Annotated in this window: 74 protein-coding genes and 13 pseudogenes (1 of these 87 running past the window's edge); 10 read left to right on the top strand and 77 right to left on the bottom strand. The window is 44.7% G+C overall.

The genetic code is table 11. From position 1 onward, the window contains the following. Positions 1–768: 768 nt before the first annotated feature. Positions 769–1,386, top strand: coding sequence for a dihydrofolate reductase family protein (locus PCORN_RS06170; protein ID WP_065520118.1), 618 nt, complete (start codon positions 769–771; stop codon positions 1,384–1,386). Here the strand turns inward: PCORN_RS06170 and ftsY are convergent. The 21 genes and pseudogenes from ftsY to PCORN_RS06075 all read right to left on the bottom strand — a co-directional run bounded on the left by ftsY (position 1,351) and on the right by PCORN_RS06075 (position 20,478). Continuing rightward, on the bottom strand, positions 1,351–2,340 hold the full coding sequence (gene ftsY / locus PCORN_RS06165) for a signal recognition particle-docking protein FtsY (protein ID WP_036078514.1): 990 nt from the start codon (positions 2,338–2,340) through the stop codon (positions 1,351–1,353). The two genes, PCORN_RS06170 and ftsY, sit on opposite strands and share 36 nt — an antisense overlap. A gap of 16 nt (positions 2,341–2,356) precedes the next feature. Further along, positions 2,357–5,918, bottom strand: a pseudogene (gene smc, locus PCORN_RS06160) (chromosome segregation protein SMC). 19 nt (positions 5,919–5,937) lie between these two features. Beyond that, positions 5,938–6,627: a ribonuclease III gene (gene rnc, locus PCORN_RS06155; protein WP_036078511.1), complete on the bottom strand. Its 690-nt coding sequence runs from the start codon at positions 6,625–6,627 to the stop codon at positions 5,938–5,940. A gap of 196 nt (positions 6,628–6,823) precedes the next feature. Next, positions 6,824–7,057 (bottom strand): acyl carrier protein, encoded by a 234-nt coding sequence (locus PCORN_RS06150; protein WP_036060159.1) that lies wholly within the window; start codon positions 7,055–7,057, stop codon positions 6,824–6,826. Between the two features lie 169 nt (positions 7,058–7,226). Next, positions 7,227–7,472: a hypothetical protein gene (locus PCORN_RS06145; RefSeq protein WP_036078509.1), complete on the bottom strand. Its 246-nt coding sequence runs from the start codon at positions 7,470–7,472 to the stop codon at positions 7,227–7,229. 15 nt (positions 7,473–7,487) lie between these two features. Continuing rightward, entirely contained in the window at positions 7,488–7,718 is a 231-nt protein-coding gene (locus PCORN_RS18970; RefSeq protein ID WP_149024272.1) for a hypothetical protein, read from the bottom strand. A 149-nt stretch (positions 7,719–7,867) separates the two neighbouring features. After that, positions 7,868–8,272, bottom strand: a complete 405-nt coding sequence (locus PCORN_RS19785; protein ID WP_036078507.1) for a hypothetical protein — start codon at positions 8,270–8,272, stop codon at positions 7,868–7,870. 234 nt (positions 8,273–8,506) lie between these two features. Continuing rightward, positions 8,507–9,235: a glycohydrolase toxin TNT-related protein gene (locus PCORN_RS17190; RefSeq protein WP_051999287.1), complete on the bottom strand. Its 729-nt coding sequence runs from the start codon at positions 9,233–9,235 to the stop codon at positions 8,507–8,509. A 28-nt stretch (positions 9,236–9,263) separates the two neighbouring features. Continuing rightward, complete coding sequence (locus PCORN_RS19780; protein WP_051999286.1) at positions 9,264–9,518, bottom strand: hypothetical protein; 255 nt, start codon at positions 9,516–9,518, stop codon at positions 9,264–9,266. Continuing rightward, positions 9,481–9,981: a T7SS effector LXG polymorphic toxin gene (locus tag PCORN_RS06130; protein ID WP_036078505.1), complete on the bottom strand. Its 501-nt coding sequence runs from the start codon at positions 9,979–9,981 to the stop codon at positions 9,481–9,483. Before PCORN_RS06130 ends, PCORN_RS19780 begins: the two co-directional genes overlap by 38 nt. A gap of 47 nt (positions 9,982–10,028) precedes the next feature. Then, positions 10,029–10,346: a hypothetical protein gene (locus PCORN_RS06125; RefSeq protein ID WP_036078503.1), complete on the bottom strand. Its 318-nt coding sequence runs from the start codon at positions 10,344–10,346 to the stop codon at positions 10,029–10,031. Between the two features lies 1 nt (position 10,347). Further along, positions 10,348–10,632 carry a DUF3130 family protein gene (locus PCORN_RS06120; RefSeq protein ID WP_036078501.1) on the bottom strand — a complete coding sequence of 95 codons (285 nt, stop codon included), beginning with the start codon at positions 10,630–10,632 and terminating at the stop codon, positions 10,348–10,350. A gap of 86 nt (positions 10,633–10,718) precedes the next feature. Next, complete coding sequence (gene fabG, locus PCORN_RS06115) at positions 10,719–11,462, bottom strand: 3-oxoacyl-[acyl-carrier-protein] reductase (protein WP_036078499.1); 744 nt, start codon at positions 11,460–11,462, stop codon at positions 10,719–10,721. Continuing rightward, a complete protein-coding gene (gene fabD / locus PCORN_RS06110; RefSeq protein WP_036078496.1) occupies positions 11,459–12,409 on the bottom strand; it encodes an ACP S-malonyltransferase in 951 nt (316 codons plus the stop codon). Before fabD ends, fabG begins: the two co-directional genes overlap by 4 nt. Next, positions 12,402–13,439, bottom strand: coding sequence for a phosphate acyltransferase PlsX (gene plsX / locus PCORN_RS06105; protein ID WP_036078493.1), 1,038 nt, complete (start codon positions 13,437–13,439; stop codon positions 12,402–12,404). The genes fabD and plsX overlap by 8 nt, the downstream gene beginning before the upstream one ends. A gap of 6 nt (positions 13,440–13,445) precedes the next feature. Then, positions 13,446–14,021, bottom strand: coding sequence for a transcription factor FapR (gene fapR / locus PCORN_RS06100; RefSeq protein WP_036078491.1), 576 nt, complete (start codon positions 14,019–14,021; stop codon positions 13,446–13,448). Positions 14,022–14,128: 107 nt separating this feature from the next. Further along, positions 14,129–16,177, bottom strand: a complete 2,049-nt coding sequence (gene recG / locus PCORN_RS06095) for an ATP-dependent DNA helicase RecG (RefSeq protein ID WP_036078488.1) — start codon at positions 16,175–16,177, stop codon at positions 14,129–14,131. After that, positions 16,161–17,059, bottom strand: a pseudogene (sdaAA, locus tag PCORN_RS06090) (L-serine ammonia-lyase, iron-sulfur-dependent, subunit alpha). The gene recG and the pseudogene sdaAA overlap by 17 nt, the downstream one beginning before the upstream one ends. A gap of 523 nt (positions 17,060–17,582) precedes the next feature. Continuing rightward, on the bottom strand, positions 17,583–18,245 hold the full coding sequence (gene sdaAB, locus PCORN_RS06085; protein WP_036078486.1) for an L-serine ammonia-lyase, iron-sulfur-dependent subunit beta: 663 nt from the start codon (positions 18,243–18,245) through the stop codon (positions 17,583–17,585). A gap of 192 nt (positions 18,246–18,437) precedes the next feature. Further along, on the bottom strand, positions 18,438–20,096 hold the full coding sequence (locus PCORN_RS06080) for a DAK2 domain-containing protein (protein WP_036078484.1): 1,659 nt from the start codon (positions 20,094–20,096) through the stop codon (positions 18,438–18,440). 16 nt (positions 20,097–20,112) lie between these two features. Continuing rightward, complete coding sequence (locus tag PCORN_RS06075) at positions 20,113–20,478, bottom strand: Asp23/Gls24 family envelope stress response protein (RefSeq protein ID WP_036078483.1); 366 nt, start codon at positions 20,476–20,478, stop codon at positions 20,113–20,115. Positions 20,479–21,280: 802 nt separating this feature from the next. Here PCORN_RS06075 and rpmB point away from each other — a divergent pair. Beyond that, positions 21,281–21,469, top strand: coding sequence for a 50S ribosomal protein L28 (rpmB, locus tag PCORN_RS06070; protein ID WP_036060116.1), 189 nt, complete (start codon positions 21,281–21,283; stop codon positions 21,467–21,469). A 130-nt stretch (positions 21,470–21,599) separates the two neighbouring features. On the opposite strand, the gene PCORN_RS06065 is transcribed toward rpmB, so the two are convergent. The 17 genes and pseudogenes from PCORN_RS06065 to PCORN_RS05990 all read right to left on the bottom strand — a co-directional run bounded on the left by PCORN_RS06065 (position 21,600) and on the right by PCORN_RS05990 (position 38,039). Next, positions 21,600–22,094 carry a hypothetical protein gene (locus PCORN_RS06065; protein ID WP_036078481.1) on the bottom strand — a complete coding sequence of 165 codons (495 nt, stop codon included), beginning with the start codon at positions 22,092–22,094 and terminating at the stop codon, positions 21,600–21,602. Then, positions 22,094–22,453 (bottom strand): hypothetical protein, encoded by a 360-nt coding sequence (locus PCORN_RS06060; RefSeq protein WP_036078478.1) that lies wholly within the window; start codon positions 22,451–22,453, stop codon positions 22,094–22,096. Before PCORN_RS06060 ends, PCORN_RS06065 begins: the two co-directional genes overlap by 1 nt. A gap of 13 nt (positions 22,454–22,466) precedes the next feature. Continuing rightward, positions 22,467–23,105, bottom strand: coding sequence for a thiamine diphosphokinase (locus PCORN_RS06055; RefSeq protein ID WP_036078475.1), 639 nt, complete (start codon positions 23,103–23,105; stop codon positions 22,467–22,469). Positions 23,106–23,436: 331 nt separating this feature from the next. After that, positions 23,437–24,093 carry a ribulose-phosphate 3-epimerase gene (gene rpe / locus PCORN_RS06050; protein ID WP_036078473.1) on the bottom strand — a complete coding sequence of 219 codons (657 nt, stop codon included), beginning with the start codon at positions 24,091–24,093 and terminating at the stop codon, positions 23,437–23,439. Between the two features lies 1 nt (position 24,094). After that, a pseudogene (rsgA, locus tag PCORN_RS06045) lies at positions 24,095–24,983 on the bottom strand (ribosome small subunit-dependent GTPase A). Between the two features lie 3 nt (positions 24,984–24,986). Beyond that, positions 24,987–26,945: a Stk1 family PASTA domain-containing Ser/Thr kinase gene (gene pknB / locus PCORN_RS06040; RefSeq protein ID WP_036078471.1), complete on the bottom strand. Its 1,959-nt coding sequence runs from the start codon at positions 26,943–26,945 to the stop codon at positions 24,987–24,989. Further along, positions 26,942–27,700 (bottom strand): Stp1/IreP family PP2C-type Ser/Thr phosphatase, encoded by a 759-nt coding sequence (locus PCORN_RS06035; protein ID WP_036078469.1) that lies wholly within the window; start codon positions 27,698–27,700, stop codon positions 26,942–26,944. Before PCORN_RS06035 ends, pknB begins: the two co-directional genes overlap by 4 nt. 59 nt (positions 27,701–27,759) lie before the next feature. After that, positions 27,760–29,097, bottom strand: a complete 1,338-nt coding sequence (rsmB, locus tag PCORN_RS06030; protein ID WP_036078467.1) for a 16S rRNA (cytosine(967)-C(5))-methyltransferase RsmB — start codon at positions 29,095–29,097, stop codon at positions 27,760–27,762. Further along, complete coding sequence (fmt, locus tag PCORN_RS06025; RefSeq protein ID WP_036078465.1) at positions 29,094–30,038, bottom strand: methionyl-tRNA formyltransferase; 945 nt, start codon at positions 30,036–30,038, stop codon at positions 29,094–29,096. Before fmt ends, rsmB begins: the two co-directional genes overlap by 4 nt. A gap of 13 nt (positions 30,039–30,051) precedes the next feature. Continuing rightward, entirely contained in the window at positions 30,052–32,454 is a 2,403-nt protein-coding gene (gene priA / locus PCORN_RS06020) for a primosomal protein N' (RefSeq protein ID WP_036078462.1), read from the bottom strand. 1 nt (position 32,455) lies between these two features. After that, complete coding sequence (gene coaBC / locus PCORN_RS06015) at positions 32,456–33,658, bottom strand: bifunctional phosphopantothenoylcysteine decarboxylase/phosphopantothenate--cysteine ligase CoaBC (protein WP_077913805.1); 1,203 nt, start codon at positions 33,656–33,658, stop codon at positions 32,456–32,458. Positions 33,659–33,815: 157 nt separating this feature from the next. After that, on the bottom strand, positions 33,816–34,544 hold the full coding sequence (locus PCORN_RS06010; protein WP_051999285.1) for a restriction endonuclease: 729 nt from the start codon (positions 34,542–34,544) through the stop codon (positions 33,816–33,818). Positions 34,545–34,646: 102 nt separating this feature from the next. Continuing rightward, positions 34,647–35,375, bottom strand: a complete 729-nt coding sequence (locus PCORN_RS17180; protein ID WP_149024271.1) for a hypothetical protein — start codon at positions 35,373–35,375, stop codon at positions 34,647–34,649. After that, the gene (locus PCORN_RS06005; RefSeq protein ID WP_036078457.1) at positions 35,308–35,496 is read right to left on the bottom strand and encodes a hypothetical protein; all 189 of its coding nucleotides are present in this window, start codon (positions 35,494–35,496) and stop codon (positions 35,308–35,310) included. Before PCORN_RS06005 ends, PCORN_RS17180 begins: the two co-directional genes overlap by 68 nt. Before the next feature lie 565 nt (positions 35,497–36,061). Beyond that, positions 36,062–37,102 carry a zinc-binding dehydrogenase gene (locus tag PCORN_RS06000; RefSeq protein WP_241433090.1) on the bottom strand — a complete coding sequence of 347 codons (1,041 nt, stop codon included), beginning with the start codon at positions 37,100–37,102 and terminating at the stop codon, positions 36,062–36,064. A gap of 8 nt (positions 37,103–37,110) precedes the next feature. Beyond that, positions 37,111–37,741, bottom strand: a pseudogene (locus PCORN_RS05995) (nitroreductase family protein). Positions 37,742–37,745: 4 nt separating this feature from the next. Further along, complete coding sequence (locus tag PCORN_RS05990; protein ID WP_036078456.1) at positions 37,746–38,039, bottom strand: putative quinol monooxygenase; 294 nt, start codon at positions 38,037–38,039, stop codon at positions 37,746–37,748. A gap of 110 nt (positions 38,040–38,149) precedes the next feature. On the opposite strand from PCORN_RS05990, the gene PCORN_RS05985 reads away from it, so the two are divergent. Next, positions 38,150–38,446, top strand: a complete 297-nt coding sequence (locus tag PCORN_RS05985) for an ArsR/SmtB family transcription factor (protein ID WP_051999290.1) — start codon at positions 38,150–38,152, stop codon at positions 38,444–38,446. 46 nt (positions 38,447–38,492) lie between these two features. Here PCORN_RS05985 and rpoZ read toward each other — a convergent pair whose 3' ends face one another. From rpoZ to PCORN_RS05970, 3 genes are all read right to left on the bottom strand, one after another. Continuing rightward, positions 38,493–38,693, bottom strand: a complete 201-nt coding sequence (gene rpoZ, locus PCORN_RS05980) for a DNA-directed RNA polymerase subunit omega (RefSeq protein ID WP_036078454.1) — start codon at positions 38,691–38,693, stop codon at positions 38,493–38,495. After that, positions 38,694–39,311, bottom strand: a complete 618-nt coding sequence (gene gmk / locus PCORN_RS05975; RefSeq protein WP_036078451.1) for a guanylate kinase — start codon at positions 39,309–39,311, stop codon at positions 38,694–38,696. Positions 39,312–39,375: 64 nt separating this feature from the next. Next, a complete protein-coding gene (locus PCORN_RS05970) occupies positions 39,376–40,230 on the bottom strand; it encodes a YicC/YloC family endoribonuclease (RefSeq protein WP_241433089.1) in 855 nt (284 codons plus the stop codon). 141 nt (positions 40,231–40,371) lie between these two features. Between PCORN_RS05970 and PCORN_RS05965 the strand changes: the two genes are divergently transcribed. From PCORN_RS05965 to PCORN_RS05955, 3 genes are read left to right on the top strand one after another with little or no spacing between them, the layout of a single operon-like run. Next, on the top strand, positions 40,372–40,569 hold the full coding sequence (locus PCORN_RS05965; RefSeq protein ID WP_036078449.1) for a hypothetical protein: 198 nt from the start codon (positions 40,372–40,374) through the stop codon (positions 40,567–40,569). Positions 40,570–40,588: 19 nt separating this feature from the next. Continuing rightward, positions 40,589–40,810 carry a hypothetical protein gene (locus PCORN_RS05960; RefSeq protein WP_036078447.1) on the top strand — a complete coding sequence of 74 codons (222 nt, stop codon included), beginning with the start codon at positions 40,589–40,591 and terminating at the stop codon, positions 40,808–40,810. Positions 40,811–40,840: 30 nt separating this feature from the next. Then, a complete protein-coding gene (locus PCORN_RS05955; RefSeq protein WP_036078445.1) occupies positions 40,841–42,541 on the top strand; it encodes an Rqc2 family fibronectin-binding protein in 1,701 nt (566 codons plus the stop codon). A gap of 95 nt (positions 42,542–42,636) precedes the next feature. On the opposite strand, the gene PCORN_RS05950 is transcribed toward PCORN_RS05955, so the two are convergent. The 8 genes and pseudogenes from PCORN_RS05950 to PCORN_RS05915 all read right to left on the bottom strand — a co-directional run bounded on the left by PCORN_RS05950 (position 42,637) and on the right by PCORN_RS05915 (position 51,379). Then, entirely contained in the window at positions 42,637–43,017 is a 381-nt protein-coding gene (locus tag PCORN_RS05950; protein WP_036078443.1) for a hypothetical protein, read from the bottom strand. Positions 43,018–43,115: 98 nt separating this feature from the next. Then, positions 43,116–44,807: a phospho-sugar mutase gene (locus tag PCORN_RS05945; protein WP_036078442.1), complete on the bottom strand. Its 1,692-nt coding sequence runs from the start codon at positions 44,805–44,807 to the stop codon at positions 43,116–43,118. Beyond that, the gene (locus PCORN_RS05940) at positions 44,804–45,871 is read right to left on the bottom strand and encodes a BtaManbiosPhlase (protein WP_036078440.1); all 1,068 of its coding nucleotides are present in this window, start codon (positions 45,869–45,871) and stop codon (positions 44,804–44,806) included. Before PCORN_RS05940 ends, PCORN_RS05945 begins: the two co-directional genes overlap by 4 nt. A 5-nt stretch (positions 45,872–45,876) precedes the next feature. Next, positions 45,877–46,811 (bottom strand): annotated as a pseudogene (locus PCORN_RS05935) (DUF1861 family protein). Positions 46,812–46,822: 11 nt separating this feature from the next. Further along, positions 46,823–48,349, bottom strand: a complete 1,527-nt coding sequence (locus PCORN_RS05930; protein ID WP_149024270.1) for an alpha-amylase family glycosyl hydrolase — start codon at positions 48,347–48,349, stop codon at positions 46,823–46,825. 12 nt (positions 48,350–48,361) lie between these two features. Further along, positions 48,362–49,195, bottom strand: a complete 834-nt coding sequence (locus tag PCORN_RS05925) for a carbohydrate ABC transporter permease (RefSeq protein WP_036078438.1) — start codon at positions 49,193–49,195, stop codon at positions 48,362–48,364. Beyond that, positions 49,182–50,060, bottom strand: coding sequence for a carbohydrate ABC transporter permease (locus PCORN_RS05920; protein ID WP_036078436.1), 879 nt, complete (start codon positions 50,058–50,060; stop codon positions 49,182–49,184). Before PCORN_RS05920 ends, PCORN_RS05925 begins: the two co-directional genes overlap by 14 nt. Beyond that, entirely contained in the window at positions 50,057–51,379 is a 1,323-nt protein-coding gene (locus PCORN_RS05915; RefSeq protein WP_036078434.1) for an ABC transporter substrate-binding protein, read from the bottom strand. Before PCORN_RS05915 ends, PCORN_RS05920 begins: the two co-directional genes overlap by 4 nt. 244 nt (positions 51,380–51,623) lie before the next feature. On the opposite strand from PCORN_RS05915, the gene PCORN_RS05910 reads away from it, so the two are divergent. Beyond that, positions 51,624–52,625 carry a LacI family DNA-binding transcriptional regulator gene (locus PCORN_RS05910; protein ID WP_036078431.1) on the top strand — a complete coding sequence of 334 codons (1,002 nt, stop codon included), beginning with the start codon at positions 51,624–51,626 and terminating at the stop codon, positions 52,623–52,625. Between the two features lie 85 nt (positions 52,626–52,710). Here the strand turns inward: PCORN_RS05910 and pyrE are convergent, their stop codons facing one another. The 13 genes and pseudogenes from pyrE to PCORN_RS05845 form a co-directional block, all read right to left on the bottom strand. Next, positions 52,711–53,340 carry an orotate phosphoribosyltransferase gene (gene pyrE / locus PCORN_RS05905; RefSeq protein ID WP_036078429.1) on the bottom strand — a complete coding sequence of 210 codons (630 nt, stop codon included), beginning with the start codon at positions 53,338–53,340 and terminating at the stop codon, positions 52,711–52,713. After that, the gene (gene pyrF / locus PCORN_RS05900; RefSeq protein ID WP_036078427.1) at positions 53,337–54,041 is read right to left on the bottom strand and encodes an orotidine-5'-phosphate decarboxylase; all 705 of its coding nucleotides are present in this window, start codon (positions 54,039–54,041) and stop codon (positions 53,337–53,339) included. Before pyrF ends, pyrE begins: the two co-directional genes overlap by 4 nt. Next, a complete protein-coding gene (locus tag PCORN_RS05895; protein WP_036078424.1) occupies positions 54,038–54,952 on the bottom strand; it encodes a dihydroorotate dehydrogenase in 915 nt (304 codons plus the stop codon). Before PCORN_RS05895 ends, pyrF begins: the two co-directional genes overlap by 4 nt. Further along, positions 54,949–55,713 carry a dihydroorotate dehydrogenase electron transfer subunit gene (locus PCORN_RS05890; protein WP_036078422.1) on the bottom strand — a complete coding sequence of 255 codons (765 nt, stop codon included), beginning with the start codon at positions 55,711–55,713 and terminating at the stop codon, positions 54,949–54,951. Before PCORN_RS05890 ends, PCORN_RS05895 begins: the two co-directional genes overlap by 4 nt. A 19-nt stretch (positions 55,714–55,732) precedes the next feature. Next, complete coding sequence (gene carB, locus PCORN_RS05885; protein WP_036078420.1) at positions 55,733–58,936, bottom strand: carbamoyl-phosphate synthase large subunit; 3,204 nt, start codon at positions 58,934–58,936, stop codon at positions 55,733–55,735. Next, entirely contained in the window at positions 58,929–60,017 is a 1,089-nt protein-coding gene (locus PCORN_RS05880) for a carbamoyl phosphate synthase small subunit (protein ID WP_036078417.1), read from the bottom strand. The genes carB and PCORN_RS05880 overlap by 8 nt, the downstream gene beginning before the upstream one ends. Before the next feature lie 3 nt (positions 60,018–60,020). After that, positions 60,021–61,298 (bottom strand): dihydroorotase, encoded by a 1,278-nt coding sequence (locus tag PCORN_RS05875; protein WP_036078415.1) that lies wholly within the window; start codon positions 61,296–61,298, stop codon positions 60,021–60,023. Then, on the bottom strand, positions 61,286–62,197 hold the full coding sequence (locus PCORN_RS05870; RefSeq protein ID WP_036078413.1) for an aspartate carbamoyltransferase catalytic subunit: 912 nt from the start codon (positions 62,195–62,197) through the stop codon (positions 61,286–61,288). The genes PCORN_RS05875 and PCORN_RS05870 overlap by 13 nt, the downstream gene beginning before the upstream one ends. Before the next feature lie 87 nt (positions 62,198–62,284). Continuing rightward, on the bottom strand, positions 62,285–63,583 hold the full coding sequence (locus PCORN_RS05865; RefSeq protein ID WP_036078405.1) for a solute carrier family 23 protein: 1,299 nt from the start codon (positions 63,581–63,583) through the stop codon (positions 62,285–62,287). A gap of 144 nt (positions 63,584–63,727) precedes the next feature. Then, positions 63,728–64,271: pseudogene (pyrR, locus tag PCORN_RS05860) on the bottom strand (bifunctional pyr operon transcriptional regulator/uracil phosphoribosyltransferase PyrR). 624 nt (positions 64,272–64,895) lie between these two features. Then, entirely contained in the window at positions 64,896–65,798 is a 903-nt protein-coding gene (locus PCORN_RS05855) for an RluA family pseudouridine synthase (protein ID WP_036078404.1), read from the bottom strand. Beyond that, positions 65,795–66,262 carry a signal peptidase II gene (gene lspA, locus PCORN_RS05850; RefSeq protein WP_036078545.1) on the bottom strand — a complete coding sequence of 156 codons (468 nt, stop codon included), beginning with the start codon at positions 66,260–66,262 and terminating at the stop codon, positions 65,795–65,797. Before lspA ends, PCORN_RS05855 begins: the two co-directional genes overlap by 4 nt. Positions 66,263–66,339: 77 nt before the next feature. Further along, positions 66,340–67,623: an NCS2 family permease gene (locus PCORN_RS05845; protein ID WP_036078402.1), complete on the bottom strand. Its 1,284-nt coding sequence runs from the start codon at positions 67,621–67,623 to the stop codon at positions 66,340–66,342. A gap of 209 nt (positions 67,624–67,832) precedes the next feature. On the opposite strand from PCORN_RS05845, the gene PCORN_RS20760 reads away from it, so the two are divergent. Further along, on the top strand, positions 67,833–68,201 hold the full coding sequence (locus tag PCORN_RS20760) for an MATE family efflux transporter (RefSeq protein ID WP_277620165.1): 369 nt from the start codon (positions 67,833–67,835) through the stop codon (positions 68,199–68,201). Positions 68,202–68,261: 60 nt separating this feature from the next. After that, positions 68,262–69,182 (top strand): annotated as a pseudogene (locus PCORN_RS05840) (MATE family efflux transporter); the annotation flags it as partial. A 51-nt stretch (positions 69,183–69,233) separates the two neighbouring features. Here PCORN_RS05840 and PCORN_RS05835 read toward each other — a convergent pair. From PCORN_RS05835 to nadR, 8 genes and pseudogenes are all read right to left on the bottom strand, one after another. Next, positions 69,234–70,143, bottom strand: a pseudogene (locus tag PCORN_RS05835) (metal ABC transporter substrate-binding protein). Beyond that, positions 70,140–70,980, bottom strand: a pseudogene (locus PCORN_RS05830) (metal ABC transporter permease). Before PCORN_RS05830 ends, PCORN_RS05835 begins: the two co-directional pseudogenes overlap by 4 nt. Positions 70,981–71,025: 45 nt before the next feature. Continuing rightward, positions 71,026–71,700, bottom strand: a pseudogene (locus PCORN_RS18255) (metal ABC transporter ATP-binding protein); the annotation flags it as partial. 569 nt (positions 71,701–72,269) lie between these two features. After that, positions 72,270–72,677, bottom strand: a complete 408-nt coding sequence (locus PCORN_RS05820; RefSeq protein WP_036078401.1) for a MarR family winged helix-turn-helix transcriptional regulator — start codon at positions 72,675–72,677, stop codon at positions 72,270–72,272. Positions 72,678–72,689: 12 nt separating this feature from the next. Next, positions 72,690–74,188 (bottom strand): annotated as a pseudogene (locus PCORN_RS05815) (lmo1851 family serine protease). A gap of 173 nt (positions 74,189–74,361) precedes the next feature. After that, entirely contained in the window at positions 74,362–74,571 is a 210-nt protein-coding gene (locus PCORN_RS05810; RefSeq protein WP_036078399.1) for a heavy-metal-associated domain-containing protein, read from the bottom strand. 53 nt (positions 74,572–74,624) lie between these two features. Continuing rightward, positions 74,625–75,326 (bottom strand): nicotinamide riboside transporter PnuC, encoded by a 702-nt coding sequence (pnuC, locus tag PCORN_RS05805; protein WP_051999283.1) that lies wholly within the window; start codon positions 75,324–75,326, stop codon positions 74,625–74,627. Continuing rightward, on the bottom strand, positions 75,292–76,566 hold the full coding sequence (nadR, locus tag PCORN_RS05800; RefSeq protein ID WP_051999282.1) for a multifunctional transcriptional regulator/nicotinamide-nucleotide adenylyltransferase/ribosylnicotinamide kinase NadR: 1,275 nt from the start codon (positions 76,564–76,566) through the stop codon (positions 75,292–75,294). Before nadR ends, pnuC begins: the two co-directional genes overlap by 35 nt. Positions 76,567–76,719: 153 nt before the next feature. Between nadR and PCORN_RS05795 the strand changes: the two genes are divergently transcribed. Continuing rightward, on the top strand, positions 76,720–77,232 hold the full coding sequence (locus PCORN_RS05795) for a YfbM family protein (RefSeq protein ID WP_036078397.1): 513 nt from the start codon (positions 76,720–76,722) through the stop codon (positions 77,230–77,232). Positions 77,233–77,286: 54 nt separating this feature from the next. On the opposite strand, the gene PCORN_RS05790 is transcribed toward PCORN_RS05795, so the two are convergent. From PCORN_RS05790 to msrB, 7 genes and pseudogenes are all read right to left on the bottom strand, one after another. Further along, complete coding sequence (locus tag PCORN_RS05790) at positions 77,287–79,488, bottom strand: heavy metal translocating P-type ATPase (protein WP_036078395.1); 2,202 nt, start codon at positions 79,486–79,488, stop codon at positions 77,287–77,289. Between the two features lie 23 nt (positions 79,489–79,511). Continuing rightward, positions 79,512–79,808, bottom strand: coding sequence for a metal-sensing transcriptional repressor (locus PCORN_RS05785; RefSeq protein ID WP_036078392.1), 297 nt, complete (start codon positions 79,806–79,808; stop codon positions 79,512–79,514). A gap of 120 nt (positions 79,809–79,928) precedes the next feature. Next, positions 79,929–80,795: a M15 family metallopeptidase gene (locus tag PCORN_RS05780; protein ID WP_036078390.1), complete on the bottom strand. Its 867-nt coding sequence runs from the start codon at positions 80,793–80,795 to the stop codon at positions 79,929–79,931. Between the two features lie 33 nt (positions 80,796–80,828). Further along, on the bottom strand, positions 80,829–81,530 hold the full coding sequence (deoD, locus tag PCORN_RS05775) for a purine-nucleoside phosphorylase (protein ID WP_036078538.1): 702 nt from the start codon (positions 81,528–81,530) through the stop codon (positions 80,829–80,831). A gap of 39 nt (positions 81,531–81,569) precedes the next feature. Continuing rightward, positions 81,570–81,779, bottom strand: a pseudogene (locus PCORN_RS20755) (YozE family protein); the annotation flags it as partial. A gap of 12 nt (positions 81,780–81,791) precedes the next feature. Beyond that, positions 81,792–82,697 carry a Gfo/Idh/MocA family protein gene (locus tag PCORN_RS05770; protein WP_051999281.1) on the bottom strand — a complete coding sequence of 302 codons (906 nt, stop codon included), beginning with the start codon at positions 82,695–82,697 and terminating at the stop codon, positions 81,792–81,794. A gap of 220 nt (positions 82,698–82,917) precedes the next feature. Further along, positions 82,918–83,128, bottom strand: a pseudogene (gene msrB / locus PCORN_RS05765) (peptide-methionine (R)-S-oxide reductase MsrB); it runs 228 nt beyond the window's last position.

Raw genomic sequence — 83,128 nt, 5'->3', positions numbered from 1 at the left:
CCTCGACAGAAATTGTTAGGGGGCGCAGTGAAAATCCTCTTTTGATTTTTGCGGAGGCCACGAAATTTCCGAGAGGCTGGCTCTTGAAGCTAGCCCGACCGTGAAGCAACCGCCAAACGAACGCAGAGCATGATTTCCGCTACACTAAGAATAGTATTTGCTCTTTATGAAGGGCGTGAAGTTTTCGAGGAGTTAGCCGTTGAAGCTAGATCGGAGGCACAGGTCATGACGAGTACAAGGAACGGATGCTCACTCTGTTCGCACTCGTATTGAGGCTCTAAATCGGCGAGTAATGCCTCATAAGAACCACAACATAGGGGGCGCAGTGAAAATCCTCTTTTGATTTTTGCGGAGGCCACGAAATTTCCGAGAGGCTGGCTCTTGAAGCTAGCCCGACCGTGAAGCAACCGCCAAACGAACGCAGAGCATGATTTCCGCTACACTAAGAATAGTATTTGCTCTTTATGGAGGGCGTGAAGTTTTCGAGGAGTTAGCTAAAAGGAAGGCAGTTTCATTACATTCAACTGCATATTGAGGTTCTAAAAAAGCAAACGACGCTTTTCAAGAACCACAACAAAGCTAGATCGGAGGCACAGGCCATGACGAGTACAAGGAACGAATGCTCACTTTGCTCGCACTCGTATTGTGGCTCTAAATCGGCGAGTGATGCCTCATAAGAGCCACAACAAAAACCACTTCTCAACCTCCAACCCCCAAACATCCGTGCTATAATAAAAACATATCAACGCTAAAGGAGCGATGCAAAACATGAGAAAAGTAGTTTTTTACGGCGCCGTTACTCTAGACGGGTACCTAGCCGACCAAGACAATAGTTTAACTTGGCTATTCGAAACAGACACAGGCGAAGGAACCACCTACGAAAAATTCATCCAAAATATCGATGTGGTTGTTATGGGACGCGTCACATATGAAGAAGTTCTAAAGTTGCAAAAAGACGAACCATTTTATCCAGACCAAGAGGTGTATGTTTTCACGAGAGACACGACGAAAACGTTTGAAGACACGCATACGATCCACGAAAATCCCGTTTCTTTTATTAACGAATTAAAAAAACAAGATGGAAAACCGATTTGGATTGTGGGCGGTGGTAACTTATTAAAACCACTTCTGGAAGCCAATATGATCGATGAGTGGTGGATTCAGATTACACCTATCCTGCTCGGTAAAGGAAAACGTTTATTCGAAGAGGGCGATTATTTAGAACGCCTTGAGTTAGTCGATACTACTTCTTTCGGACAGTTTGTCGAGCTACATTACAAAAAAAATAGAGAAATAGCAAAGAACCCGTTCACCAGAAAAATGATTCTGATGGATGGGTTCTTTTCTCGCTTATTCTTTCGCCCCGTCAATCACGTCTGCGAATAGTCCATACACATATTCATTCGCATCGAAAGCTTGAAGGTCATCCATTTTTTCACCTAAACCAACAAATTTCACTGGGATATGCAACTCGTTACGAATCGCAATGACGATACCGCCTTTTGCCGTGCCATCTAATTTCGTTAGCACAATCCCGCTAACATCCGTTGCTTCTTTGAATTGTTTTGCTTGCACAAACGCATTTTGTCCCGTTGTCGCATCTAAGACAAGCAAGACTTCATGTGGCGCATTTGGCACCTCACGCGTGATAACACGTTTTACCTTTTCCAGTTCGTTCATTAAGTTTACTTTGTTTTGCAAGCGTCCAGCCGTGTCACAAAGCAAGATATCGACGTTACGCGCTTTAGCCGCTTGGACCGCGTCAAACATCACGGCCGCCGGATCACTGCCCTCTGCTTGCTTGATAACGTCCACGCCGACCCGTTCTCCCCAGACATCCAGCTGATCAATCGCCCCAGCCCGGAATGTATCGCCAGCCGCCAGAAGCACACTCTTTCCTTGTGCTTTTAAATGATGCGCCAGTTTCCCGATGGTCGTCGTTTTACCAACACCATTCACGCCGACAAACAGAATCACGGTCAAGCCCTCTGATTGGATATTTAACTCTGGCAATTCTTCCTCTTCACCGTGATAAATCGCCACCAATTTCTCCACAATGACTTCCTGAACCTCTTTCGGATCTTGAATATTGCGCAACTTCACTTCTTCGCGTAACTGCTCGACAAGCTCCATCACCGTTTCAAATCCAACATCCGCCTGGATCAAAATCTCTTCAAGTTCTTCAAAAAACTCTTCGTCGACCTTGCGATAACGCGCCACAAGTTCATTCATTTTACCTGAAAAATTGTCACGTGTTTTCGATAAGCCGTCTTTAAATTTTTCCGTTACCGAATCGGTTTGTTGCGTTAATTTATCTTTTATTTTCTTGAAAAATGTCATCGGGTTTGCAACTCCTCTATTTGATTAATTCTGCGGTTTCTTCTAAGCGTACCGAAACAAGCTTCGATACACCGGATTCTTGCATCGTTACACCGTACAACACATCCGCTTCCTCCATCGTGCCTTTGCGGTGAGTAATGACGATAAACTGAATATTGGTTTCAAATTTCTTCAAATAACGACTGAAACGCGTCACGTTCGCCTCATCCAGCGCCGCCTCAACCTCATCCAAAATACAGAATGGCATCGGCCGTACGCGAATAATCGCAAATAATAAAGCAATCGCAGTTAGCGCACGCTCTCCACCCGAAAGCAGACTCAGGTTTTGCAGTTTCTTGCCTGGTGGCTGCGCTTCGATATCTACACCAGTCGTTAAGACCTCGTCCGGATTTTGCAAAATAAGTCGCGCCTGTCCACCACCAAAAAGTTCAGGGAAAACAATCGCAAATTCCGTTTGAATGGCTGTAAAAGATGCTTCAAATCGCTTCTTCATCTCTTCGTCCATCTCGTCCATCACTTGGAATAACGTTGATTTAGCTTCGAGCAAATCCGTCTGCTGCCCATTTAGGAAGTCAAAACGTTCTTTAATCCGCTCAAATTCATCGATGGCGCCAATGTTGACCACGCCAAGTTCATCAATCGAACGTTTTAATAAGCGGACTTTTGATCGTGCGTTATCGATATCCATATCTTCCACCATGCGTGCCTTAGCAGCCTCAAACGTGAGCACATAGGCTTCCGATAGGCGTTCTAAACGATTGTCTACATCCGCGTCTAAACGACTCAAACTGACCTCTGCCGTTGTTTTTTGCTCCATGTAGAAACTTGCCTGATTATGTTTTTGCTGTAAAGCTTCTTCTTGTACTGCCAAGCTCTCTTGTAATGCCACCCGTTTTTCGCGTAGTTGGTCGCGTTTCGTTGCGGTCTGTTCTTTCTCGATGCGCGCATTATCGATGATTTCTGCTAGCTCTTCTGTACTCGTATGCACCGTTTCGAGGTTGGATTGAAGCATCGCTAGTTTCGACGTGATGGCCTCTTTTTGGTTGTAGTGGTCGGTCATATCGATTTCTAACGTCAGCAAGGCTTGTTCTGCGGTTTGAAGTTGCTCACGACTAACTGCCACACTAGATTTCAGCGTTGAATAGCTTTCTTGATCACTCGCACGATTATGTTCCTGCTCTTTGCTTTGCTTCGTCATCCGCTGAATCTGTTCGTCTTTATCAATGATTTCCAGCGCCAGCACCGTCAATTCTTGTTGCAATTTCTCTTTGCGTTCGGTCAATTGCTGATGCTCCGATGTGCCTTCTTCTTTCTCCATATCATAAATTTGGAGCTGTTTATTCGCAACGGTTAAACGTTCTTCTGCGCGCTCTTTTTTGCCTAGTAATTCTGTTTCTTGCAGACGGAGCGATTCACCGATAGATCTAGCTTCTTCCAGCTGCTCTCGTTTTACTCTGACTTCCTCTTTCAATGTCGCAAATTGCTTTTCCGTTTTCTCCACAGATAGCGTCATTTTGCGCAATCGTTTTACTCAAGTTTTCGAGTTCATGCTTTCGCGTCATAATCGACGACTTGCCTTGTGCTGTTGCTCCACCAGTCATGGAACCGCCAGCATTCACGACATCGCCTTCCAACGTAACGACACGATATCGGAAGTTCACCAATTTTGCGAGTAGGTTTGCACCTTTTAAATCCTTTGCCAAAATAGTGGTGCCCAGCGCGTTCAAAATCACGTTTTCCACTTGGACGTCGTATGTTAGGACATCACTTGCCAAAGCGACAAATGCTGGTTGTTGCTCCAAACTGTGTTTCGTTGCCATCGGGATTTGACGTGGTTGAATCGTTGTCAGCGGTAAGAACGTTGCCCGTCCAGCCCGCGTCTCTTTCAAATAGCTAATCGCTTCACGTGCTGCTTGATCATCGCGCACAATGATATGCTGCGCGTTCGCACCAAGCGCAATTTCCAGCGCCTTCTGATAATGCTCCGGAATCTCGACTAATTCCACAAACGCACCCATAATCCCGTTCAACTTCTTCTTCGCCTTCAAAACTTCACGAACACCTTGAAAAAATCCAGCGTAATCATCCGCGAGCTCCGCCAACGTTTCCTGACGCGACTTCGCTTGTTGAATCGTTTCATATTGACGATACATGTCACGCTCTTGCTTCGTAAAAACAGCTTCCTGTTTTGCCAACTCCTGCTGAATCGCCTGATAGTGCGTCATCTGATCCGCTAACTTGGTCCGCATTTCGTCCACATGCTTCGTCAAACTCTCGACATTCGCAATAATTTCGTTCCGTTCTGTAATATGTTGCTGATTCTCATGATCCAATTTCTCCGAACGGCCTTGCATCTGCGACAACTGACGCTCCAAATACCCAATATCATTTTTCATCGTCGTCTGTGTGTGACGTAATTCGATATAATCGCTTTTCATATTCTCGATTTTTTCTTCCGACAAGTTGCTATACTCCGCCAATTTGGCCTCAAGTACTTTCTTTTCTTTCAGGAAAACTTCGAGCGCCGTTTCTTTTTCTAGCTTATCTTGTAAAAGCACTTGTTTTTGCGCTTCAAATGCCTTAATCTTCGTTTCAAGCTGTTGTAGGTTCTCATGCATCGCTTGTTCGTTCTCGTTGCTGTGTTTCTTTCGCTCGAGCGCCACGTTTCGCTGCCCTTCCAATTGTTCCAGTCGTTCTGTTACGACAAGAAGTTCGGCCTGCGTCACGTCCATTTGCTCATCCATATCCGCGAGCATCTGCTTCTGCGTGAAAATCTGCGCTTCTTCCTGCTTAATTTCGGCTTGCATCGCCGTCAAAATCTCACCGTTCTTCGCAAATTCTGCTTTTTGGATCGCGATTTTTTCCGTGAACGCTTCAATTTCAGCCACGAGTAGCGTCACTTCGTATTTCTCCAATTCTTCCTGTTGAAATAAATAGTCCTTCGCAACGCTCGCCTGCATCTCAAGCGGCTCCAACTGACCCTCAAGCTCATATAAAATATCCTGAACCCGATTCAAGTTCTCTTCCGTTTCAAATAGCTTGTTTTCAGCCTGTTTCTTGCGATGTTTATATTTCAAAACGCCCGCCGCTTCTTCAAAAATCGACCGCCGCTCCTCTGGTTTACTATTTAAAATCTCATCAATTTTCCCTTGACTAATAATTGAAAACGACTCGCGTCCAAGACCAGAATCCATAAACAAATCCACGATATCCTTCAATCGACACGACTGCTTGTTGATCAAATAATCGCTGTCTCCATTCCGGAAAATACGTCTTGTCACCGATACCTCACTATAATCGAGCGGTAAAAAACGATCTTCATTCTCAAAAACAAGCGACACTTCCGCAAAATTAATCGGTTTTCGCGAATCACTTCCTGCAAAAATAACATCACCCATCCGGCCACCGCGAAGGCTTTTGGCAGACTGTTCCCCAAGTACCCAGCGAATCGCCTCGGTAATATTACTTTTTCCACTTCCATTTGGGCCTACTATCGCTGTAGTGCCCGGCACAAAATCAATTACCATTTTGTCAGCAAATGACTTGAAACCATTCATTTCTAATCGTTTTAATAACATGTCCGGACTCCTTCACCGCTTAGTTTTGGCGCAACGCTTGGATAGCGCTTTTCGCGGCATTTTGCTCCGCTTGTTTCTTTGTTTTTCCAGTCCCAGCACCGCGTTGTTCTTGGTTGATGGCAACGATTGCTTCAAACGCCTTGCTATGCGCTGGACCTTTTTCATCTAGAATCGTATACGTGATCACGACGTCGCGGTCTTTTTGCACAATTTCTTGTAGTTGCGTTTTATAATCGACGGTTTGCTCGAAATAACCCGCATCGATTTTTGGAAAAACAACACGCTCTAAGAAACGCACAACCTTGTCCAGCCCTTGATCGAGGAATAGCGCTCCAATAAAGGACTCGAATACATCTGCAAGCAAGGCTGGGCGCGTTCTGCCACCAGCGCGCTCTTCCCCACGTCCAAGTCGCACGTACCGTGAAAAGTTCACCATCTCCGCAAAATCTACGAGAGAAGGTTCACAAACGATTGCTGCACGCATTTTCGTCATTTGCCCTTCCGCCATGTTTGGAAATTTTGTGAATAAGTAATGCGAAACGGTCACCTCGAGCACCGCGTCCCCAAGAAATTCCAAGCGCTCATTGTCCTCTATTTTTTCCTTGCGATGTTCGTTCACGTAAGACGAGTGTGTAAAAGCCGTTTTTAGAAGATTCGTATCCGTGAATGTAAAACCAACACTTTCCTGTAATTCTTCCCAAAGATTCATCTGTAAAGCCTCCATTTCGGTACACCAAAGCTTTATTTTCTAAACATCTTTAAGAGAAGAGTCTGCTTAGAAAATAAACTTTAATGTGGAAAAAGAGGATGTCTAGTTGCGCGACAGAATTTTTAACCGGAATACCCGTCTAAAACAGTCTGTGCTACCTAGACACCCTCGTTCATTTGTTTAAAACAAGTCGGAATTATGCGTTCGCCTCTATGTATTTCACAGCGTCCCCAACTTTTTCAATATTTGCTGCATCATCGTCTGAAATTTCTACACCAAATTCATCTTCAAGTTCCATAACCAATTCAACAACGTCTAGTGAATCTGCACCTAGATCGTCTTTGAAGGAAGCTTCTAAAGTTACTTTAGATTCCTCGACGCCTAAACGGTCAACGATAATCTTAGTTACTTTCTCTAATACTTCTGCCATTGTTTACTTCACCTCCCTCCAAGTATTATATAGGATTTCTTCGTATTCGTAAACTATTAATTAAAAAAAAGATTAAAACGGTATGCTTAGAGCCACTAATAAAGCCTACTAAACCATAAATAGTTTATTGTTCAATAAGCGGATGTACTATAAGATATAAACTTATAAATTAGGATTCAATCGTAGTTCGCTCAATAAAATTATCATTAATAGCCATTCTAGCCAAGCGTCTTCCAGCTCGCTTAAAGAAAAATTCATCTGGATAAAATTCTGAAACAATAGGTTCTTGCTGGCTAATCATGCCGCTATCCTTGTTATATTCAATAACGCCTGAAATTTTTTCATCAGGACCATATTTATATACGACTTTTTCCTCATTTTCGTACTCTTTTGTCATGATAATGAAAATAGCCATTGTGTCACTCCTAGTTTACAAATCCCCAGACTCTGCAAGCTCATCAATTAGCTCTTTTTCAAAGGAATCTAAACGCGTATATTCTTTGAGGGAAGCCAAATCAATTCCCAATTTTTTTAAAGTGGCTAAGGCAAAATCTCCGACTGTATAAAACCCTAACATTTTATCTTCCAGTGTTTGCTCTCTTCTTCCAGAAATGTTAATAAGTGCTTGAACTATAGATAGGTTAGTAATTTTTTTTATCAATAATCTCATGCATCGTGTTGTAAAGTATGATGGCATTGCCTGTGCTAAGATAGTTTTCTAAATCGTCTAGCTCGTATTGACCATTATTAAGATTTTCAATTATTATCATATTGTTCTCCTTGCTGTATTCATAAGGGTTAAAGCAGGGCTTATTTTTTAAGATATATCCGCTTTAGTAATTCTACTTGATTTGGTGAAAGGTTATAGGTAATTAATTGTGGATAGATGACCTCTTTAAATTGTTTTAGAACAAAGCCGAAATTGTAGACTACAATAAATGCATTCGGTAATTTCCTGTCTTCTGATATCATTGCAATCTCGCCATTGGGGGAGAGGTAATATATATCGTAATGATTATCTCTTCTAAGTTTTAAATTTATGCAATCCACCTTCTTTTCAAGAAAAGAATAATATTGGCTACCAATTGCATCAGCTAGATAATTATTTGCTATTTCTAAATCAGACTCAGACTCTAATTCCCAAAGTTTTTCTATTACTACATCATCTGGTTCTACTGGGTTGAAATGATTAGAAACATAGAGATACAGCGACAACTTAGCTAATGTTTCATCAGAAAACTCGCTTATTAAATATTCTTGATCTCGCTGGACTTCATAAAGTGTCCAATTTAAATCTATTTTTTTTAATCGTATTGCAGTGTCTAAATCAACTGAATTATTATTGATATATTTTCCATAAACTGATATAATCTCGTTTCCTAGCGAATTTGTTATCTGAACACTTAGATGTTCATCTTTTTTTTAGTTTCTCAATAATCATTATGTTACCTACTCTCTAATAGATACAGATTTTATAAAACCTTCTTTAACAAGTTCATTCATGGTGTAAGGCTTTCCATTACTGTGGTATTTTATATACTGCGTTCCACCACCAGGTCTATCAAACCAAGGAGCAGCGGTACCTCCTTTAACCTGAAAATCCTCCCTAACTCTGTACACATAATAATTAGCTTCATCACTATGTAGCGCTAGTGCCCTCATTTCATAAGGTACATCTTTTGGTGAGAAGAATTCTCCCCTTGGCTCACCATATCGATCAAGCAAGCTACCTTCTTTGATAATAGTATCTTTAGGGGTGCCAGAAAAACCATTATTTGGAGGCCAATTGATATCACCTGTAGTTTGATTGTAGTACTTAGGATTATCGTAAACGGCTTTATATTTAAGGTACTTTGCTTCATTGGGTGGATAACTCCATTTTTCGAGTTTAAGTTTATCGACAGCATTTATCTGACGTTCAGCACTACTTACAACTTTACTTGGTGCAAATCTTGCTGCGAACTTAGCTAAACCAAGCACAGGAGCACCGTATTGCGTCAACACAAGTGCACCATCTAATAACCGCTGTCCGTCACTAATATGCTTCCCAGACACCGAATCAACACCATACACAGCGCGATAAAATGCACCAACTCCAAGTACTTCGCGGAATACTGTCTCACTCTGCCAATAAATCATTTGTTGATTCACAAAATCGAGTGTCGCTTCCGTACTCATTTTACCATCAATCGTGATGAAACCAGCACTATTTCCTTTTGGAACGTTTTGGTGTTAGTCCAATTTCTTCAATTTCTTTTATCTTATCATCGATCTCTTGCTGGCTCGCATACATTTTGGTGAGTTGGCTGAATGTCGCAGGATTCAATTTTTCAAGATGATACATACCAGTTTTACCGTCAAACTTAAGATTTTGCCGTATGTTATCGAGTGCCTGTTTAATATAATGCGCTAGTTCTCCAACTTCATAAAAGAAATTCCCGTGACTCTGTTCGAAATCCATAAATTTGTTCAGTATATCTTCTTTTTTTATGCGCTTCAAAAATTTGTGTGGCTAAATAATTTAGTTCGGATGCGTGTCCAGTTCCATTAATAGCCGTTAATTGTAAGGTGACAGTTTCAAGACGATTTTCAAAACCTGTGATTTTTTGATTTAAGTCATGAATACCATCCACGTCAAGCCTAGAATTTGGGGAAGAATCCACTTGAGAATGGAAATCAGTAATATATTTTTGCATCTTTTGCTCGCTCAGGTTAAGCGCTTGCTTGATGGATGCGCATAGTGGGAAATAGGCACCCGCGTAGTATTCTTTCGAGCTAGCGATAGCGTCTCCGCTAATCGATGTATCATTGATATAAGCGATAACAGCTTGTTTTACGGCATTTACATACTGTTTCAATTCCTGATTAGATGCGCGCAATTGTTGTGAAAAATGCGTGACTTCGGCAATATCGATGCGCGTCATAAAATCAGCTCCTTATGTAACAGTTTCCGTTCATCCTCTATTTGAGATCAGCTCGATTGAATGGTTTTCTGCTCTTGTTGTAGCTGTTCTCGCGTGCTTTCGATATGTTTGCGTAATTTCCTCCAACTTTCATGCGCTGTATCTTCCGCATCATAAGCCACACTTCTGCCGTGATTTCCGCGCCATACATCATGAGCTTGGGCAATAAGGTTTTCTTTTTCACGTTCGATGTGCCGAAGCTCGGTTTCTGTGTATTCTAGCTGTATTTGTTGTTGTTTTATAGCGTATAACTGGTCTTCTTGTTGCTCCGTCTTCCGCTTTAATTGTTGCAATGTCTGATGAATTTGCTCGCTTCTCGGTTCCATCTTAGCGCACCTCCAGTTGCATTTTCTGACCGACTTCTCGATCCTTGGCGGCATAGGCTTCCCCAATTTGTTTGATACGAATAGCATCTTCCTGCACCACTTTTCCAAATAAATCGACATAGTGCACCAAATCATGTAAAGCTTCCTGACAATTAGTCATAGAATTGCACTGGGTGTAAGACATTGTGTTGTTTTTCTTTGTATGATGGGTCATTCCCGAGACACTATCTCCAAGTTCCGCAGCGTGATTCATCATTTTTTCTCTATTTACTTTTATTTGTGTCATTCATCTATCTTCCTTTCCCCATTAAAAATAGAACTCTTACAAAAAGAAACGGTAAATTGGCGAAGAGTAACTCTTCGCCAATAAAATCACATGGTCATGCCGCCGTCAATTGCAATCGTCTGCCCTGTCATGTAGCTTGAGACATCACTCGCCAAGAAAAGTACTGCATTCGCAACGTCTTCTACCGAACCATATTTCCCTAGCGGAATTTGTGCTAACATCGCTTCTTTTGTTGCTTCATCAAGCTCGTCCGTCATTTCCGTAGCGATGAAACCTGGAGCGACTGCGTTCACGTTAATACCACGTGTTGCTAGTTCGCGCGCGGTCGTTTTCGTAAGGCCAATAACACCGGCTTTACTTGCCACGTAGTTTGCTTGACCTGCGTTTCCAATCAAACCAACGACAGATGTGATATTAATAATTTTACCGTAGCGCTGTTTCATCATCGTGCGAGAAACGGCTTTTGTGCATAGGAAAACGCCTTTTAGATTTGTATCGATAACGGCATCCCATTCGTCTACTTTCATGCGCATCAATAGGTTATCGCGCGTAATTCCTGCGTTATTGACTAAAATATCAATTCGACCGTATTTGTCGACTGCTTCTTTAAATAAGGCTTGTACGTCTTCCTCAACAGCCACGTTCGCTTTCATCGCTGCGGCTTCTCCACCTGCTGCTACAATCTCATGCACGATTGCTTCTGCGGCTTCTTGAGAGCCATTGTAGTTAAAAAATACCGTTGCGCCTTGCTTGGCTAGGGTCATGACAATTTCGCGACCAATGCCGCGCGAGCCACCTGTTACTAGGGCTACTTTTCCTGTTAAAGTCATTTTTTTGCTGCCTCCTTCAATTGTTCTGCTACTTCTTTGACAGAGGCTGCGTCACCTGCTGCAAGAATCGTTACATCGCGATTAATTTTCTTGATTAGGCCAGAAAGTACTTTGCCAGAACCGATTTCAACAAATGTATCCACGCCTTGTGCTACGAGATTTGTAACGATATCTTCCCACAAAACCGGAGAATAGATTTGTTGTACTAATTTTTCTGGGATGGCATTTTTATCTGTGGTTGCTTTTGCGTCGATGTTATTCACGACTGGAATTGTGCCATCTTGGAAAGTTATTTTTTCTAACTCTCCTTGGAATTGTTCGGCTGCTGGAACCATTAATTTCGAGTGGAACGGGCCGCTTACTGCAAGAGGTAACACGCGTTTTGCACCGGCTATTTTTGCTTGTTCACCTGCTTTTTCAACGCCTGCTACGGTTCCTGAAATAACGATTTGGCCTGGGCAATTGAGGTTCGCTAGCTGCACATCGTCACCTTCTGTTGTTACGGAATCCGTGATGGCGCCAAGTGTTTCGCGATCTAAGCCTAAAATAGCTGCCATCGCGCCTTGACCGTTCGGTACCGCTGCTTCCATCAATTTACCGCGACGGTGTACTAAATAAATCGCATCTTCTGCAGATAAAAAACCGCCTGCTACAAGTGCACTGTATTCGCCTAAGCTATGTCCTGCAACGAAATCCGCTTTAATATCATACGTTTCCAGTGCTTTTAAAATCGCTACACTCGTCGAAACAAGCGCTGGTTGAGCATTTTCTGATTTTGTTAAAAGTTCCATTGGACCGTTCTGAATAACGTCCGTAATGGAATAGCCTAATTTAGCGTCAGCGGCTGTATAAACCGCCTGTGCTTCTTTATATTCTGCTGCAACATCTTGTCCCATGCCTACCTTTTGTGAGCCTTGACCTGGGAATACGAATGCTATTTTACTCATCTTTCGTGCCTCCTTGATTTGCTTTATCTTGCTCTGCTTTTAAATGACCGCTCGCTACTTCGGTTATAATCGTCTCTACTACTTGTTTTTGGACCATATCGCGCGCCTGACGAATCGCTGAGAAAATAGCCTTCGCGTTAGATGAGCCATGTGCTTTGATGACTGGGGCTTGGACACCGAATAAGCAAGCGCCACCGTATTCACTGTAATCCATTTTCGCTTTTAGTTCCATTAAATCTTTTTTCAAAAACGATGCAGCGATTTTATTTTTGAAACCGTTCATAAAGCTCATTTTCATCAGGCTGAAGAAGGCACCCGCTGTTCCTTCGATTGATTTCAACACCATGTTTCCCGTGAAACCGTCTGTTACGATCACATCCGCGACGTCCATCATGATATCACGTGCTTCCACATTGCCGACAAAATGGTACGATTCTTGATTTTTCATGAGTTCAAAAGCACGCTTCGTCAAATCGTTTCCTTTTGTTTCCTCGGTGCCGATATTAAGCAAAGCCACGCGTGGACGCTCTATTTTACGGACTTTCTCCGCGTAAACCGAACCCATTAGACCAAACTGCAAAAGGTGTTCGGGTTTTGCTTCGGAATTCGCGCCTAAATCAAGCATCACAAAACCTTTTCCGGTAACGGTTGGCAATGTTGGCGCTAGGGCTGGGCGATCGATGCCTTTAATGCGACCAATCACGAATAGCCCAGTTGCCATCAAAGCCCCTGTGTTCCCTGCCGAAATACAGGCATCTGCCTCACCATCTTTCACGGCTTGCGCGGCTAAAACCATCGATGCTCTTTTTTTACGCTTCACTGCACGGACTGGTTCATCGTCACTTTCGATTTTTTCATCCGTATGTATGATTTGAATGCGCGTTTTATCTGCCAAATATTCATTAATTTGCACTTCATCACCAAAAAGGAGAAACTCTACATCTTTATATTGTGCGGCGGCTTTCATAACACCAAGCACAATCTCTTTAGGCGCATTATCGCCGCCCATTGCATCTATCGCGATTCTCATTTCACGTCACTCCTTTTTTTCTTTTGTATGGTACATCTCGAATTTTCCTTTTAACACCATTTCATCGCCGACATAGCTGTTGACATCGACAATCGTGATCGACTTACTATCGCGATCATCACGCACTTTCGCCTTTGCAATCACGCGTTCGCCTTCTTTAACGGAATGGATAAATCGAACGGTCGCTTGGGTTGTTAGGGCCAAATCGTTCGGAATAATCGCCGTTGCAAGCGAATTAGCTTGGGCGAATAAATGATGTCCACGGGCAATTTTATTTCGCTTAAAAACATGTTCTGGACCTACTTCAAAAATCGAAATAGCGCCTTTATTTAATTCAATATCAATGATTTCACCGATAATTTCTTCGATTGGAAGGGAGCGAACGGCATCTGCGTAGTTTTCGGAAGCCACATGTTTAATTCGTTCGCGAAGTTCTGGAATCGCGAGTGCAACCCGGTCTAGTCGAACTGTCTGCACGCTGACTTGAAACTTTTCGGCCAATTGTTCGTCCGTGATAAACGGATTGTCTTCAATCGCTTGGACCAGTCTCGTTTGCCTCTCTTTTTTAGGATATTTTTTCACCTGCGTTCCCTCCTCTTCTTTTTTGAATTTTAACACCAGATACTAAGAGTAATATATAAAAAAATGCTCCCAACATGCAAGTTATAAGGCTAGGCGTATTTCGGGAATCAGTCTAATTTCTGTTCACCGAAGACGCCGCTTGCCTCGAAAAAGTCGCGTAACGGAGCGTATTCTGCTTGTTCTAAAAAGCCATCGTGATAAATGATTTCGACGGCGTCTTGGCGGGCAATTTCCAAAACGCGGTAGTCATGCACCATATCGGCGACTTTGAATTCTGGGATACCGCTCTGTTTTTTGCCGAAGAAATCACCGGGGCCACGGAGTTCTAAGTCACGTTCGCTGACGACAAAGCCGTCATTTGTCTCGGTCATGATAGTCATCCGTTCTTTGCCGACTTCGGTTTTCGGATCGGCGATGAGGACGCAGAAGGATTGCTCGGCGCCACGGCCAACACGACCGCGAAGTTGATGGAGTTGCGCGAGGCCAAACCGGTCTGCGTCGTAGATAACCATCATCGTTGCATTTGGAACGTTGACACCGACTTCGACAACCGTCGTAGATACGAGACAATCGATTTTGTGGTCGTTGAAGTCCCGCATAATTTGATCTTTTTCTACCGATGGAAGTTTGCCGTGCATCAAGCCCGCGGAATGCTTGCCTTGCCATTTGCCGTTTAAAATATTGTACACGTCGATGGCATTTTGGACGTCTAATTTCTCGGATTCTTCGATAAGTGGACAAATCACGTAAGCTTGACGCCCTTTCGTGATTTCCTGTTCGATAAAACCGATGACGCGTTCGAGCATTTGATGCTTCACCCAATACGTTTCGATTTGCTTCCGACCAGCCGGTAATTCGTCGATGACCGACACGTCCATCTCACCAAAAGCCGTGATGGCAAGCGTTCGTGGAATCGGTGTCGCCGTCATGAATAGAACATCGGGAAACGCGCCTTTTTCACGTAAAACGCGACGCTGTTCGACGCCAAATCGATGTTGTTCATCCGTGATAACAAGCCCTAACTTCTTAAAAATAACCTCGTCTTGAATAAGGGCGTGCGTTCCGACAAGAACATCGATTTCTCCAGCTTCTAGTAACGCCAACATTTCGCGACGCCGCTTTCCTTTGACGCTACTTGTTAAGAGTCCGACGGTGACATCGAAGGGTTGCAATAAATTGACTAACGAATTCGCGTGTTGCTCTGCCAAAATCTCTGTCGGTACCATCAATGCACCTTGAAAACCACTTTTTGCCGCAGCGTAGAGAGCAATCGAGGCCACGACGGTTTTTCCTGATCCTACATCCCCTTGAAGCAGGCGGTTCATATGGAAATGCGATTTCATGTCGCCACATATTTCATTGACCACCCGTTTTTGCGCATCGGTAAGCGAAAATGGCAAGCTCTCAATGTAATGACGCAGATCATTAACGTCATAATCAATGGACACGCCACCAGACCGTTCACGCTCAATTTTGCGAAATAACTGCATTTTCAACTGAAACAATAGGAACTCTTCATAAACCATCCGACGCCGTGCCTGTTTTAGCTCTTCCGGACTTTTTGGAAAATGTAAAAATTGAACCGCTTCCTGCCTTGAAATTAGCTGGTATTTTTGCATCCATTTTTCAGGTAAAATTTCAACGATGGAATCACCATACGCGTCAAAAGCTGCAGCCGTGAATTTCAGCAACGTTTTATTTCGAATCGTACCTTTTAGCCTGTAAACCCCTTCCAGCGCTTCCTCCGACGTTTGATGTCCCGCTTTATATTTACTAGCCGTAATTTGCGCGCGACCTTTGTCCCATTTCCCCGAAACCGTCACAGCATCGCCAACCGCCAGTTTACCTTTTATGTATGGCTGATTGAAAAAATCGATTTTCACGACTTGATGCCCGGATGCAACGCGAAAAGACAGCTTCGATTTCTTTCTTCCGTAGTAGGCCAGAGTAGGCTCGGTCAGGACTTCTCCTTGCACCGTCACCCGCTCTTCATGCGCCACTTCGGACAAATCCCGCAACCGATAATCTTCATACCGATATGGAAAATTGAAAAGTAAATCTGCTACTGTCTCTATATCCAATTCTTTTAACGTTTTTGCCGTTTCAGCGCCGACACCCTTTACGTCCGTCACTGGAATATCATTCAGATTCTTCACGTTCCTCTTGCGGCGACAAACCAAAGATCTTTCTTTGTACTGCCCTACCAGTAGGTGTTGCCGCTAGACCTCCTTCGCCGGTTTCACGTAATGAACTCGGCATTTGTAGCCCAACGCGGTACATCGCCTCAATCACTTCATCACATGGAATTCTACTTTTGATACCTGCTAATGCCATATCCGCTGAAATCATCGCCTGTGAAGCTCCTAGCGCGTTACGTTTCACACATGGAACCTCGACAAGACCGGCCACAGGATCACAAACAAGTCCTAACATATTTTTCATCGTCATTGCCATTGCTTCGGCCGATTGTTCCGGAGTCCCACCTGCCGCTTCCACAATCGCCGCCGACGCCATCGCACTCGCCGAACCAATTTCCGCTTGGCAACCGCCTGCCGCACCAGAAATAAAGCTTTATTCGCCACGACAAATCCGAATGCACCGGCCGTGAAAAGGAACCGCAGCATATCATCACGCGACATGTTCAAGCGATCCTTCACCGCATAGAGCACACCAGGAACAACCCCAGCACTACCAGCAGTTGGCGTCGCACAAATCACGCCCATCGCAGCGTTGACCTCATTTGTCGCAATCGCTTTAGCAACCGCATCTAAAATCGTCTCACCAGACAGCATATTGCCTTTTGCAATGTATTCGCGCATAAGAACCGCATCGCCACCAGTCAATCCAGTTGTCGATTCCACGCCATCTTCCCCGCGAATAATCGCCTCTTCCATCACTGTCAAATTACGATCCATCACTTCTAAAATTGCTTCTCGCGTATTGTTGGTAACATGCATTTCGCGTTCGATCATGATTTCCGAGATCGGTTTATTATCGCGACTTGCGATATCGATAAGTTCTGCCACTGAATGGAACATTTTATTGACCTCCTTTGTTGGGTACTTGTGAAGCGTGCTTTGCTGGAAGTGATCTCTCAGCATATCTTAGGCGCTAAAGTAAGTACGGCAACTAAATTAATATTGGAACGGTATGATTTTACTTTTTTACGTTTTAAAGAATATGGTATTGCGTCATATTTGGCGCCTTCGGATCTAGCTTTGTTGAGGTTTTTGAAAAGCGTCGTTTGCTTTGTTAGAACCTCAATATGCAGTGAAATGTAATGAAACTGCCTTCCTTTTTAGCCAGACCCTCGAAATTTGTTCCTTATCCCTAACAAATGTTTCAAGGTTCGGACAGCAGACTACTAATAATTTGTTAGTCATTCATTACCTAGCAATCATGGTTGCAGGAACGCTCCGATTTTCGACGTATCATCGTTTCCAGATCTAGCTTCAAGAGCCAGCCTCTCGGAAATTTCGTGGCCTCCGTAAAAGTCAAAAGAGGACTTTCACTGCGCCCCCTAACAATTTCTGTCGAGGCTAAACGGGCTCTCTCAGCTTTTCAGAGTACAAAACTCGCCACCTGATAAATATCCTGTAACTCTTTAATCTCATCCAAAACAACCTGCTCTACTCGCTGGTCGACCTCAAGCACCATCAAAGCTTCATCGCCTTTTACTTTTCTAGATACTTTCATTTGCCCGATATTAATCTTATGCTTGGCAAAAATTCCTGAAACAGCTGCAATTGCGCCAAACTGATCTTTATGTAACACTAAAACAGCCGGTGACATTCCCGTAAACTCAAGCTCGAACTCATTCAAGCGTACAATTTCGACCTTACCGCCACCTATCGATGCCCCAACCAACGTTGTCTGTTGCATCCCGTTTTTGAGCACTAATTTTACAGTATTGGGGTGAGCCGCTTCCTCGCGTTCCTCGATGAAATTAATATGCATGCCCCACTCTTCGGCAAGCTTAATCGCTTCTGGCATCCGCTCGTCATCCGTCTCAAAACCAAGCAAACCACCGATAAGCGCCACATCCGTCCCGTGTCCCTTATACGTCTTCGCAAAAGACCCATACAAATGAATATCCACCTGCATCGGCATCTCATTAAAAACACTCCGAGCCACAGCGCCAATCCGACAAGCCCCGGCTGTATGCGAACTCGAAGGCCCAATCATCACCGGCCCAATAATATCAAACACACTATTAAATTTCATCTCACTTCACCCCTTCATAATTATTGTAACAACGATCTAACTACAAACACGCCGTAGATTACCAAGCTGAGAGAGGCGCGGCAAATGCTTAGTTTCTAGGCAAAGCCGAGCACCGAAGCGGAGCGTACGACTGTACGTGAGCATCGGAGCACAGGCTTTAACGACGAAAATGAGCGTTTGCCGCGCCTCTCGTCACTCGACGGAGAAGATGTATGGATATACCGGTTGCCCGCCCGAATGAATCTCAAACTCAATCTCGGGGAACTGATTCGACACAAGCTCTGCGACTTTTTCAGCATCCGCTTCTGTCACGTCCTCACCATAAAGCAATGTCACGATTTCACTATATTCATCGACCATCTCAGAAAGCGCCGCAACTGTTGCCTCTTCAAGACTTGGATGACATACTTTAATATCGCCTTCCACAATCCCGATATAATCATCTTTCTTAATCGCCACGCCGTCCACTGTCGTATCACGAACTGCCGTCGTCACTTGTCCACTTGCGATATCTTGAATAGCCGCGACCATCTCATTCGCATTATCCTCAAACGTGAAATCAGCTTGGAACACAAGCAATGCCGCTAAACCTTGTGGAATCGTTTTCGTCGGAATAATTTTGACCTTATCTTCACCTAAAATAAGCGCGGCTTGATCTGCAGCCATTTGAATATTCTTATTGTTCGGCAACACAAAAACTTGCTCGGCATTTGCTGATTCAATTGCCTTCACAATATCTTCCGTACTTGGGTTCATCGTCTGACCACCAGAAAGAACGACCGTAGCGCCAACACTTTCGAATAGACGTTTGATCCCTTCTCCAACCGAAACCGTCACGATACCGTAAGCTGCTTTTTCAGATGCTTCTGCGGGCGTATCCTTCACGACTTCGCGATGTTGCTCACGCATGTTGTCGACCTTCATTTTGATGAGACTACCATATTGCTGACCATAATTGAAAACATTCCCCGGATGCTCTGTATGAACATGGACTTTTGCTACTTCATCGTCTGCAACAACAAGCAGGGAATCGCCCATTTCTGAGAGATCCGTGCGGAACTTCTCTTCATCAAATTTCTTTTGTCCTGGTTTATTTTCATTGATTTGTACCATGATCTCTGTACAATAACCATAAACGATTTCTTCCGTTGACATGACATCCTGCACGTGGCGATGATGTTCCGCATTAATTAGCTCACCCATCGAAGCCGTGTAGTTTGTTATACCATCTTCATTGCCTGTTAAAGCCGCATAAAATCCTTCATAAATAATGATTAGGCCTTGCCCGCCACTATCCACGACACCAACTTCTTTTAAAACTGGCAACATCTCTTGCGTTTTAGCAAGCACGATTCTACCTTTTTCAAGGATTTGTTGCATCACGAATTCGATATCATCTGATTCATTAGCCGCGATAACACCCGCTTTTGCAGCTTCACGAGCCACCGTCAAAATCGTACCTTCCACAGGTTTCATCACGGCTTTATAAGCAGTTTCCACACCAGCCGTGAACGCAGCTGCGAGTTCTTTCGTATTTAATTCGGTTTTGCCTTCGATAGACTTTGAAAAACCACGGAAAAGTTGGGATAAAATAACACCCGAATTACCGCGCGCTCCCATTAGAAGCCCTTTTGCTAGACTGCTTCCTACCGCGCCCACAGTGCTTAGGCTATGTCGACTAACCTCTTGCGCACCACTCGTCATAGAAAGATTCATATTGGTTCCCGTGTCTCCGTCTGGAACTGGGAAGACATTCAAAGAATCCACGAAATCTGCGTTCTTTGCTAAATTTTCTGATCCAGCAACAACCATTGCCGCTAATTTTTCTCCATTCAACTGATACATACTCACGATTACGTATCCTCCCTTATGCTTCGTTCGTCACACGGACACCCTGGACATAGATATTCACAGAATCAACTGTGATGCCCAACGTTTTTTCTAATGTATACTTCACACGCTCTTGTACGTTATGAGCCACTTCGGAAATCTTCGTACCAAAACCAACAATAATATACATATCAATATTTAAACCGTCATCTTCTTGACGAACAATAACACCTTTCGTATAGTTTTCACGACGTAAAATATCAGTCAAGCCATCACGGATTTGATGCTGACTCGCCATCCCAACAATGCCGAAATTCTCCTCTGCCGCACCCCCAGCAAGCGTTGCGATCACATCTGTTGTGATCTCAATTTTGCCAAGCTTTGTTTCCATTTCAATTGTCATCTTTATAGTTCCTCCTTATTATGAAGTAGGTTTTGTGGAAGAAGCCGATTTCTTGCCTGCGCTTCTTGCTTTCTTTACTTAAAAAATCACACTAACATTTCTGTTCCTTTCTATTCTACTATAATTAAAGAGGGTTGGGAAGGAGTTTGTTGTTGTGGCTCTTATGAAGCATCTTCTGCTGAATTAGAGCCTCAATATGAGTGTGAGCAAAGTGAGCATTCGTTCCATGCCCCTTGCTGAATTAGATTGTCAATATGCATGTGAGCGTAGTGAGCAGGTAATCCATCAGTGGCTCTTAAACGCTAAGCTATGACGCTTGCCTTAATTAGTATGTGGGCTGAAAACTTGGATGAATGGGAGCGTCGTGAGCATTTGTTCCTTGCACTTGGCTTCGAGTCTTGCTTTCATTTAAAAAACTTCTCGCCCTGATTTATATTCGTGATGCAAAAAAATAAGGACTACTCCTGTCACAGCGTAAAATCATATTCAGCGTTCGTTTGTAGGCTTCTTCACGCTCGGGCCAGCTTCAACAGCCAGATCCTCGAAATTTTCGTGGCCTCCGCAAAAACCAAGAGCGGGTTTTCACTGCGCCCTCTAACAAATTTTTTCGGATCTAACGGGCTGTTTCCGCTTTTCATGGTGTCAAGTAAAAATTCTTTGCAGGTTTTTCGCTTAAGAGGTTGCAATTGGGGTTCGTTTATGATAAATTATTGTAGTATATGAAAAACAAAAAGCTATTTTTATGCGTTAGATGGGTAATTAACAGCTTTTTTGAAGTAGCTCTGTAAGGAGGGAAATAACGATGGCAAAAGTATGCGTAATCACAGGTCGTAAAACTCGTTCTGGTAACAAACGTTCCCACGCGATGAACGCAAGCAAACGTACTTGGAAAGCAAACTTACAAAAAGTTCGTATCTTAGTAAACGGCAAACCTAAAAAAGTTTGGGTTTCAGCTCGTGCGCTTAAATCCGGTAAAGTTGAACGTGTTTAATAAGAAAATGGATGCAGGTCTTCGGACGCTGCATTTTTTCTTTGCCTAGAAATAGCTCAAATGTATCCGTTTATATAAAAAATAGCAGAAAAGACTACATTCGTAATCCAATCTGCTATTTACCATACTTTTATATCCTCATAAAAGTAGCACCACGTTCAAAAATTCGGATGTCATCACCTGTCCCCTTACCAATCTTGTTGTAAATCTCTTTTTCAGTCAGGTCCGTTCCTTCCGTATTCCACGGAGTAAGCGCCATAAATTTCCAGGTTCCATTCACTTTTTGTAATGTTAATTCTAGTTTTTCTGGCTTTTCTTTATCAATGAATGTGAACAAATAATAAATCTTGTCTTTTTGGTAATAGGCGCCATATAAGTAATCTTTGCCCTCGATTACTTCTTTGTAGGTGCTATGATATGCTGGCAAGTCATTCCCAACTGTGTTTTTCTGCACATTCGATATATCGTTATCAAAAATAGCTTCAATCGTCTGTGTTGCCAGCTTATCTGCCGCTTCATCAGGACTCGAACTTTTATTGTCATTTAACCCATTCGGGGCTGTCGAACAAGCTGAGAGTGCGAGAAATAAACATACCGATAGCAAGATTTGAAAACTTTTCTTCATCAGCGTTCGCCTTTTTCTAATTTGTCGACATTAGAAACGATAACGCCGCCGATAAGAATCGCGATTCCTGGGAACGGATTCACAAAGATAGCACACGCGATTCCCGTGATTGTCAACGTTAAGCCTGCTTTGTAATAACTTTTTTTGATTAGGAAAACCAGTCCAATAACCGCAATAATCATGAAGAAAATTCCAATGTAGGTCATGCTCATCAAAGCATTATATAATGGATTTGTGCTGCTTTTTCCCAGATTAATAAAGGTAGAAATTTGTACGAGAACGCTTAAAATCAGTCCGATAATCGTAATAATCAGGGCTATTTTCGATCTTTTTGCGATTAATGCTGTATTATCTTTCATTGCAATACTCCCTCTAGTCATTACTTTGGATAAATAAAATTAAACCTGTTTGGAATGAAAACGTGCCTTGTTCGCCGAGAAATTCGTTGCTGGAAAGCGCGGCTCCAAATGGATAATTGGCTTCATTTAATGGATATTTGAATCCTTTTAATGTCAGTTTTGTCACGTCTGCCATCGTTATGAAGGCGGCGTATTTTTTGTCTGGCATTCGAGAAACTGTATATTCGCCTGGTGTGTACATTTTGACGTAATTGTAGCGATCGATTAGTTCGATTTTAGAAATAACACCCAGATAACGTGGTTGCATGAGCATCATAATGTTAGCCAGTAAATGATCGAGACGACCGCCTGTCGCGCCAAAAATTCGAATGAGGTCTGGTTGTTGCGTGAGCGCCCACTGCAGGCCGATTTCGGTGTCTGTTTCGTCTTTTTCAGCTGGGAATTCTGTTACTTCAGTCCGTGTTTTTAGATGCGCTAATTCTTGCTTGGAAAGAGAATCGAAGTCGCCCATCGCGATGATTGGTGTGATGCCACGATCTGTGAGGCGGATAGCACCACGGTCGACACCAATCCATGGAATGGCTTTGTCGTAGTGCGATATATCAGGGAGTTCCGATTCTGGACCTCCGACCATGATATGTAAGGTTTTCATTGGATTTATCTTCCTCCTCAGTATGCATAAAGATGCCGTGTCAAAATGAGTGTGAACAAAGTGAGCATTCGTTCCTTGTACTTCGTCATAACAGGCACCTAACAAATTTCTCCACAGCTGAACGGCGGACTAATAATAATTTGGTGGTTATTCATAGTCCAGCAATCGTGTTTGCGGGAACGCTTCAGGTTCTGACCTATCAGCGTCTCCAGATCCAGCTGAAAGAGCCAGCCTCTCGGAAATTTCGTGGCCTCCATAAAAGTCAAAAGAAGACTTTTACTGCGCCCCCTAACAATTTCTGTCGAGGCTAACGGGCTCTTTCAGCTTTTCGTCATTCCCCCACAATTTCCCGCAACTTATCCACGGCTTTCTCCCTGTTCTTATTCCCATAAATATACGATCCGGCGACAAAAACATCGGCGCCTGCTGCCACGCATAGTGGAGCGGTTTTATCATCCACGCCGCCGTCTACTTCAATCTCGATGTTCAGGCCTTTTTCGTCAATCATTTGCTTCGCGGCTGTGATCTTCGGTAGCACTTCTTTAATAAAACTCTGCCCACCAAATCCTGGATTAACCGTCATAAATAGTATCAAATCGACTTCTTCCAACACATGTTTAATCGTTTCAATCGGTGTCGCTGGATTTAAAACAACACCCGCTTTCACATCAAAAGACCGAATTAATTGCAAGGTACGATGTAAATGCGGGCATGCTTCCACATGTACCGAAATATAGTCTGCGCCTGCTTTCGCAAATTCCGGAATATATAAATCTGGATTTTCAATCATCAAGTGTACATCAAGCGGTAGTTTTGTGACTGGTCGAATCGCTTTCACAACGCTTGGACCAAATGTAATATTGGGCACAAAATGTCCGTCCATCACATCGACGTGAATGTAGTCTGCACCGTATCCCTCGACTTCCTTAATATCTGCTGCTAAATTTGCAAAGTCTGCGCTAAGTATCGATGGAGCTATTTTTCCCATGTTAATACCTCTCTTTTTTGTTTTTGACTTCAGTTAAAATTTGAATGTAATGTTTGTACCGAAACGCTGCAATTTCACCGTTTTCGACAGCGGTTTTCACAGCGCATTTCGGCTCGTTTTCGTGGACGCAACCGCGGAACTTACATTCGCCGCGACGTCGGTCTATTTCTGGAAAGCAAAATTGGAGATTTTCAGTCGTTAATTCGTCCATTTCAATCGAGCTAAAACCTGGTGTATCTGCAATGAAGCCGTCGCCGATTGTCATCAATTCCACATGACGTGTGGTATGTTTTCCGCGTCCTAATACGAATGAGATAACACCTGTTTCTATGTCCAAATTCGGATTGAGCGTGTTCAACAAGGTCGATTTTCCAACACCAGATTGGCCTGCAATCACAGCGATTTTTCCAGCGATAACATCCAAAACTACTTTTTTATCGATTTCGGTATTCGTCAACAACACTTGATATCCCGCTTCTTCATATATCGCTTGGTACTCAGCGATTTCGGCTTTTCGCGCGTCATCCGCCAAGTCCATTTTGCTGATACAAATAACGGGCTCCACGTCTTCGAGCTCAATGGCTACCAAGAATCGGTCGGCTAAATTAGCGGAGAAATCTGGCTCTACCGCTGAAAAAAACGAGCAATGCTAAATCCACATTCGCAATCGGTGGACGTACTAGCTCATTTTTCCGAGGAAGTAGCTCTAGCACGTACCCTTCTTTCAAATTATCTGCTTGAAAAACGACATGATCGCCGACAAGCGGTGTCAATCCACGTTTTCTAAAATTACCACGCGCGCGACATTGATAGGTTTTGCCTTCGCAATAAACGTAATAAAAACCGCTTAACGCCTTCATAATTTGTCCTTCCAGAAAAGTCACCTTCATTTCTTATGAATTTGGATAATCAATGGTTTCCTCTAAAATAACGGTATTATCGCGAACGATTTTATACCCGCCTTGTGTGCCCTCTTCAATTTCAAAAGATAACGTCTCGGCTGTATCTTTCGTGATATCCATTTCTTTGTAGGCTTTCGTCATACTGTTGTTCTTGTCTTGAATATAAATCTGAATATGCTGTGGTACGAGCGGATTCGCAGCTGGATCTTCCGGCTCATACTTGATATTAATGGTTCGCTTGACCGTCTTCACTTCTTTTTCTTTCGGGCCTTTACTCATCACCACCGTCACTTTGTCACCTTTATTTAAAGAGGCTCCTGCTTCTGGTTTTTGTGAGATGACTTGACCCGCGCCGACTGTATCGGAATATTCTTCGCTACCGACAGAAATGGTAATGTCGTTGGAGCTCGCATAATCGTCGAGACCGACTTGGTTAAATCCTGATAAGTCTTTTAACGTCAACGGTTGTGCGCCTTTACTCACTACGAACGAAATTTCTGTATCCGCGGCAATGACTTCGCTTCCTGACGTCGGATCTTGTGAAATAATCACACCTGAATCTACAGAATCGCTGTATTCTTCCGTATAGCTTACTTTTTTATAGCCTTGTTGATCTAACACTTGTTTCACGGTATCGTACGTCTTGCCGGTGTAGTCTTCCACTGTGATTTTCTTCGCGCCGATGCTCATGTACAGGTTGACTGTCGAGCCTTTTTCTTCGCCTGTCCCAATTTCAGGATCGGTTTCGATGATTTTTCCTTCATCGATTTTATCGCTATTCTTCTCAAACGTTTCTCCGACGACAAACCCCGCATCTTGCAGTTTTTGCACGGCGGTTTCTTTCGTATCGTTTGCCACGTTTGGAATCTTCACTGTTGCTGGTGGACGGCCCATAAGCCAGAGCGCAACGATGATAATCGCGAATAAAAGAACGACAGCGGATATAATCCAGATTTTCTTTTTATTGTTCTTCTTCTTTTTCGGTGGTTCGGTAGGTTCTTCCGACTTTTCTGCGGCGCTAACTACCGTATTATCGAGGTTTTGCATCGCGTTTTTCGTTGCGATAATGGGGATCGTTTTCGTTTCGCCATCGTCCATCGGGAAAACATATTTCGGTTCATTGCGCCGCTCTGGATCCAACGCGGTTTTTAAATCTGCTTTCATTTCTTCAGCGGTTTGATACCGCAAAAATGGATCTTTGGCTGTCGCGCGCGTCACAATATTTTCTAAACTTTGCGGAATCTCTTGGTTTTGGTCGCGAATCGATGGGATGCTTGCTTGTAGATGCTTGATTGCGATTGAAACCGGCGATTCACCATCATGTGGAACTTTTCCGACAAGCAATTCGTAGAGGACGATTCCGAGCGAGTAAATGTCTGATTTTTGCGTTGCCATGCCGCCACGGGCTTGTTCTGGTGACAAATAATGCACGGAACCAAGTAGCGAATTGGTCTGTGTGATTGATGTTTCTGAGAGCGCCATCGCGATACCGAAATCGGTAATTTTCACAACGCCGTCATGGTCGATTAAAATATTTTGCGGCTTCAAGTCACGATGGACGATATGTGCACTATGGGCTACCGCAACTGCTGAAACAATTTGGAGCATGATGTCCACAGCTTTTTCGAATGGAATTGGATGGTTTTCGTGAATGTACTGCTTTAAATCCATTCCTTCTACGTATTCCATGACGATGTAGTGAAGGTCGTTCTCCTCGCCTACATCGTAAATGCTAACAATGTTTGGATGCACCAAGCTTGTCGCCGATTGTGCTTCTCGCTGAAAACGGCGTATCAAGTTACTTTCATCTGCTAAATCAATACGCAAAACTTTCACAGCCACATTGCGATCAAGAATCATGTCATGTGCAAGAAAAACATTGGCCATTCCGCCGCCACCGATTGCGCTGACAACTTTGTAACGGTCATTAATTCGCTTGCCGATCATCATGATGCATCCCTACCTTTCTCCCCTAGATTCCGTTCCAAAAGCAACACCGTGATATTGTCTTCCCCACCATTTGCGTTCGCTTTCGTTATAAAAATGTCCGCTTTTTCTGCGAGCGTTCGTTTGCTTGTTAGGACCGCTTCGATTTCTTGCTCGGTCAGCATATTGGATAAACCATCCGAACAAAGCAGTAGCTGATCCTTCGACTGAAATGGCAAAATAAAGACATCCGTCTCCACATTTCCTTCAATTCCTAGCGCGCGTAGTAAAATATTTTTGCGTGGATGATTTTCCGCGTCTTCTTTCGTAATTTCACCTTTACGAAGCAGTTCATTGACGAGCGAATGATCTTCGGTAAGCTGTTCTAGCACGCCATTTTTCATAATATAGCCACGACTATCGCCAACGTTTGCTACGATAATTTGACTATTTGAAAAAACGGCTGCAACAAGCGTTGTTCCCATACCTTGAAGTGTCGGGTCTTGTTTTGCGTGCGCCAAAATTTGCTCGTTCACCGCTTGAATAGCCTCACGAAACCATGCATCGATTTCTGCTGCGGACTTCATATCGGCGACATTTTGCCATTTTTTGCTGAGTAAACGAACGGCCATTTCACTCGCAACGTCGCCAGCTCTGTGACCACCCATTCCGTCTGCAACGATGACTAGCGGATTTCCAATTTGATTTTCGAAAATGCCACCGTTATCTTCATTATGATTTCTGATTCTGCCTCGATCTGTTCTAAATTCTGCATGCATATTACTTACACCTCACCTTGCTGGGAAAATTCCAAACGCAAAACTTGTCTTCCCATTGCTTATTTGTTGGTTACTTTGCGGAATGCGGCGATGAAGAAACCATCACTTCCTATATCTGTCGGCACTAATTCGAGGTAATCTCCTTGCACGAAAGGACTCATTTTTTCAGGAACGTGTACTTGTTCTAATTGGAATTCCGGGTAATTTTCAAGGAAGTTCTCCACGACACCACGGTTTTCCGTTTGGTCAATCGTACACGTACTGTATATTAATATACCATTTTCTTTAAGCAATGCGCCAACCTCAGCTAAAATTGCCTGTTGAATCCGCGCCAAATTCTCGATATCAGACTCCGTTTTACTGTATTTAATGTCTGGTTTACGACGCAATACGCCAAATCCAGAACAAGGAGCATCAACCAAAACTCGATCGAAGCTTTCTGGTGCAAAAAGTTCGCTTGCTTTTCTAGCATCAATCACTTCCGTCGTGATATTCGTCAAATCGAGACGTTTCGCAGCTTTATTCACCAATTTTGTTTTATGTGGATGGATATCAAGCGCGACAATTTCACCGGTATTATGCATTTTTTCAGCGATATGCGTTGTTTTTCCACCTGGTGCCGAACATGCGTCGAGCACACGTAAGCCGTCTTCGAGCTGCAAGGCATGTGCAACAAGCATTGAGCTCTCATCTTGAATCGTGCAACGACCGTTATGATAGGCTTGCGTTTCGGCAATCGAGCCACGTTCCATCATTAAAGCTTCAGGAATATAGGCGTTTTGCTCCGTTTCGATGCCTTGTGCAGAAAGCTCAGCTTGAAGTTCCGCAACGGTCACTTTATTTTCATTGACACGAATGCTTTGCGACGGCGCCTCTAAAAAGGACAACCCGATTTCGCGTGTCTTTTCAGCGCCAAATTGCGCGATCCAGCGCTTCACGAGCCAAGTCGGCAAACTAGACTCCACAGCGATTTGCGTTGTTTCATCCTGAATATCCTCGATTTTCGGCACGCCTTTACGAATCACATTCCGCAACACGCCGTTCACGAATTTTGTCACGCCATCATGTCCACGTTCACGCGCAATTTCGCCCGCTTCGTGTAAAATCGCATGCTCTGGAATTTTATCGAGGAATTCCATTTGATAAACAGAAAGGCGTAACAAGTTAAGTACCCAATTCTCTGGAGCTTGTCGCAAAAATGGCTCCAAGTAATAGTCTAGCGTAATACGTCGTTGCGTCGTGCCGTATACGAGCTCGGTTAAAAGCGCGCGGTCCATTTGGTTTAAATCACTATTTTTAAGTGCGTCATTGATTAGTAAATGACTAAACGACTGGTTATTTTCTATTTTCTCGATTAAGTCCAACGCGATCTCACGGACTGTTTCTGATTTTTTCATAGTTCACCGAACCTTGTTTCTAGATTTAGATGTTGCCCGGCTCCCGCCATATAGTCAGCAACAGCCATTTTTTGCTTGCCTGCTGGTTGTACGATTTCCGGTACAATGACCGTTTTGTCACCCGTCGCAATCGCAAAATCGTGTTTTGTTGTCCAAGCGATTTGTCCCGCTGAAACTTGTTTATCTGTTTCTTCGATGCGCGCCTGCCAAATTTTGAAGGCATTACCCGCAAGTGTCGTATACGCAACAGGCCATGGCGAAAGTCCGCGAATCTGGTTAAAAATCGCACGACCATCACGCGTCCAGTCGATTTTTTCCTGCTCCCGCTTAATATTCGGCGCAAACGTCACACGGCTCGCGTCCTGCGGTTCCGGCGTCAATTTTCCAGCTAGGAGGTCTGGCAAGGTGTCCATCAAAAGCGACGCACCAACCTCGCTCAGCTTCTCAAACATCGTCCCGACATTATCCGCATCCGTAATCGGAATACTGCGGCGCGCCAACATATCGCCAGCGTCCAACTTCTCGACCATGTACATAATCGTCACGCCCGTCTCCGTCTTCCCGTCCAAAATCGCATAATGCACCGGCGCACCGCCACGATACTCCGGCAAAAGCGACGCATGCACGTTGATACAACCATGTTTCGGCGCATCCAGCAGCGCATTCGGCAAAATCTGTCCGTATGCCGCCGTCACAATCAAATCCGCGCCAAGTCCAATCAATTCCTCAAGCTCGACGGAACTACGCAACTTCTCCGGCTGATAAACCGGGATTCCCCGTGCCACCGCAGCTTCCTTCACTGGTGGTGGCGTCAACACACGCTTCCGTCCCACCGCACGATCCGGCTGCGTCACGACCGCAATCACCTCATATTTATCCGCGACTTGCTCTAAAACAGGCACCGAAAAAGCCGGCGTCCCCATAAAAATTATTTTCGTCATCCTCACGTCTCCTTTACATCATCACAAACGGCTGCACATCCATCGTGATCGTCAGTCCTTTAACCTGCTCTTTTTGATAGTGTAGTAAAATATTTTTCAGTTCAGCCTTCAGTTCCGGCTCCACTTTATATTTAATAATGCATTGATAGCGATATTTATTCTTAATCCGCGCAATCGAACTCGGCACCGGACCTAAAATAATCGCATCAGGCCCCAACTTCCCTTGCAAAAATTGCGTAATCTCCTGAATCGTACGAACCGCCTTCATCTCATCCTCATCGCTCACATTAATCAGCGTCAAATAATAAAATGGCGGATACGAACCCATTTTGCGAACCCGCATCTCGTGGTTGTAAAAACCAATATAATCATGCGTCTTCGCGAACTGAATACTATAATGCTCCGGGTTATAACTCTGCACAATAACCTCACCCGTCAACTCATGCCGTCCCGCGCGACCACTCACTTGCGTCAACAACTGGAACGTTTTCTCCGACGCCCGAAAATCCGGCAAGTTCAGCATCGTGTCCGCATTCAGCACCCCGACCAGCGTAATATCTGGAAAATCCAGACCCTTCGCAATCATCTGCGTCCCGAGTAACACATCCGCTTCCTTATCCCGAAACTGGTTCAGCAACTTCTCATGCGACCCCTTTTTCGTCGTCGTATCCACATCCATCCGAATCACACGCGCCTCCGGAATCAATTTTGCCAGACTCTCCTGCACCTTCTGCGTCCCCGTCCCAAAGTAGCGAATCTGCTCACTTTCACAGCTCGGACAATGGTTCGGCACGCCTTCCTGATACCCACAATAATGGCATTTCATCTGATTATGCGCCTGATGGTAAGTCAGCGAAATATCACAATTCGGGCATTCCACCACGTATCCACAATCCCGACACATCACAAACGACGAGTACCCGCGCCGGTTCAGGAGCAATACAACCTGTTCCTTTTTCGCCAACCGATCCTTGATTTTTTCCAACAACACTTGCGAAAATTCCGTCCGGTTCTCGTTGCGTAATTCCTCACTCATGTCCACCACTTCGACCTCTGGAAGCGCCGTATCATTCACACGCGTAGGCAATTCAAGCAACGTATACCGCTTCTTCCCAGCCCGCGCAAACGACTCCAAAGAAGGCGTCGCACTACCGAGCACAACTGGGCAACCATACCGCTTCGCCCGCTCAATCGCCACGTCCCGCGCATGATACCGCGGATTATCCTCCTGCTTATAACTCGTTTCATGTTCCTCATCAATAATAATAATGCCGAGCTTCAAAAATGGTGCAAAAACCGCAGAACGCGCCCCAACAACGACCTTGGCTTTCCCTTGCTCAATTTTGCGCCATTCATCATATTTTTCACCCGCCGAAAGCGCACTATGAAGTACCGCGACAAGCTTCCCAAAGCGGCGTTTAAAACGCTCCACCATTTGCGGCGTCAACGCGATTTCCGGAACGAGCACAATCGCCTCTTTTCCAGCCGCGAGTACCGCCTCAATCGACTGCAAATAAATCTCCGTTTTCCCGCTCCCAGTCACGCCGTGCAATAAGAACGTTTCCTGTTCTCCCGCCTCGGCCGAAGCCACAATCGCATCCCGCGCCGCCTGCTGATCCGGTAACAATGGCAACGGGGTACTCGCCTTAAAATCATGATTCTCATACGGGTCACGCGACACATGCTGATCCACTATCTCAATCAAGCCAAGCGCCGCCACCTTCTGAATCGTCGCATCCGTCGTCTGCACTTTCTCCCGCAACGCTTTCACCGAAATATATTCCTCATCAAAAACCTGGAAAAATTGCAAAATCTTGCTTTGCGCTTTGGCACCTTTCGAAAGCCCCGCCATTGCGTCCTCCAACTGCTGCACAGACGCAAGCGGTTTAACCACGCGCATTGTTTTTTTCGTCACCTTGTTCTTCACCTGATACACCAACTCGACGACGCCGTCTTTCATCCACTTTTGAAGCGTAGGCAAGGCTCCGAGCTGTTCCGCCCGTTTCCAATCCATCGTTTCATACCCTTCAAAAAGCCGCTCCGCCTCATCATTCGCCGTATCCAGCAACCTAAAATATTTCTCGTATTTCGCACGCAAAGCCGCCGGTAACATCGCCTGATACGCCGTAATCCGATAAGCCAACGTCTCCTTGGAAATCCAATCCCCAAGCTCCAAAAGCTCCGCGTTCAAAACCGGTGCCAAATCCATCATTTCCCGAATCTCTTTTAACTTCGCGAACTCACTCGTGTCCGACGTACCAACCACAAACCCTTGCAACGCTCGGTTCCCAAACGGCACCGAAACACGCATCCCAGGTCGCACAATATCCTGCCAAGCCTCCGGAATGAGATAATCAAACGGGCGATCAACCTGCATCGCTGGCACATCCACAATCACTTGGGCCACTCTTGCCATCTTACTTTTCCTCCAACAAACGCGCAGCCTGTTCGATAATTTCGCGCGCTACCTCTTGTTTAGACAATAACGGAAAAACCTTCTCCGCATCTTCCTGCCCATAAAAAGTCACCTGATTCGTGTCCACGCCAAAACCAGCACCAATTTGTGCCACATTATTCGCCACAATCAAATCCGCATTTTTCGCATGCAGTTTTTTCAGCGCGTTCTCTTTCACATTCTGCGTCTCCGCGGCAAAACCAATCACGACCTGCTCCGCCTTCTTATTCTGGCCAATTTCCGCCAAAATATCCTTCGTGCGCACCATCTCAATCGCGTAATCGCCCGGCTGCTTCTTAATTTTGTGCTCATGAATCACTTTTGGCGTATAATCCGCGACCGCCGCGCTCATCACAAAAACGTCCGCCGAATCCTGATGCTTCATCACTTCCGTGTACATCTCCTGCGCCGTTTCAATATAAACCGCCTGAACACCATGCGGCACCGCAAGCTTCGTAGACGACGTCACCAGCACGACTTCCGCGCCATATCTCGCCGCCGTTTCCGCAACCGCAAAACCCATTTTGCCCGTCGAATGATTCGTAAAATAACGCACCGGGTCCAATTTTTCCATCGTTGCCCCCGCCGTCACCACGACTTTCCGCCCAGCAAGCGTCGTATTCTTCTCCGCAAAAAAGCTCGTCAAATGGCCCACGATCCGCTCCGGTTCCTCCAAACGGCCACGCCCAACGTACCCGCACGCAAGATAACCCTCGCTTGGCTCAATAAAACGAACACCATCCGCGTAAAGCTGATTAATATTTCGCACCACAGCCGGATGCGCAATCATGTGCACATTCATCGCTGGCGCTACCCAAATCGGCGCCTCCGTCGCAAGCAGCGTCGTCGTCACCATATCATCCGCAATTCCGTTCGCCATCTTGCCAATCACGTTCGCCGTTGCCGGCGCCACAATCACAAGATCCGCCCAGTCCGCGAGATTAATATGCGCCACCACACCAGAATCCTTCTCATCAAACGTATCCGTATACACATCATTCCGCGACAGCACCTGAAACGAAAGCGTCGGCACAAACTCCTGCGCACTTTTCGTCATCATCACTTTCACATTCGCGCCCGCTTGCGTCAATTTACTCGTAAGCGCCACAGCTTTATAAACAGCGATTCCACCAGAAACCGCGAGTAAGATATTTTTTCCATCCAACATCTAGGTCACCTCTTTCACCTTCCCATCAATTATACCGTTTTAGCGCCGGAAAAAACAGTGCTGGAGGTTAGAAAGGTGAAGAAAAAGCTAGGAATCAAGTTTATCCGTTGATTCCTAGCTTCTACTATGAATAAATTGCCTAAGTTTACATTTCCTAACTAAGAAAAACACGATTTTTATCAATTTTCGCTTGAGTAATATCAATTTTCGCTTTATGACCATGTTTCTCCAAAAGTGACAATAAATTCCCACCATTTAATAGAGTCAATGGCTTATCACTAGCAAAATTATACGCATCATTCCCATAATTTGAAGTCGTAACTAAAATACCCTTTGTGGCTCCTTCATTTAAAACGGTTCCATATAGATCTCTTACTGCGGATACACCAACAACATTAGTATACCTTTTAGCCTGGATGACAATCTTTCCACCTCTTATAGGATCTGGGTCAAATGCAACTGCATCAACTCCCCCATCTCTACTTGCCTGAGTAATTTTCACCTCGCCCCCAGAGGAATTAAATTCAGCTTCAAATATTTCCCTTATAAGATTCTCAAAATCTTGCCAATCCATAGAAGCTAAATTAACTTCATCATCGATTCCACCAATTACATCATACCCATCAACAAATCGTTTATCAGTCATATCCAATTGAGCAATAGGTGCCACCGGAGTGATTGAAGAGAGTTTTACAGCGGCTATCCCTCTTAATTTCTTAAAGCATTCTTTAGGATCTACATTCGCCAACTCTATTCCTGCAAATTGTTCTTGAGCGACTGAAACAGATAAGATGCATGGAGTAATGTTTTTACCAGTTGCCGTATCAATGCTATCAATTATCCCATTGAAAACAATATTTTCCACTAAATCATATTTTTCCATAGAACTAAAAATTTCATAAATGCTTTTTTAAAACAATTTGATAAATTGCTACATCATAAATTTTATTCATATAAGCTTCTGAATGCACCATTTTTTTTAAAACTATCTCTTGATTTCACATAGTTTAGCTTTTTTTAGGTTTGGCAACTCTTCTTTATTAGGGAGAAGGTAATCGATAATCATAGATTTAACATCATAATTATAGCTGCAATCAATTGATTTCTCAAATTCGAAAGGATAGCTTGATATAGTTAATACAGCCTTGACAAACTCTGATACAGCGTCACTTTCACCTTGAGTCAAGTCGGCTATATTGTTATCAATTCCTAAATTATACTCTTTTTGCCTCTCCTCATATAAATTTCTTTCTCGCTCCCAGTCTTTGATGCTTTCTTGATTTTCTTTGTCAATTAATTTATTATCTATTTCTATCCCTTCACAACTCTTTACCCAATAGCTATGTACTTCTGAAAATAATTTATCAAAATGATTCCTTTGTTCTTGTGCTTTATTTTTTAATAATTTATTCCATAGGCCTTGCTTAGGATTAAACGGCTCATCTGATCTTTTAGGTTCCGTCGGAAATCCCAAAAAAGGCTTTGAAAGTGGCTTTGGCTCTGGAAATTGCTCAAAACTTTTTAAATAGTTCCAATCAAAATTGGAGTTTTCATCCAAATCTTCTTTTAGTATATTTGAGATAGCTTGTTGAATATATTCAGCTGTAGCAGTCTCCTCTTCTGCGTAATCAATTTTCTCTTGTTGTTCAAATAAAGCGTTTTCTTTTTCTGTAATCATCATTTCTTTTTCTAGCCTTTTTTTCCCATAGCTCATCCCAAGCCGCCATTTGTATATTTGATTTAATTTCAACTTCTCTTTTTGTAGCTCCTTTGATAATCTTATATTTATTTAATCCTTGATGATAAATCTCTTGTGACCAAGTATTCCTTGCCAATTAAATTCCTCCATTCGTTAAACTTTTTACTCTCTATCTTAAAATATCACATTAACTTGGAATTGTGAAGAATTTATTGCATAAATAAGCCAAAAGATTAAGCTAATGAAAAAAAAACCTTGATAGAGTTTATACAATATCAAGGCATTAATCATTACTGAACCAACGCGAGTGATACCCCAAATCCATCGCTTTTCCAATCGACACAATTATCACCTACACATAGCTTTCGATATCCATATCAAACGCCTCGGCAACTTTCCCCACTCAATCGTATCATAACCATAAACCCAAGCTAGCAACAGCAATCAACTCTACCTGTTCCAATAAACCAGATTTTTTGAAAAAAAAAGGGCTAAATCCAAAGCGGATCACGACTATATTTATTTAATTCAAACTATTTCCCAGACACGCCAACGTTTACTGCTATTGGCCTTACCTTTTATCTTCCCCTCTATATGTACAAAAAAGCAGGATACCACAAACCTTGTCTTCTGAGGAAACGTGAATCCTACTTTTCCATTATATCTATACTTCACTTCAAAAAATATCCACACCTAGACAATCAACCATTCAACACAACCACTTTCCCAAAACTCCCCCTACCCTCCAAATACCGGTGTGCATCCGCTACTTGATCCAACGGGAAAACTTTTTCCGGCGTCACGTCTATTTTCTTCTCCTCAATAATCCGCAACATATCATGCAGCATCGTCTGCGAAACATCCCCCGAATAAAAAGAAGTCAAATACGCATGATTCCTTAATTCAAAAATCGGATCAAAAGCTTCTAATTCCCACTTTCCGCCCAACTGTCCAACACTACATACGATGCCAAATGCGCGCAAGGAACCCAATGTATTTTTTAAAGTAGCAGGGCCGATAAGTTCCAGTATTTTATCGAATTTCTCTTCTGTATGCAACTTTCCATCCTGATCTAAAATAACGTCGCTAAACCCATTATCCGTCAACATATTTCCTTTCGATATCTGACGTGTAGAACCAACAACACGAATAGCCGGATGTAGCGCCTTAACGATTTTCATGAAAGCAACACCAACGCCACTAGTAGCCGCTCGGACCAAAACGCTATCCGTATCCTTGATTTGGAGGGACAAATAAGCACCATACGCCGTATAAAACGTTTCTGGTACAGCCGCAAGTTCCTTCCACGAAAGCCGCGTCTCTACAGGATAAATTTGTTCATTCGGCAAAAGAACATATTCCGCATAGCTACCATCGAACGCTCTGCCCATCTCTCCCATAATCGATATCACCGTCTCGCCCACTTCCAAACGCGACGCATCACTCGTTTCCACCACAATCCCGACACACTCTATTCCTAATATCCGCGGAAATTGAACGCTTGGCGATTTCCCCTCTCGTGTGAAAATTTCCGAATGATTAATTCCAAAACCTTGAACCTTTACGAGAGACCATCCTTTTTTTATCGTCGGCGTTTCTACATCTACATATTCAAATGCTTCTGGACTTCCCGGCTGTTTTAAAATAATCGCTTTCATCCTATCCCAACTTTCAACCGTTTTGTCTATTATAAACGAAATAAAAAATAACATCGAGAATCGCGAACGCCTCGATGTTACCATTCAAACTATTACTTCCAAAATACCGTCTCATCCGTACTCAACCGATACGAGCCATATCCCGAATCCGTCGCTTTCCCAATCGACACAATCATCACCGGCACATAACGCTCGATATCCATATCAAACGCCTCGGCCACTTTTTCCCGCTCAAACCCGCCAATCGGATTCGTATCATAACCATAGGCCCGAGCGACCAACATCAACTGCATCGCAACCAGACTACCGTCAATCAACGCCACCCGTTCCAATTCCTCACGAGGTGAATTCGCGTAATAAGGCGTCAACGCAGCCATTTGCTTCTCTTTCACATCCGCCGGCATCAATCCTTGCTCCACCGCACTGCTAAAAAATTTTCTCCCCATGATCAAAACTATTCATATCACCAAAAATAACAAGCATGGCCGACGATGAATCATTTTGTTGCGTATTAAAACGCACAAGCGGACGCAATTTCGCTTTGCCTTCCGGACTCTCCACCACAACAAAACGCCACGGCTGCATGTTTACCGATGATGGCGCACGCATCGCATCCGTCAAGATTTGTTCCATCTCTTCTCTACTAATTTTCACCGAGTCATCATATGTACGAATCGAACGGCGGTTTTTGATAATATCTTCAAAATCATTATTTTTATACATGGTATTACTTCCTTTCTAGTGTACTAAGTACTTGAATGGTCGGCGGCGCACTCAACATGCTGCCAACACCGGCTTGGAACGCTTGAAAATGCTTGCTTTTATTATGGGCATCAATCGCAGCTAAATCTTCCCACTGCTCGATCATATAAAACTCCGTCGTATTCTCAACGGCACACGTCAACTGGTAGCTAATATTGCCCGACTCCGCGCGTGACGCCTCAATCAACGGCTCCACTTCTTTCAAAAAAGCAGCAATCTTATCTTCTTGGACTTCCAATTTCGCTTGAATAACTAGCATTTGTTCGCCCTTCTTTCTCTGTTTATATTGTTCGAATTTTTTCGAACTACAACACTTTACCATAACATTTTTTGATAGGCAACTAATATGTAATGTGCTATGATACTTTTATGAAAAATAATAATCTAAATACAGAACAATTGTTAGTTTTATTCCAAGCTTTAGGTGATCCCATTCGCCTAGATATTTTTCGCTGTTTACTTCAAAAAGGGGAACAGCGCGTGACGAGCGACACGTACGACGTTTCCAAATCCACGATGTCTCACCATATTAAATTACTAAAGGAGGCCGGTTTAGTCGCGGTTCGAAAAGAAGGTACGACGCATATTTATTCACCTAATCAAGACCTACTCGAACAATATCCGGACTTCTGCTCGATTTTCAGAAATTTAAATGCAGAAAAATAGGAGCACGAATCAAAAATATGATTTGTGCTCCTATTTTTCTATAGGCTTACTTGTCTTTTCCCATAACCAAGTTACCTGAATAAATCTCTTCTAACGCTTTTCCTACCGCTTTATGCGATTTGAAATCATCCATTGTACCTGGGTCGTGGTCTTTTTGCATTTGACGGGCACGACGCGCAGCTACCGTTACTAGCGAGTATTTTGAGTCAATAACTAACAACAAATTATCAATTGATGGATATAACATCTATTCCAACTCCTCTAACATTTTTTCATACTTATGAATGACGCGCTCTGTTTTTAAGTGCTCGGTCTGAACAATTCCCTTAATTTTTTGAACGGCATTATCTACTATATCATTAACGACGGCATAATCATAGGCGTTCATCATCTCAATTTCGTGGCGAGCCTTGCTCATGCGCTCTTCGACAACGTCCATTGACTCTGTACCCCGCCCTATAATGCGGTTTTTCAGCTCACTCAAGTCTGGCGGCGTTAGAAAAATAAATATTCCTTCTGGCATCGCCTTGCGTACTTGTAACGCTCCTTGCACCTCGATTTCAAGAAAAACATCTTTTCCAGCTACCAAAATTTCTTCTACATAATCAAGCGGCGTTCCGTAATAGTTACCGACATATTGCGCGTATTCTAGCATTTTGCCATCTGCAATCGCCTGCTCAAATTGTTCTTTCGTGCGGAAATAGTAATCCACACCGTCCACTTCGCCTTCCCGAGCTTTGCGGGTTGTCATCGAAATGGAATATTCAAATGAAGTTGTCGGGTCATCAAAAACTGCTTTTCTAACCGTCCCTTTCCCAACTCCAGAAGGACCAGATAAAACGATGAGAAGTCCTCGATCTGTCATGTTTGCGTTCCTCTTTTCTACAATTTCATACTGCTTGAAAAATTATTCCACGTTCTGGATTTGCTCACGCATTTTTTTCAAGTGTCGTCTTTAATTCTACCACACGATTCGTAATTTCTAAATGACTAGCTTTCGATCCAATCGTATTTACTTCGCGATTCATCTCTTGAATGAGAAAATCGAGCTTCCGGCCAACTGGTTCTTCCAGCAAAAGTATGTGCGAAAATTGCTTCACGTGACTTCCCATACGTTCCAGTTCTTCATTGATATCTGACTTCTCAAGCAAAATCGCAATTTCAGAGAGGACGAGCGCTTTATCAAAATCTTCACCAACATAGCCCAGTAAGCGGTTTTCGAGTCGTTCGCGGTAGGTCGCTTCCATTTCAGGGACAAAGGCTTGAATCTCGTTTAGTAATTTCTCTGTCATCTCCAAATGATGTTTGAAATGAAGCGCCAACTCGTTGCCTTCTGTCGCCCGCATGTCGTCCAGCCGTTTTGTGGCAGCGGTCGTTGCGCCTATCAGCAGTTCTTCCAGCTCCGAATCCGGGTCGTTGCTCTCCACAATTTCTAAAAAACGCGGATCAAGTAAGAGTTCTTGAATGTTTAACGCGTCTTCCATCTGATAACGCTGTGTCGCCTGGCGCATAAAGCGAATATACTCATCCGCCAAATCCCAGTTGATGACCAATTTTTCTTTCGTCGCCTTGTTTCCTTCTATTGTAATCGCGCATTCCACCCGGCCACGCTTCACCTGTTCTGCGATGCTCTTTTTCAACTTCGCTTCCAAATAGGCGAACACCCGCGGCATCCGGAAAATCGTTTCCAAATAACGGTGATTCACAGCTTTTAATTCTACGGTTACTTTGAAATTCTCTGATTGCTTCCCTGCTCGCCCGAACCCAGTCATACTTTTTACCATCTCGATCAGCCTCTCGCATTCTAATTTCACTTCTTCATTATATCAAAAATAAGGAAATAAAACATCTAAAAGCAAGAATATCAGGCAAGTCTCCTCGTTCTTATGGTACAATAAAAGAAAAAAAGAAGAGAGGTTCGCAACATGAAGAAGAATGTCTTGGTTTTTAGTATTGTGCTGGTTGCTATGATTGCGCTAGCTTTTGTATTACGTTTCGCAATTTCCGCGCCAGAAGAGGATTTTATTGTCAGCGGTGATAATTATAGCGGGCGCGCGTCGTCTGAAATCACGGTAAGCAATGGTGGCAAAGTTATCGCTACGATTCCAGCGCTAAAAAAATGAAACAACGAAGGAAATAAATGTGAAGCCTTTTGACTTAAAATCCGGTGAATTCATCATTAGTTATGTCGATAAGAACGGCAAAAAACAGGATGATATTCGATTTGAAGCAACACCTGGAAAATCTACGATGAACAGTACGCTTTTCATCAGTATCGCCGAAGTAAAAGAGGATGGCACGATGAATATTGACTACAGTTATTCTTCGGTAAATGGGGAAGAAATCTCTAGTCAGTCGAACTAAATAATTTTTTTAAGGGAATGAAACAAACGAATGGCATTTGATACAATGTTTTTAAAAGCAATGACCGAAGAACTGACCGAACAGTGCGAAACTGGGCGGATTATGAAGATACATCAACCATTTGCGCATGAATTAGTCTTGCACGTGCGTAAAAATCGGGAAAATCAGCGCATCTTGATTTCGGCACATCCGAGTTACGCGCGTATCCAAATTACGAAGGAAACGATGGAAAACCCTGCGCAACCACCCATGTTTTGCATGTTGCTGCGGAAGTACATGGAGGGCGCGATTATCGAGTCGATTCGTCAAGTCGCGAATGATCGGATTTTGATTTTTGGGATTCGTGGGAAAGATGAGATTGGCGAAACGCGTTTTTGTGATTTGTACGTGGAAATTATGGGGCGCCACAGTAATGTTGTGCTCGTGGATCGTGAGAAAGAGACCATTGTGGACTGTATCAAGCATGTTTCGCCGGCTTTTAATAGCTATCGGACGCTTTTGCCTGGTGCTGCTTATATTCTGCCGCCTAGTTCGGATAAATTGGATCCTTGGACGGCTAGCGAGGAAGATTTGTTGGCGAAACTGGATTTCAATGCTGGTAAAATGTCGAAGCAGATTGTTTCGAGTGTAGCTGGATTTAGTCCTCTGCTTGCGAATGAAGTAATTGCGCGAGCGGGATTGGTGAACCGGGAGACGTTGCCGCAAGCCTTTTTTAGTGTGATGGAGGATTGTGCGAAACCGGCGGAACCTATTTTATTCACGAAGAACGAGAAAGAGGATTTCTATTTTATGCGGCTTGCGGATACGGAAGTGACGGCGGAATCGGATTCGCTTGGTGCTTTGTTGGATCGGTTTTATGGCGGAAAAGCAACGCGGGATCGAGTGCATCAAATTGCGCATGATTTGGAGCGGTTGCTTGCGAATGAGATTGATCGCGACCGGTTGAAAATGGAGAAATTGGAGCAGACGCTTGTCGATACGGAGCGCGCGGATGAGTTTCGGGTTTTCGGTGAGTTGTTGACGGCGAACTTGCATTTAGTAGCGCGTGGTATGACGGAGATTGAGGTACAGAATTTTTATGATGAGAATATGGGAACGGTGAAAATTCCGCTTGATATTCGGAAATCGCCGCCTCAAAATGCCCAGTTTTTGTTTAATAAATACCAGAAATTGAAGAAAGCTGTGAAATTCGTTGAGGAGCAGATGCGCTTGACGGAGCAGGAAATTGCGTATTTGGAAACGGTGCAGCAGCAGTTGGAGGATGCGTCGCCTGAGGATGTTCAGGAAATCCGGATGGAACTCGCGGAACAGGGCTACATCAAGTATAAGCAGAAAAAAGGAAGCCGGAAGCCAAATCAGAATCCGACACTTGAAAAATACACGTCGAGTACTGGACTCTCGATTCTAGTCGGTAAAAATAATAAGCAAAATGATTATTTGACGAATAAAGTAGCGCGAAATACCGATTTATGGTTTCACGTGAAGGATTTGCCGGGATCACATGTGGTGATTCAGGATGCGAATCCGGATGATACGTCGATAACGGAGGCTGCGATGATTGCGGCATTCTTCTCCAAAGCACGGTTGTCGGGGTCGGTTCCGGTGGATGCGACGCTGATTAAACATGTGAAGAAGCCGAGTGGCGCGAAGCCTGGGTACGTGACGTATGATAATCAGACGACTTATTTTGTGACGCCTGATGAGGAAACGGTGAAGGGGTTGCGAAATTAGATGTAAAAATGGTTGGCATTTCTGCCAACCATTTTTTGATTACTATTCAACAACTTCTAATGTCTCGCTTCAAACGCGTTAAAATTTGCATATACTTATTCGGATTTAACTATTTTCTTAACATATTTTGAAGCTATTTGTCCAGGTTCTGTTTCTTTAACAACTACCTGAGGGCTAAAATACACTTTAACTGTATCTCCTACGACTAAATCTTCTACTTTTATTTTATCTCCCTTCTGATCAAAAATATTATCAGAACTCTCTAACTCGTACTTCCCCTCCTGTAAATTTAGTTTTTCTCCGCTAACCCATTTTATTTTATCTATCCTCAAATTAGCATCATAAATGGTAGCACTATAGACAGCATTTTTATTTTGACTATTATTTTCCACAGTCGATGTGCTACTACAGGCACCTAGAAATAACATAATCATAATACATGGAAAAATAATTTTTTTCATCTCAGATACCTTCATGTTTGTTCCCTCCATTAGCGGTCACATGCATTTTGTCTTCTTCATTATAGTAAAACAGTGATGAATAATCTACTTCTAGATTGCTCATCACTGTTTTTTTATATAGTATCAATCTCTGCCAAAACTAGTTTTTCGAGGTTTTGTAAACGCCCTCTTGCCTCTTCTCCCGTTTCCCCAACGCAGCTAAAATAGATTTTGCATTTCGGTTCGGTTCCTGATGGGCGAATGCAGAACCACGCGCCGTCTGTCAGGTGGAATTTTAAGACGTCTGATTTTGGTAGAGTTATTTTGTGTTCTGTCGTTGTTTGATAATTGGTCTGTAAACCGCTTTTGTAGTCTTCTTTGCTGATGACGCCATCGATCGTTTTCTCGCGCATCGTTTGCATGATGGTTCGGATTCGCGCGATGCCTTCTTCCCCTTTTGCAGTAATGGTGTGCAAGGATTCTTCGTGGTAACCGAATTCGTCGTAGATTGTTTGCAAGCCTTCGTATAGTGTTTTACCTTGTAATTGGAAGGATAGCGCGACTTCTGCTGTTAAAAGGGCTGCTTGGATGGCGTCTTTATCGCGGACGAATGGTTCGACGAGGTAGCCGTAGCTTTCTTCGTAGCCAAAAAGGAATGTTGCTTCGCCTGAGGTTTCCCATTCTGCGATTTTTTCCCCGATAAACTTGAATCCGGTCAGCGTATTGTAGGTTTTCACGCCGTATTTCTGCGCGATTTTTTCGCCTAGGTCGCTCGTCACAATGGTCTTGATGAGTACGCTGTTTTCTGGCAGGTTTGGCTGTGTGACTAAATAATGTAGCAATAAAGCGCCCAACTGATTTCCTGTCAAAATTGGATACGTGCCTTGTTCATTTTTAACAGCCACGCCGATTCGGTCGGCATCGGGATCTGTTGCCATCAGAATATCGGCGTCGTGGCTTGCTTCGATTGCCATCGTGAATGCGGCATGGTTTTCTGGGTTCGGTGATGTGACTGTTGGAAACGCGCCGTCTGGAATCGCTTGCTCTGCCACAACGCGGACGTTCGTGAAACCTGCCTGCGCCAAGCTCTGCGTGACGAGTGGCCCACCTGTCCCGTGAAGTGGTGTGTATACGATTGCAAGCTTTGCACCGTGTTCTTTTGTCAAATTTGGATTTTGCGTCACTGCGCGGACTTGTTCTAGATAAGCCGCGTCCGCTTCTGCGCCGATTCGAACGAGTAATCCGTCTTCGATTAGCGCCAATTCTGCGGCTACTGGAATCGCGAACAAATCGGAAATCCCCGTCAAATACGCCGTTATTTTATCCGCAACGTCCAGCGTCATTTGGCATCCATCCGCACCGTATACCTTGAAACCGTTGTATTCTGCCGGATTGTGGCTCGCCGTGATTACGATTCCCGCGGCCGCACGCCACTTACGAACCACGAACGACAACTCCGGGGTTGGGCGTAACGCGTCGGATAAATAGACTTTGATTCCTGCTGCACCGAGAACGCGCGCCGCTTCTAATGCGAATTCTGCCGAAAAATGACGTGAATCATAGGCAATCGCCACGCCATCCGCTTGACGCCCCTGCTCTGTGATATGTGCCGCGACACCGCTCGTAACCCAGCGAATCATGTATTTATTCATCCGATTCGTGCCACAACCTAACTCCCCACGCATACCGCCAGTCCCAAATTCCAAATAACGATAAAACTGTTCACGTTTCGTTTTTTCGTCAGATAATTCCGTCATTTCCTGTTGAAGCGCCGCATCGTCCTTCGACGCCACGCTCCATTTTTGCCAATTTTCCTGCCAAGTCATCGGCTCTCATCCTCCAGCTGCTGCAGAATTTCCGCCAAACTCATCTCGCAACAAGCCATCGACGTATCCGCCACACCGTAGTACATTTTGACAACATCGCCTTCTACAATCGTACCGCAGCCAAAAACAACATCGCCAAAAAAGCCATTTTTCTCATAGTCCGCTTCTGGTTCTAAAATCGGCGTTTCCGTCCGTGCCAGAACTTTCATCGGATCGTTCAAGTCGAGTAGGACCGCTCCCATACAATAGCGATGTTCTTTCGTCGCGCCGTGATACAGCTCGAGCCAACCTTTTTCTGTCTTAATTGGTACCGCGCCACCACCGATTCGACCGCTATCCCAATAACCATCGCGAATGCCGAGCAAATGACGGTGATCGCCCCAACTATGTAAATCAGGCGAAGACGCAATCCAAATATCCAAATTCCCAATACTCTTCAAACTCGGACGGTGTAACGCGTAATATTTTCCGTTCACTTTTTCAGGAAAAATTAGAACATCTTTATTTTCCGGCGCAAAAATGTTACCTTCATATTCATAACTCACAAAATCCTTCGTCGAAATCATCGCGTCCGCCACGCCCATCTCAGAAACCGCGCTGAAATTCACATAGTAAACGTCGCCAATTTGCGTCACGCGCGCATCTTCAATACCGAACGTTTGATATTCGTTAAATGGATACAAAAACGGTTTTTCATCAACAGTAAAGTTATGGCCATCCTTACTTCTCGCAATTCGAATATAAGAAAGTGACGTCAAATAGGCGAAACCTTCCATCTTATCTCTCGTCCGAATCATCCGCGGATCTTCAAAGTCATATGTCGGATCATCCAACCGAAACTCCAAAATATCCAATTGTTGCGTCTCCACATTGAAAACGGGTGCCTTCACAATATTCGGATCCTCACTAATCGGCTTTTCTGCGACACGTAAAAGCAACAACGTCTCACCTTGATACTCTGCAACACCAGCATTAAAAGCTCCCAAAACCTCAAAATCTGGGCGATGCGGTGCCACATCAGCCGGTGTAATTAATGGATTTTCCTCATAACGATAAATGTTCATAATTCCTAATCTCCCTCTCCTTCAAATTTCACAAACGGGTCACGAATCGTGCGTTTCTGCGCGTCCGCGTCGCTTATTCCTACGTATAAATCAGCCGTTCCAGAAGCATTTCGAATCAATCCGCCACTGAAAACAACATCTTCCAAATCAGGTCGCTTGCTCGGCCCAGCCAGAAAATCCGCACGTTCTGCGATAATTTCCATTGGCGCTACAAACGTCGCACTCATCGGATCAATCACGCAAATAGCTGCGTAATAATGCCGATCCCCTGTCACATCAAAATTCGCAATATGGCTGAGCACGCCTAATTTACCATTTTTCAAAAGATGCATCTCATTGGCGCCACCCCATTCACCCTCAGCAAAATGCGGCGGTAAAAGCGGTGCGCCTTCAATCAAAGCCACCGTCAAATCCTCTACTTTCTGGATTCGACAAAAACCAATTTTGCCACGCCCACCTTTTTCGCCTTGCGGACGCGTCAAAACTGCAATCTCACCACTCGGCAACTGCTTCAAACGCAAGTCTTTCATCCCAATCGGGCCTTCGAAAAACAGCGCCAAATCCGCAATCCCCTTCCCGCGATACAAACACGTACGCCACGCCAATTTCTCGGGATCTGCCTCGCTTGGAAACACTTCCACGCCACCGATAATCAAATCCCCATCAATGCGCGTCATAAACGGATCTTGCAACGCCAATTTTGGCATATTCGCAAGTAGTACCCACGCCAAATCCTGTTTTTTCAAAAAAAGCCGATTTCCGCCATTTCGCTATCCCGCGCTTCGATTCGCCCAGCAATCACTTCTTTGCCATCCACAACGAACGGCGCCGTAATGTTGTACACGTCCTTGTCCCCCGCGCCAACAAATGCCAGTCGCTCCACTTTCGCAGGCTCATTCCCCGCACGATATTCCTTCAATAAAACTGCCATCTCGTTCATAATAAACTCCTTCATATCTTAAAAATTACCGCCGCAAACGCTGGCAACACAACCCTATTTGCGTCCACAACCATATGTCTATTCGCTAAAACCTCCGTCAAATCGCCCCACTTGTTCTCCATCTCACGTGCCGCTCCGAAATTAAGACAAACCAGATAATCGCCGCGAACATACGTCAAGAGCTCACCATCCACCTCAAACTCACGATATCCCGGCTCGCAAAAATCCGCCGTTTTTCGCAAGGCAATCAGCGCTTGATAAAAAGCAAACATCCGCTGTCCACGCGCAAAGTCTGGCGTTACCTCACCAATCCAGGCCACCGCTTTATCCGAAAACCCTTCCGGCCAAGTCATCGGCGCCCGCGCCTTATCCCGCGTCTTCTCTTGCGCCACAATCAGCGCCTCACGCTCCGACTTCCCGTCCAGCAAAGCCAACTCATACGCGTAAATGCCCTGCACATCCCGCATTTCGCGCGTCGACTCCGGCACAAAATCCGCCATCCCAATCTCCTCGCCAAAATACACAAATGGAACACCATGCGCCGTCAACATCAGCATCGCCAGTAACTGCGCCACATCCTCGCGCCCATCCGCCAAACGATTCCACGAACGACTCATATCATGACTCCCGAAAAACAACGTCGGCATCCGACCATCCGCATACACCTGCTGCATCCGCGCAAGCTCCGCGATAATCCCGTCACGACTCGCCACACTGCCAAAATTAAAGTTAAACGTCACGTCCAGCCCGTCCGCCCCAGCATACCGCTCAATCTCCGCCAAGTTATCCGAACTAATCTCGCCAACCGTAAAATAATCGCCACGCGCACGAATCCGCGCCCCAATCTCAGCCATTTTTGCCATCATACCCGGCTGATCCTTATCAAAAATGTGCCGCTGACAGCCATCCGCCACTGGATTATCCATAAAGTCCTGCGTCAACGTCAAATTATTAATCACATCGAGCCGGAACCCGTCCAATCCCTTATCCAACCAGAAATCGAACACTTTCCAAATCTCGCGCTCCACCTCCGGATTGGCCCAATTAAGATCCACCTGCTCCGTCGCAAAACTGTGATAATAATACTGCCCCGTCGGCTCGTCCCATTCCCAAGCCGAACCACCGAAAAATGATTCCCAGTTATTCGGAGCATCCTGCCACACAAACCAATCCCGCTTCGCATCATCTTGCGACCGCCGAGCTTCCTTAAACCACGCGTGCTCCGTCGATACATGGTTCACAACCATATCCGCAATCACCCGAATCCCGTGCCGATGCGCCTCAGCCACAAACGCCTCCAAGTCCGCCATCGTGCCATAATCCGGGTCCACCGCGTAATAATCACTCACATCATAACCATTATCCACTTTTGGAGACGGGTAGAACGGCGTCAACCAAATCCCACCGACGCCAAGCTCAGCCAAATAAGGCACTTTTTCAAGCAATCCCTTAAAATCACCAATCCCATCCCCGTTACCATCCTTAAATGACGGCATATAAATCTCATAAAAAACCGTTTCCTGCCACCATTTCAACATCTTTCAAACTCCTTATTTCAATGTAAACTGCATGCCCTCTTGGAATTTTTTCGAGAAGAATAAAAATAGAATAATCAGCGGTAAAGTCAGAACAACCGACGCCGCGTACATCGGACCAGGATACGTTGCATAAGGTCCAAACATTTGCGATATCAACACGTTCAACGTCACCGTCTCATCACTTTTCGTCACAATTAAATCCCATAAAAGATTCGTCCAACGATCCGTGAACAAGAACAAGAAAATAACCGTACTAATCGATTTCGACATTGGCAAAACAACGCGGAACAAAATCTTCAAATCACTTGCCCCATCCAGTTTCGCCGCCTCAATCAACGTATCCGGAATCGCCTTGAAAAAGTTCGTATACATAAAGATCGCCCACATACTCATCATCGTCGGAATAATCATCCCAGCATACGTATCGAGCAAGCCAACATTTGTAATCATCAAAAATTGCGGAATCAATAAAATAATCGCCGGGAAAAACATTTGGAACAAAATCACATTGTTCACAAAAACTTTCCCTTTAAATTTCACTTTTGCAAGCGCGTAACCGACCATAATCGCAAAAAACAACATCAGACCCGTCGCAATCGTCGCTACAATAATCGTGTTAATAAACGCTTGAATCCAGGGTGCCGGAGCCGATATCGCAGCATCTCCAAACAACCAACTCCAAGAACGCGTCGTGAATTCAGTCGGAAACAATTTCCGGTCGACTTGATCCCATGCCGCAAACGAGTTGAGTACGAGATAAATAAACGGATAAATCATGACTAATAGAATCAATGTGGTTAACGTATAGCGAACCGTCATACCCCACTTACTTTTACGACCAACCATTTCTCTCGCCCCATTTCTCTAGTCCTTTTTTAATAACACCAATCGATGCAAACGTTACAACAGCCGCCACAAGCGAGATCGCCGAAGCATAGCCAGATTTTAAGTTTACAAAGGCTTGGTTATAAATCTCCATTTGCCACGTATTGGTCGCAAAGTTCGGTCCACCGCCAGTTAGCTGGTAAACCTCTGTGAATATCCCGAAGCTCACGCCTACCGCCAACACAATCACCGTGAAAAGCGCAGGATACATCATCGGAATGGTAATTTTCCAGAACGTGCGGAACCGGCCCGAACCATCCATCGCCGCCGCTTCGTAAATCTCTTCGTTAATACTAGATAATCCTGATATCAAAATCAGTGCGTAATACCCTGACATTTTCCAAGCGATCATCAGCGAAATAACGAATAGTGATGTCATCGGCGTTCCTAACCAATCAATATTCAAGCCAAAATTGTCACGCAAAAAGATGTTCAGCGGACTGTTATAAGATAGCAAACCTTTCACAATCAAAGACGTCACAACGCCTGATGAAAGATAAGGTAGGAAAAAAGCAACTAAGTATAAACCTTTGAATTTCGGTAACCCGTTCACAAGTACCGCAACGACCATCGACATAATAATCGCGAGTGGTACGAATACAATCAAGAACTTATATGTCACCCAAAACGAGGCTTTCACCGCTGGGCTTGCAATCGCCTTTGTGAAATTATCCAGTCCAACAAAATTAATATCCGGACTCATCATATTCCAATCCGTCACGGAGAGCCAAATCGCCCAAACAAGCGGGATTAGAAAGAAGATGATCGTGAAGATAACATAGGGGCTGGTGAAAGACCAGCCCAATTTATTGTTTAGATTCTTCATTTCTGAAGCACCTCATCCTCAGCTTTCTTCATGTCGTTCCAAGCTTTCGAAGGTTTCTTCTCACCACGAACCACTGGATTCCATGCTTGTTCACCGATGATTTGTTGAATATCATTGTAATCTGCATTATCCATCGCCGGAATCGCGTATGGTACGTTTTCTGCGTACACTTTTAGCGCTGGATTTGCTTTGAAGAACTCAGTGAAAGTTGCGTTTTGCGTTGCATCATCACGCGCTGGAATTAAGTTTGTTGTTTCTAGGAATTTCAAATCATTTTTATCGTTGCTATAAACGAAATCTAGGAATTTAACCGCGGCTTTTTTCTCCGCATCTTTGGCTTGTGCGTAGAACACGATTCCTTTAGCATCCGAATAGGTGTTTACATTTTCAGCGTCTTTTAAGGCATCTGGAACTGGCGGTGTGCTAACCGTATAGGTTTCGCCATTTTTTAGCTCTGGGAATTTCTCTGCCCAGTTCGGGAATGACCACGGGCCAAGATCTGCCATGATGCTCGTTCCTGTTTCAAATGGATCTGTCGCTTGTCCTGCTAATAACAGATCATTTTTTTGTAGCTCAGACATGAATGTTAGCATTTCTTTTCCAGCTTTGTCATCCGCTACAAATTTACCATCTTTGACAAATGGATTCCCTTTTGAAGCCGCGTTGTATAATGGGAAGAAGTCAAACCAACGCATCCAAGCTGTCGGATCCGCCAAGTCTGCTTTTGCCCACATCACTTTGTCTGGATATTTCGCTTTTAGTTTTTTACCAGCAGCGAGCACATCACTATATGTTTTTGGCGTTTCATTCACACCAATTTCTTTCAAAATATCAGTACGCCATGCGAAAAGAATCGGGTTAGAGTAAACTGGGAACACATATTGGTTACCGTCCGAGAATTTCCAAGCGTCAAGGCTATCGGTCATTTTACGTTTTTCAGCTACTTCTTTCATGCCATCGATTTCATTGATAGGCACGATTGCTTTACTGTCCGCCAATTGTGCGGCAAAGCTACGATTTATATTTTCCGAAATAGTTGGCGCTGTTTTCGACGCAATCGCCGCTTGCACCGTTGCTTCAGAAGATGGACTTTCTTTCATTTGTGATACTTCGATTTTAATATCTGGATTTTCTTTCTCAAAAGCTGTTGCCATTTCTCCCCAAAACTTCATCTGTGTTGGATTTGGCGCAGCCCAAAATGTTACCTTCGTCTTGCCATCAGCCGACGCGTCATCCTTACTTCCCGAACCACATCCCGCTAGCAAACTCCCTACTAATGCTACGGATAAAACAGAAAACACCACTTTTTTTAATTTCATCTTCCATGTCCTCCTAGTTAAATCATATTGTAATTTTGTAAGCGCTTGAATTACAATTACATTATTGCATTACATTTTTGTAATGTCAACAATTACTTTTATATATATCACTTATTATAATGCATAAATGGTGATAATTGCATCATTTGAAGTCACATTACAAATAACATTACTTTTCAATTGCATTCTGTCGCTAATACTCTTATAATGAAATGAGAGAAAGTCCCATCTAGGAGGAAAAGGAATGAAAAAAGTCACGATGCAAGATATCGCAGACGCTTTACAGATTTCTAAAAACTCGGTATCGCAAGCCTTAGGGAATAAAAATGGCGTTGGCGAGCAAACAAAGCGACTCGTTTTACAAAAAGCAGATAAAATGGGATACCAATACAAAAAAGACGTGGTTTACACGCCTACCGATAACCAATTTGCGCTAGTAGCAACCGAATTCGCCTTATCACAAAAAAGTTTTTTTGGTGAGATTTGTTTGAGTTTAGAACAGGAAATGACGGCGCGGGGGTTTTATTTGACGACGCTCGCTGTTGGTCCAGAGGCTATTGCTGCGAACCGTTTGCCGCGTGAATTAGAGGAGAAGAATTGGCGAGGAATTTTTATTTTATCGCATATTAGTGATGTTTTTGTGAAGCAGATTTTGGAATTGGACGTGCCGACTGTGATGATTGACCACCACGATCCACATTTGCGGACAGATACGATTTTGTCGCAGAATAAAGATGGTGCATTTGTTGCCGTGGAACATTTGATAACGCTTGGGCACGAACGAATTGGCTTTGTTGGCGATGTTGATTTTTCGCCGAGTTATGAGGAGCGTTTTGAAGGATATTGTAAGGCGATGCGGCATTATAAGTTGCCGGTGAATTCGCATTACACGATTACGAGTATACAAGAGGAGCAGGCCGCGCTATTTCAGGCATTGGAAGGCTTAGAGGAATGGCCGAGCGCGTGGTTTTGCGTGAACTCAGGACTTGGCTTTATTTTGAATTCGTATTTTCAGTCGAAGGGATTGGCGATTCCAGAGCAGGTGTCGATTGTTTGTTTTGATAATACGGAATTTGCGATTTTGGCACAGCCACCGCTAACGACGATGTGCACCGATTTGCGATTTATGGGGAGAAAGGCCGCGGAGACGATGGAATGGCGACTGCGGAATCCGAGTGCGCCGATCGTGAACGTGGCGATTGGGACGGAGTTGGTTTTGAGGGAATCGACTGGGAGATTAGTTTAAAAAAGGACGGGTGTTGCATCGATATAACAAGACTGCCACTTAACAAAATAGAGAAGGGCCTCCTCACAGAAGCCACTTCTCTATTTTAATTTCCCCACTTCTCAGGGTCTTTATTCCACTCTTTCAACGTCGCCATATCGCCTTCTGATACGTAACCTTCGTCCAAAGCGACTTCCAGTAGTGTTTCATAATTCGTAAGTGCAGCAACTTCCACATTCGCAGCGCCAAGCAACGTTTTCCCTTTTTCTAATCCGTATGTAAAAATAGCGGCGATTCCGAGAACCTCGCATCCAGCTTCGCGCAAGGCTTCTACGGCAGTAATGGAGCTCCCGCCTGTTGAAATCAGGTCTTCAATCACAACTACTTTTTGACCTTTTGTGATTGGACCTTCGATTTGGTTGCCTTTGCCGTGTTCTTTCGCTTTCGAACGGACGTAAACCATTGGCAGGTCTAGGATATCGCTTGCCCATGCGGCGTGCGGGATGCCGGCTGTTGCTGTTCCTGCTAGTACTTCCACGTCAGGAAATGCAGTTTTGATTTTTTCAGCGAGTGCTGCCGCGATGAATTGACGGGTTTTTGGGAACCCTAATGTTAGGCGGTTATCGCAGTAAATTGGTGATTTGATGCCGGATGCCCACGTGAATGGATCGTTTGGTTGGAGGAATACGGCTTTTATTTTTAGTAATTGTTCGGCTACTTGTTTTTCGGTTGTCATTTGTTCCACTCCTTTAGAATCGTTTCGTATGATTGGTACGGGTCGCTCGCTTTGGTGATAGACCGGCCGACGACGATTGCCGTTGCGCCAATTTCGCGGGCTTGGTGTGGGGTTACGACGCGTTTTTGATCGTCCTTTGTGTCGGTGTCTAGGCGAATTCCTGGTGTGACACGTAAAAATTCGGGACGGGTGATTTCTTTAATTTTATCGGCTTCAAGCGCGGAACAGACAACGCCATCGAGACCTGCTTCATTCGCCAAATGGCTGTAATGTAGTACGGAATCCATCAGACTTGCTTGAATCAGTTGATCGGACTGCATTTCCGCTTCGCTCGTGCTCGTTAGTTGCGTGACGGCGATAAGGCGCGGGCGGCGGGAAGAGCTGGAACCGATTTCGAGACCTTCGAGTGCGGCTTCCATCATCGCGCGACCTCCTGCTGCGTGTACGTTGACCATATCGACGCCCATGCGAGCCAGGCCAATCATCGCGCTTTTGACGGTGTTCGGAATGTCATGCAATTTTAAATCGAGAAAAATTTCGTGGCCGTCGTGTTTTAAGCGCTCCACCAAGTGTGGACCTTCAAGATAGAAAAGTTCCATACCGACCTTGACGGACAGCGTATCTCCTTTTGGAAAACGTTTTAAAAATGCTTCGACTTGGGCGTATGAGGCAAAATCGAGCGCAATAATTGGTTTTGTCATGCGTTTGTTCTCTCCTTTTTTAAGTCAGCTAAAGTCGTGATTCCCAGTTCATCCATGCGGGCTGGCAAGGCGTCGATCAAGTTTGGGCAAATATACGGCTCGGTAAAATTAAGCGTGCCTACTGCGACGGCATCTGCGCCTGCGATTAGAAATTCGAGGACGTCATCCACGGTTTGGACGCCTCCCATGCCGATGATTGGAATGTTGGAAACGGCACGGATTTGATGGATCAGGCGAATCGCGACAGGTTTGATGGACGGGCCTGATAAGCCGCCAGTGCCGTTTGCCAAAATTGGTTTGCGCGTTTTGAGATCGATACGCATCCCCAGAAGGGTGTTGATCATCGTGAGTCCGTCGGCGCCTGCTTCTTCGATCGCCTTGGCAATTGGGACGATATCGGTTACGTTTGGCGAAAGCTTCACGTAAATTGGAACACTGGAAACGGCCTTGACTGCTTTTGTGAGTTGGTAGGCTACTTCTGGATCGGTACCGAATGCGATACCGCCATGCTTCACGTTTGGACACGAGATGTTGAGTTCGATTGCCTTCACGTTCGGTGCATCGCCAATTCGTGCACAAACTTTGACGTAGTCTTCTTCGGATGCGCCGGCCACATTCGCGATGATTGGCGTGTCGAAGCGCTCTAGCCATGGCATTTCGTGCGCCATCACGTGATCGAGACCAGGATTTTGGAGGCCAATCGCGTTTAGCATGCCGGATGGTGTTTCCGCCACACGCGGCGTTGCGTTGCCGTAACGCGGTTCTGGCGTTACCGCTTTCGCCATGATAGCCCCGAGCAGGTTCAAATCGTAAAACTTGCTGTATTCTTTGCCAAATCCGAAACAACCGGACGCGGGCATGATTGGATTTTTCAATGATAATCCTGGTATTTCAACGGCTAAACGGTTCATATGACTACCTCCCCAGCTCGGAAAACCGGGCCTTCATCGCATGCTTTGTAACTTTTCGTCGGATCATCGGTGCGCTGACAAACGCAAGCGTAGCAAGCTCCTACACCACACGCCATCCGTTCTTCTAGCGACAAAAATGTCCGCTTGCTAGCAAATCGTTCGGAAACGACGCGTAACATCGCGGTTGGCCCACAACTGTACACCGTATCTGGCGCAAAATCAAGCGCATCGGTCACCGTCGTTACAAAACCTTGCGCTCCCTGCGTTCCGTCTACTGTTGCAACAAAACAGTCTCCCAATTCGCCCATTTCTTTTTCGTAAAAAACGTCTTTTGCAGAGCTGAAACCTAAGACAAACGTCACTGTCGATCCTTGCGCTACCAGTTCTTTTCCAAGCTGATAAAGCGGCGGAACACCAATTCCACCACCGATTAATAGGGCATGTTCACTAGGTTTCGTTTCTGTCGGGGCAAAACCATTCCCAAGAGGGGCGATGACATCAATCGTGTCACCTCTCACTAGTTCCGCAAAATCCGCTGTCCCTTCACCGTCAACACGATAGAGCAGCGTACACTCCTCGTTTGCCTTATCAATCGCACAAATACTAATCGGGCGTCGCAAAAGCAAATCCGCTCGGCGAGGTTTGAGCTGTATAAATTGTCCTGGATTCATCTCCAGAACAATATCCCCCTTTAAAACCAGCTCAAACACCCGATCCGCGATTAACTTTTGACTGACTACTTCCATCTTTGTTTGTCTCACGTTCTTCCACCCCGTTCTCTTAAACTGTTTCGATCACTCGAGCAGGTTGCATAGCTTCCATTTCAAACGACCGTGATTCGAGCACCCGCAAAATTGCTTCTGCTGTATCTAGCGACGTACAAACTGGCACACCGTTTTCGACCGATTCCCGACGAATTTGGAAACCGTCACGCTCTGGTTGTTTTCCAGTCGTCAACGTATTAACAACAAGCGTTACCTGTCCATTGCGAATGTAATCAATCAACGTTCCTTGATTTTCGCCGATTTTCTTCACTTTAGAAACTGGAATTCCCTGCTCTTCTAAAACAAGCGCCGTTCCAGCTGTCGCCATGATGGTAAAGCCGATATTTTTGAAGCGTTTCGCCAGCGCCGTTGCTTCTGCTTTATCGCGATCTGCTACCGTCAATAACACCGTTCCGTAATCAAGCATTTTCACACCACTCGCCACAAAACCTTTGTATAGCGCCTTTTCAAGCGTACGATCTTTCCCCATCACTTCTCCCGTTGACTTCATTTCAGGGCCAAGCGATGTATCTACGCTACGCAATTTCGCGAATGAGAACACTGGCACTTTAACAAAAATCTCTTGTTTTTCTGGTGCTAAACCTTCTTTGTAACCGAGCTCTAGCAATGTTTTTCCTAAAATTACTTTCGTCGCCACATTTGCCATTGGAATGTCGGTAATTTTGCTTAGGAAAGGCGCGGTACGGCTTGATCTTGGATTGACCTCGATCACGAAAACTTCTTCATTGGCAACGACGTATTGGATGTTCAGCATGCCAATGATTTTCAAGCCTTTCGCCAAGCGCGTCGTGTAATCCACAATCAGATCTTTCACATGTTGCGTCAAGCTTTGCGCAGGATAAACCGCAATCGAGTCACCCGAATGGACCCCAGCCCGTTCGATATGTTCCATAATACCCGGAATCACGACGTTCACACCATCACTAATCGCGTCCACTTCCACCTCTTGTCCTTGCACATATCGATCGACAAGTACCGGATGTTTCGGATTCACTTTTACCGCGTTGTTCATGTAGTATTTAAGCGCCTCTTCTGATTCCACGATTTCCATTGCACGACCGCCGAGCACGTAGGATGGGCGTACCAAAACTGGATAGCCAATGCTCGTTGCAACTGCGACTGCTTCATCGATTGACGTCGCTGTTTTCCCGTCTGGTTGCGGAATTCCAAGCTCCACAAGCGCTTTTTCGAACTTATCACGATTTTCCGCACGATCGATGTCTTCAAGCGAAGTTCCAAGGATTTTCACGCCGCGTTCTGCCAAACCGTCCGCCAAATTGATTGCCGTTTGACCCCCAAATTGTACCACAACGCCTAGCGATTTTTCGAGTTCGATCACATGCATCACATCTTCTAGCGTCAATGGTTCAAAATATAGTTTGTCGGAAATACTGAAATCCGTCGAGACCGTTTCCGGGTTATTATTGATGATAATCGCTTCATATCCCGCTTGTTGAATTGCCCAAACCGAGTGCACCGTCGCATAGTCAAACTCAACACCTTGCCCAATCCGAATCGGCCCAGAACCAAGCACAATCACACTTTCCTTCTCCGTACGAATCGATTCATTTTCATCCTCGTAACTGCTGTAGAAGTATGGCGTTGTCGACTCGAATTCCGCCGCACACGTATCCACCATTTTGTAAACTGGAATAATTCCCGCTTCTTTACGAATATCATACACCTCAAATGCCGTCATATTCCAAAGTTTTGCGATTGCACCGTCACTGAATCCGTTCCGTTTCGCCGCACGTAGTACTTCCAAATCCCCAACATTCGTCGCAATTTCCGACTCCTGTTTGATAATTTTCTCCAATTTATATAAGAAAAACAAATCAATCTTCGTTTTCGCGTGCAGGTCTTCAATCGTCCAGCCTTTACGAAGCGCCGCTGCTAAGAAAAACAAGCGATCATCTTCTGGGAAGCAAATTTTGCGTTCCAATTCTTCCAAACTCGCGTTCTCCGCCTCGTCCAAATACAGATGCGTTGTCCCGATTTCAAGCGACCGAACCGCCTTCAAAAGTGACTCCTCCAAATTTCGACCAATCGCCATGACCTCGCCTGTCGCCTTCATTTGCGTTCCTAAACGACGATCCGCCTTTTCGAATTTATCAAAAGCAAAGCGTGGAATTTTCGACACAACATAGTCAAGCGCTGGTTCAAAATGAGCATACGTTGTTCCCGTTACCGGATTTTTCATCTCATCCAGCGTCAAGCCTACCGCAATTTTCGCAGCCAATTTCGCAATCGGATAACCCGTTGCTTTCGAAGCGAGCGCCGACGAACGGCTCACACGTGGGTTCACCTCAATCACGAAGTAGTCATAACTATCAGGATCAATCGCCAACTGAACGTTACAGCCACCCTCGATTTCAAGCGCGCGGATAATTTTCAGCGACACATCACGAAGCATTTGGTATTCGCGGTCCGAAAGCGTCTGACTCGGCGCCACCACAATCGAATCTCCTGTATGAATCCCGACTGGATCAATATTTTCCATGTTACACACGACCATCGCATTGTCATTCGCATCGCGCATCACTTCATACTCGACCTCTTTAAATCCAGCAATACTACGCTCAAGCAAACATTGCGTCACAGGACTGAGCTTCAAACCACTTGCCACGATTTCCGCCAAATCCGCGTCATTCAGGCAAATCCCGCCACCCGAACCACCAAGCGTGTAAGCCGGACGCACAATCACCGGATAACCAATTTTTGCAACGAAGCTTTTCGCCTCATCCAAACTATGAATAATGTCACTCTCCGGCACCGGTTCGTTCAGCTCATGCATCAAATCACGAAACGCCTCGCGATCCTCCGCCTTCTTAATCGCCACCAAATCCGTTCCTAAAACCTCCACACCACACTCATCCAAAATTCCCGCTTCCGCAAGTTCCATCGCCATGTTCAGTCCCGTTTGACCACCAAGCGTTGGCAAAATTGCATCTGGGCGTTCTTTGCGAATAATCCGCGATACAAAATCAAGCGTAATCGGCTCGATATAAACCTTGTCCGCCATCTCCACATCCGTCATGATCGTCGCCGGATTCGAGTTTACAAGCACCACTCGATATCCTTCCTCTTTCAAACTCAGACACGCTTGCGTCCCCGCATAGTCAAATTCCGCAGCTTGTCCAATCACAATAGGGCCAGAACCAATTACTAAAATAGTTTCAATATCCTCACGTTTAGGCATTTTGTTCCGCTCCCTCCTTCTCCATCATCGCTATAAATTGATCAAATAAATAGTTCACGTCACTCGGTCCAGGATTGGCTTCCGGATGGTACTGCACCGTATAAGCCGGAAACTCCTTGTGCGCCAAACCTTCTACCGTTCCATCATTCAACTCGATATGCGTCACCACAATATCTTTTCCAGTAAGCGAATCCGCATCCACCGCATAGCCATGGTTTTGCGCCGTAAAATCAACACGTCCCGTCGCCAGTTCCTTCACAGGGTGGTTCGCCCCACGATGTCCAAATTTCAATTTAAACGTATCCGCCCCATTTGCTAGAGCGAAAAGCTGATGTCCTAAGCAAATCCCAAACAGCGGCACTTTCCCTTGCAATCCGCGAATCATTTCCACTGCTTCCGGCACATCTTTCGGGTCACCAGGTCCATTTGAGAGCATCACACCATCCGGATGCATCGCGAGAATCTCCTCCGCCGTCGTATTATAAGGCACGACCGTAATATCGCAATCCCGTCTGTTCAACTCACGCATAATACTACTTTTCACGCCATAATCCACCAGCACGACACGCTTGCCTTCTCCCGGATTCGTAAATGCCTTCGAACAAGAAACCTCGCGCACTTGATCCACCGGCAACCGCACCGAACGCAGATGATGCAGTAAATCTTCCCGATTCGCCTTTTCCGGAGCCAAAATCCCTTTTAGCGTTCCTTCCTTGCGAATAATCTTCGTCAATTTCCGCGTATCAATTCCCGCGATTCCAGGAATGTCTTTTTCCTTCAAAAATTGATCCAGCGTCATTTGGTTGCGCCAATTCGAAGCAAATTCCGCCGCCTCACGCACCACCACACCTTTTACAGCTGGGTGAATCGATTCAAAGTCGTCACGATTCACGCCATAATTCCCAACGAGCGGATATGTAAACGTGATGATTTGCCCGTAATAACTCGGATCCGTAATCGTCTCCTGATACCCCGTCATGCCTGTATTAAAAACAACTTCCCCGATCGTTTCGCGGTCGCTACCAATGGCCTCACCGATAAAAAAGTTCCCATCTTCCAACATCAAAATCCGTTTTGCCATGCGTTATTCCACCCCTTCTTCAAAAACAAGCGCGCCTTCTGCAAACGTCGCTACCGGCCAACCAACACAACTCCAACCAGTAAATGGCGTATTTCTACCTTTTGATGCAAAATTTTCTGGATCAATCGCGGCTTCTTTTTCCAAATCAATGACAGCCACATCCGCGATACCACCGATTTCAAGCACACCGTACGGAAGATTAAAGCACGCGGCAGGTTTCACCGTCATCCAGTCAATCAATTGTTTCAGCGTCCACTCGCCCGTTTTCACAAATTGCGTGTAAAGTAGCGGGAAAGCGGTCTCCAAGCCAACGATTCCAAACATTGCTTTTTCCATTGGCACATTCTTTTCCTCCGCCGAATGTGGCGCATGGTCCGTCGCGATAAAGTCAATCGTTCCATCCAGCAATCCTTCAAGCAATGCAGTATGATCTTCCTGCGCGCGCAATGGCGGATTCATTTTCCAATTCCCGTCATTACCCGGAATATTCGTCTCATTCAAAATCAAGTGGTGCGGTGAAACCTCAGCTGTTACGCGAATCCCAGCCCGTTTCGCATCACGAACCGCACGAACCGATTCCTTCGTCGAAATATGGCAAACGTGATAATGACAGTTCGCCGCCTCCGCAAGCAACACATCGCGTGCAATTTGAACCGACTCCGCAATATTCGGAATGCCCGCCAAACCTTGCTTCTGCGCAAAAATCCCGTCATGCACGACCCCGCCGTACACCAGCGAATTATCCTCACAATGCGCCACAATCGCCATGTCAAGCGCCGCCGCTTCCTTCATCGCCTCATACATCATGCCCGCCGTCTGCACACCCACACCGTCATCCGTGAAAGCGAACGCGCCGGCCTCCTTCAAAGCCGCAAAGTCCACCAACTCGTCACCCTTCAAACTCGACGTAATCGACGCGTAAGGCAATACACGAACCGCCGCCGTTTCCTTAATCCGATTCACAACCTGCGTCATCACTTCCGCCGTATCCGGCACCGGTTTCGTATTTGGCATCGCACAAACCGTCGTGTACCCACCACGAGCCGCAGCCGCCGTCCCAGTCGCAATCGTCTCCTTATGTTCCCCACCCGGTTCCCGCAAATGCACGTGCACATCCACAAGTCCAGGAGCCACCAGCTTCCCAGCCACATCAATAACTTTTGCACCATCTAGCGTCACATCTTCGCCAATCGCCGTAATCCGCCCATCCGCAATCGCCACGTCCTTAACAACCAAATCCCCAGTTTCCGTCAACACTTTTCCATTTTTCAATACGTACATGTCGTCACCCTCGTTTCTTTATCTTGGCAAACTGCCTCTAAAATAGCCATTCTAATGTACACACCGTTCGTCATCTGTTCCACAATTCGCGATTTCTCGCATTCCACCAAACTATCCGCAATCTCCACATCCCGATTCACAGGACTTGGATGCATGATAATCGCGCGTTCCTTCATCTTCGCAGCCCGCGCTTCCGTCAAACCATACTTCTCGTGATAGTCCGACTTCGTAAAACTAAGCAACCCGTCATGCCGCTCCTCCTGCACACGCAAGAGCATAATCACGTCCATCTGCTCCACCAAATCATCCATCGCCATATACGTCCCAAGCGCAGCACAACTCTCACGCATCCACTCCGGCGGCCCCGCAAAAAACACCTCGGCACCAAGACGTTTTAGCGCCTGCATGTTCGAATTCGCCACTCGGCTATGCACGATATCCCCGACAATCGCGACCTTTAGCCCTTTAAAACCACCAAACTCTTCCTTAATCGTAAACAAGTCCAGCAACGACTGACTCGGATGTTGCCCGCAGCCATCGCCACCATTCACAACCGCAATCCCTAATTTGCGAAGTGGCTCATAATAATTCTCGTCCGAATGCCGGATAACCGCCACATCCACACCAATTGCCTGCATCGTCAGCGCCGTATCATATAACGTTTCCCCTTTTGTGACACTCGATTTAGATGGGTCGAAAGAAAGAACATCGATGCCAAGCTTCTTCTCAGCCATTTCAAAACTATTATGCGTTCGCGTACTTGCCTCAAAAAACATATTCACCGCATACATTTGCTTTTTCGGAGTCCAAATTTCTCCTTGCTTGAAACGTGCTGCTTTCTCCAATAACTCACCAATCTCCGCTACAGAAAGCTCTTCCATCGACACTAAATCCTTCATTCGAACCGCCACCTTTTCTAAAAATTAGATACTATTTTATAGGAAAACCTCTAAAAAATTGCGCTTTTTCAGAGGTTTTCGTAGATGTTATGATTTATGCGCTTTAGCCTCTGGTAAGACTAAATTCAAGATTATTCCAAGTAATGCAGCCATCGCCATGCCCTCAAGTTTGAAAGAACCAATTTCAACTAGCAAACCACCGATTCCGACAACAAGGACAACCGATGCGATAATCATGTTACGATTCACGCTAAGGTCGACGTGACTTTCAATCATCATCCGCAAACCACTCGTTGCGATAACCCCGAACAAGAGTAAGGAAATCCCACCGAGCACCGCGGTTGGTACCGAAGTAATCACCGCATTAATGTATCCGATAAATCCGAATGCGATTGCCAAAACCGCTGCGCCACCGATAACAAAGACACTGTACACTTTCGTAATCGCTAGCACCCCGATGTTCTCACCATATGTCGTCACAGGCGGTCCACCGATAAGTGAAGCAATAATCGACGCCGTACCATCCGCCGCGAGCGAACGATGCAACCCTGGATCTTTAAAAAAGTTACGATTCGTAATTCTGTTCAAAAGAAGCTGATGTCCCATATGCTCCGCCATCGTCACAAAAGCAAGCGGCGCCATCGAAAGGACGACCGTTAGCGTGACAACTGGATCCATGTTCACAAACGGTATTGTAAAGTCTGGCACTTGGAAAAGACTCGCATTTTGAATCAAAGTATAATCGACCAACCCAAATGCCATACTCACCAAGTAACCGATGGCGAATCCGCAAAGTATCGGAATAAGCCCGAAGAATCCTTTGAAAAACATCATCGCAATAATCGTCACGACTAATGTAATCAGCGCTACCAGCAAGATTTTGTAATCATATTCGCCACCACCGTTCGTTCCCATCGCCATCGCCGCAGCGCTTGGAGCTAGTGACAAACCAATAACCATGATAACCGGCCCAACCACGATTGGCGGCAATACGCGTTGAATCCATTCGATTCCCACGTAATAAACAATCATCGCCACAATCGCGTACACAATCCCAACCGAGAACGTCCCGACCATAACCGCCCCAGGCCCTCCGCCAGATTTTGCAGCAAGCAACATCGTTATTGGCGCTATAAACGCGAACGATGAACCTAAGTAAGCCGGAATTTTTCCTCGCGTAATTAACAGGTAAGCAAGCGTCCCAAGCCCACTGGATATCAGCGCCACACCTGGATTTAATCCTGTCACAGTTGGTACAAAGATTGTCGAGCCAAACATCGTGAACAGATGCTGGATGCTAAGCACAATCCATTTATTCCAAGCCGGCTTCTCGTGAATATCTAGTACCGGTTTTACGTAATTTTCAGGTGTCGTTTCTTCTGTCATCTTACTCCCTCTTTCCAACTCTAAGTCATAAAAAATACCCCTTGCCAAATTGCGACAAAGAGCAGCTATGTACTGGATTTAGGCTAGACCTATTCCCGTTCATCACCCTTTATCAGCCTCTCTGGACTGCCCATTAAAAGTGTATTATTTAATTATTGTCACAGCATCCGCCGCATGATCGACGTCCGCCAAATGTACCTCTACTCGTTCTTCACTCGAAGTCGGAATGTTTTTACCAACAAAATCCGCTCGAATTGGTAGTTCCCGGTGTCCCCGATCTGCCAAAACCGCCAGCTGAATCCCAGCCGGGCGTCCTACATCCATCAGCGCGTCCATTGCGGCACGCACCGTTCGGCCTGTATACAGCACATCATCGACCAACACAACCTTCTTCCCACTAATATCAAAAGGAACATTCGTACCATTTAGCGACGGCTCAGAAGACTCATTTTTTAAAACTCAAATCGTCTCTGTAAAGTGTGATATCCACGTCACCGACCGGAATCGTCACGTCCTCAATCTCCTTAATGCGAGCCTGCAAACGATTCGCCAGGAAAATACCTCGTGTCTTAATGCCGACAAGCGCTAAATCCTTCGTACCCTTATTACGCTCGATGATTTCATAACTCACCCTCGTAAGCGCCCGTTTTATCGCCGCCTCATCCATCACAACAACCTCTTCTGGCATTCTTTTCCCCTCCCATATCATTTAGGCAAAATAAAAACCCTCTGCCAAGAGCTCGGCAAAGGGTATACGTACAGAATCCAATTGGGTATAGAAACTCCCAAATCACGTTACCTTCTTAGCCTCTCTGGACTATGTTAAAGGACTGTTATTTAACTAGGTTCAGTTTATCGTACTATAAGGGGTTTGTCAACTAGTTTTATCGAGCAGTGTAAAAAGTCCAAATCAGCGGTTAAAAATTCGTAAAATCAATTAAAATACGACTTTGGAAATAAGCCCCTTTTCTATCAACCCCTGTGCTATAATAGCGCACGGAAGTCTTTAGGGCGGATTGACGTTTCCCCAAGAAAGGGGGCGTTGTCACATGACAGTAACGGACACCATTGCATTTTTTTGCGATGCTATTCACAGGCGGTATTTTCCTCCTTGCGCTGTTAACATTTTTCTTGCATTTAACGCAAAAAAAAATAATCCCCCTAGGCCAACAAACTTAGTGGATTATTTCTCATCATGAAACGTTGTCCGCCTTAAAGCGGATTCCGTACCGTTAGTCGAAATCTGGACTAACGGTTCTTTTTATTTCTTCTACTATACCACATTTCCCAATAATTGAACACCTCAACAACTTCATTCTCTCAGATTTTCCAAAGCTTCCTGGAAATTCGCTGGTAACGGTGCTTCAAATTTCATTCTCTCTTGTGTTGTCGGATGTGTAAATCCAAGCTCTGACGCGTGTAAAAATTGACCCTCACCTTTAATCGTGTTCTTCAAGCCATATTTCGGATCGCCAGCAAGTGGATGTCCGATATATTTCATGTGTACGCGAATCTGATGTGTCCGGCCAGTCTCTAAACGGCATTTAATCAGCGTGTAACCCTTAAATCGCTCCAACACTTCAAAATGCGTACGCGACTCTTTTCCATCATTCACGATACCCATTTTTTGGCGATCTTCTTTAGAACGACCAATTGGAGCGTCAATCGTGCCTTTTTGATGCTTGATAACGCCATGCACAAGCGCTATATACTCTCGGTCACTTGTTTTATCGTATAGCTGCTCCGCCAAAGATTCGTGCGCTTTGTCGTTTTTTGCGACCATCAGGAGACCTGATGTATCTTTGTCAATACGATGCACAATACCAGGACGAATTTTGCCGTTAATGCCGGAAAGATCGTCACAGTGAAATAGCAAGGCGTTCACTAGTGTTCCGGATGTATGACCAGCAGATGGATGTACCACCATGCCTTGAGGTTTATTCACAACAAGCACATCTTTATCTTCATAATAAATATCAAGCGGAATGTCTTCAGCTAGAATATCTAACTCTTCTGGTTCTCGAACGATATACGTGATTTCATCGCCCGTTTTACATTTGTAATTCGCTTTTGTTTTCTCGCCATTGACTAGAATTGCGTCGTCTTTTAGCAATGTCTGGATGCCCGAACGCGTCATTCCCAATAGTTCTGCGAGACCTTTGTCCAAGCGTTCGTGATTTAGTTTTTCCGGAATAATTACGATATTTTGCGTCATTTTTTCGTTCCTTTCGATTTGCGATCATCCAAGAACACGTAGACAATGAGTAAAATCACGCCTATCGTCAGACTTGCATCCGCGACGTTAAAAATTGGGAAGTAATAATTTCCCCAAATTGTTTGTACAAAGTCAACCACTTCTTGATGGAGCAGACGATCGATAAAATTCCCAATCGCGCCACCTAAAACAAGGGCTAAACTTACACCTAAAAGTTTACTATTTTTCGCGTAACGTTGCATGAAATAAATCAATACGCCGATAACAACGAGTGTAATCAGATAGAAAAACCACATCTTCCCTTCCAAAACACCCCAAGCAGCACCTGAATTGCGATGCGATGTGATGTTCAGAAAACCTGGAATGATTTCCACAACTTCCCTTAGGTCTAAATTTTGCACGACAAGCCATTTGGTGAACTGGTCAATCACGATAATAACAAGTGCAATAAGATAATAATAGATCACATGGATTCCTCTTTTCCTTGGTTTATGTAGATAACCTGGACCCAGAACGCTTTCTAGGCCCAGACTACACTGTATCACTGCACGATAAATTGTATCAAAAATAGCGCGGCAATGATATACATGAGTATCGGTGTACGCGTGCGATTTTTTGAGAATAGTCTCAAAATCGGGTATGCGATAAATCCGACTGCGATTCCGTCGGCGATACTGTACGAGAATGGGATAATAATGACGATTAATAGTGCTGCAAATGTGTCGGCCGCGTTTCCAAAGTCCATCTCTTTTATTTCTTGTAACATTGAAATCCCGATAACGATTAAAATCGGAGCAATTGCGCTGTTTGGAATAAAAGAAATATACGGCATTAATACGAGCGATCCGAAGAAAAAGATGGCAACCGTTACAGATGCCAGACCTGTCCGCGCCCCACTTGCCGACATCGAACCACTTTCTAATGCCGAAATCGTTGGGCTTGTGCCAAATAATCCTGACAAGAAAGCTGTAAAACTACTTGCTTGTAGCACGCGTGGCAATTTCTCCGTTTGGTCTAGTTGTTTCATTTGACCGTGCGTTAAGCCTACCGTTTCAAATACGAGTACCATCGTCAGCGAGAAGACACTTGTCCAGAACGCTATTTGGCTCACACCCGTGAAATCAGCCTGAAAAAGAACATCTTTCCATGGTGCCAAACTAAGTGAGTCCTTAGAAACCTCGCCGTGAACTCCGAAAAAGACACTCACAATCGTTCCAATCACAAGACTCCACAAAAAGGCTCCAGGTACTTTTCTGACTAGCAAAATCATTGTGAGTACAAGCGTAATCAGCGTGGCCAGCACAAATGGATCATGCATATCACCAAACGCTAAAATCGAATGTTCTCCGCGCGTAACGATCTGTCCTTTTTCAAGACCTAGCAACACCAAAAACAGCCCTAAACCGACCGTGATTCCCTGTTTCAACATAAGCGGAATCGTGTCGTTCAACTTTCTAGCTAATGGCGTAAATGCTAAGATCATGAATAAAAAACCACTGACAACAACGACTGCTAATGCTTGCTGCCATGACAATCCGAGCGTCTGCACGAAATTGTACGCAAACAGCGCGTTGATTCCCATTCCTGGCATCAAAATAAGCGGTGCATTTGCCCAAAAACCCATCACCAAACAACCTACGACCGAGATGGAAATCGTCGCAAGAATGGCGCCTTGATACGGTACACCCGCTTCTGCCAAAATCGAACTATTGACAACAATAATGTAGACAACGGTGAAGAAACCTATCATTCCAGCTAAAGCTTCTGTTCGAACTGATGTCCGATGCGCTTTCAATTGAAAGATTTTGTCCAAGAATTTTTGCATCATAATTCCTCTTTATTCAATTATCCCTCTCCCAACCCGTAGAGTCTCGCCCCTACCACGAACCCTTATTATAACAGACGCAAGCGAATTCGCATAGAGCTTTACTTTCTATTAGAAAAAAAAGACCTCCATGTTTCCGTGACGGCGCCCTATTTCCTATGCTATAATCGGGTGTTGAAGTGTTTAAAAAGAGAAAGGGGAGCTCCATTTTGGAACAAACATTTACGCGCAGTGAGAAATGGCGCCAATTTTTAGTTATTTTCACGCCTGTTGTTATCTCGCAATTGATGCTGTTTTCGATGGCTTTAATCGATACAATGATGTCTGGGCATTATTCCAATGAAGCACTCGCTGGAACGGCTATCGGGAACTCCTTATGGGGGCCTTTTAACGCTAGTTTATCTGGGTTATTGATGGCGGTGACACCGATTATTTCACAATTGATTGGCCGTGGGGAAGGTCATGATATTAAGCGAACCGTGAGCAATGGACTTTATATCGCGGTTGGACTCGCCGTCTTATTATTAGCGCTTAATTTTTTTATTTGTGCCTTCGATTTTGAGCGCAATGGGACTTGAACCAGCTGTTGCAGATATTGCAAAACATTTTTTTGAACGGGATTTGTTTCGGGATACCAGCCTTCTTTTTTTTATTCCGTTTTGCGGGCGTTTATTGATTCGCTTGGGCTGACGCGGGTCACGATGATGATTACGTTGATTACGGTACCAGTGAATATTTTCTTGAACTATTTATTGATTTTCGGTAATTGGGGCTTTCCTGAAATGGGTGGCGCCGGAAGTGGCTTGGCGACTGGAATTACGTACTGGGTCGTGTTGCTTGTAACGATTATTTTGATTCAAAGTCAAAAACGATTGCGCGATTATCACATTTTTTCTGGATTCGCGAAATTGGATTGGGGGAAAATACGGGAAATTATCAAACTTGGCGTGCCGAACGGTTTGACGATTCTTTTTGAAGTTAGTATTTTCTCCGCAGTGACGGTGTTTATGGGACGTTTCGGGACGGATACCATTGCAGCGCACCAATCCGCGATAAGCGTGCCGACATTGCTGTACGCCTTTCCGCTTAGCATCGCAGCCGCATTGACGATATTAGTCGGGTTCGAGACGGGAGCAAAGCGTATTGTGGACGCTAGGAAGTACCGCCATATTGGGATGATTTCTGCCATTTCTATCGGGGTTTTGAACGGTATACTGTTGCTCGTATTCCTTGACCAAATCGCCTTTCTTTATACCTCCGACCCTAAACTCGCAGACTTGATTACGCATTTCTTGATCTATGCTATTCTTTTCCAATTCGCTGATGCGCTATTGTCACCGGTTCTTGGGGCACTCCGCGGATATAAAGATGTAATGGTGACCTCGGTCGTTGCCTTTATTTCTTATTGGGTGATTGGACTGCCACTTGGATTGATTCTATCTTATACGAACCTCGGACCATTTGGATTTTGGATTGGACTCAGCGCAGGACTTTTTATTGCCGCGATTATCCTATCCATTCGAGTCCGTTTTACAGAACGAAAATTAATGCAAGCATAAAAAAGGAATGTGATGACCTCGCCGGTATAGCGATGCATCACATTCCTTTTCTCACTTTTTCAAGCCCTCATGAATCTTATCTACATTCCAACGCATCATTTCCAAGTACGAATCTCCCGTTTTTCCTTTTTTTCGCGGTAGAATCTGTGAAAAGTTTAGCTGAAATCGGCACATCTGTTTCGCTCGACACACTCTCCATGCTACGCGGATCGACACTCGTTTCCACGAATAAAACCGGTACTTTCTTCGTGCGAATCGTCTCAATAATCTGCTTCATCTGATCTGGTGTGCCTTGATTTTCCGTATTTATTTCCCATATATAAGCCGCATCCAATCCATATGCCGCGCCAAAATATTTAAACGCGCCCTCACTCGTTACCAGTGTCTTATGCTTCAAATCTGCAAATTTCGTCTTCGCTTCTTTGTCGAGTGCGCTTAACTTTGCAATATATTTCTCGGCGCGATCCTTATAATAATCCGCATTATCCGGGTCTTTTTTCACCAATGTATCCCGTGCATTTTCCACGTACTTGATACCATTTTGCAAATCCAACCAAGCATGAGGATCAGTCTCGCTTTCCTTCCCTTTCGCCGTCAAAAACTTCGGCGCCACACCTTCACTAAGCGCTATCGCCTCTTTTTGACCAGAAGAAGCCATCAATCGATCAAACCACCCATTTCCCGTCTCCAAGTTCAGCCCGTTATTAAAAACCAAATCCGCGTCCACCATTTTTTGCACATCTTTCGGCAACGGATCATACTCATGCGGGTCCGTCCCAGTTGGCACAATGCTATACAGATCAATTTTTTCGCCGCCGACCTGCTTCACAATATCGTACAAAATCGAATACGTCGTCACCACTTGCAATTTATCCGCGTCCGCCTTCTTCTCGTTCCCGCCACATGCCGCGAGTAAAAAAACGCACAACCCGATCATACCCGCTAAAACCGTTTTCTTCATTGTTTCACGCTCCTTCTTCCAAAAATAAGTCCTTGTTTCGGTGAGAATAAAAATACGATAATAAATAACGCTGTCGCTGCGAGCACGATCGATGCTCCCGATGCAAGATTGTAAATATAGCTAAAATACAGACCTATAATCGCGCTCACCGCCCCGAATCCTGCCGCCAAAAACAACATGATAGACAGTCGATTCGTCAACAAGTACGCCGTCGCAGCAGGTGTAATCAACATAGCTACAACAAGAATAATTCCCACAGTTTGTAGTGATGCAACCGTCACAAGCGTCAGCAACGTCATCAGGAAATAATGCAACGTCCGCACTTTTAAGCCATAACTTTCTGCCATCGTCGGATCAAACGAACTAACCAACAATTCCTTATAAAACAGCCCCACCAGCAAAATAACTAGCGCGCCGATCCCAAACGTCATCCACATATCACTACTCCGAACCGCCAACACATTTCCGAACAAAATATGATATAAATCAGTTGAACTCTGCGCCAGCGAAATCATAATAATCCCGAGTGCGAAAAACGAACTAAACACAATGCCAATCGCCGTATCATTTTTAATCCGACTATTTTGATTCACAAAACCGATTCCGAGTGCCGCAACAACACCAAAAGCCGTCGCCCCCAGAAAAAAAATTGATGCCTAATATATATGAAATCGCGACTCCCGGCAAGACAGCATGAGAAATCGCGTCCCCCATCAACGACATGCCTCGCAAAATAATGAAGCTACCAATCACGCCAGAAACAACGCCAACAATGACCGAAGTCAACAACGCCTTTTGCAAAAATTCATAGTGCATCAAACCTTCTAAAAATAACATCACCGAGCACCTCCCCATCCGAATCCTTGTCCGTATGTTTTTTAAAATATTCGCTTCTGTAAATGTTGCTTCTGTCTCGCCATGTGCCATTAGTTTTTGATTCAGTAGAATAACATCATCAAAATACCGCGCTACCTTGTGAAAATCATGGTGGACGACGATGATTGTTTTGCCTGCATCTCGCAATTTTTGCAATACTTCGACAATCAGTACTTCACTTGTCATATCAATTCCAACAAACGGTTCATCCAGTAGAAAAATATCCGCCTGTTGTGCAAGAGCTCTCGCAATGAATATTCGTTGCAATTGACCGCCTGAAAGTTCACCAATTTGGCGTTTTGCAAAATCTAGCATTTCCACTTGTTTTAATGCTGTGCGTGCAATTTCGCGTTCTTTTTTTCTTGGGAGTTTGATAAGTCCGAGTTTCGGATAGGTACCGATGAGAACGGTGTCCTGCACTGTGATTGGGAATGTTAAGTCCACCGTATTTCTTTGAGGAACGTAAGCGATTTTGCCACGTATAGCCTCGATAGGGAGTCCTTCCCAAGTTACCATACCTGATTCGCATGGGATTAGGTTAATTAATCCTTTTAGAAATGTTGATTTTCCTGCGCCATTTGGTCCGATGATTCCTGTCATTTTTCCTGGCGATATTTGAAGGGAGATGTTCTCCACGACACGTTTTTGACCGTATGAAATGGATAGATTTTCGACTAGCATTGGTATCACCTTGTTTCTGACAGATTATTTTAGCCGCAAACAAAAATGTTTCCTTTGCGCAACTTTATGATTAGTATAGCCTATTTTATTTGGTTTGTAAAGGCGGATTTTGACGCAAAAAAAGATGGGAACCAGGCTCTCGTTAGAAAGATTGGTTCTCATCCAGGAAACTTATTTTGTTTTTCAGAGCGTTAGTTCCATCGACGTACCTTGAAGATAACGGGGAGTCACGCCATTACTGCTCATTGCTTTTCCGTTACTTCTAACTCGGCGTTCATCTGGCGCTAACTCCTTGGTCGGGCTAGCTTTGTTATGGTTCTTGAAAAGCGTCGTTTGCTTTTTTAGAGCCTCAATATGCAGTTAAATGTAGTGAAACTGCCTTCTTTTTGGCCAGCCTCTCGAAATTTTCGTGGCCTCCGCAAAAACCAGGGGCGGGTTTTCACTGCGCCCTCCTATGTTGTGGCACTTATGAGGCATCACTTGCCGATTTAGAGCCTCAACACGAGTGCGAACAGAGTGAGCATTCGTTCCTTGCGTTCTGTCGAGGCTAAACGGGCTCTTTCAGCTTTTCAGTTTTCCGCTAACTTCTTCAGTAACTCCTGAAACTGCTCGCGTTCTTCTTCTGTAAAAACCGAGAAACGGCGGACGATCATTTCTTTTTTCTTCTGCTCAATCGAGGCTACAAAGTCTTTAGCTTCTTCGGTTAGTTCTAACACCACAATGCGGCGGTCTACTTCGGAGCGGTGTCGTGTAATGAAATTATTCGCAACTAAGGAATCTGTAATCGCTGTGATGTGACTTGCTGAGACGTCTAGCTTCTTCGATAAATCCGTCGTACGATTTACCCCGCTCGAAATGAGACTAAGCACCCGAAATTCGCCGCCTGTCAGCTTCCGATCTAAAATGCCATCTACTTCATGGCGAAAACTATTAAAAACCCGCTTCACAGATGTTTCGATTTCAAGAAAATTATCCATGTAAAGCCCTCCTTACTTCCATTGTTCTTTCACTAATTCCACTGCTTTTTTCTCCTGTGGATCATTGGCTTTGAGTTCTTTTTGGATAGCCGTAATCAAAGCATCTGTTGTGGCACCAGTCACGATACCGTCCACTTTTAACTTGCTCGCTTCTTGGAACACCTTCACACCATCTGTTGTATCCTCATCGAATAAGCCGTCCACTTTTCCAACATTATACTTAAGCGCGGCAAGCATGGTTTCAATCGTTTTCACATCGTCGCCAAAACTGCCTTCTTTATAGGTTTTAGATGCATCTGGAATAGCCATCGTCGCGTAAGCTGGTAGAGCCACCGCCACATCTGGTTTGATACCTTTTTCATGAATCCATTCGCCATCTGGTGTTAGCCATTTCGCAATCGTTAATTTCAACAACGAGCCATCGCTTAGCGGTAACGCCGTTTGTACCGTACCTTTACCAAACGATTTCGCGCCAACTAGTTTTATACCACCAGATTCACGCGCCGCCGCTGCCAAAATTTCAGAAGCACTCGCGCTACCTTCATCAATCAGCATCGTAACAGGAACTTTGACTTTATAGCCATCATGCGCACTACTATCTGCTTTAATCGTCTGTTTCGAGCCATCTTTCACTTGCTCTTGAACGATTACTTTACCGTCTGGTAGGAATAAACTTGCAATATCTACCGCTTGATCGAGTAAACCACCTGGATTACCACGCAAATCAATGACTAAGCCTTTCATTCCTTTTGATTCCATATCTTTCAATGCTTTTTCAAGTTCGCTATACGTATTTTCTGAAAAAGTGGTAATTTGAATCGTCGCAATTTTATCTGCGCCCATTTCTGCATATACAGTTTCAATCGGAATCTCATCGCGAACAATTTTCACATCAAACGGTTTATCCGTTCCAGGACGCGAAATCGTTAACGTGACGCTCGTTCCTTTTTTACCGCGAATTTTTGTCGTTGCTTCTGTGGAAGAAATGCCTTTAATCGACTTGCCATCCACTTCGATAATTTTGTCATTAGGACGTAAGCCCGCCGCTTCTGCCGGAGAATTCTTAATCGGCGATACCACCGTTATGTAGCCATCTTTCTCCTGAATCTCTACGCCAATGCCCGAAAAACTAGAAGAAATCGTATTATCAAATTCCTCTGCTTCCTTCGACGTCATAAAGGAGGAGTACGGGTCGCCAAGAGATGCTACCATCCATTGATAGCGCCTTCCATCATCTTATCTGTATTCACCTCTTTAAAATATTTATTCTGAATCTCATCGTACACATCGTAAAGCTTCGTGAATTCCTTGCGTTCAGGAATCGCCACTTTGACATGTTTGTCCCCGCCCACAGACATCACGAGCGCCGTTACTAAAGCCGTTGCAAAAACACAACCGAATAACAGCATAACAAATGGGAATATCTTCATTTTTATAAAGCCTTTTCGTGGAGTGACCTCTTGCTTCTCTTCGTTTTTCGGCTCATTTGGATTTGTCGGTCCTTGTTCCATTCCTATGTTCACCACTTTCTCACTAAAGATCCTAGTATGATATTTATAACTTTCCTTTATTCTATCAGCTTTTGCTCCGAATGGGTAGCTTTTGTTGCTTTACCTGAAAAAAAAAGACGAGCCCATCTGATCCAGCTTTACGGCCTTCCCAGTTCGACTCGTCCTCTCGCCCTTTATACAACGACCTCATAACCCGCTTCATCAACGGCTTCCGCGATAGCATCTTGTACCTTTTTCCCATCGTCATACGTCACTTCTGCCGTGCCCGCTTCGAGTGAAATCACTGCTTTTTCAACGCCCTCGACAGACTCGATAGCCTCACGAACGCGTTTCTCACAATGCTCACAGCTCATACCTTCCACTTCTACTACCAATTTAGCCATTTATTCCCACTCCTTTATTATCTTATCCACTCTATTATACCCCACCTAGGTAATTATTGCACCGCTGACACTTGCTCTTTCTTCGCCTCCGATTCATGCCATTCCAACAGCCCATAAATCGCATTAAAAAGGTAGATGGCATATTGCGTCGCGATAATCGGATTTTTCGTATAAATATTAAGCGAAATCACCAAGATATTCATGATAATCCACAAATACCAGTTAAAACTAAAACGCGCAATCATTAAAAATTGAGCCGTCACTCCTAGCGCGAAGATGAAATTATTCAGCATCAATTGATACGGATCATTCGCCACACCAAGAATCCCTGTCAAATACATATTCACAAAAGAAGCACCAATAATAAACAGAATCGCAATCCCAAAATGCCGTTCCGTCAACTTACGCGGCTCCAAAGTCGCCTCAGCATCCATGTGTTTTTTCCAAGTCACGAGTCCAAAGATATGCGTCACGAAATAGTAAATACTTGGCAATGCCGCCCCAACATTTCGCCCTAAAAAGTTCCCACTCATCTCACCAAACGTTGCCAGCATCCCAAACACATTCCCGCTATTCTTCCCTTTCGCTAGTAAAATCACACAAATCAAACCACAAATCGCGCCCACATAAGATAGTAAATAACGCCATTCAAAGTTAACCAATGGATTCGTCGCTAAAAAAGCAATGGTAACGAGCAAAACACTGATATAAGGGTATACTTTATTCCGACCTATCTTCAAAACGACTGATTTCATCTGAATTCTCCTTTTTATCGTTCAGTAATTGTTCCACGAGCTCGATACTCTCCAAATACCGCTCCTCATAGTTCCCCGACGTAATCGCCACATACGGAATATCATTCTCCTTCAGCAATTGCTCCAGCAAATCCTGAAACTCCTTGCGCTTAGCCTTACTTCCGAGATGCCGCAAACCATCGTTCACCCACGGCGTATTATTCTCCAACAAAATCACCAAATCAAAGCGCTGCGTCTCAATCATCGCCTGTACAAACGGATGCTCCCGGCCCTCGTAGGTCATGCAGAATGCTTGCGTCGTCACATAATCCGTATCAATAAATGCCACTTTATTTCCATATTTCACCGCAAAATCAATATACTGCGCTTGCCCCAACGAAATTTTATCATAATCGGAAAATTGGAGCGCCTTCTCGTTCCCGCCAAGATGCGAAAAAACGTAATCGCGTCCGTACTCCCAAGCACTCGTCGTGTTGAACGTATTTGCAAGCTTATTGACAAGCGTAGATTTCCCACTAGATTCACCGCCTAAAATCGCCACTTTCCGTACGAAAAACGGTTTCACCTCGGTTGGAATGTAGTCCCAATAATGAAACGGTTCCTGCCTAATTTGCGTCGCACTAATATTCATAAACGACCGCTCCGCATCGATGACCACCGTGTTCACATCCAGTAATTCCTGATACCGAATCGCATCCTTTGGTTCACTCGAATAAATCGCATTCGCCTGGATATGGTTATCCGTAAGCAACTTCTTCGCCCGAATCGCCCACTCATCCCAACCATCCGGATATGGCGGTATCCCATCTTCCGACAAATCATGAATCTTAATATTATCCTGATATTTAAACGTCTGCAACAACCAACGCCAGCGATCCTCCACAGTTGGCTGCTTCGTCATCGAACTCTTTTGAAAAAGCTCAAAATCACGCACATCATCATGGCAAAGAATAACATGAAGCTCATCCACTTGGCTCGCGGCTCTCTGAATTAAATAAATATGCCCTGTATGCAGCGGGTAAAATTTCCCGAACACAACACCGATATTTTTTTCACGCGGGGGGTATTCTAAATGAAGCACTTCATGCAAAGCTTGTAGTTTTTGAGCGCTCGGTTCCTTGATTTTGTTGTTGATCAGCTGACTGAGATAACCCTTCGTGACACCAATCCGATCCGCCGCTTGCTGCAATGTCAATCCGTTTTCTTTCAAAGCTAGTTTTAAATATGTATACCGTTGCATCTTTATCGCTCCTTATTTGTATTTGTTTATTATATTAAACATTTATCACAAAAAAGTCAATAGCAACTCGAAATTCTTCTAGATTTTCAGCTACTATCGCTTTGTAAATCACGTCATGCTATACTTATTTATATCATTTAAGGAGTGTTGTCCATGGGTATGATCGGAAACTATTGTAAAATCACGTCAGACCAGTTTCATTCACTAAAAAACGGTCAAATAGCTATTTCAAATTTCTTATATTCGGATAAACATGTGCTCGAGGATAACTTACTCGACATCGATAAAGCTTGGGATTGCATCCATTTCGTTTTAACCGGAAAAGGAATGGTTGATTTAGTCGAACCCGAGTTAGAAATATCACCTATGTATCAAATTGTTATGGGCGGCCAAGAAATAAGCGACGAAGATATCGGCTACGGTTCCGCTAGATATCTAACCCCCACAGAAGTAAAAGTATGCCACCAATCCATAAAAGATATAACAGAATATGATTTCAAAACCCGAGTGACCGCCGAACAATTAGTAGAGCATCAGATTTATCCCTTATCAGATCAAGTCGATGAAGATTTTATGCCTTACGCATACGAACATTTCCGAGATTTACAAGTCTTTTTCGAACAAGCCGATACGGAAGAAAAATATATGTTGCTGTATATCAATTGAGCCATACAAAAAGCACTTAGAAGTCTGAAATAGATTTCTAAGCGTTTTTTTGTATTATTTTAACTTCACACGTTTCAAACGTAACGCATTCGCCACAACCGAAACCGAACTCCCCGCCATCGCAAGCCCTGCTACCCAAGGCGCTAACAAGCCAATCGCTGCAATTGGGATTCCTGCGCAGTTATAAGCCAATGCCCAAAAAAAGTTTTGCCGGATATTTCGCATCGTTGCTCGGCTTAATTGAATCGTTTGCGGAACAAGCGTCAACTGATGACCCACAAGCGTCACGTCACCCGTTTCAATCGCGATATCCGTCCCCGTTCCGATACTAATTCCCGTATCCGCCGTCGCAAGCGCTGGTGCGTCATTGATCCCATCACCAACGAATGCCACTACATGCCCTTGTTTTTGCAACCCAGCCACGAGATCACTCTTATCATTCGGCAATTGTTCTGCATACACATCATCGATACCAAGCTCCACCGCTATGTTTTCCACAACCACACGCTGATCACCCGATGCAATCGCTGTCTTAACGCCAAGCTCCCGAAGTCTCGCAATCGCTTCCTTCGCCTCTTTTCGCGGTGTATCCAACAACCCAAACGCACCTGCAAAAGCACCACCAATACTCATCGCTACAATCGTTTGCCCCGCTTGCATCCACTGCTGCATCACATCATCCGCATCTTTCTCGATAGCCACAGATTGCGCAATAAACCGATACGATCCCAATGACACCTTCGCATCGTTCAAAACGCCAACCATCCCGTGTCCCGCTTTCGCCCGAATTTTCTCCGCACGCACCTTGTCCACATCCACATTCTCTAAATATGCCAGGACAGCTTTAGCAATCGGGTGTTCCGACTGCGCTTCCATCGCGCCAACAAATTGCTTAAAATCCACATGATTATCCAGCATATTCGTCACACGCAACTTCCCTTCCGTAAGTGTCCCCGTCTTATCAAAAATCACCGTATCCACTTTTGCCGTCCGCTCTAAATGCTCGCCACCTTTAAAAAGAATGCCACTTTCCGCACCTTTCCCAGTTCCCGACATAATCGCGGTCGGCGTCGCCAAACCAAGCGCACAAGGACACGCAATCACGAGCACCGCAATCGCCACTTGTAACGACTGATCCAGCACACCGCCTGTTGCAATCATCCAAATCACAAATGTCACAACCGCAATCGCCACCACAATCGGTACAAAAATTCCCGAAATCCGATCTGCCAAACGCTGAATTGGCGCTTTCACACCCTGCGCCTCTTCCACAAGTCGAATAATCGTCGAAAGTACCGTCTCGTCCATCCGTTTCGTTACCTGCGCCTGAAACGCCCCATCGAAGTTCATCGTCGAACCAATCACAGCGTCGCCCGCCTTCTTCTCCACAGGCACCGGCTCCCCAGAAATCATCGACTCATCCACACTCGTCTCGCCAGTCAACACAACCGCATCAATCGGCACCTTTTCACCAGGTCTCACCAAAATCACATCACCAATCGCAAGATCATCAACCGGCACTTTCCACTCCTGATTCTCCCGCAAAACAACGGCTTCCTTCGATTGAAGTTTCAGCAAACCCGCGATAGACTGTGTTGTTTTCGATGTCGCGTAACTCTCCAATAATTTTCCAAGTAATATCAACGTGATCAAAATCGCACTCGTCTCAAAGTAATAATGCGCCTCCATATTCGGATTCACCAGTTGTCTCACATACTCCACCAAACTATAAAAGTAAGCCGCCGACGTCCCGAGCGCCACGAGCACATCCATGTTCGCACTCCTACCACGAAGCGACTTATACGCCCCATCATAAAACCGCCAGCCAATATAAAACTGAATCACCGTCGCCAGAATCAGCTGAATCGTCGGACTAATCACCGCATCCACACCCATCGCAAATGCCGTATGATGCAAATACGGAATATGCGTCACCATCGTGAGTAATAACGGTAACGCCAAAATCGCAGACAAAACAAACCGACGCACCTCATGCTTAAACTGCTTTTCCAATACCGCGTCCTTCTCCTCTTTCGACATTTTCTCCGCCGCATTATACCCCGCATGCTTTACAATATCGATCAACTGTTCCGGCGTAATTTTCTCTGGATCATAATAAATCGCTGCACTCTCTGTCACCAAATTCACATTCGCCCGTTCCACACCAACCGCTTTATTGAGCGATTTCTCCACACGCGTCGAACAAGCCGCACACGTCATACCAAACACATTTAAATCCTGCCTCTTCGCTTCCATTTCAAAAATACCCCCTTACCTATTTACGTTTTGGAAAACTGCCGTATCACTTTCAACAACTCGTCCATCACTTCATCCGACTCACCATTTTGCGCTGCATTCACCACACAATGTTTCGCGTGATGCTCCAATACCTGCAACCCAACCTTCTTAAGCGCTGAATTAGCCGCCGAAATCTGCACTAAAATATCGACACAGTAACGATCTTCCTCCACCATCTGATGTATCCCACGAACCTGCCCCTCCACACGTCGCAAACGATTCAACACCTGCTTCGTATCCTCATCAGACCGCGGTACAATCGGTTTATCATGCGTCATCTCCAACACTCCTTCACTCAACTTTATATCATCATTATACCTACAGGGGGTATATAAGTCAACTTACTTGTTCCTAGGCACAAAAAAAAGAATCCCCACATCACGTGAAGATTCCCAATCTTATTTCGCCATTCCACCATCAATTTTCTTCTGCAATGCCCGCACATGCTGGAAAAATTCCTCAAGCGTCCAATCATTCTCATAAATAATTGTCGCCGCATCCTTCCCAACATAGCGATAGTGCCAAGATTCATATTGATACTGCGTCACAGCCTCCTTGCCTTTCATATACCGCAAAATAAAACCATACTTATGTGCGTTCTTCTGTAACCATTGTCCTTCAGGCGTCTCACCAAAAGCTTCCGTCAAATTAAAACCTTGGTCACGCGACGAAATATCCATCGCAAGACCCGTCTGATGTTCACTCGTTCCAGGAACAGCGACAGCTTCTTTCGCTTTTGACTCGCCCTTCGCATCAACTTCTGCACTAAAAACTTCCTGCTGACGCTGGTACGAACGGTATCCAGAAACAGCATAAAGCGTTAAATTATCTTGCTTTGCCGCCGCAAACATCGCTTCTAACTGCGTGCCCGCTTCCTTACGCATCTGCGCTTTTTCCACCTGCGCGTCGCCAAACGAGAAAGTCACATTAGGACGAACTAAATCAGGCGGTGAATAAGACGACTGCAAAGAATACTCCTTATTCGCAAGCACCAATATATTTTCAGGATTCGTAATATACTGGACGCCATCTTTTTCCACTAACTTATTCTGCTGAGCAATGTACGGATACAGTGGATCGTTTTGATAATCCTTACTGCCCGCTTCGGTTTCTTTTTCAGCTTCTTTTTCTGTTCCTACCTCTGTATCTGTTTTCGCCGTTTCTGTCTCCGCGGCTGGCTTCTCGATATCTCCCGCCAAATAATCAGCGGACGTATGAAAACCTGCCAAACTCAGCGCTATCATGAATGAAATAAAATGCATCATCTTGTTTTGTAACCTTCCTTCGTTAGATTCTCCCTACTTCAACGTAGATTCTAACGCAACCACAATCATATCGTTAAAAGTCGTTTGGCGCTCTTCCGCCGTCGTTTCTTCCCCAGTAAAAATATGATCACTCACCGTCAAAATCGCCAGTGCCTTACGCCCAAATTTCTGAGCAATCGTATAAAGCGCCGCCGCTTCCATTTCGATTCCAAGCACGCCATGATCCGCTAATTGTTGCTTATCCAACTGCTCATTATAAAAACGATCCGCCGAAAAAACATTTCCTACACGCATCGCTAAGCCTTTTTCAAGTCCCGCATCATACGCATTTTTCAACAAATCAAAATCAGCCACTGGCGCAAAATCAACGCCCGCAAACGTATTGCGATTCATTTGTGAATCCGTCGAAGCCGCCTGTGCAATCACCACATCGCGAACCTTCACGTCTTTTTGAATCGCGCCCATTGTACCAACACGAATCAAATTCTTCACATCATAACTTTGAATCAGCTCATTCACATAAATCGAAATCGACGGAATCCCCATACCAGTCCCCATCACCGATACCCGCTTACCCTTATACGTCCCCGTGTATCCAAACATATTACGAACCTCATTAAAACAAATAATATCCTCTAAAAAAGTCTCCGCAATATATTTCGCACGCAAAGGATCTCCTGGTAAAAGAATCGTTTCTGCAATCTCGCCTTGTTTCGCCTCAATATGAATACTCAATCTTAACGCCTCCCATTTTTTTTCTTCATCCAAAATATAATTACCCCATAAATCATCAAACAACGTCATACTCGGAATATACGAAGCATTAAGCTCCAAATACTCACACAACTCATAATAATCAGTAGACTGCTTCGGAAAACTATGATCTTTAAAAGCATCATTCGCAAATTTTGTCGCCGCATCACGTTTGATTGTATCGCGGTAAGTCATTAAATAGTGATAAAACGATCGTCCCAAGCTGTCCATTCCTCTCTTTTGTTAACGCGGCACATGTTGCAAAATTTCTTCACAAATCCGATGTGTTTCAAGCGCTGATTTTTTCGAAACAGGTTCCGCCTTACCTTCACGTACCGCATCCAAAAAGGACATAATAATAGGCTCGAATCCACGTTTATAAAGCGTCGTCTCCCAGTCACCAAAACGAACAACCGAATGACCCGTTCCTTCATATACATGAAGCTCCGTCACATGCTCTACTTCCCATTTCGAGTCCGGCGTAAAGATCGTCAAACGTTCCTCACTCGTGCCACTTTCCCGGTTCATAATTGCCGTTGCCGTCCGACCATTCGCCAAAAACTGCACTGTAATCGCTGATAACAAGTCCCCATTCATCGTCGGAAAAACCGTCATCTTCTCAACCGGCGCGTCCAACAAATGCAAAACCGTATCAACCACATGAATAAAATCATCAAAGATAAATACTCGAGGCTCACTTGCCTGCGCTTTTCGGTGTTTTTGCATCAAGATCATATTCGTATCCGTCTTCTCCGCTAAAGCCGCATATCTAGGCGCAAACCGACGATTAAACCCAACCATCAACATCGTATTTTTCGCCTCAGCTAACTCGATCAATTCCTTCGTCGTTTCATAATCATCCGCCACTGGCTTATCCACATAAACCGGAATACCAGCCTCCAAAAAAGCACGAACAATCTCCGGATGGCTTGCCGTCGACGTATGTACAAACGCCGCGTCCACCTGCGCACGAATCATCGAATCCACCGAATGATGCGTATTATGAAAACGATATTTCTCACTAATCGCCTTCAACTTCTGAGAATCTCGCGTAAACAAATGCACTTCCACATTATCTAAATGCGCAAACACCGGTAAATAAGCCTTCTGCGCAATCCCACCTAAACCAAGCACAGCAATTTTTTGCATTGTCATTCCTCCTCGAAAAAATACAAACTAATACCCCTACCAATTCTATCATAAGTCGGTAGAGGTATTCAATAATGAAGATGGAACATACGCTAGGTAAATCTGCGACAAGCGCTCCATTTGTGTAAAGTCAAGTATACATCCTACCCAATGTATATAGGTATGATAGTCCTCGGTTTTACTCAAGCTTGTGTCCAAACCTCATTCAAAATACGAATTATCACGCAAAAAACGGTAAATATTCGCCATATCCTTCTTCTTCAAGCGCATCTTTCGGTATGAAACGAAGCGCCGCCGAGTTAATGCAATAACGCATGCCACCAGATTCACGTGGCCCGTCCGGGAAAATATGACCTAAATGCGAATCAGCGTCCACCGACCGTACCTCCGTCCGAATCATTCCATGCGACAAATCCCGTTTTTCCAACACC

It is taken from the genome of Listeria cornellensis FSL F6-0969 (assembly GCF_000525855.1).
In the GTDB taxonomy this organism is placed as follows: Bacteria; Bacillota; Bacilli; order Lactobacillales; family Listeriaceae; genus Listeria_A; species Listeria_A cornellensis.
The sequence above is the reverse complement of the archived record's forward strand: the minus strand, read 5'-3'. Positions and strand labels throughout refer to the sequence as shown.

Excerpts from the sequence above, each read along its gene's own strand:
- PCORN_RS05970 (WP_241433089.1), bottom strand. The coding sequence starts at position 40,230 with ATGGTAAAAAGTATGACTGGGTTCGGGCGAGCAGGGAAGCAATCAGAG.
- nadR (WP_051999282.1), bottom strand. The coding sequence starts at position 76,566 with ATGCAACGGTATACATATTTAAAACTAGCTTTGAAAGAAAACGGATTG.
- PCORN_RS05875 (WP_036078415.1), bottom strand. The coding sequence starts at position 61,298 with ATGTACGTATTGAAAAATGGAAAAGTGTTGACGGAAACTGGGGATTTG.
- PCORN_RS17190 (WP_051999287.1), bottom strand. The coding sequence starts at position 9,235 with ATGAGTACGGAAGCGACACTCGATTTTGTGAATCAACAAATGATTTAT.
- PCORN_RS06075 (WP_036078483.1), bottom strand. The coding sequence starts at position 20,478 with ATGACAATTGAAATGGAAACAAAGCTTGGCAAAATTGAGATCACAACA.
- fabG (WP_036078499.1), bottom strand. The coding sequence starts at position 11,462 with ATGACTTTAACAGGAAAAGTAGCCCTAGTAACAGGTGGCTCGCGCGGC.
- PCORN_RS06125 (WP_036078503.1), bottom strand. The coding sequence starts at position 10,346 with ATGGAACCGAGAAGCGAGCAAATTCATCAGACATTGCAACAATTAAAG.
- priA (WP_036078462.1), bottom strand. The coding sequence starts at position 32,454 with ATGGCAAGAGTGGCCCAAGTGATTGTGGATGTGCCAGCGATGCAGGTT.
- PCORN_RS05925 (WP_036078438.1), bottom strand. The coding sequence starts at position 49,195 with ATGGTTGGTCGTAAAAGTAAGTGGGGTATGACGGTTCGCTATACGTTA.
- pyrE (WP_036078429.1), bottom strand. The coding sequence starts at position 53,340 with ATGACAACCGAAAAACAAGTAGCCGAACAATTACTAAAAATAAAAGCC.
- fabD (WP_036078496.1), bottom strand. The coding sequence starts at position 12,409 with ATGAGTAAAATAGCATTCGTATTCCCAGGTCAAGGCTCACAAAAGGTA.
- PCORN_RS06120 (WP_036078501.1), bottom strand. The coding sequence starts at position 10,632 with ATGACACAAATAAAAGTAAATAGAGAAAAAATGATGAATCACGCTGCG.
- PCORN_RS06065 (WP_036078481.1), bottom strand. The coding sequence starts at position 22,094 with ATGAAGAAAAGTTTTCAAATCTTGCTATCGGTATGTTTATTTCTCGCA.
- PCORN_RS06145 (WP_036078509.1), bottom strand. The coding sequence starts at position 7,472 with ATGGCTATTTTCATTATCATGACAAAAGAGTACGAAAATGAGGAAAAA.
- PCORN_RS06130 (WP_036078505.1), bottom strand. The coding sequence starts at position 9,981 with ATGACGCGCATCGATATTGCCGAAGTCACGCATTTTTCACAACAATTG.
- PCORN_RS05940 (WP_036078440.1), bottom strand. The coding sequence starts at position 45,871 with ATGAACATTTATCGTTATGAGGAAAATCCATTAATTACACCGGCTGAT.
- PCORN_RS05965 (WP_036078449.1), top strand. The coding sequence starts at position 40,372 with ATGAAGAAGAATGTCTTGGTTTTTAGTATTGTGCTGGTTGCTATGATT.
- pyrF (WP_036078427.1), bottom strand. The coding sequence starts at position 54,041 with ATGACAAAACCAATTATTGCGCTCGATTTTGCCTCATACGCCCAAGTC.
- PCORN_RS19780 (WP_051999286.1), bottom strand. The coding sequence starts at position 9,518 with ATGGATTTCGAACAGAGTCACGGGAATTTCTTTTATGAAGTTGGAGAA.
- plsX (WP_036078493.1), bottom strand. The coding sequence starts at position 13,439 with ATGAGAATCGCGATAGATGCAATGGGCGGCGATAATGCGCCTAAAGAG.
- PCORN_RS17180 (WP_149024271.1), bottom strand. The coding sequence starts at position 35,375 with ATGAGCTATGGGAAAAAAAGGCTAGAAAAAGAAATGATGATTACAGAA.
- PCORN_RS05785 (WP_036078392.1), bottom strand. The coding sequence starts at position 79,808 with ATGACGCATGATAAACCGATTGTACCGCGGTCTGATGAGGATACGAAG.
- PCORN_RS06170 (WP_065520118.1), top strand. The coding sequence starts at position 769 with ATGAGAAAAGTAGTTTTTTACGGCGCCGTTACTCTAGACGGGTACCTA.
- PCORN_RS05880 (WP_036078417.1), bottom strand. The coding sequence starts at position 60,017 with ATGGCAAAACGGATTTTGATGTTGGAAGATGGGAACTTTTTTATCGGT.
- PCORN_RS05930 (WP_149024270.1), bottom strand. The coding sequence starts at position 48,349 with ATGTTGAAATGGTGGCAGGAAACGGTTTTTTATGAGATTTATATGCCG.
- PCORN_RS06060 (WP_036078478.1), bottom strand. The coding sequence starts at position 22,453 with ATGAAAGATAATACAGCATTAATCGCAAAAAGATCGAAAATAGCCCTG.
- PCORN_RS05865 (WP_036078405.1), bottom strand. The coding sequence starts at position 63,583 with ATGACAGAAGAAACGACACCTGAAAATTACGTAAAACCGGTACTAGAT.
- PCORN_RS05945 (WP_036078442.1), bottom strand. The coding sequence starts at position 44,807 with ATGACTTGGCAGGAAAATTGGCAAAAATGGAGCGTGGCGTCGAAGGAC.
- rpoZ (WP_036078454.1), bottom strand. The coding sequence starts at position 38,693 with ATGTTATATCCATCAATTGATAATTTGTTGTTAGTTATTGACTCAAAA.
- PCORN_RS05770 (WP_051999281.1), bottom strand. The coding sequence starts at position 82,697 with ATGCAAAAAATTGCTGTGCTTGGTTTAGGTGGGATTGCGCAGAAGGCT.
- rsmB (WP_036078467.1), bottom strand. The coding sequence starts at position 29,097 with ATGAAAAAATCAGAAACAGTCCGTGAGATCGCGTTGGACTTAATCGAG.
- PCORN_RS05870 (WP_036078413.1), bottom strand. The coding sequence starts at position 62,197 with ATGAAGGATTTAGTGTCGATGGAAGAGCTTTCTGTAGCGGAGATTGGT.
- fmt (WP_036078465.1), bottom strand. The coding sequence starts at position 30,038 with ATGACGAAAATAATTTTTATGGGGACGCCGGCTTTTTCGGTGCCTGTT.
- PCORN_RS06055 (WP_036078475.1), bottom strand. The coding sequence starts at position 23,105 with ATGAAAACCTTACATATCATGGTCGGAGGTCCAGAATCGGAACTCCCT.
- PCORN_RS05855 (WP_036078404.1), bottom strand. The coding sequence starts at position 65,798 with ATGACGCAAAATATCGTAATTATTCCGGAAAAACTAAATCACGAACGC.
- PCORN_RS05810 (WP_036078399.1), bottom strand. The coding sequence starts at position 74,571 with ATGGCTAAATTGGTAGTAGAAGTGGAAGGTATGAGCTGTGAGCATTGT.
- rpe (WP_036078473.1), bottom strand. The coding sequence starts at position 24,093 with ATGGGAAAAATAGCTCCATCGATACTTAGCGCAGACTTTGCAAATTTA.
- sdaAB (WP_036078486.1), bottom strand. The coding sequence starts at position 18,245 with ATGAAATTTAATAGTGTGTTTGATATTATTGGGCCGGTGATGATTGGG.
- PCORN_RS06000 (WP_241433090.1), bottom strand. The coding sequence starts at position 37,102 with ATGGTAACATCGAGGCGTTCGCGATTCTCGATGTTATTTTTTATTTCG.
- PCORN_RS05820 (WP_036078401.1), bottom strand. The coding sequence starts at position 72,677 with ATGGATAATTTTCTTGAAATCGAAACATCTGTGAAGCGGGTTTTTAAT.
- PCORN_RS05915 (WP_036078434.1), bottom strand. The coding sequence starts at position 51,379 with ATGAAATTAAAAAAAGTGGTGTTTTCTGTTTTATCCGTAGCATTAGTA.
- ftsY (WP_036078514.1), bottom strand. The coding sequence starts at position 2,340 with ATGACATTTTTCAAGAAAATAAAAGATAAATTAACGCAACAAACCGAT.
- PCORN_RS05790 (WP_036078395.1), bottom strand. The coding sequence starts at position 79,488 with ATGGAAGCGAAGAGGCAGGATTTAAATGTGTTTGGTATGACGTGTGCG.
- PCORN_RS05845 (WP_036078402.1), bottom strand. The coding sequence starts at position 67,623 with ATGCAAAAATTCTTGGACAAAATCTTTCAATTGAAAGCGCATCGGACA.
- rnc (WP_036078511.1), bottom strand. The coding sequence starts at position 6,627 with ATGAATCTTTGGGAAGAATTACAGGAAAGTGTTGGTTTTACATTCACG.
- PCORN_RS06035 (WP_036078469.1), bottom strand. The coding sequence starts at position 27,700 with ATGCATGCAGAATTTAGAACAGATCGAGGCAGAATCAGAAATCATAAT.
- PCORN_RS05985 (WP_051999290.1), top strand. The coding sequence starts at position 38,150 with ATGAAAAATAATAATCTAAATACAGAACAATTGTTAGTTTTATTCCAA.
- PCORN_RS05795 (WP_036078397.1), top strand. The coding sequence starts at position 76,720 with ATGGGTATGATCGGAAACTATTGTAAAATCACGTCAGACCAGTTTCAT.
- PCORN_RS05950 (WP_036078443.1), bottom strand. The coding sequence starts at position 43,017 with ATGAAGGTATCTGAGATGAAAAAAATTATTTTTCCATGTATTATGATT.
- PCORN_RS05955 (WP_036078445.1), top strand. The coding sequence starts at position 40,841 with ATGGCATTTGATACAATGTTTTTAAAAGCAATGACCGAAGAACTGACC.
- pknB (WP_036078471.1), bottom strand. The coding sequence starts at position 26,945 with ATGATGATCGGCAAGCGAATTAATGACCGTTACAAAGTTGTCAGCGCA.
- PCORN_RS05990 (WP_036078456.1), bottom strand. The coding sequence starts at position 38,039 with ATGCTAGTTATTCAAGCGAAATTGGAAGTCCAAGAAGATAAGATTGCT.
- gmk (WP_036078451.1), bottom strand. The coding sequence starts at position 39,311 with ATGACAGATCGAGGACTTCTCATCGTTTTATCTGGTCCTTCTGGAGTT.
- PCORN_RS05920 (WP_036078436.1), bottom strand. The coding sequence starts at position 50,060 with ATGAAGAATCTAAACAATAAATTGGGCTGGTCTTTCACCAGCCCCTAT.
- PCORN_RS06150 (WP_036060159.1), bottom strand. The coding sequence starts at position 7,057 with ATGGCAGAAGTATTAGAGAAAGTAACTAAGATTATCGTTGACCGTTTA.
- PCORN_RS05910 (WP_036078431.1), top strand. The coding sequence starts at position 51,624 with ATGAAAAAAGTCACGATGCAAGATATCGCAGACGCTTTACAGATTTCT.
- PCORN_RS05895 (WP_036078424.1), bottom strand. The coding sequence starts at position 54,952 with ATGAACCGTTTAGCCGTTGAAATACCAGGATTATCATTGAAAAATCCA.
- carB (WP_036078420.1), bottom strand. The coding sequence starts at position 58,936 with ATGCCTAAACGTGAGGATATTGAAACTATTTTAGTAATTGGTTCTGGC.
- PCORN_RS06010 (WP_051999285.1), bottom strand. The coding sequence starts at position 34,544 with ATGGAAAAATATGATTTAGTGGAAAATATTGTTTTCAATGGGATAATT.
- pnuC (WP_051999283.1), bottom strand. The coding sequence starts at position 75,326 with ATGAAATCAGTCGTTTTGAAGATAGGTCGGAATAAAGTATACCCTTAT.
- PCORN_RS05780 (WP_036078390.1), bottom strand. The coding sequence starts at position 80,795 with ATGATGCATTTTATTTCATTCATGATAGCGCTGAGTTTGGCAGGTTTT.
- rpmB (WP_036060116.1), top strand. The coding sequence starts at position 21,281 with ATGGCAAAAGTATGCGTAATCACAGGTCGTAAAACTCGTTCTGGTAAC.